The sequence below is a fragment of the Enterobacter cloacae complex sp. P27C genome (assembly GCF_014895705.1).
Lineage (GTDB): Bacteria > Pseudomonadota > Gammaproteobacteria > Enterobacterales > Enterobacteriaceae > Enterobacter > Enterobacter bugandensis.
Window position 1 is genome coordinate 228,851 of record NZ_JADBQB010000004.1, and the last position, 111,602, is coordinate 340,452.

The 111,602-nt window shown below is 57.3% G+C and carries 115 protein-coding genes, 1 tRNA gene, 1 pseudogene and 1 other annotated feature (2 of these 118 running past the window's edge); of the genes and pseudogenes, 57 read left to right on the top strand and 60 right to left on the bottom strand.

Annotated elements, in window-relative coordinates; all coding sequences use genetic code 11:
• Window positions 1-730, top strand: the final stretch of a protein-coding gene (locus tag IM291_RS09740; protein WP_192986757.1) for an ATP-binding sensor histidine kinase. Its footprint begins 4,853 nt before the window's first position; only the last 730 of its 5,583 coding nucleotides appear in the window; its start codon lies beyond the left edge, outside the window; it ends in the stop codon at window positions 728-730.
• Between the two features lie 3 nt (window positions 731-733).
• On the opposite strand, the gene IM291_RS09745 is transcribed toward IM291_RS09740, so the two are convergent.
• Window positions 734-1,351: a response regulator transcription factor gene (locus IM291_RS09745; protein WP_045259555.1), complete on the bottom strand. Its 618-nt coding sequence runs from the start codon at window positions 1,349-1,351 to the stop codon at window positions 734-736.
• A gap of 179 nt (window positions 1,352-1,530) precedes the next feature.
• Window positions 1,531-1,917, bottom strand: a complete 387-nt coding sequence (locus IM291_RS09750; RefSeq protein ID WP_028015367.1) for a VOC family protein — start codon at window positions 1,915-1,917, stop codon at window positions 1,531-1,533.
• 85 nt (window positions 1,918-2,002) lie between these two features.
• On the opposite strand from IM291_RS09750, the pseudogene IM291_RS09755 reads away from it, so the two are divergent.
• Window positions 2,003-2,608, top strand: a pseudogene (locus IM291_RS09755) (ATP-dependent Clp protease proteolytic subunit); the annotation flags it as partial.
• A 135-nt stretch (window positions 2,609-2,743) separates the two neighbouring features.
• On the top strand, window positions 2,744-3,865 hold the full coding sequence (locus IM291_RS09760; RefSeq protein ID WP_192986759.1) for a cupin domain-containing protein: 1,122 nt from the start codon (window positions 2,744-2,746) through the stop codon (window positions 3,863-3,865).
• Window positions 3,866-3,903: 38 nt separating this feature from the next.
• On the opposite strand, the gene IM291_RS09765 is transcribed toward IM291_RS09760, so the two are convergent.
• Window positions 3,904-4,092 (bottom strand): hypothetical protein, encoded by a 189-nt coding sequence (locus tag IM291_RS09765; RefSeq protein WP_028015370.1) that lies wholly within the window; start codon window positions 4,090-4,092, stop codon window positions 3,904-3,906.
• 221 nt (window positions 4,093-4,313) lie between these two features.
• Between IM291_RS09765 and IM291_RS09770 the strand changes: the two genes are divergently transcribed.
• From IM291_RS09770 to foxA, 3 genes are all read left to right on the top strand, one after another.
• A complete protein-coding gene (locus IM291_RS09770) occupies window positions 4,314-4,547 on the top strand; it encodes a DUF2171 domain-containing protein (protein WP_028015371.1) in 234 nt (77 codons plus the stop codon).
• A gap of 138 nt (window positions 4,548-4,685) precedes the next feature.
• Complete coding sequence (locus tag IM291_RS09775; RefSeq protein ID WP_032644966.1) at window positions 4,686-5,639, top strand: AraC family transcriptional regulator; 954 nt, start codon at window positions 4,686-4,688, stop codon at window positions 5,637-5,639.
• A 121-nt stretch (window positions 5,640-5,760) separates the two neighbouring features.
• Window positions 5,761-7,869, top strand: coding sequence for a ferrioxamine B receptor FoxA (gene foxA, locus IM291_RS09780; protein ID WP_192986864.1), 2,109 nt, complete (start codon window positions 5,761-5,763; stop codon window positions 7,867-7,869).
• A gap of 77 nt (window positions 7,870-7,946) precedes the next feature.
• Here foxA and IM291_RS09785 read toward each other — a convergent pair whose 3' ends face one another.
• Complete coding sequence (locus IM291_RS09785; protein WP_041911335.1) at window positions 7,947-9,362, bottom strand: PLP-dependent aminotransferase family protein; 1,416 nt, start codon at window positions 9,360-9,362, stop codon at window positions 7,947-7,949.
• Between the two features lie 176 nt (window positions 9,363-9,538).
• Here IM291_RS09785 and IM291_RS09790 point away from each other — a divergent pair, with 176 nt between their 5' ends.
• Complete coding sequence (locus IM291_RS09790; RefSeq protein WP_192986761.1) at window positions 9,539-9,700, top strand: DUF1127 domain-containing protein; 162 nt, start codon at window positions 9,539-9,541, stop codon at window positions 9,698-9,700.
• Between the two features lie 39 nt (window positions 9,701-9,739).
• Here the strand turns inward: IM291_RS09790 and IM291_RS09795 are convergent, their stop codons facing one another.
• Window positions 9,740-11,128, bottom strand: coding sequence for a PLP-dependent aminotransferase family protein (locus IM291_RS09795; protein ID WP_192986763.1), 1,389 nt, complete (start codon window positions 11,126-11,128; stop codon window positions 9,740-9,742).
• Window positions 11,129-11,229: 101 nt separating this feature from the next.
• On the opposite strand from IM291_RS09795, the gene IM291_RS09800 reads away from it, so the two are divergent.
• Window positions 11,230-11,709 (top strand): carboxymuconolactone decarboxylase family protein, encoded by a 480-nt coding sequence (locus tag IM291_RS09800; protein WP_014882392.1) that lies wholly within the window; start codon window positions 11,230-11,232, stop codon window positions 11,707-11,709.
• On the opposite strand, the gene IM291_RS09805 is transcribed toward IM291_RS09800, so the two are convergent.
• The gene (locus IM291_RS09805) at window positions 11,696-12,598 is read right to left on the bottom strand and encodes a LysR family transcriptional regulator (RefSeq protein WP_192986765.1); all 903 of its coding nucleotides are present in this window, start codon (window positions 12,596-12,598) and stop codon (window positions 11,696-11,698) included. The two genes, IM291_RS09800 and IM291_RS09805, sit on opposite strands and share 14 nt — an antisense overlap.
• A 100-nt stretch (window positions 12,599-12,698) precedes the next feature.
• Here IM291_RS09805 and IM291_RS09810 point away from each other — a divergent pair, with 100 nt between their 5' ends.
• From IM291_RS09810 to IM291_RS09840, 7 genes are all read left to right on the top strand, one after another.
• The gene (locus IM291_RS09810) at window positions 12,699-14,111 is read left to right on the top strand and encodes an aldehyde dehydrogenase family protein (RefSeq protein ID WP_192986767.1); all 1,413 of its coding nucleotides are present in this window, start codon (window positions 12,699-12,701) and stop codon (window positions 14,109-14,111) included.
• Between the two features lie 75 nt (window positions 14,112-14,186).
• Window positions 14,187-14,510 carry an antibiotic biosynthesis monooxygenase gene (locus IM291_RS09815; RefSeq protein WP_041911331.1) on the top strand — a complete coding sequence of 108 codons (324 nt, stop codon included), beginning with the start codon at window positions 14,187-14,189 and terminating at the stop codon, window positions 14,508-14,510.
• Window positions 14,503-14,898 carry an amino acid-binding protein gene (locus IM291_RS09820; RefSeq protein WP_047367260.1) on the top strand — a complete coding sequence of 132 codons (396 nt, stop codon included), beginning with the start codon at window positions 14,503-14,505 and terminating at the stop codon, window positions 14,896-14,898. Before IM291_RS09815 ends, IM291_RS09820 begins: the two co-directional genes overlap by 8 nt.
• A complete protein-coding gene (locus tag IM291_RS09825; RefSeq protein WP_192986769.1) occupies window positions 14,873-15,568 on the top strand; it encodes a helix-turn-helix transcriptional regulator in 696 nt (231 codons plus the stop codon). The genes IM291_RS09820 and IM291_RS09825 overlap by 26 nt, the downstream gene beginning before the upstream one ends.
• Before the next feature lie 149 nt (window positions 15,569-15,717).
• On the top strand, window positions 15,718-16,188 hold the full coding sequence (locus tag IM291_RS09830) for a MarR family winged helix-turn-helix transcriptional regulator (RefSeq protein WP_047367261.1): 471 nt from the start codon (window positions 15,718-15,720) through the stop codon (window positions 16,186-16,188).
• Complete coding sequence (locus tag IM291_RS09835) at window positions 16,185-17,252, top strand: HlyD family secretion protein (protein WP_120279559.1); 1,068 nt, start codon at window positions 16,185-16,187, stop codon at window positions 17,250-17,252. The genes IM291_RS09830 and IM291_RS09835 overlap by 4 nt, the downstream gene beginning before the upstream one ends.
• Entirely contained in the window at window positions 17,242-18,306 is a 1,065-nt protein-coding gene (locus IM291_RS09840) for a DUF2955 domain-containing protein (protein WP_045259544.1), read from the top strand. Before IM291_RS09835 ends, IM291_RS09840 begins: the two co-directional genes overlap by 11 nt.
• Here IM291_RS09840 and IM291_RS09845 read toward each other — a convergent pair.
• Together IM291_RS09845 and IM291_RS09850 are read right to left on the bottom strand one after the other, a co-directional pair.
• Window positions 18,297-18,677, bottom strand: coding sequence for a tautomerase family protein (locus IM291_RS09845; RefSeq protein ID WP_192986771.1), 381 nt, complete (start codon window positions 18,675-18,677; stop codon window positions 18,297-18,299). The genes IM291_RS09840 and IM291_RS09845 overlap by 10 nt on opposite strands.
• Window positions 18,677-18,985, bottom strand: a complete 309-nt coding sequence (locus IM291_RS09850; protein WP_047363825.1) for a carboxymuconolactone decarboxylase family protein — start codon at window positions 18,983-18,985, stop codon at window positions 18,677-18,679. The genes IM291_RS09845 and IM291_RS09850 overlap by 1 nt, the downstream gene beginning before the upstream one ends.
• Window positions 18,986-19,082: 97 nt before the next feature.
• Here IM291_RS09850 and IM291_RS09855 point away from each other — a divergent pair, with 97 nt between their 5' ends.
• The gene (locus IM291_RS09855) at window positions 19,083-19,946 is read left to right on the top strand and encodes a LysR substrate-binding domain-containing protein (protein ID WP_192986773.1); all 864 of its coding nucleotides are present in this window, start codon (window positions 19,083-19,085) and stop codon (window positions 19,944-19,946) included.
• On the opposite strand, the gene IM291_RS09860 is transcribed toward IM291_RS09855, so the two are convergent.
• From IM291_RS09860 to IM291_RS09870, 3 genes are read right to left on the bottom strand one after another with little or no spacing between them, the layout of a single operon-like run.
• Window positions 19,927-21,204: a DUF445 domain-containing protein gene (locus IM291_RS09860; RefSeq protein WP_028015387.1), complete on the bottom strand. Its 1,278-nt coding sequence runs from the start codon at window positions 21,202-21,204 to the stop codon at window positions 19,927-19,929. The two genes, IM291_RS09855 and IM291_RS09860, sit on opposite strands and share 20 nt — an antisense overlap.
• A gap of 3 nt (window positions 21,205-21,207) precedes the next feature.
• Window positions 21,208-21,861 carry a LysE family translocator gene (locus IM291_RS09865; protein ID WP_048999301.1) on the bottom strand — a complete coding sequence of 218 codons (654 nt, stop codon included), beginning with the start codon at window positions 21,859-21,861 and terminating at the stop codon, window positions 21,208-21,210.
• A 47-nt stretch (window positions 21,862-21,908) separates the two neighbouring features.
• On the bottom strand, window positions 21,909-22,652 hold the full coding sequence (locus IM291_RS09870; protein WP_048999302.1) for an AraC family transcriptional regulator: 744 nt from the start codon (window positions 22,650-22,652) through the stop codon (window positions 21,909-21,911).
• A gap of 151 nt (window positions 22,653-22,803) precedes the next feature.
• On the opposite strand from IM291_RS09870, the gene IM291_RS09875 reads away from it, so the two are divergent.
• Complete coding sequence (locus tag IM291_RS09875) at window positions 22,804-24,174, top strand: NAD-dependent succinate-semialdehyde dehydrogenase (RefSeq protein ID WP_192986774.1); 1,371 nt, start codon at window positions 22,804-22,806, stop codon at window positions 24,172-24,174.
• 44 nt (window positions 24,175-24,218) lie between these two features.
• On the opposite strand, the gene IM291_RS09880 is transcribed toward IM291_RS09875, so the two are convergent.
• Both IM291_RS09880 and IM291_RS09885 read right to left on the bottom strand, forming a co-directional pair.
• Complete coding sequence (locus IM291_RS09880; protein WP_028015390.1) at window positions 24,219-24,539, bottom strand: hypothetical protein; 321 nt, start codon at window positions 24,537-24,539, stop codon at window positions 24,219-24,221.
• Window positions 24,539-25,084 carry a YfaZ family outer membrane protein gene (locus tag IM291_RS09885; protein ID WP_028015391.1) on the bottom strand — a complete coding sequence of 182 codons (546 nt, stop codon included), beginning with the start codon at window positions 25,082-25,084 and terminating at the stop codon, window positions 24,539-24,541. The genes IM291_RS09880 and IM291_RS09885 overlap by 1 nt, the downstream gene beginning before the upstream one ends.
• A gap of 410 nt (window positions 25,085-25,494) precedes the next feature.
• Between IM291_RS09885 and IM291_RS09890 the strand changes: the two genes are divergently transcribed.
• A complete protein-coding gene (locus IM291_RS09890) occupies window positions 25,495-26,853 on the top strand; it encodes an esterase-like activity of phytase family protein (protein WP_192986776.1) in 1,359 nt (452 codons plus the stop codon).
• 53 nt (window positions 26,854-26,906) lie between these two features.
• On the opposite strand, the gene yjiA is transcribed toward IM291_RS09890, so the two are convergent.
• The 14 genes from yjiA to hpaG form a co-directional block, all read right to left on the bottom strand.
• Entirely contained in the window at window positions 26,907-27,860 is a 954-nt protein-coding gene (gene yjiA / locus IM291_RS09895) for a GTPase (RefSeq protein ID WP_048959792.1), read from the bottom strand.
• A 10-nt stretch (window positions 27,861-27,870) separates the two neighbouring features.
• Entirely contained in the window at window positions 27,871-28,074 is a 204-nt protein-coding gene (locus IM291_RS09900; protein ID WP_003856610.1) for a YbdD/YjiX family protein, read from the bottom strand.
• Between the two features lie 65 nt (window positions 28,075-28,139).
• Window positions 28,140-30,293: a carbon starvation CstA family protein gene (locus IM291_RS09905; protein ID WP_028015394.1), complete on the bottom strand. Its 2,154-nt coding sequence runs from the start codon at window positions 30,291-30,293 to the stop codon at window positions 28,140-28,142.
• A 191-nt stretch (window positions 30,294-30,484) separates the two neighbouring features.
• The gene (locus tag IM291_RS09910; RefSeq protein WP_028015395.1) at window positions 30,485-31,402 is read right to left on the bottom strand and encodes a YafY family protein; all 918 of its coding nucleotides are present in this window, start codon (window positions 31,400-31,402) and stop codon (window positions 30,485-30,487) included.
• Between the two features lie 176 nt (window positions 31,403-31,578).
• Entirely contained in the window at window positions 31,579-32,091 is a 513-nt protein-coding gene (locus tag IM291_RS09915; protein WP_041911318.1) for a 4-hydroxyphenylacetate 3-monooxygenase reductase subunit, read from the bottom strand.
• Window positions 32,092-32,108: 17 nt separating this feature from the next.
• Window positions 32,109-33,671, bottom strand: a complete 1,563-nt coding sequence (gene hpaB, locus IM291_RS09920; protein ID WP_192986778.1) for a 4-hydroxyphenylacetate 3-monooxygenase, oxygenase component — start codon at window positions 33,669-33,671, stop codon at window positions 32,109-32,111.
• Between the two features lie 195 nt (window positions 33,672-33,866).
• Window positions 33,867-34,757 (bottom strand): 4-hydroxyphenylacetate catabolism regulatory protein HpaA, encoded by an 891-nt coding sequence (gene hpaA, locus IM291_RS09925; protein WP_028015398.1) that lies wholly within the window; start codon window positions 34,755-34,757, stop codon window positions 33,867-33,869.
• Window positions 34,729-36,072 carry a 4-hydroxyphenylacetate permease gene (gene hpaX / locus IM291_RS09930; RefSeq protein WP_045259531.1) on the bottom strand — a complete coding sequence of 448 codons (1,344 nt, stop codon included), beginning with the start codon at window positions 36,070-36,072 and terminating at the stop codon, window positions 34,729-34,731. The genes hpaA and hpaX overlap by 29 nt, the downstream gene beginning before the upstream one ends.
• Window positions 36,073-36,093: 21 nt before the next feature.
• Complete coding sequence (gene hpaI / locus IM291_RS09935; RefSeq protein WP_045259530.1) at window positions 36,094-36,888, bottom strand: 4-hydroxy-2-oxoheptanedioate aldolase; 795 nt, start codon at window positions 36,886-36,888, stop codon at window positions 36,094-36,096.
• 10 nt (window positions 36,889-36,898) lie between these two features.
• Window positions 36,899-37,702 carry a 2-oxo-hept-4-ene-1,7-dioate hydratase gene (gene hpaH / locus IM291_RS09940; protein ID WP_045259529.1) on the bottom strand — a complete coding sequence of 268 codons (804 nt, stop codon included), beginning with the start codon at window positions 37,700-37,702 and terminating at the stop codon, window positions 36,899-36,901.
• An 8-nt stretch (window positions 37,703-37,710) separates the two neighbouring features.
• Complete coding sequence (locus IM291_RS09945; RefSeq protein WP_048999308.1) at window positions 37,711-38,091, bottom strand: 5-carboxymethyl-2-hydroxymuconate Delta-isomerase; 381 nt, start codon at window positions 38,089-38,091, stop codon at window positions 37,711-37,713.
• Window positions 38,092-38,100: 9 nt separating this feature from the next.
• Window positions 38,101-38,952: a 3,4-dihydroxyphenylacetate 2,3-dioxygenase gene (gene hpaD / locus IM291_RS09950; RefSeq protein ID WP_041911312.1), complete on the bottom strand. Its 852-nt coding sequence runs from the start codon at window positions 38,950-38,952 to the stop codon at window positions 38,101-38,103.
• A gap of 2 nt (window positions 38,953-38,954) precedes the next feature.
• On the bottom strand, window positions 38,955-40,421 hold the full coding sequence (hpaE, locus tag IM291_RS09955) for a 5-carboxymethyl-2-hydroxymuconate semialdehyde dehydrogenase (protein WP_192986780.1): 1,467 nt from the start codon (window positions 40,419-40,421) through the stop codon (window positions 38,955-38,957).
• On the bottom strand, window positions 40,418-41,695 hold the full coding sequence (hpaG, locus tag IM291_RS09960; protein ID WP_048999310.1) for a 4-hydroxyphenylacetate degradation bifunctional isomerase/decarboxylase: 1,278 nt from the start codon (window positions 41,693-41,695) through the stop codon (window positions 40,418-40,420). The genes hpaE and hpaG overlap by 4 nt, the downstream gene beginning before the upstream one ends.
• A 271-nt stretch (window positions 41,696-41,966) precedes the next feature.
• On the opposite strand from hpaG, the gene hpaR reads away from it, so the two are divergent.
• Together hpaR and tsr are read left to right on the top strand one after the other, a co-directional pair.
• A complete protein-coding gene (hpaR, locus tag IM291_RS09965) occupies window positions 41,967-42,407 on the top strand; it encodes a homoprotocatechuate degradation operon regulator HpaR (protein ID WP_023334396.1) in 441 nt (146 codons plus the stop codon).
• Between the two features lie 83 nt (window positions 42,408-42,490).
• Window positions 42,491-44,155, top strand: a complete 1,665-nt coding sequence (gene tsr, locus IM291_RS09970; protein ID WP_045259638.1) for a methyl-accepting chemotaxis protein — start codon at window positions 42,491-42,493, stop codon at window positions 44,153-44,155.
• A gap of 92 nt (window positions 44,156-44,247) precedes the next feature.
• Here the strand turns inward: tsr and IM291_RS09975 are convergent, their stop codons facing one another.
• From IM291_RS09975 to IM291_RS10055, 17 genes are all read right to left on the bottom strand, one after another.
• A complete protein-coding gene (locus IM291_RS09975; protein WP_192986782.1) occupies window positions 44,248-44,754 on the bottom strand; it encodes a GNAT family N-acetyltransferase in 507 nt (168 codons plus the stop codon).
• Between the two features lie 29 nt (window positions 44,755-44,783).
• Complete coding sequence (locus IM291_RS09980) at window positions 44,784-45,257, bottom strand: FidL-like protein (RefSeq protein WP_192986784.1); 474 nt, start codon at window positions 45,255-45,257, stop codon at window positions 44,784-44,786.
• A gap of 1 nt (window position 45,258) precedes the next feature.
• Window positions 45,259-45,999 (bottom strand): winged helix-turn-helix domain-containing protein, encoded by a 741-nt coding sequence (locus tag IM291_RS09985; RefSeq protein ID WP_028015409.1) that lies wholly within the window; start codon window positions 45,997-45,999, stop codon window positions 45,259-45,261.
• Between the two features lie 123 nt (window positions 46,000-46,122).
• Complete coding sequence (locus tag IM291_RS09990) at window positions 46,123-47,079, bottom strand: spore coat U domain-containing protein (protein WP_192986786.1); 957 nt, start codon at window positions 47,077-47,079, stop codon at window positions 46,123-46,125.
• Entirely contained in the window at window positions 47,070-49,358 is a 2,289-nt protein-coding gene (locus tag IM291_RS09995) for a fimbria/pilus outer membrane usher protein (RefSeq protein ID WP_226840326.1), read from the bottom strand. Before IM291_RS09995 ends, IM291_RS09990 begins: the two co-directional genes overlap by 10 nt.
• Complete coding sequence (locus tag IM291_RS10000; RefSeq protein WP_192986788.1) at window positions 49,279-50,055, bottom strand: molecular chaperone; 777 nt, start codon at window positions 50,053-50,055, stop codon at window positions 49,279-49,281. Before IM291_RS10000 ends, IM291_RS09995 begins: the two co-directional genes overlap by 80 nt.
• 2 nt (window positions 50,056-50,057) lie before the next feature.
• Window positions 50,058-50,552 carry a spore coat protein U domain-containing protein gene (locus IM291_RS10005; RefSeq protein WP_028015413.1) on the bottom strand — a complete coding sequence of 165 codons (495 nt, stop codon included), beginning with the start codon at window positions 50,550-50,552 and terminating at the stop codon, window positions 50,058-50,060.
• A 178-nt stretch (window positions 50,553-50,730) separates the two neighbouring features.
• Window positions 50,731-51,369 carry an EAL domain-containing protein gene (locus IM291_RS10010; RefSeq protein WP_028015414.1) on the bottom strand — a complete coding sequence of 213 codons (639 nt, stop codon included), beginning with the start codon at window positions 51,367-51,369 and terminating at the stop codon, window positions 50,731-50,733.
• A gap of 180 nt (window positions 51,370-51,549) precedes the next feature.
• Window positions 51,550-53,841: a phosphatidylglycerol--membrane-oligosaccharide glycerophosphotransferase gene (gene opgB, locus IM291_RS10015; RefSeq protein ID WP_192986789.1), complete on the bottom strand. Its 2,292-nt coding sequence runs from the start codon at window positions 53,839-53,841 to the stop codon at window positions 51,550-51,552.
• 268 nt (window positions 53,842-54,109) lie between these two features.
• A complete protein-coding gene (locus tag IM291_RS10020) occupies window positions 54,110-54,592 on the bottom strand; it encodes a DUF2501 domain-containing protein (RefSeq protein WP_192986791.1) in 483 nt (160 codons plus the stop codon).
• 84 nt (window positions 54,593-54,676) lie between these two features.
• A complete protein-coding gene (dnaC, locus tag IM291_RS10025) occupies window positions 54,677-55,414 on the bottom strand; it encodes a DNA replication protein DnaC (RefSeq protein WP_045259520.1) in 738 nt (245 codons plus the stop codon).
• On the bottom strand, window positions 55,411-55,956 hold the full coding sequence (gene dnaT, locus IM291_RS10030; protein WP_028015418.1) for a primosomal protein DnaT: 546 nt from the start codon (window positions 55,954-55,956) through the stop codon (window positions 55,411-55,413). Before dnaT ends, dnaC begins: the two co-directional genes overlap by 4 nt.
• A 147-nt stretch (window positions 55,957-56,103) precedes the next feature.
• A complete protein-coding gene (locus tag IM291_RS10035) occupies window positions 56,104-56,532 on the bottom strand; it encodes an organic hydroperoxide resistance protein (RefSeq protein WP_013095463.1) in 429 nt (142 codons plus the stop codon).
• Window positions 56,533-56,616: 84 nt separating this feature from the next.
• A complete protein-coding gene (locus IM291_RS10040) occupies window positions 56,617-57,069 on the bottom strand; it encodes a MarR family winged helix-turn-helix transcriptional regulator (protein ID WP_028015419.1) in 453 nt (150 codons plus the stop codon).
• Window positions 57,070-57,110: 41 nt separating this feature from the next.
• Window positions 57,111-57,752, bottom strand: coding sequence for a TetR family transcriptional regulator (locus tag IM291_RS10045; RefSeq protein WP_028015420.1), 642 nt, complete (start codon window positions 57,750-57,752; stop codon window positions 57,111-57,113).
• A 67-nt stretch (window positions 57,753-57,819) separates the two neighbouring features.
• On the bottom strand, window positions 57,820-58,293 hold the full coding sequence (locus IM291_RS10050; protein WP_041911301.1) for a threonine/serine exporter: 474 nt from the start codon (window positions 58,291-58,293) through the stop codon (window positions 57,820-57,822).
• Window positions 58,284-59,060 (bottom strand): threonine/serine exporter ThrE family protein, encoded by a 777-nt coding sequence (locus tag IM291_RS10055; RefSeq protein WP_192971579.1) that lies wholly within the window; start codon window positions 59,058-59,060, stop codon window positions 58,284-58,286. Before IM291_RS10055 ends, IM291_RS10050 begins: the two co-directional genes overlap by 10 nt.
• A gap of 408 nt (window positions 59,061-59,468) precedes the next feature.
• On the opposite strand from IM291_RS10055, the gene IM291_RS10060 reads away from it, so the two are divergent.
• Together IM291_RS10060 and bglJ are read left to right on the top strand one after the other, a co-directional pair.
• Entirely contained in the window at window positions 59,469-60,206 is a 738-nt protein-coding gene (locus IM291_RS10060) for a LuxR C-terminal-related transcriptional regulator (protein ID WP_041911300.1), read from the top strand.
• Complete coding sequence (gene bglJ, locus IM291_RS10065; RefSeq protein ID WP_136343988.1) at window positions 60,203-60,838, top strand: DNA-binding transcriptional activator BglJ; 636 nt, start codon at window positions 60,203-60,205, stop codon at window positions 60,836-60,838. The genes IM291_RS10060 and bglJ overlap by 4 nt, the downstream gene beginning before the upstream one ends.
• 40 nt (window positions 60,839-60,878) lie before the next feature.
• Here the strand turns inward: bglJ and IM291_RS10070 are convergent, their stop codons facing one another.
• Window positions 60,879-61,337, bottom strand: coding sequence for a YbaK/EbsC family protein (locus tag IM291_RS10070; RefSeq protein WP_150144800.1), 459 nt, complete (start codon window positions 61,335-61,337; stop codon window positions 60,879-60,881).
• A gap of 328 nt (window positions 61,338-61,665) precedes the next feature.
• Here IM291_RS10070 and IM291_RS10075 point away from each other — a divergent pair, with 328 nt between their 5' ends.
• On the top strand, window positions 61,666-63,012 hold the full coding sequence (locus tag IM291_RS10075) for a PTS sugar transporter subunit IIC (RefSeq protein WP_028015425.1): 1,347 nt from the start codon (window positions 61,666-61,668) through the stop codon (window positions 63,010-63,012).
• A 96-nt stretch (window positions 63,013-63,108) separates the two neighbouring features.
• Here the strand turns inward: IM291_RS10075 and fhuF are convergent, their stop codons facing one another.
• Both fhuF and IM291_RS10085 read right to left on the bottom strand, forming a co-directional pair.
• Window positions 63,109-63,897: a siderophore-iron reductase FhuF gene (gene fhuF, locus IM291_RS10080; RefSeq protein ID WP_028015426.1), complete on the bottom strand. Its 789-nt coding sequence runs from the start codon at window positions 63,895-63,897 to the stop codon at window positions 63,109-63,111.
• A gap of 94 nt (window positions 63,898-63,991) precedes the next feature.
• Window positions 63,992-65,056, bottom strand: a complete 1,065-nt coding sequence (locus IM291_RS10085; protein WP_192986793.1) for a GGDEF domain-containing protein — start codon at window positions 65,054-65,056, stop codon at window positions 63,992-63,994.
• A 216-nt stretch (window positions 65,057-65,272) separates the two neighbouring features.
• Between IM291_RS10085 and IM291_RS10090 the strand changes: the two genes are divergently transcribed.
• Complete coding sequence (locus IM291_RS10090) at window positions 65,273-65,542, top strand: DUF1435 domain-containing protein (protein WP_192986795.1); 270 nt, start codon at window positions 65,273-65,275, stop codon at window positions 65,540-65,542.
• A 41-nt stretch (window positions 65,543-65,583) separates the two neighbouring features.
• On the opposite strand, the gene IM291_RS10095 is transcribed toward IM291_RS10090, so the two are convergent.
• Window positions 65,584-65,670: transfer RNA gene (locus tag IM291_RS10095), tRNA-Leu, on the bottom strand.
• Window positions 65,671-65,844: 174 nt separating this feature from the next.
• Window positions 65,845-66,873 (bottom strand): 16S rRNA (guanine(1207)-N(2))-methyltransferase RsmC, encoded by a 1,029-nt coding sequence (gene rsmC / locus IM291_RS10100; RefSeq protein WP_047367286.1) that lies wholly within the window; start codon window positions 66,871-66,873, stop codon window positions 65,845-65,847.
• A 102-nt stretch (window positions 66,874-66,975) separates the two neighbouring features.
• On the opposite strand from rsmC, the gene IM291_RS10105 reads away from it, so the two are divergent.
• The 8 genes from IM291_RS10105 to IM291_RS10140 all read left to right on the top strand — a co-directional run bounded on the left by IM291_RS10105 (window position 66,976) and on the right by IM291_RS10140 (window position 73,338).
• Entirely contained in the window at window positions 66,976-67,389 is a 414-nt protein-coding gene (locus IM291_RS10105) for a DNA polymerase III subunit psi (protein ID WP_041911296.1), read from the top strand.
• Window positions 67,358-67,801, top strand: a complete 444-nt coding sequence (gene rimI / locus IM291_RS10110) for a ribosomal protein S18-alanine N-acetyltransferase (RefSeq protein WP_028015431.1) — start codon at window positions 67,358-67,360, stop codon at window positions 67,799-67,801. Before IM291_RS10105 ends, rimI begins: the two co-directional genes overlap by 32 nt.
• A 19-nt stretch (window positions 67,802-67,820) precedes the next feature.
• A complete protein-coding gene (yjjG, locus tag IM291_RS10115; RefSeq protein WP_041911295.1) occupies window positions 67,821-68,498 on the top strand; it encodes a pyrimidine 5'-nucleotidase in 678 nt (225 codons plus the stop codon).
• Between the two features lie 91 nt (window positions 68,499-68,589).
• A complete protein-coding gene (gene prfC, locus IM291_RS10120; protein WP_028015433.1) occupies window positions 68,590-70,179 on the top strand; it encodes a peptide chain release factor 3 in 1,590 nt (529 codons plus the stop codon).
• Between the two features lie 300 nt (window positions 70,180-70,479).
• Window positions 70,480-71,097, top strand: coding sequence for a molecular chaperone OsmY (gene osmY / locus IM291_RS10125; protein ID WP_028015434.1), 618 nt, complete (start codon window positions 70,480-70,482; stop codon window positions 71,095-71,097).
• Window positions 71,098-71,224: 127 nt separating this feature from the next.
• Window positions 71,225-71,386: a DUF1328 domain-containing protein gene (locus IM291_RS10130; RefSeq protein ID WP_003856556.1), complete on the top strand. Its 162-nt coding sequence runs from the start codon at window positions 71,225-71,227 to the stop codon at window positions 71,384-71,386.
• 120 nt (window positions 71,387-71,506) lie between these two features.
• Window positions 71,507-72,559, top strand: coding sequence for a patatin family protein (locus tag IM291_RS10135; RefSeq protein WP_192986797.1), 1,053 nt, complete (start codon window positions 71,507-71,509; stop codon window positions 72,557-72,559).
• On the top strand, window positions 72,556-73,338 hold the full coding sequence (locus IM291_RS10140) for a TatD family hydrolase (RefSeq protein WP_192986799.1): 783 nt from the start codon (window positions 72,556-72,558) through the stop codon (window positions 73,336-73,338). The genes IM291_RS10135 and IM291_RS10140 overlap by 4 nt, the downstream gene beginning before the upstream one ends.
• On the opposite strand, the gene IM291_RS10145 is transcribed toward IM291_RS10140, so the two are convergent.
• Entirely contained in the window at window positions 73,333-74,193 is an 861-nt protein-coding gene (locus IM291_RS10145; protein WP_049001325.1) for a YjjW family glycine radical enzyme activase, read from the bottom strand. The two genes, IM291_RS10140 and IM291_RS10145, sit on opposite strands and share 6 nt — an antisense overlap.
• On the bottom strand, window positions 74,168-75,703 hold the full coding sequence (locus tag IM291_RS10150) for a YjjI family glycine radical enzyme (RefSeq protein WP_192986801.1): 1,536 nt from the start codon (window positions 75,701-75,703) through the stop codon (window positions 74,168-74,170). Before IM291_RS10150 ends, IM291_RS10145 begins: the two co-directional genes overlap by 26 nt.
• Before the next feature lie 262 nt (window positions 75,704-75,965).
• On the opposite strand from IM291_RS10150, the gene deoC reads away from it, so the two are divergent.
• The 4 genes from deoC (at window position 75,966) to deoD (ending at window position 80,290) form a co-directional block, all read left to right on the top strand.
• Window positions 75,966-76,745 carry a deoxyribose-phosphate aldolase gene (deoC, locus tag IM291_RS10155; protein WP_226840328.1) on the top strand — a complete coding sequence of 260 codons (780 nt, stop codon included), beginning with the start codon at window positions 75,966-75,968 and terminating at the stop codon, window positions 76,743-76,745.
• 100 nt (window positions 76,746-76,845) lie between these two features.
• Entirely contained in the window at window positions 76,846-78,168 is a 1,323-nt protein-coding gene (deoA, locus tag IM291_RS10160) for a thymidine phosphorylase (RefSeq protein WP_192986803.1), read from the top strand.
• 53 nt (window positions 78,169-78,221) lie between these two features.
• Window positions 78,222-79,445: a phosphopentomutase gene (gene deoB, locus IM291_RS10165; protein WP_025912138.1), complete on the top strand. Its 1,224-nt coding sequence runs from the start codon at window positions 78,222-78,224 to the stop codon at window positions 79,443-79,445.
• Window positions 79,446-79,570: 125 nt separating this feature from the next.
• Window positions 79,571-80,290 carry a purine-nucleoside phosphorylase gene (gene deoD / locus IM291_RS10170; protein WP_003856538.1) on the top strand — a complete coding sequence of 240 codons (720 nt, stop codon included), beginning with the start codon at window positions 79,571-79,573 and terminating at the stop codon, window positions 80,288-80,290.
• 85 nt (window positions 80,291-80,375) lie between these two features.
• Here the strand turns inward: deoD and lplA are convergent, their stop codons facing one another.
• Complete coding sequence (lplA, locus tag IM291_RS10175) at window positions 80,376-81,392, bottom strand: lipoate--protein ligase LplA (RefSeq protein ID WP_192986804.1); 1,017 nt, start codon at window positions 81,390-81,392, stop codon at window positions 80,376-80,378.
• 39 nt (window positions 81,393-81,431) lie between these two features.
• A complete protein-coding gene (locus tag IM291_RS10180) occupies window positions 81,432-82,076 on the bottom strand; it encodes a YtjB family periplasmic protein (protein WP_028015443.1) in 645 nt (214 codons plus the stop codon).
• Between the two features lie 117 nt (window positions 82,077-82,193).
• Here IM291_RS10180 and serB point away from each other — a divergent pair, with 117 nt between their 5' ends.
• From serB to nadR, 3 genes are read left to right on the top strand one after another with little or no spacing between them, the layout of a single operon-like run.
• Window positions 82,194-83,162: a phosphoserine phosphatase gene (serB, locus tag IM291_RS10185; RefSeq protein ID WP_028015444.1), complete on the top strand. Its 969-nt coding sequence runs from the start codon at window positions 82,194-82,196 to the stop codon at window positions 83,160-83,162.
• A gap of 11 nt (window positions 83,163-83,173) precedes the next feature.
• Complete coding sequence (radA, locus tag IM291_RS10190) at window positions 83,174-84,559, top strand: DNA repair protein RadA (protein WP_003856523.1); 1,386 nt, start codon at window positions 83,174-83,176, stop codon at window positions 84,557-84,559.
• Between the two features lie 35 nt (window positions 84,560-84,594).
• Window positions 84,595-85,827, top strand: coding sequence for a multifunctional transcriptional regulator/nicotinamide-nucleotide adenylyltransferase/ribosylnicotinamide kinase NadR (gene nadR / locus IM291_RS10195; protein WP_003856522.1), 1,233 nt, complete (start codon window positions 84,595-84,597; stop codon window positions 85,825-85,827).
• Window positions 85,828-85,867: 40 nt separating this feature from the next.
• On the opposite strand, the gene IM291_RS10200 is transcribed toward nadR, so the two are convergent.
• Window positions 85,868-86,869, bottom strand: coding sequence for a zinc-binding alcohol dehydrogenase family protein (locus IM291_RS10200; RefSeq protein WP_192986806.1), 1,002 nt, complete (start codon window positions 86,867-86,869; stop codon window positions 85,868-85,870).
• A gap of 108 nt (window positions 86,870-86,977) precedes the next feature.
• On the opposite strand from IM291_RS10200, the gene IM291_RS10205 reads away from it, so the two are divergent.
• Entirely contained in the window at window positions 86,978-87,877 is a 900-nt protein-coding gene (locus tag IM291_RS10205; protein ID WP_192986808.1) for a LysR family transcriptional regulator, read from the top strand.
• Between the two features lie 63 nt (window positions 87,878-87,940).
• Here the strand turns inward: IM291_RS10205 and ettA are convergent, their stop codons facing one another.
• Entirely contained in the window at window positions 87,941-89,608 is a 1,668-nt protein-coding gene (ettA, locus tag IM291_RS10210; RefSeq protein ID WP_003856515.1) for an energy-dependent translational throttle protein EttA, read from the bottom strand.
• 227 nt (window positions 89,609-89,835) lie between these two features.
• Between ettA and sltY the strand changes: the two genes are divergently transcribed.
• Window positions 89,836-91,773, top strand: a complete 1,938-nt coding sequence (gene sltY / locus IM291_RS10215; protein ID WP_048999010.1) for a murein transglycosylase — start codon at window positions 89,836-89,838, stop codon at window positions 91,771-91,773.
• Window positions 91,774-91,828: 55 nt separating this feature from the next.
• On the top strand, window positions 91,829-92,158 hold the full coding sequence (gene trpR, locus IM291_RS10220) for a trp operon repressor (protein ID WP_024907404.1): 330 nt from the start codon (window positions 91,829-91,831) through the stop codon (window positions 92,156-92,158).
• Here the strand turns inward: trpR and yjjX are convergent.
• On the bottom strand, window positions 92,149-92,664 hold the full coding sequence (gene yjjX, locus IM291_RS10225) for an inosine/xanthosine triphosphatase (RefSeq protein WP_041911281.1): 516 nt from the start codon (window positions 92,662-92,664) through the stop codon (window positions 92,149-92,151). The two genes, trpR and yjjX, sit on opposite strands and share 10 nt — an antisense overlap.
• Window positions 92,665-92,714: 50 nt before the next feature.
• On the opposite strand from yjjX, the gene gpmB reads away from it, so the two are divergent.
• Window positions 92,715-93,362, top strand: coding sequence for a 2,3-diphosphoglycerate-dependent phosphoglycerate mutase GpmB (gene gpmB / locus IM291_RS10230; RefSeq protein ID WP_008502057.1), 648 nt, complete (start codon window positions 92,715-92,717; stop codon window positions 93,360-93,362).
• Here the strand turns inward: gpmB and robA are convergent.
• A complete protein-coding gene (gene robA, locus IM291_RS10235; protein ID WP_028015450.1) occupies window positions 93,359-94,228 on the bottom strand; it encodes an MDR efflux pump AcrAB transcriptional activator RobA in 870 nt (289 codons plus the stop codon). The genes gpmB and robA overlap by 4 nt on opposite strands.
• A gap of 211 nt (window positions 94,229-94,439) precedes the next feature.
• Between robA and creA the strand changes: the two genes are divergently transcribed.
• Genes creA through creD form a run of 4 tightly spaced genes read left to right on the top strand, consistent with a single transcriptional unit; the run spans window position 94,440 to window position 98,447 of the window.
• Window positions 94,440-94,910, top strand: coding sequence for a protein CreA (gene creA / locus IM291_RS10240; RefSeq protein WP_014882476.1), 471 nt, complete (start codon window positions 94,440-94,442; stop codon window positions 94,908-94,910).
• Between the two features lie 14 nt (window positions 94,911-94,924).
• Window positions 94,925-95,614, top strand: a complete 690-nt coding sequence (gene creB, locus IM291_RS10245; protein WP_049137697.1) for a two-component system response regulator CreB — start codon at window positions 94,925-94,927, stop codon at window positions 95,612-95,614.
• The gene (gene creC / locus IM291_RS10250; protein ID WP_192986810.1) at window positions 95,614-97,038 is read left to right on the top strand and encodes a two-component system sensor histidine kinase CreC; all 1,425 of its coding nucleotides are present in this window, start codon (window positions 95,614-95,616) and stop codon (window positions 97,036-97,038) included. The genes creB and creC overlap by 1 nt, the downstream gene beginning before the upstream one ends.
• A gap of 56 nt (window positions 97,039-97,094) precedes the next feature.
• The gene (creD, locus tag IM291_RS10255; protein ID WP_048999017.1) at window positions 97,095-98,447 is read left to right on the top strand and encodes a cell envelope integrity protein CreD; all 1,353 of its coding nucleotides are present in this window, start codon (window positions 97,095-97,097) and stop codon (window positions 98,445-98,447) included.
• A gap of 46 nt (window positions 98,448-98,493) precedes the next feature.
• Here creD and arcA read toward each other — a convergent pair whose 3' ends face one another.
• The gene (gene arcA, locus IM291_RS10260) at window positions 98,494-99,210 is read right to left on the bottom strand and encodes a two-component system response regulator ArcA (protein WP_003856501.1); all 717 of its coding nucleotides are present in this window, start codon (window positions 99,208-99,210) and stop codon (window positions 98,494-98,496) included.
• 95 nt (window positions 99,211-99,305) lie between these two features.
• Between arcA and yjjY the strand changes: the two genes are divergently transcribed.
• The 7 genes from yjjY (at window position 99,306) to IM291_RS10295 (ending at window position 106,118) form a co-directional block, all read left to right on the top strand.
• Window positions 99,306-99,446, top strand: a complete 141-nt coding sequence (gene yjjY, locus IM291_RS10265; RefSeq protein ID WP_085928893.1) for a protein YjjY — start codon at window positions 99,306-99,308, stop codon at window positions 99,444-99,446.
• 399 nt (window positions 99,447-99,845) lie between these two features.
• A complete protein-coding gene (locus tag IM291_RS10270) occupies window positions 99,846-100,532 on the top strand; it encodes a tRNA/rRNA methyltransferase (RefSeq protein ID WP_059355609.1) in 687 nt (228 codons plus the stop codon).
• 211 nt (window positions 100,533-100,743) lie between these two features.
• Window positions 100,744-100,812 carry a thr operon leader peptide gene (thrL, locus tag IM291_RS10275; protein WP_015572623.1) on the top strand — a complete coding sequence of 23 codons (69 nt, stop codon included), beginning with the start codon at window positions 100,744-100,746 and terminating at the stop codon, window positions 100,810-100,812.
• Window positions 100,751-100,868, top strand: a sequence feature (Thr leader region). (Overlaps the previous gene by 62 nt.)
• Window positions 100,869-100,892: 24 nt before the next feature.
• Entirely contained in the window at window positions 100,893-103,355 is a 2,463-nt protein-coding gene (gene thrA / locus IM291_RS10280) for a bifunctional aspartate kinase/homoserine dehydrogenase I (protein WP_059357852.1), read from the top strand.
• Window position 103,356: 1 nt separating this feature from the next.
• Window positions 103,357-104,286, top strand: a complete 930-nt coding sequence (gene thrB, locus IM291_RS10285) for a homoserine kinase (RefSeq protein ID WP_041911275.1) — start codon at window positions 103,357-103,359, stop codon at window positions 104,284-104,286.
• A 3-nt stretch (window positions 104,287-104,289) separates the two neighbouring features.
• The gene (gene thrC, locus IM291_RS10290) at window positions 104,290-105,576 is read left to right on the top strand and encodes a threonine synthase (RefSeq protein WP_045259424.1); all 1,287 of its coding nucleotides are present in this window, start codon (window positions 104,290-104,292) and stop codon (window positions 105,574-105,576) included.
• Window positions 105,577-105,824: 248 nt separating this feature from the next.
• On the top strand, window positions 105,825-106,118 hold the full coding sequence (locus tag IM291_RS10295; RefSeq protein WP_028015459.1) for a DUF2502 domain-containing protein: 294 nt from the start codon (window positions 105,825-105,827) through the stop codon (window positions 106,116-106,118).
• Window positions 106,119-106,150: 32 nt separating this feature from the next.
• Here IM291_RS10295 and yaaA read toward each other — a convergent pair whose 3' ends face one another.
• On the bottom strand, window positions 106,151-106,924 hold the full coding sequence (gene yaaA, locus IM291_RS10300) for a peroxide stress protein YaaA (protein WP_028015460.1): 774 nt from the start codon (window positions 106,922-106,924) through the stop codon (window positions 106,151-106,153).
• A 66-nt stretch (window positions 106,925-106,990) separates the two neighbouring features.
• Window positions 106,991-108,421: a sodium:alanine symporter family protein gene (locus IM291_RS10305; protein ID WP_192986812.1), complete on the bottom strand. Its 1,431-nt coding sequence runs from the start codon at window positions 108,419-108,421 to the stop codon at window positions 106,991-106,993.
• Window positions 108,422-108,683: 262 nt separating this feature from the next.
• Between IM291_RS10305 and tal the strand changes: the two genes are divergently transcribed.
• From tal to IM291_RS10320, 3 genes are all read left to right on the top strand, one after another.
• Window positions 108,684-109,637 carry a transaldolase gene (gene tal / locus IM291_RS10310; protein WP_003856481.1) on the top strand — a complete coding sequence of 318 codons (954 nt, stop codon included), beginning with the start codon at window positions 108,684-108,686 and terminating at the stop codon, window positions 109,635-109,637.
• Between the two features lie 110 nt (window positions 109,638-109,747).
• Window positions 109,748-110,335 (top strand): molybdopterin adenylyltransferase, encoded by a 588-nt coding sequence (gene mog / locus IM291_RS10315; protein ID WP_028015462.1) that lies wholly within the window; start codon window positions 109,748-109,750, stop codon window positions 110,333-110,335.
• A 122-nt stretch (window positions 110,336-110,457) separates the two neighbouring features.
• On the top strand, window positions 110,458-111,602 hold the 5' portion of the coding sequence (locus tag IM291_RS10320; RefSeq protein ID WP_192986814.1) for an MFS transporter. The gene runs 178 nt beyond the window's last position; the window shows 1,145 of its 1,323 coding nt (coding positions 1-1,145); it begins with the start codon at window positions 110,458-110,460; its stop codon lies beyond the right edge, outside the window.

Consider the following 111,602-nt stretch of genomic DNA (forward strand, 5'->3'; position numbering starts at 1 on the left):
TGCCATGCGGGTGGCGCAGGCGGATCTGGCGCGCGTTTCCCGCGCCACCACCGTCGGGCAGCTGACCTCCTCCATCGCCCACGAGATCAACCAGCCACTGATGTCCATCGTCTCGAATGCCGGGGCGAGCCTGCGCTGGCTCAGCCGCGAGCCAGCCCGCCTGGATAAAGTGCGCGAAGGGCTGGAGGAGATCGCCGCGGAAGGCGCGCGTGCGGGGGAGATCATTCGCAGCATCCAGTCCCTGACGCGCAAGCAGGATCCCACCTTCTCGCGCATCGATATGCACTACCTGATCCACCATATCATCACGCTTTCGCGCAGCGAGCTGGAGCAGAGACACATTAGCGTTGATTATCTGTTGAACGCCAGCGACAGCTTTATCACCGGGGACAGCGTGCAGATCCAGCAGGTGCTGTTGAATCTGGTGATGAATGCGGTAGAAGCGATGGCCGAGGTGAGGGATCGCGCCAGCACCATCATCCTCAGCACCGCCAACGCGGACGGGAAAGTGATCGTTGAGATCGCCGATACCGGGAGCGGCATTGAGCCCGAACGGCTGGAGCAGATTTTTGACTCGTTCTACTCCACCAAGCCGCAGGGGATGGGGATGGGGCTGACCATCAGCGCCAGCATCATCGAGCGCCACTGCGGAAAGCTGAGCGCGCGCCGCCGGGAGCCGCACGGCACGGTGTTTACCTTCGCGCTGCCGCTGGCCGCGCAGGAAGGGTAAACGTTACTCCGCGGGCTGGCTTTTGGTCAGGCGCTCAACGGCCCTGACCAGCTCGGCCACGGAGCGCACCTGCATTTTCTCCATCACCCGGCGGCGGTGCACCTTCACCGTGATCTCGCTGACGCCCAGCTCGGCGGCAATCTGCTTGTTGAGCTTGCCGGTGATGGCAAGCTCAAGCACCTCGTGCTCGCGCGGCGTGAGGGACAGATGGCGCTGCTTCAGGGCGTAGTGCTCTTTATTGCGCACGGCGTTGTTTTCCGCCAGCTGCAGCGCGGACTCAATGGCGTCGATCAGCGCGGCGGATTCAACGGGCTTGGTGAGAAATTCGTACGCGCCGCCTTTGATGGCGCGCACCGACATCGGGATAGTGCCGTGGCCGGTGAGAAAAATAATCGGGATCTCGCGCCCGCTGTCTTTGAGCGCGTCCGCCACCTCGAAGCCAGAGATGGCGGGCATCTGCATGTCGAGGATCACGCACGACGGCAGATCCTCAAACCGGTGTTGAAGAAACGTTTCTGCTGATGAAAAGCCGATGGCGTTTAAGTCTGCCGATTCCAGCAGCCCGATTACGGACTGCCTGACCGCGTCATCGTCATCAACCACATACACAATGTGTTCCATTCACCGCCCCGGTGCTGATTTAAATGTCGAGGATGCAAACAGTCCCAACGGTGGCGTAAGAGACTGTTTATGCTGACTTTCATCTTAACACATTAAATATCATTATCATTTAACAATATGATAACCATATGAAGTATAGCGAGCCGGGGCGGGGGCGGTGAAGGAATGAAACGCTGTTTTTATGCACCGACAAGCTCGATGCGGTTGCCGTCCGGGTCCGCGATTACCGCTTCATAGAAGCCGTCCCCGGTCATGCGCGGGGCGCTGAGCAGCGTGCCGTTTGCCAGCGCCCGCTCGGCCATGCTGTCCACTTTTGCCTTGCTGCCGACGTTAATGGCGATATGCGCCCAGCCGATAAACTCCGGGTGCGACGGGGCGTCGGGCAGGTCCGGCAGCGTCATCAGCTCGAGGGTCGGCCCGTCATCCAGGGTAATAAAATGGGATTCAAACCCCGGACGGTTTTTGCTGACGTAGCGTTCGTTACTGCGGCCATTAAACACCGTTTCCCAGAACTGAACCTGGGCTTCAAGGCTGCGGGTCCAGAGTGCGACATGTGCAATATTCATAAGATCCCTCGTTATTTGTCTGTGAGGACTTTCACCGATAAAACAGGCTACACTCTGGTTTTGAGCGCGACAAGCTGAGGAAACAACAATGCACTACACACTGAAAGAAAGCGACAAGGACAAAGCGGAAGGGTCAAGCGGCGCGGGCGCTCTGCAGCAAAAACTGCTGGAGTCCCGTTCGATTGTCATCTCCGGCGAGATCAACCAGGAGCTGGCGCAGAAGGTCATTACCCAGATGATCCTGCTACAAAGCGTCAGCAACGATCCGATCAAGCTGTACATCAACAGCCAGGGCGGCCACGTGGAAGCGGGTGACACTATTCACGACTTCATCAAGTTCATCCGCCCGGAAGTGCACGTTATCGGCACCGGCTGGGTGGCAAGCGCCGGGATCACCATCTTCCTGGCAGCGAAAAAAGAGCACCGCTACTCGCTGCCGAATACCCGCTTTATGATCCACCAGCCGCTGGGCGGCGTGCGCGGTCAGGCGACGGATATTGAGATCGAAGCGCGCGAGATCATCCGCATGCTGGATCGCGTCAACAAGCTGATCGCTGATGCCACCGGCCAGCCGCTGGAAAAAGTGAAAAAAGACACCGACCGCAACTACTGGATGTCTCCGGCAGAAGCGCTGGACTACGGCATCGTGGGCAAACTGATTACCCATTACGACGAGCTGAACCTGGATTAAGTTTTACCGCCGTGTACATGTCGGGTAGCGGCTTCGCCTTACCCGACCTACGCGCGCTCGTTTGACCCATGACAAGTTCCCCCTCTGCCTTCTTGCCTATAATCGCGCCTGTTTCCCCTCTCACTGGTGCTACCCATGGCGTATCAATTGAACCTGAACTGGCCGGAATTTCTTGAGAAATACTGGCAAAAACAACCCGTAGTGCTGAAAAATGCCTTCCCGAATTTTGTCGACCCGATTACCCCGGACGAGCTGGCAGGCCTGGCGATGGAGCCGGAAGTCGATAGCCGTCTGGTGAGCCACGCTAACGGCAAATGGCAGGCCAGCAATGGTCCGTTTGAGCACTTTGACGGTCTGGGCGAAACCGGCTGGTCACTGCTGGCGCAGGCGGTGAACCACTGGCATATGCCCGCCGCGGAGCTGGTGCGTCCGTTCCGCGTCCTGCCGGACTGGCGTCTGGACGATCTGATGATCTCCTTCTCCGTGCCGGGCGGCGGCGTGGGTCCGCATATCGATCAGTACGACGTGTTTATCATTCAGGGGATGGGCAGCCGCCGCTGGCGCGTGGGCGACAAGCTGCCGATGCGTCAGTTCTGCCCGCACCCGGTGCTGCTGCACGTGGATCCGTTTGAGCCAATCATCGACGAAGATCTTGAGCCGGGCGATATCCTCTACATTCCGCCTGGATTCCCGCACGACGGCTTCACCCATGAAACCGCGCTCAACTACTCCGTCGGCTTCCGCGGGCCGAACGGCCGCGATCTGATCAGCAGCTTCGCCGATTACGCGCTGGAAAACGATCTGGGCGGCGAGCACTATAGCGATCCGGATCTGACCTGCCGCGAACACCCGGGCCGCGTGGAGCAGTACGAGCTCGATCGTATCCGTCAGATGATGATCGACATGATTAGCAAGCCGGACGATTTCACGAAATGGTTTGGCAGCTTCGTCTCCACGCCGCGCCACGAGCTGGATATCGCCGCCGCCGAGCCGCCGTATTCGGCAGACGAGGTGCTGGACGCGCTGCAGGGCGGCGAAACGCTGTCGCGCCTGAGCGGCCTGCGCGTGCTGAACGTTAACGGCAGCGTCTTCATCAACAGCGAACAGCTGGAGACGGTAGACGCGAAGGGCGCGGATGCGCTGTGCCGCTACACCGAACTCGGCCAGGCCGAGCTGGGCGATGCGCTGAAAAACCCGGCGTTTGTTGACGAACTCACCGGGCTGATTAACCAGGGGTACTGGTACTTCGACGAGTAACAGGAGGCGGCGTTTAGTCAGCCTAAACGCCGCTACGTTCAAACCAGCATATTACACGCCTTCCAGTAGTTCAAAAGCCGCTCGTCGTCGCGCTCTTTCTCCGCTTTGATTTTCATCGCCTGGGCGAGATTCTCTCGCGATAACTCATGGCCTTTTTGCACGATGTCCAGGACCGCTTCACCAAGAGCCAGCGAAATTTCTGCCCGATTATTGTTGCGAATCGTCATAAATACCTCCTCGTTGGTTGCGATAATTTAATTATGATCGGGAAATAATCAGTCGGAAATAATTCATCTCATTCTTATTTTTTTCACTTCGGCGTTAAATAGACATCATATTCCATTCTGTCAATGATGTTTCAAAATGCTAATAAGCCTTTTAAACCTGAATTTATGCGCTACAGTTATTTTTCGTGCAACAGGCAAATAACCGAAACAGGAGAATGATTATGGTAGATAAAAGCGCAATTAAGGATCACACTCAGGTTGTCGCCAGCTGCGGAACGCACGTCGGGGTTGTGGACCATTTAGACGGCGAGCGTATCAAGCTTGCTAAGAGTGACCCTGAATCAGGCGGCAAGCACCACTTTATTCCTCTCGGCTGGGTCGATAAGGTCGAAGATAATAAAGTTATCCTGACCAAAAACCATAAAGAGGTTTTTGCTGAGTGGCAGGAAGCATAAATATATTTCTCGTAAAGAAATATATATCTTCGCTCCGGCTTTGTCCGGAGCGTAATAGTGTCTGCGCCCGGTGATTGCTGACATGGCAAAGGGATGGTACTGTTTTGCCTGTCCTTTTCCCGATGCAGGCCCCGAATTATGCTCCAGAGTGAAAATAGATCAGCGAAACGCATATTTTTTGTTGAGGATTTTCAGGTATTCGGCGAGCGCTACGGCATCGACTACCGTTTCCCGCTGTTAAAAGGGGAGCAGGTCAGCGGCAGCCCGGTGTTGCAGGGGAATGTGGAAGAGATGACGCTCTCGTCCGGCATTTCGCTGACCCACTCCGACGTGCATGTATTACAACCCTACGAAACCACATCCCGCCACAGCAGCCCGCTCTATATGCTGGTAGTTCTGGAAGGGTGCGTTACGATCGCGCTCAATGGCATCGACTATCACGTTCGTCCCGGCATGGCGTTCAGCGCCCGTCTGAGTGAGGAACAGGTGATGAGTGCGCGTCACGACGCCGACAGCGCGCTGAAAACGCTCTCGTTTGGCGTGTACCCGCATGAAGCCGGGCGTGAAGCCCTGCTTGAGTCGCTGCTGCTGGAATGGCAAAACCTGAATACACCCACGTTTGTCTGGCACGTTCCCGAGTTTGTTATGTCAGGCATTCAGCATGCGCAGCAGCAGAGGGGAAGCATGCTCGCGCGTAAGCTATTGCTGGAGGGGCTGATGTACCAGCTGCTCGGCCACGGCCTGAACCAGCGCCAGCAGCCCTGCCCGAGCCGCCCTGAGCATGCGCGCCTGGAACGCGTACGGAGCATGCTGGAACAGTCTCCTGAACGGGATCATACTCTCGCGCAGCTGGCAGCCCTGGCTGCAATGAGCCCAAGCAGCCTGCGCAGCAAGTTCCGTCAGCGCTACGGCTGCACCCTCTTCGATTATCTTCGCGACTGTCGCCTTGCGCTGGCGCGCCGCTATCTTCTGGAAGGCCACAGCGTGCAGCAGGCGGCCTGGATGTGCGGGTATCAGCATGCCACCAACTTCGCCACCGCGTTTCGTCGTCATTACGGGATTTCTCCGGGCGACGTGCGCAAACTCCGCTAACGTAATTTCGCCCATCGCGCGAACGCATCCCGTGCGGTTTAGCATCGCGCATACGTAACCTGGCGGCGCGCATAGCCGTTTGCACTCTCAAAAAGGTAATAATTCTTATTAACAATAAGAAATATCTCTGGAGAGGGTTATGTTTGCTAAATCGCGTCTGGCACTGCTGGTGGGATGGGTTACCGGTAGCGTCGCTTTTCCTTTACTGGCGCAGGATGCGCAAAAAACTGACACCGTGGTGGTGACCTCGCAGATGCAGTCTGCGGCCACCAAGCTTGAAACGCCGGATATTGAAACTCCGCAGTCGGTCTCTATCGTCACGCGCGAGCAGTTCGAAGAGCAGGGCGCAACCAGCGTGCGTCAGGCCGTGAGCTACACGCCGGGGGTCTACAGCAACCAGATTGGGGCGTCTAACCGCTTTGACTACATGGTGCTGCGCGGCTTCTCTGACGGCAGCCTGGACAACGTTTACCTGGACGGCCTGAAGATGATGGGCGACACCAACTCCCACAGCTCGCTGGTGGTTGATCCGTGGTTCCTGGACAGTATCGAAGTCGTGCGCGGTCCGGCCTCCGTGCTCTATGGCCGTTCATCGCCGGGCGGGATTGTGGCGCTTACCTCCCGTAAGCCGTCGTTCGATCCGGGCGGTGAGATCAAGCTCTTCGCCGGGAACAGTAGCCAGCGTGGGGCGATGTTCGACGTCACCGGCCCGGTTGATGATAATGACCGCGTGGCGGTGCGCCTCAGCGGGATGACCCGCTATGCCGATTCCCAGTTCGATCCGCTGAAGGAAGAGCGTTACGCGCTGATGCCGAGTCTGACCTGGCGTATCACCGATAACACCCGTCTGGATCTGATGGCCTACCTGCACCGCGATCCGGAAGGCGGCAGCCACTCCGGCCTGCCGTATGAGGGCACGGTTGTGCCGCACAGCGGGAAGAAAATCTCCAACACGTTCTTTGAAGGTGAAGACGATTACGACAAGTACGATCGTCGGGAAAACATGGTCGGCTATAACCTTGAGCACCTGTTTGACAGCGGCTGGTCCGTGCGCCAGAAGCTGCGCTACCTGCACACCAAAGTGGAGCTGAACCAGGTGTATGCCGCAGGCTGGCTGAATGACACCGAGCTGAACCGCGGCTATTCCGGCTCTGACGAGAAGATGAACGCCATCACCCTGGATAACCAGGTCGACGGCAGCTTCGACACCGGGGCGGTGAACCACCGCGTGCTGATCGGCATGGACTACCAGGACCGCACCAACAACGTGACCGGCTACTATGGCGGCTTCCCGCCGATTGACGCCTTCCACCCGGTTTACGGTGCGAAGCCGGACTACATCACCCAGTACAGCAGGGAAAAGCATAAGCTTCGCCAGACCGGTTACTACCTACAGGATCAGATGTCCGTTGACCGCTGGCGCCTGACGCTTGGCGGGCGTTACGACCAGGTGAGCGTGTCGAACGTCGACAACTTCAACCACACCCGCAGCGATCTGGATAAAAACAACTTCAGCAGCCGCGCGGCGCTGCTGTATCTGTTTGATAACGGCGTTGCGCCGTACGTCAGCTACTCCACCGCCTTTACGCCGACCAGCTTTGCCGACGAGCAGGGCAATATCCTGGATCCGATGAAGGGCAAGCAGTGGGAAGCGGGCGTGAAGTATGAGCCAGAAGGGATGAACAGCCAGTTCAGCGCCTCGGTGTTCCGCATCAACCAGAAGAACATTGCCACCAAAGAGGAGCCGACCGATCCGTACCGTTCCATCGGTGAAATCGAATCCGAAGGCGTTGAGCTGGAGGCGATTGGTCAGCTGACCGACAGCCTGCGCATGCAGGCGGCGTACACCTACACGGATATTCGCTATAAGAAGAGCAGCCCGGAAGAGGAGGGCAAGCGCGCCGTCTATGCCCCGCGTAACATGGCCAGCGCCTGGCTGAGCTACGACGTCAAAACCGGCCCGCTGGACGGCCTGACCGTCGGCTCCGGGGTGCGCTATGTCAACGGGATCGTCAGCGATCGCCAGAACACCCATACGCTTCCGTCGTACACGCTGGTGGACATGGTCGTGGGATATGACCTGTCAAAAGTGGGGCTCACGGGCGTGAGCGCACAGCTGAACGTCAATAACCTGACGGACAAAAGCTACGTCGCGGCGTGTAACTCGCTCTCTTACTGCTACTTCGGCGCAGAACGCAGCATTGTGGGCAGCGTTTCGTGGAAGTTCTGAGTCGTTGATTTTGCCGGGTGGCGGCTTCGCCTTACCCGGCCACTTTATTCCGTAGCGCCACCGGCGCTAAAAACGTACTACTCCTCCATCGCAATCACAATCGCCTCGCCCATCTTCTTCAACGCCTCGCGATGCTTATCCGTCGGCGGCAGCGCCACGTTGATCCGCAGGCAGTTGCGGTACTTCCCGGAGGCGGAAAACAGCGACCCGGCCGCCGCCTGGATCTTTAGGCGGCACAGCTGCTTGCTGACGCACACCATATCCACCTTCTCTGGCAGCTCAACCCACAGCAGGAAGCTCCCCTGCGGGCGCGTGACGCAAATCTCCGCCGGAAAATACTGCCGCACCCAGCAGGTGTAGGTTTCCATATTCTGCTGATAAATCTGGCGCATACGGCGCACGTGGCGATGGTAATGGCCGTCGCGAATAAACGCCGCCACCGCCATCTGGGTGCCCGGCACGTTAAACCCGCCCGCGGCGTATTTCATGTGCATCACCCGGTCGTAATAGCGCCCCGGCACAATCCAGCCGACGCGCAGGCCCGGCGCCACGGTTTTGGTAAACGAGCTGCAGAGGATCACGCGGCCATCGATGTCCATCGAGTGAATGGTGCGCGGGCGCGGGTACTCCGCCGCTAGCTCACCGTAGATATCATCCTCCACAATCACGATATCGTGCCGCTGGGCGAGGGCTAAAACCTGTTTTTTCCGCGCTTCCGGCATGATAAACCCGAGCGGGTTATTGCAGTTGGGCACCAGGATCACCGCCTTGATCGGCCACTGCTCCATTGCCAGCTCTAACGCCTCAATGCTGATCCCGGTTTCAGAGTCGGTGGGAATTTCAATCGCCTTGATGTCAAACCCGCGCAGCATCTGCATGGTGCCGTGAAAAGATGGCGACTCCACCGCCACGATGTCCCCCGGTTTGCACACCGAGAGCAGGGCGATCGACAGCGCGCCGTGGCAGCCGTTGGTGATCACAATGTCGCTTGCCGAGACGGTAGAGCCGCCGTCCAGCATCAGGCGGGCGATCTGCTCGCGCAGCTCAAGGCGGCCGTCGAGCACGTCATAGCTCAGCATCTCGCTTGGGTTATGCTGCGCAAGGCGGCTCATCTCGCGCCACAGGGGCTTCAGGCTCGGCTGGTTAATGTCCGGCGAGCCGCCGCCAAAGGAGATCATCTCTTTGTCGGCGCGGGCGTCCAGCAGCATCATCACCTCATCCCACTGGGTGACGTCCACCGGGCGCTGCACCGGGCGCGTCATCGCCGGGACGGGCGGCTGGGCTTTGCGTTTCGAGACAAAATAGCCGGAGCGCGGCTGGGGGGTGATCAGCTGAAGGTTTTCGAGGATCTGGTAGGCCTGCTGTATGGTGCTGATGCTCACGCCATGCTCCTGGCTCAGGGCGCGCACCGACGGCAGACGCTCGCCGCTGCGATACAGCCCTTGTTCAATGCGTTCTGCCAGAAGGTTGGCGAGGTGTTGATAGCGTGTCATGCTGTATCCTTTATTTTCACCATACAGATTATTAAACCAGTACAGATTGCCGCAAAAAACGGCATGCAGATACCGTTTTAGCGGATCTGTATGTTAAATAAAAGTTGTTTTTGCATCTGTATTGCGCAGGTCGATTTGCAGGATGATAACCCCACTGGCACAGTGAGGAGAGCATTATGGAATTCTACGAGAATCGTTCAAAACGTCCGTTTATTGTGTTTGTCTGGATCGTAAAAACGCTGCGTAACTGGTACCGCATCAACCGCACCCGCCGCATCCTGAGCCAGATGAGCGACGCGCAGCTGAAGGACGTTGGGTTATCCCGCAATGATATTTAGACCGTGGCCGGGTAAGGCGCAGCCGCCACCCGGCGTTTTTCAGCTCAACAGCGCGAGCGTCTGCCGTTTCGGCCTTTCCAGCAGCTCCACCGCCTCCTGATACGTCCGTACGTTGTTATAGCCCATCACCAGCCCGTAGCGTTTGCCCGACCCGCGATACCACTCCGAGAGCGCATTGACCTGCAGCTGCTGTTCCTGCCAGCAGCGGGCCACTTCCCGGTCGCAGCTCCCTTTGGTGAGAAACGCCACGATATGCATCCCGCCGTCGTTTTGCTCGGTGAAAAACAGATCGCCATACACCTCGCGCAGGGCGGCAATCATCCAGTCGCGGCGGGTCTGATACAGCGCGCGCATCTTCTTGAGATGGCGGAAAAAATGCCCTTCGTTGAGAAACGCGGTGAGGATCTTCTGCGTCAGCACCGGCTGGCCGCTGGTGGTGATATCCGCGCAGTCGGTAAAGGCTCCGACGGTGCTGGCGGGCATCACCACGTAGCCCATGCGCAGCGACGGCATGATGGTTTTACTGAAGGTGCCCATAAAGATCACCCGGTCGTGCTGGTCGAGGCTTTTCAGCGACGGCAGCACCTTGCGGGTGTAGTGAAACTCCCCGTCGTAATCGTCTTCGATAATCCACGCCTCGTTCTGGCTGGCCCAGTCGAGCAATTGCTGCTTGCGCGGCAGGGAGAGCGTCACCGCCAGCGGGCTCTGGTGCGAGGGGGTGACGATGGCAAAACGCGCATCACGATGGTGACGAAGCAGGTAGTCCGTATCAATGCCGCAGCGATCGACCGGCACCGTGTGCAGGCGCGGCACGATCCGCTTCAGCAGCTGCTGGCCCATAAAGTAGCCCGGATCTTCAAACACCACCTTGTCGCTGCGGCTGGCGAGGGTGTCGAGGATCAGCCGCAGGCTGCCGCTGTAGCCGCTGGTGATCAGCACCTGTTCGGCGGTGCAGGACAAGCCGCGTGAGATATTGAGATAGCTGGCGATGGCCTGGCGCAGCGGATACCAGCCCAGGACGGGCGGGTTGAGCATCTCCTCCTGACGCATGGCGCGCGTCGCCTGGCCCGCCAGCAGCAGCCATTTTTTATAAGGGAAGCTGTCGAGGGCGGGGATGCCAGGGCGCAGAAATCCGGCCCGCTCGCGCTGACTGATAAGCGAGGCCGGAAGCGTGCCGGTAGGCTGTTCCGCAGGGGCATTGTTATCCGGCAGCAGTAAATCCGGGTTGACCCGCGTGCCGCGCGCGCCCTGGCTCACCAGATACCCTTCACCCGTCAGAATGGCGTACGCCGTTTCGACGGTTTTGCGCGCCACCTTCAGCTCTTCCGCCAGCACGCGGATGGCAGGCACCTTATCGCCCGGCTTCAGCACGCCGCGCGTGATGTTGTCGCGATAGCGGGAATAAATGTCGTGATAGCCCGGCTTCATGTCCTACCTCATTTCACGCTTTTTGTATCTTTTTACTATGTCATGAACGGCGTAGATTTGCCTCATCGCACGGCACATGCCGCACAAAAAGAGGAAAGACAATGAGCACTCGCGTTAACCACCATAAAGTTACACCTGCCCTCGCCAACGCGCTGTCTGCCCTGAGCATGGAGGTGGCAAAAACCTCCATCGACCCGGCGCTGAAGCACCTGATCGACATTCGCGTGTCGCAGCTGAACGGCTGTACGTTCTGTCTGGATATGCACTCTAAAGAGGCCAAAATCGCCGGGGAACGCGAGCTGCGCCTGTACCATCTGGCGGCCTGGCGCGAGTCCCCGCTGTTCAGCGCCCGCGAGAAAGCCGCGCTGGCCTTCACCGAAGCGCTGACCCAGATTGGCGTTCACGGGGTGAGCGACGCGCTGTACCGCAGCGTGGCGGAGCACTTCTCGGACGTGGAGATTTCAGAGCTGAACTTCGCCATCGTGGCGATCAACGCCTGGAACCGTCTGGGGATCACCTCCCGCATGGCGCCCGGCTCGCTGGACGCGGCTTACGGGCTGAATAAGGCTAACCTGGAGTAATCCCGCGCTCGCGGATCATCGCCACCAGCGCCCGCAGTCCCGGCGGAACGTGGCGATGGCCGGGGTAATACAGGCGCAGCCCGGCAAAGGGCTGCGCCCAGTCGTTTAAAACGCTCACCAGCTCTCCATTCTCAAGCTCTTCCCGGATATACAATTCCGGCAAAAATCCTACCCCTAATCCCGCCTTTACGGCGCGGATCGAGGCGAAAAGATCGGATGTCGCAAAGCGCGGCGGTACGGCAAGGGCGTACGTTTCCCCCCGACGCGCCAGCTCCCAGCGGTAGATCCCACCGTGGGCCATGCGCATGCCGATCCCCTGATGCGAAAGCAGATCGTCCGGCGTCTGCGGAGTACCGTGACGGGCAAAATAGTCCGGCGTGGCGGTCACCAGCTGGCGGATCTCCCCGGTCAGCGGCACGGCGATCATGTCCTGCGGCACGGACTCCTCAAGGCGGATCCCCGCGTCATAGCCTTCCGCAACGATGTCGATCATGCGCGCTTCGCTGACGGTTTCCACGCGCATCTTCGGGTAGCGGATCATAAAGTCGATCAGCAGCTGGTCCAGAAACAGGGTGCCGATATGGTTCGGCACGTTCAGACGCAGCGTGCCGGCGGGTTCCCCGGTGTCGCTGTGGATCTCCTCGCTGGCGAGGCGGATCTCCTGCAGCGCCGGGCCAATGCGCGCCACGTAGCGCTGTCCGGCGTCGGTGAGCGCCACGCTGCGGGTAGTGCGGTTAAAGAGGCGAGTATCCAGGCGGCTCTCCAGCCCGGCGATGGCGTTACTGACCGCCGTGGCGGACATGCCGAGCTCCTGCGCCGCGCCGCGAAAGCTGCCGCGCCGCACCACCGCCATAACCACTTCCAGCTCTGTCAGACCTGAACGATGCATAGATTATCCTGAAAATCGAAACAACCCTTGCAGCATAGCGTGGATTATCGCAACGGAGAAGCCGTGCCAGACTGTGCCCACACAGCCTGGGGAGGTTTATATGCACACTATCGAACAGATCTTTATTAACGGCGAATTTGTTACCCCGCACGGCACCGAACGGTTTGATTTATACAACCCGGCGACGGCGCAGGTCATCGGGCAGGTACGCCTGGCGGATGAGGTTGACGCAGCGCGCGCCGTTGCGGCGGCAAAAGCGGCATTCCCCGCGTGGTCGCAGACGACAAAGCAGGAGCGCATTGCCGCGCTTAAACGTATGCACGCCGCCGTGGCCGCTCGTCACGACGATCTGCTGGAAGCGGTCATCGAAGAGTACGGCGCGCCCGCCTCGCGCTCGGCGTGGATGGCCAGCTATCCGGCGGAGGTGATTGCTCAGGCGATTGAGGCGCTGGAGGCGTTTGAATTCGTCACCCTCGCGGGCGCAGCCACGGTGCAGATGACGCCGCTTGGCGTGGCCGGGCTGATTACGCCGTGGAACAGCGACGCAGGATTTATCTGCGGCAAGCTGGCGGCCGCGCTGGCCGCGGGCTGTACGGCGGTGATCAAGCCGAGCGAAATGAGCGCCCTGCAAACGCAGATTGTCACCGAAGCGCTGCGCGATGCGGCTCTGCCGCCGGGCGTGTTTAACATCGTCACCGGGCGGGGTGAGACGGTCGGTGACACAATCAGCCGCCATCCGGACGTGGCAAAAATCTCGTTTACCGGTTCGACGCATACCGGCAAGGCGATCCTGCGCAACGCGGCGGAAAGCTTTAAGCGCGTGACGCTGGAGTTAGGCGGGAAATCGCCGACGATCCTGCTGGATGACGTGGATCTGGCGCAGGCGATCCCGCTTGTCATTCAGGCCGGGTTTATGAACAGCGGGCAGGCGTGCGTGGCCGGTACGCGCATTCTGGTGCCTTACTCGCGTAAGGCGGAGATCGAAACCGCTCTGGCGCAGGCCGTGGCGGCGGTGAACTCCGGCGACCCGCGCGATAAATCAACGGACGTCGGCCCGATGGTCAGCGCAAAGCAGTGGCAGCGGGTGCAGGGCTATATCCGCAAAGGTGTCGAAGAGGGGGCGCGCCTGCTGGCGGGCGGCGAGGGGCGGCCGGAAGGCACGCAGGACGGCTGGTTTGTGCGCCCGACGCTGTTTGCCGACGTGAACAACCAAATGACGATTGCCCGCGACGAGATTTTTGGTCCGGTTCTGTGCGTAATTCCCTATCGTGACGAGGCGGAGGCGATTGCCATTGCCAACGACACGGACTACGGCCTGAGCGCGGTGGTGCTGGGCGGTGCGGACCGCGCGCGCCGCGTGGCGCAGCAGATTGTTTCCGGTCGCGTGCTGGTGAACACTTTGGCCCATGAACCGAAAGCGCCGTTTGGCGGGTTTAAGCACTCCGGCGTGGGGCGCGAGATGGGCGAGTGGGGGATCCGCGCGTTTATGGAGCCGAGGTCGGTTCTGGGCTAAAGCTTCGCTCTTTACCGAAGCATTGTGCTTTTCCATCCTGCATTCTCTCCTCAACATCACAGCGGAGAGACCATCATGATCGCAGTCCTTTTCGAAGCCAAAGCCGCGCCTGCCCATCAGGCGCGCTACCTCCAACTTGCCGCAGAGCTTAAGCCTTTGCTGGCCGACATCGACGGCTTTATCGATATCGAACGGTTCCAGAGCCTGACGACCGACGGCAAAATTCTTTCCCTTTCCTGGTGGCGGGATGAAGAGGCCGTCCGCCGCTGGAAGCAGAACGTCTTCCATCAGGCGGCGCAGGCCGAAGGGCGGGAGTCGATTTTCTCTTTCTACCGTATTCGCGTGGCGCAGCTGGTGCGGGAGTACAGTTCCGAAACGGGAGGGCGCGCGAATGTATGACGTTCACGTGATTTTCCGCGACGGGCCCGGCGAGCTGGCGCGCTTTGGACAGCTGTTAGGCCGCAACGGCGTGGGGCTGGAAGGCGGTGGCGTATTCGGTACGGAGGCCCATTTCCTGGTGGAAGATGGTGAAAAAGCGCGACGCGTGCTGCTCGACGCCGGGTTTACCGTGCAGGCGGTGCGAAAGCCGGTGATCAGAAAACTCAGGCAGGCGCGCCCCGGCGAGCTGGGTGAAATTGCGGCGGCGCTGGCGGCACGCGGCGTGTCTGTTCTTACCCAGTACAGCGACCATGCGAATCACCTTATTCTGCTGACGGATGATGATAAGCTGGCCGCAGAGATCACCGAACCCTGGGCAGCACATGTTAAAGACAAGCTTACCGACTGATAACGGCACGGCGCTGGAGCAGGCCATTGCGGCGGTGGCGGCGGCAATGGCCGATCCGTCGCGCGTGAAGATGCTGTGCGCGCTGATGGACGGGCGGGCGTGGACCGCCACCGAACTGAGCACCGCGGCAGACGTCGCCCCCTCGACCGCCAGCGGGCATCTCGCCCGGCTGGTGGAGGGAAAGTTGATTACCTGTCTGTCTCAGGGGCGGCACCGCTACTATCGTCTGGCGGGGCACGACGTGGCGGAGCTGATCGAACAGATGATGGGGCTCTCCTGGAGCCGCATTGCGCCGCCGGAAACCACCGCGCCGAAGGCCATGCGGGAGGCGCGGACCTGCTACGATCATCTGGCGGGCGCGGTGGCGGTAAAGATCTACGATTTCATGCAGGCGGAAGGCTGGCTGGAGGCAGACGGTTCAGCGCTCACGCTGTATGGCCGGGAGCAGTTTCTGAAGCTCGGCGTGTCGTTAAGCGCTCATCCGTGCCGCAAGGCCTGCTGCGCCTGTCTGGACTGGAGCGAGCGGCGGTTTCACCTCGGAGGCGAAGCTGGCGCGGCGCTGCTTATTCATCTGGAAAGCAAAGGGTGGATCCAGCGGGTGGCGGGGTACAGGGAGGTGGTGGTGACGGCTTCGGGAAAAAGTGCCGTCAGGAGGCATTTTAGCCGCTAAACTCCACTGCGGGCCGGTGCCCTCACCCCGCCCCTCTCCCACAGGGAGAGAGAGACATCGTTTTCGCAATTCCTGCTCTTTCGTCTCGCGTTTCTTGATACTTACCCTGATAACTATTATCTTGACCGCGTGTGACGAGAGGTTTCCCCATGAGTGAAGAAGAACTGTTCTGCCGCAGGCCGATGGGCATGCGGATGGCGATGATCGTGCGCCAGTGGCGTGCGGTGATCGATGATGCCATTCTCGATACCGGCTTAACCCAGTCGAGCTGGACGGTGATGATGCAGCTTCATCAGCTCGGGGATAACGTCTCAATGAGTGAGCTGGCGGAGGTGCAGGGTATTGAACTGCCGCCGCTGATGCGCACCCTGACACAGCTGGAAAAACAGGGTTACCTGCTGCGCACCACATCGCCTTATGACAAGCGCATCCGGCTTCTGACGCTGACGCCTGAGGGAAAAGCCATTTTAAAAAGGCTCACTCAGGTGATTGAGACCTATCAGGCTCGCGTATCGCAACACATCGCGCCGGAGCATATCGAGATTTTCAGCGCCACGTTAAATCAAATCGCCTGCAATTTGCGGACAATCCGCGAAGAAGACAACAAGACCGAAAAATAATGACCCCTGAACAAAAGTTTGCCCGCTGGGTAAGGGTGAGTATTGCCTCTTTCCTGCTGATGTTTATCTATTTTGTCGTCGCGGATATCTGGATCCCGCTGACGCCGGACTCCACCGTCATGCGCGTGGTGACGCCGGTTTCTCCGCGCGTCTCCGGCTACGTGGCGGCGGTACATGTCCACAACAACAGCCAGGTGAAGAAAGGCGATCTGCTGTTTGCGCTCGACGACACGCCGTTTCGCAATAAAGTGGAAGCGGCGCAAATCGCGCTGGAGCAGGCGCGTCTCTCTAACGAACAGCTGGACGCGCAGATCGCCGCCGCGCAGGCCAGCCTGAAAACCGCGGTGCTGACCGCACGTAACGACAAGGTGACCTTCGAACGCTATCAGAAGCTGAGCACGTTACAGAACGTATCGCAGGCGGATCTGGATAAGGTCCGCACCGCCTGGCAGAGCAGCGAGCAGTCCGTCAGCACGATTCAGGCCAACATCCGGAACCTGCGCATCCAGCGCGGCGAGCGCGAAGAACACCGCAACGTGACGCTGCAAAAATACCGCAACGCGCTGGATGAAGCAGAGCTGAACCTCGGCTGGACAAAGGTCTACGCCCAGGCGGACGGCACGGTCAGTAACCTGCAGTTAAGCCCCGGTTTTTACGCCTCATCCGGCTCCGCCGCGCTGGCGCTGGTAAACAACCAGACCGATATCGTGGCCGATTTCCGCGAGAAGAGCCTGCGCCATACCCGTCAGGGCACCGATGCCGCCGTAGTGTTTGACGCCTTCCCGGGGCAGGTGTTCCGCGCCCACGTGGCCAGCAGCGACGCGGGGATCCTCGCAGGCCAGGAGGCGGTTAACGGCCAGCTCTCCCAGCCGGAGACCTCTAACCGCTGGGTACGAGACGCCCAGCGCATGCGCATTCACGTCACGCTGGACGAGCCGCTGCCGAAGCCGCTGCCAACCGGCGCGCGGGCGACCGTGCAGCTCTACAACAGCGAAGGGCCGTTTGCGCGCTTCTTCTCCGGAATGCAGATCCACCTGGTGAGCCTGCTTCACTATGTCTATTAATACGCTGGCGCGGGTCTTTACCCCGCACGGCAACATCGTCTACACGGCAAACGACTTTCGCCAGACCCTGCGCATCGTTTTTGCCGGGATGATTGCCCTGAGCATATCGAGCTTCTACAACACCAGCTACGGCGTGTTTTTCGTGGTCTATCCGATCATGCTGCTGTCGCTGGTGCCGGTGTTTAACCGCCACGTGGCGAAGCAGTTTATCTTCAGCGCATCGCTGAACTGCGTCGAAATGGTGATTATCATCGGCTATCTTTCCCAATGGCCGGTCATCATGACGCTGGTGGTATTTGCTCTTTACGTGATGCGTTTTCGTTTTATGAGCAAAGGGCCGCTGTTCCTGTTCGGCTCGATGGGCGTTGTGTGCCAGAGCGTAATGCTCAACTTTATGAGCTACCCCACCACCAACTGGCACACGCTGCTGTTTTCCAACATTGAAGCGAGCGTGATGGCGGTGTGCCTGAGCGCGCTGATGAACTACCTGCTGCCGGACGTGGAGCCCCGCAAGCCGCCGCCGCTTATTGAGAAAGACGACGCCCGCGTGCGCCACGAGTCGCTGCTCTCCGGCAGCGTCGCGACGATGATTTTCGTGGTGTTTCAGATTAGCGACTTAAGCGATTCGCTCTCGGCGCTGATGGCAGGAATTCTGATCCTGTTCCCTATGCACTATCGCGGCGCGGTGATGAGCTCCATCTGGCGCGTGGTCGGGGTAGTGCTGGGCTGCCTCTACATTCTGGTGGTGCAGCTTATCCTCTACGATCACAGCAGCCATATGCTGCTGATGATGCCGCTGATTGGCCTCGGCCTGGCGTTTGGCGCGCGGCTGCACGTGATGGAGAAAGTGGGCGCGGGCGTGGGGTTTTCCAGCATCACGACCATCGGCATTATGTTCGGGCAGAACATGCACCCGGACAGCGACCTGGTGTTCAGCGATCTCTATCGCATCACCTCCGTGACCTTTTCGCTGGTGGCGACGCTGACGATGGTTTTTCTGGTGCATTTGATCCTGAACCGTTTCGCCGCCACGCGCTACGTCATTCAGGGCTGATAGCGTTTGCCGCCGCTGAAGCTCCAGTCCTCAGCGGCCGTAAACTGGATAACGACCATCACGTCTCCACCTTCAATGCCCATCTTCTCATTCAGTTGCGCAGCCAGCTGGCGGTAGAGGGCAGATTTCTGTTCAGTGCTCCTCGGCTTACCAGCAACGATATTAAACAGTATCGCCCCCTCCGTTCTGCCCGTGCTGAGATAGTGCCGATCAATGTATCGATCCCCGGCCGCGAAGCATTCAAAAAAATGCAACCTGTCCTGTGCGGGAACGGCGAAGGTTTCCGTCAGCGCCTGGTGCAGAATGTCCGAGATCTGCTTTTGCTGCATCTCGTTATAGCGGTCACCCGTCATGATACGAACAAACGGCATTATTGTTTCTCCTCTGCAAGGCTGCTCAGCGCGCTGACGGCGGCCGGCCAGCCTGCGTAAAACGCCAGATGGGTAAACGCTTCGGCTATTTCGTCGTCCGTCACGCCGTTTTGCCGGGCGAAGCCGATATGCCAGGGAAGCTGCGCGGTGCGCCCCAGGGCTGCCAGCGCGGCAAGCGTGATCAGACTGCGATCCCGCGGGGCTAGCTGCGGACGCTGCCAGATATCGTCAAAAAGTACCTGCTGGCTCAGTTCCGCCAGCTTAGGGGAAACCTGCGCAAGCGTGTCGCGATTCAGTGTTGTGCTCATTTTTATTCCTCCTGTCGTCTGGAAATCACTCTCGCAGGCTGCCACCATAAATAAAATCGCAATGTTCAGGACTGAATGTCCTGAAAATGAGGATGATATGGATAAACGCTTTTCAGCATTAGACCTGGACGCGCTGCGCAGCTTTGTGGAGGGGATCCAGTCCGCCAGTTTTGCCGAGGCGGCGGACAGACTGTGTCGGTCCACCTCTGCGGTCAGTGCCCAGTTAAAAAAGCTGGAGCAGCAGTGTGGCGTGGCTCTGACCGTTAAGCAGGGGCGTACGCTGGCACTGACCCGAGAGGGTGAAATTCTGCTGAGCTACGCCCGACGCATGCTGGTATTAAATGATGAAGCGCTCCGGGCTATCAGAGGTGAGTTGCTTCAGGGCGAGGTGCGGCTGGGTATGCAGGAGGACTTTGGCGAGTCCGTGATGCCGAAGGTCCTCGGCGATTTTCACAGACAACACCCTGAGCTTCGCATGACGGCACGTGTCGATCGCAACCCGCCGCTGCTGCGCGGCGTGGCGGCGAATGAACTCGATCTGGCGCTGGTCTGGCAGGAAGGTCGAGAAGGCGACTACGTGGGAAGCGAACCGCTGGCATGGATTTGCCGGTCCCGCGAGGACATTGAGGTCCTTCTGCAACGAGGTGAGCCGCTGCCGCTGGTGATGTTTGACGCGCCCTGCCTCCTGCGAAGCCGGGCCATCGCGGCACTGGATGCCGCAGGTATTCCCTGGCGTATCGCTTATACCAGCTATAGCCTGAGCGGGCTGTGGGCGGGAGTTAGTGCGGGGCTGGGTATTACGCTCCGCACGCGTATTGGTCTGCCCGAGACGTTACGGATCGACAGCCACCTGCTGCCAGATGCAGGAGAACTGGGAATCGCGCTGCATCAGGGGAGCGCCTCCCCCGATGCAGCTATTACCAGCATGAAGGCGCTGATCCTCAGGACGCTGAATGGATAAGCGTTGGGACTTGCGAGAGTAAGAACAGGATTAGGCCTATCGTCCCGCCCACCAGCGTGCCGTTGACGCGGATGAACTGCAGGTCTTTGCCGATGTTCAGCTCAATCTGGCGGGACATGTCTTTGGCGTCCCAGCTTTTGACCGTGTCGCTGATGTGGCGGGTCAGGAACGCGGCGAAATCCGGCGCGACGCGGTGCGCGGCCTGCTCCAGATGCTCGTTCAGCGACGCGCGCAGGCTGGCGTCGTTTGTTAGCGTTTCGCCAAACCACAGTCCGGCGTTGGCGATGCGCTGCTTCACGCGCGAATCCTCGCTCTGCATATCCGCCTTCAGCCACTGGCGCAGGTCAGCCCACATCTCACCCAGATAGCGGTTAAACGCCTCATCGTTCTTCAGGTAGTGCTTGATGTTGTCGGCTTTCGCCGCCATTTCCGGATCGTTTTTCAGGTTGTCGATAAGCTTCAGCGTGGCGCGGTCGAACGCCTGACGGATCTGGTGCGTGCGGTCGTGGCTGATATCGTCCAGCAGCGTGTTCACCGCGTTCGACACCATCTCCGCGCTTTGATCGCCCAGCCACTCCGTGGGGAGCACCATCGCCTTGCGCGGATGCTCGGTTTTGAGCCAGTGGACAATCTGATCGGCAATAAACTCCCGCGTGCTTTCCCGCTGAATCAGGGTAATCAGCCGGTTGATGATGGCGTCCAGCAGTACCTGATGGCGGTTATTTTTGGTCATGCTCTCCAGCATGACGGCGCTGGTTTCGGTGAAATCGACCTTGTCGATAGCTTTATGCACCGCGCGTTTGAGCAGGCGCTGAATGCGCCCGTCGTCGGTTAACTCAAGAAAACCGCTCATCACCTGCATCAGATGCAGCCCGACGCGCTGGGCGTTGTCGGGCTTGCTGAACCAGGCGCCAATCATTTGCGCGGGCTCATAGCGGCGGATCAGCGCCACAAGCGACTGAGTATCAAGAAACTTCTCCTGCACGAACTGGCCGAGATTGTCGCCGATTCGGTCCTTATTGCGCGGGATAATCGCCGTATGGCGCGAAATAAACGGAATGGGAACCCGGCGGAACAGCGCGACGACGGCAAACCAGTCCGCCAGCGCGCCGACCATCGCCGCCTCGGCAATGGCTTTGACGCCGCGCACCCAGAAGGTCTGCGGCAGGAAGAGGGTGGTGACAAAGGCCGCGGCGGCAATCAGCAGCAGCGACAGCGCCAGCAGCTTGGCGCGTTTGAGTTCAGCGATTTTTTCCATGGGTTAAGGATAGAGGGAAGCGGGGGAAAAGTGCAAAAATCGCCACAGCACCCACCCGCCAAACCCCATCAGCACCACGCCCGCCGTGCGCTCAATCCACCACAGCGAACGCCTGAGCTTCTGTTGCACCGCCGATAGCCCCATCATCGACACCAGCGCCAGATCCCACGCCAGCACCACCATCACCATCCAGACGCCGCAGGTCGCCTGCTGAAGCAGCGTGACGTCCGGCCCGAGTAACGCCGTCATCAGCGCCAGGTAGAACAGCGCATTTTTCGGATTTAACAGCGCCGACCCCAGCCCCAGCAGGATCTGCTTCATCAGAGAAGGGCACCGCTGTCGGGTTTCTGCAAGCGCCAGCGCCTGCGTTTGGCTGCGCACCAGATGCGAGCCGATCCACAGCAGGTACAGCGCCCCGCAAAGCTCTATCAGCGTAAACAGCCACGCAAACTGCCGCAGCGCGCTCCAGCCGATAATCACCAGAACAATATAGAGCGCGTTACCCGCGGCGATGCCGACGCACAGCCCGGCGCTGCCGCGCAGCCGATAGCGCGCCGCGTAGCCCAAAAGCAGGAAAAAATCCGGACCCGGGCTCAACAGCGCAACAAAATGCGCCAGCGCCAGAGCGAGAAAAGCGGAAGGGAAGAACAGTTCCATAGCGACCTCAGTTAACCATCTGAGGACAGGATACGGCGCTGCAGATCCTATTTATTGTCTGATATTGATCGGCCCGTGGCGTACTGGCGCGGCGTGGCGGCGGTATAGCTGACGAAGGTCTTATGAAAATGGCTCTGGTCGGCAAAGCCGCTCTGGTAGCCGACGTCGGCGATGTCGTCCCCGGCACGTAGCCGCGCTTTGGCGAACTCCACGCGGGAGATGTTGAGGAAGCTGCCCGGCGTCAGGCCGGTGTCCTGCCGGAAGGTGCGGATCAGCGTCTCCTTGCGCAGCGAGAAGCGTTGGGCAAGTTCGTCGAGAGAGGGCGGGCTGGTGAGATTGGAAAGAAACGCCTCCTGAACCTGCTGGCTGGTTGGCCGAAGCGCGTCTGCGTTATCTGCGCAGCGGGGAAGGGCAGAAAGCAGCGCCTCCACGGACGCTGGAGACATTGTCTTAACGACGTCCAGGTAATGGGCAAACAGGGCAGGGTTACGAATCACCTGTAGCGCCAGAGGAAAATCGGTGTCGATATAGAGCATATGGTAGCTGCGCGGCTGCCCGTCGACGGGGTTGCAGCTGTGCGGCACATAAGCCGGGATCGCAATGAGGTCCCCGGGATGAAGAATGTACTCTTGGTCATGACACACGCAGCAGGTCTGGCCCTCAACAATCGCGCCGATGGAGAGTTGAGGGTGACAGTGGCGTTTGTACGCCTGCGTGCTCTGCCAGGTGCTGCGCAGCTCAAGGCCCCTGGCGCGGTGAAAAGTCTGGCGAACGTGTCGGGTATCGGTCATGGAAACTCCTTCTGGACGTTTTTTATACCACGTCAGCGAACCGTCCGGCACTGCTTAACTCAGAACCTTCCGGATATACCCAACTTTACGTCCACAGCCAGTCATGTTGACTACCCTTAATACCCTAAGCGGTAAAACATGGAGATTCGATATGGCTTATCAGACAGTAAATTCTGCCACTAACCAGCTCATCAAAGAATACCCCTCACATACCGACGCGGATATCGAAGCGGCGCTGAAGGCGGCCGATGCGCTTTACCATTCGGAATGGGCGAAAGGCGACATCAGCCAGCGCCTGCCGGTGCTGCATAAGCTTGCCGACCTGATCGACGAGCGCGTGGAGGATCTGGCCAAAATCGCCAGCCAGGAGATGGGTAAGCTCATCGAACAGAGCCGCGGCGAGGTGAAGCTTTGCGCGCAGATCGCCCGCTACTACGCCGACAACGCGAAGCAGTTCCTCGCCCCGGTGAAGTACGACTCTGAACTTGGGGAAGCGTGGGTGGAGCATCACCCCATCGGCGTGCTGATGGCCGTCGAGCCGTGGAACTTCCCGTACTACCAGCTGATGCGTGTCCTGGCACCAAACCTGGCGGCGGGTAACCCCGTTATCGCCAAGCATGCCAGCATCGTGCCGCACTGCGCCGAGACCTTTGCGCATCTGGTGCGCGAGGCGGGCGCGCCGGAAGGGGCGTGGACGAACCTGTTTATCTCGTCCGAACAGGTGGCGAATATCATCGCAGACGATCGCGTGCAGGGCGCAGCGCTAACCGGCTCCGAAAAGGCGGGCAGCGTGGTGGCCGCGCAGGCGGCGAAGCACATTAAGAAATCGACCCTCGAACTGGGCGGTAACGACGTCTTCGTGGTGCTGGACGACGCGGACCTGGATAAAGCGGTTAAGATTGGCGTGAATGCGCGGCTCAACAACGCCGGGCAGGTCTGTACCGCGGCGAAGCGCTTTATCCTGCACGAGAAAATTGCCGACGCGTTCCTCAGCAAATTTACCGAGGCGTTTAAGCAGGTGAAGATTGGCGATCCGCTGGACGAGAGCACCACGCTGGGGCCGCTCTCTTCCAAAGATGCGCTGGAAACGCTGACCAAACAGGTTAACGAGGCGGTGAAAAACGGTGCCACGCTGCACTTTGGCGGCAAGCCGGTGCAGCGCGACGGGAGCTTCTTCGAACCGACGATCCTGACGAATATCTCCCGCGATAACCCGGCGTACTTCGAAGAGTTCTTCGGCCCGGTTGCGCAGATGTACGTGGTGAAAAACGACGACGAGGCGGTCGCGCTGGCGAACGATTCCCACTACGGCCTGGGCGGGGCGGTGTTCAGCCAGGACATCGAGCGCGCGAAGGAAATGGCGTCGCGGATCGAGACCGGGATGGTGTACATCAACTGGCTCACCGATACCGCAGCAGAGCTGCCGTTCGGCGGCGTGAAGCGTTCCGGCTACGGACGCGAGCTGTCGGATCTGGGGATCAAAGAGTTTGTGAACCAGAAGCTGGTGGTGGTGCGTAAGTAAGAGGTAATAAAAAAACCTGCCGGTTGGCAGGTTTTTTCAGTTGATTACTGTACTTCGATCTTGTCCCAGCCGCTTTTAAACATGCAGCTGTCGACTAACGTATCCCGGCGATATTCATTCGCGTCTTCAACCGTGTAGCTCGTGGAAATATCCTTTTTCTTGTTCTTTTTGTCCGTTTTTTCCGAGCTCGAACCGGTCACTACGTTATCCGGAGGCAGATCGATCAGGGCCTGCGCTTCGCATTCCGTGAGCTTTTTATTCATCTCAGCGTCGCTCACGCCCGGTTTTACCCATTTGTACTGGACGCAGCCGGTGAGCATCAGCGTGAGGCTCAGAACGCAAAGCGCGGTAATGCGGTGTTTCATCAGAAGCTAACTCCACCGCCGACATATGCGCCATCAATCAGGGTGTGGTTTGGACGACCATCTTTACCGTCAACGCTCACGTGGCGGTAGCCTACTTTCAGCGTAACCGGTTTGATTGGGGTCCAGCTTACGCCGCCGTTAGCTTCAACGTAGTTTTTCACGCTGTTGTTCAGGCCTTCTGGTGCCGCATAGCCTTCGCCATAGACGTGGATGCTGTCGGTCAGCGCAACGTTTACGCCGCCGCCAATCGGGAAGGCCACGCCGTTATCGCCTTTTTTCGGGCCGATGTAGATGGCTTTTGCGCCCGCATTCAGCATCACCGGGCCCACTTCCAGGTTGTAGCCTGCGCCCACGCCACCGGTCTGGGTACCGTCGTCGGTGTTTTTCAGCCAGTTACTTTCGAGATAAACACCGGATGAGGATTTGCCCATTTCCAGGTTGAGGTTGGTAAAGTTTTTACCCTGCTCAATGCTGCCGCCCATTGCCAGTGCGGAACCCGAGATGGCGGTCAGTGCAGAAAGAAGAAGAATGTTCAGTTTTTTCATGTTTCGTGCCTCATCATCAAATTAATCTGGGGGCACCTTAACAAGCGATGTTTATGACTGCAAATGTGATGCAAATCGACTTTTCATGCTGTAATTGTTAATTCTTTTATATTTATTTGTAACGCTTAAGTTGGGTTGTCGGTGTGTCAACGCGCAAATTTCAGATGTTGAGGAATAGTTTAATTTTTTGACTAAACGAAATCTGAACGAGGCAGGGATAGTGATTTGAGATGCATTAATTGCGCTTCTAATAATTTCCAATTCCATTTCTAAAATCACATAAAAAAACGAATTTTTACATTTTTATGGTCATTATTCGTTCAGATGTCCGGCCACGTTTCCTTTCCATGTCATTTTTCTGACACGTTTGTTCATTACGTTGTGGGCTTCACTTTCCGGATGCTAACAATATGAAAAGAAAAATCATTCCTGTGCTTATCGGCTGTACGCTCTCTTTCTCTGGCCTGGCGGCGCAGCCCACGGCTGAGCGCTATGTTGTCAGCTTCCCTGACGGCTCACACGTGAAATACAGCGGCGCGTTTGCCGGTGCGTTTCCGAATGGACTCCCGGTAGGGATTGGCTCCGGCCTGCTGTTTACGGGCAAGCAGGGCGATGCTCTGACCTTCGCGACCGTGACCGATCGCGGTCCTAACGCCGATGCGCCCAAAATGGGTAAAAACGAAGCCAAAATTTTTGTCACGCCGGATTTCGCGCCGCTGCTGATGACCATCCGCGTTCAGAACGGCAAAGCGGAGGCAACGGATGCCCGCCCGCTGCATGATGATAAAGGCGAGATTAACGGCCTGCCGCTGCAAAGCGGCGTGATTGGAGCCACCAATGAGGTGGCGTTCAGCGATACCCTCAAAATTCTGAAGGGTGACAACCGCGGGCTGGACACGGAAGGCATCACCCCGGACGGCAAGGGCGGTTTCTGGCTGTGCGACGAGTATGGCCCGTTCCTGATTAACGTCGACAGCAAAGGAAAAATTCTGGCGATCCACGGGCCGCAGGCGGCGGAAGGGGAAAAATCCATCGCGGGCGGTCTGCCAAACGTTATCAAATGGCGCCAGCCGAACCGGGGCTTTGAAGGCCTGACCCGGATGCCGGACGGGCGGATTATCGCCGCCGTGCAAAGCACGCTGGATATCGACGGTAAGAGTAAAAAGCAGGCGCTGTTTACGCGTCTGGTCAGCTTCGACCCGGCGACCGGGAAAACGGCGATGTACGGCTACCCCATCGACAGCGCGGCCTACAGCAAAAACAGCGACGCCAAAATCGGCGACATCGTGGCGCTGGACGACCAGCACATCCTGCTGATTGAACAGGGTGAGGATAAAAATGACGCGATGCGTAACCTTATCTACAAGGTGGATCTCAGCAAGGCGAGCGACCTGACCGCTTTCGACAAGCCGGGCGAGTACCCGGAGTTTGATGATGAGAAAACCCTGGCACAGCGCGACATTACCCTTGCAGCAAAAACGCAGGTCGTCGATCTGCGCGCGCTGGGCTGGAAACAGGAGAAGGCCGAAGGGCTGGCGCTGATCGACGGCAAACGGCTTGCGGTGGCGAACGATAACGACTTTGGCGTGAAGGTGGCGATGCAGCATCCGGTCGAGGGCAAAAAGCTCAAGGACTATCGGGTTAACGAGGAAGGCAAGCTGACGCTGGATGATAAACCGGTGGAAACCACGCTCAGCGTGAAGCCGCTGAAGAAGCCGGAGTCAGAGAGCGAGCTGTGGATTGTGACGCTGCCGGAGGCGTTGAAATAATTTTACCCCTCATCCTAACCCTCTCCCCAAAGGGGAGAGGGGAAGCAAGGCGGTTATTTCTTCAGACCCGCAAACGCTGCCCGAATCTCCTCCTCCGGCAGCTGGATACCAATAAACACCATCACGCTATGCGGCGCTTCATCGCCCCACGGGCGGTCCCAGTCGGCGCTGTACAGGCGCTGTACGCCCTGAAACAGCAGGCGGTTCGGCTCGCCGTCGATCCACAGCATGCCTTTGTAGCGCAGCAGCTTGTCGGCAAACGAAAGCAGCAGGTTTTCCATTACCCGCGAGACCTCGCTGATGTCCACCGGATAGTCCAGCTCCACCACAATCGACGCCACATCGTTTTGCTTGTCTCCCATAAAGTGGAAGCGCGGTTTCGTGGTGACGTTCTCCTCCAGCATAAAGCCGTTGGTGTTAAACAGCTGGGATAGATCGATATCGCCATGCGTCACCGTATAAATCGGCGCGCGCGAGTTGATGCGCGTCAGGCGCTCGCGGAGTTTTTCGCTGTCGCCTGCCACGTCGGTTTTGGTCAGCAGAATGCGGTCGGCGTAGCCCACCTGAGACTGGGCAATGGTGAACTGGTTCATCTGCTCGTCGGCGTGGACCGCGTCTACCAGGGCAATCACCCCGTCCAGCAGGTAGCGCTGGCAAAGAATATCGTGCGAGAAAAAGGTCTGAATAATCGGGCCGGGGTCGGCCATGCCGGTGCACTCGATCACCAGGCGGTCGAAGCCGATGTCACCGCGATCGCGGCTGTCGAGCAGGTCCAGCAGGGCGTCTTCCAGCTCGTTAGAGCGGGTGCAGCAGATGCAGCCGTTGGTCAGGGTTTTGATTTGCGTGGCGCGGTCTCCGATTAATTGATCGTCAACGGAGACTTCGCCAAATTCGTTTTCGATGACGGCGATTTTGAAGCCGTGCTGCTCGTTCAGGATGTGGCGCAGCAGGGTGGTTTTACCGGCGCCGAGGAAACCGGTCAGCAGGGTAACGGCAATCGGGGTCATGGTCTCTCCTTTAGCAGCAGCGGACGCCGCCTTCTCCACTTCCGCCGTAGCGCGCTTCCTGACGCTCGCGGAAGAATTCGGTGTAGGTCATGTACGGCTTATCCGGATGGTTGGTCTTCATATGCTCAACGTAGTTGTCATAGTCCGGAATGCCAATCAGCATTTTCGCCGCCTGACCGAGGTATTTTTTTGCTTCGCCTAAGTTACCAAACATTGAGGGTTCCAGATAGAAGAAGCCCGGAGGCGTGCAGCGATCCGGGCCTACAGTGACAGGCTTAATTAATGGTGTGAAGAGGTCTTCACGCCGCCTTCCGGCACCGGCACGTACGGGGTCTCTTTATCCGTACGGCCTTCGGTGTTGCGCACTTTCATCCAGGTTTTGATGCCGTAGAAGATAATGCTGTACACCACCACCAGGAACAGAATGCTCAGACCCGCGTTGGTGTAGTTGTTCACCACGATATGGTTCATGTTGGCAATCTGCTGTGCGGTCAGATCCGCGCCGCCTGCGGCAATCTTCTCTTTGTACTGGTTAGCCATGAAGAAGAAGCCTTCCAGCTGCGGGTTGGTGCTGAACAGCTTCAGGCCCAGCGCCCAGGTGGTGCAGAGCAGCAGCCACAGCGCAGGAACCACGGTCACCCAGATGTATTTGGTGCGCTTCATCTTCACGAGGACGACGGTACCGAGCACCAGGGCAACGGCTGCCAGCATCTGGTTAGAGATACCGAACAGTGGCCACAGGCTCTTCACGCCGCCGAGCGGGTCGACAACGCCCTGATACAGCAGGTAGCCCCACAGGCCTACGCACCCGGCAGTACCCAGAACACCCGCTACCAGAGAGTCGGTTTTCTTCAGGAACGGCACGAAGTTGCCCAGCAGATCCTGCAGCATGAAGCGGCCCGCACGGGTACCGGCATCCAGCGCGGTGAGGATGAACAGCGCTTCGAACAGAATACCGAAGTGGTACCAGAAGCCCATGTCCGCCCACGGCAGCACTTTGTGGAACACGTGTGCGATACCCACGGCCAGCGTCGGCGCGCCACCTGCGCGGTTCAGCACGGACGGTTCGCCAATGTCCTTCGCGGTCTGCATGATCTGCTCAGGCGAGATCACGAAGCCCCAGGAGCTGACGGTCGCCGCCGCGTGTGCGCTGGCCTCTTTCAGCTGCGCCATGATCAGCGCGGTATTTTCCCCGCCCATCTCATGCAGGTTTGGCATGGTGATGCCCAGACCCGCCGGCGGGGTGTTCATCGCGAAGTACAGGCCTGGCTCGATAATCGAGGCCGCAACCAGCGCCATGATCGCCACGAAGGACTCCATCAGCATCGCGCCGTAACCGATAAAGCGTGCGTCGGTTTCGTTAGCCATCAGCTTCGGCGTGGTGCCGGAAGCGATCAGCGCGTGGAAGCCTGAAACGGCGCCGCAGGCGATGGTGATAAACAGGAACGGGAACAGGGCGCCTTTCCACAGCGGACCGGTGCCGTCAATGTACTGGGTCACCGCCGGCATTTTCAGCTCAGGGTTGATGATCACAATCCCGATCGCCAGCCCGACGATGACACCGATTTTCAGGAAGGTCGCCAGGTAGTCGCGCGGAGCCAAAATCAGCCACACCGGCAGCAGGGCGGAAACGAACGCGTAACCGATCAGCGCGAAGGTGATGGTGGTGTCTTTAAAGGTCAGCGCCGGGCCCCAGTACGGGTCGTGCGCAATCACGCCGCCGAAGTAGATGGAGGCGACCAGCAGTACGATACCAATGACCGACACTTCACCCACGCGGCCTGGGCGCAGGAAGCGCATATAGATGCCCATGAACAGCGCAATCGGTACGGTAGAGCAGACGGTGAAGACGCCCCACGGACTTTCGGCCAGCGCTTTCACCACGATCAGCGCCAGCACTGCGAGGATGATGATCATGATCAGGAAGCAGCCGAAGAGGGCGATAGTGCCCGGCACGCGGCCCATCTCTTCTTTGATCATCTCGCCCAGCGACGAACCGTTACGGCGCGAGGAGATAAACAGCACCATAAAGTCCTGCACCGCCCCCGCCAGCACCACGCCCGCCAGCAGCCAGAGCGTACCCGGCAGGTAGCCCATCTGGGCGGCCAGTACCGGGCCAACCAGCGGGCCAGCACCGGCGATAGCGGCAAAGTGGTGACCAAACAGCACGTAGCGGTTGGTTGGCACGTAGTTCAGGCCGTCATTGTTAATGACCGCCGGGGTGGCGCGCGTCGGGTCGAGCTTCATGACCTTCTGCGCGATGTATAAGCTGTAGTAGCGATAAGCCACAAGGTAGACGGAGACCGACGCGACCACGATCCACAGGGCGCTGACGTGTTCGCCCCGGCGCAATGCGACAACCGCCAGACAGAAAGCGCCGAGGATCCCGAGTAAGGCCCAGGGCACGTGCTTAAGTAGTTTTTTAGTATCCATAGTAAGACCTGGTTTTTTATGTAAAGAAAAAAGGGTCAGGGTTCGTTGTGAGGAGGTATTGATTAATGCTGGAGCGATCGTGCCAGATCCGCGCGCGCGTAAAGGACGATAAATGAGTGAGAGGTTGAAAGTGACGGGTGAGCGGTCAAAGGACGCGGCGAGTGGTTCAGGCTCGCCGCTGGTCGGGAAAATTATGTGATTGAGATCACGTGGTTTTCCGGGCTGCGCTCCATCGACAGGTAGCTTTCCAGCGTCTTGATGAGTTTCTCCTTCAGCCAGCTCGGCTCCAGGATCTGAATATTCGGCAGCCAGTAGAACAGCAGCGGCAGGATCTGGTTTTCGTGTGCCGCCTGGCAGCGCAGAGTGACGCCGCCGCGCCGCTCCTCCAGCAGCTCCTGTTCCGGCAGGAGATCGCGGCGCAGGAAGTAATGTGAAATATTATCCTTAATGAATATTTTCACGGTGAAAGTAGTTTCGGACACCCACGGGTCGAGCCTTTTTTCCAGCAGTTCCCGAACATTTTCATCAGGAGTAAAAAAGGTTTTTTGAACATCAAACCAGCTAATCTGGCTTAATGAAAAGGATTTCAACCGGCTATTTTCGGTAGCTTGTAAATACCATATATTTTTTTTGTTAATGAGTTTATAGGGATTAATCAGACGGGTTTTACCCTTATATACGATCTGACAGACATTATGGTTCTTAATCGATTTCTCGATTTTCGCTAAATGGCGGCGGATATCACGCTGCACCGTGTGCTCTGCGTCATTACCGAGGATAAGAATATGGTTTTCGTCGACGCGCGCCTCCAGCTTTTGCCAGAAGTCCGTATTTCTTTCAGGGAAAAAATTATCGGCATTCAGGAAGTTAGCCAGAGCATGATGTAATCCCTGCCCGCCGGGAGATTGGGCGGAATGGATCAGTCGATATAACCCGTTACCGGTATGTTCAACAATGGGCGAGAGCGCATTTAAATCCCGGTAGACGGTACGCTCGGTAATTTTAAATTTCTCCATTAGCGCACTGCGGTTTACCACCCCGTGTAAATGTAGCTCAAGGAGAATATCGACCAGACGTTCAGCCGAGCGGCTCCGCGTCGTTTTAGCCATAAGGTCTTCCTGTATATTGGGTATGCGCTGAACAATGCAAAAGCACTGACCGGAGATGTCAGTATTCAGGCACAAAAAATTTCTCTTATGGATATATAACGGCGTGATTTAGCGGAAACCTTAGGAATTTTTGTAGAAAGCGGCGCTGGCCCGAAAAAAGGCCAGCGCGAGGGGGATCACACGACGGCTTCCATCTCCATCATCACCGGGTGGAAACGGCGCTTAAAGTAGATCAGGCCGTGTCCCGCGTCACTCAGGATGATGTTTTTCACTTCGACAAGATAAACCAGATGCGTGCCGATGGTTTGCACCTGGGTAATCTCGCCTTCCAGGCTCGCCAGCGCGCCTTTCAGCACCGGCTGCCCCAGCGGGCCTTTCTGCCAGCAGGAGAGGGCAAAGCGCTCCTCCATTGCCATCCCGGTCATCCCGGCGAAGTGGCGGGCCATGATCTCCTGCTCGTGGTTCAGCACGTTGACGCACAGCCTGCCGTTGCCCTGAAAGACCGGGTTCATGGCGCTGTTGGCGTTAATGCAGACCATGACCGACGGTGGGGTATCCGTCACCGAGCAGACGGCGGTGGCGGTAATGCCGCAGCGTCCGGCGTCGCCCTCGGTGGTGACCACATTGACCGCCGCCGACAGGCTGCTCATTGCGTCGCGAAAACGCAGGCGTTGTTCATCTGAATGCATTGTAACCTCCCGCTGCGCTATTTCAGCAGCTTGTCGAGCATGTTGATATCGCTATTGTTGTGCAGGTGCGGCACGGTCCAGCCGTGCTGGTCGTACTCGGACATGCAGCGGTCGACCATTGCCATCATCTTGTCCATATTCCCGGAGCTTTGCGCCTGACGCAGACACTGCAGGCGGATCTCATCCTGGCTGCCGGAGTAGTTGATTTCGTACAACTCGTGACGACCCCCAAACTCGCTGCCGATGGCGTCCCACATCAGTTTCAAAATCTTGATGCGTTCGACGTGATCCATTCCGTTGGAGCCGCGCACGTACTTCGCCAGATACTGGTCGATCTGCGGGTTGTTCAGGTCCCGCGCGCTGGACGGCAGATAAATCAGCCCGGAGGTCACGTTACGTTCGATGATGTTCTTGATCTTCGCGTAGGCCATCGGGGCCATCACGCGGTAGGTTTGCAGCGCCGCGTGGTCCGGCAGGTACGCGCCGTTCACCCACGGCGTGGCTTCGGAGCACATGGAGTCGCTCAGCGCCCAGAACATATTGCGCCAGGCCACCACTTCGCCGAGATCCGCCTGCACGCCGCGGAACTCAAGGGTACCGGTGCACTCCAGGGATTTCTTCAGCAGGGCGGTGATGAAGTCGAGCTTCACCGCCAGACGTACGCAGGCCTGCAGCGGGTACATGCGGGCGAAGCCGCCCTCCATCGTCCAGCGACGGCAGCGGTCGAAATCGCGGTAGATCAGCACGTTTTCCCACGGGATCAGCACGTTATCCATCACCAGGATTGCGTCGTTCTCGTCGAAGCGGCTGGAGAGCGGATAGTCATACGGGGATCCGGTTGCGCCTGCCACCATCTCGTACGAGGCGCGGGAGATCAGCTTCACCCCTTCGGCGTCCATCGGCGCGACGAACATCAGCGCGAAGTCCGGGTTTTCGCCCATCACCTGCGCGGAGCCAAAACCGATCATGTTGTAGTGGGTCAACGCCGAGTTGGTTGCGACGACTTTCGCACCGCTGACGATAATCCCGGCATCGGTCTCTTTCTCCAGCTTGATGTAGACGTCCTTCACCTCGTCCGCCGGCTTGTGGCGGTCGATCGGCGGGTTGACGATGGCGTGGTTGAAGTACAGGCCGGTTTCCTGAATGCGGGTGTACCAGCTGCGGGCGTTCTGCTCGAACTGACCGTAGAAGGCAGGGTTAGCGCCGAGGGCGCAGCCGAACGCCGCTTTGTAGTCCGGCGTGCGGCCCATCCAGCCGTAGCTCAGGCGCGACCACTCGGCGATGGCGTTGCGCTGCTGGCGCAGGTCGTCGGCGCTTTTCGCCACGCGGAAAAATTTGTGGGTGTAGCCGCCGCTGCCGGTGTCGGTGCCCCAGCACAGCGTGTCCTGCATGTCCGGCTTGTGCAGCGCATCGTACATCTGGGCGATAGACGCCGCCGCATTGCGAAACGCCGGGTGGGTGGTGACGTCCTTAACGCGCTCGCCGTAGATATAAATCTCACGACCGTCCTGCAGACTTTTTAAATACTCTTCGCCGGTTAACGGACGTTTGGCATCAGCGCGGAATTCTTCAGGCTTCATAGGGACCTCGTATCGGAAGATGGTTGTTAAATTTATGTTTTGTTTTTGTTGTTTAATTGAAGCGTGAGAGGGGCGGAACGTGAAGGGACGATTGGGACAACGGCGGGTACTTTTCGGGCGGGATTGGGATTTGTGATCTGTGCGGGTTTTTGGCGGGTGGCGCTGCGCTTACCCGCCCTACGAACCGTGATGCGTTCAGGAAACCGGTACTTTCTGCGCCCGATACGCGCTGGGCGAGCAGCCCGTCAGGCGATTGAAAAACCGGGCGAAATAGGCCGGATCCTTAAATCCCAGCTGCCAGGCAATCTCGCTGACCGCGCTGTCGGAAAACAGCAGCAGGCGCCTGGCCTCGCGCAGCTGCCGGTCGAAGATCAGCCGTTTCGGCGAGCGGTTGGCGAAGCGGCGGCAGATGTCCGTCAGGCGGGATTCGGTCAGGTGCAACTCGCTGGCGTATTCCGGTACCGTCCAGTGCTGGTGATAGTGGGTGTCGATCAGCTGGGTAAAGCGCTGGAACAGCTTCAGCTCGCCGCGCATCCCGCTGGCCGCGTGGTCGTCGAGCTTCGCGTTGCGCAGCAGCAGGGTAAATACCGCCTGCGCCAGCAGGACCAGCGTATGCTCACGGCCCGGCAGCTGCGCCGTGGATTCCCGGGCGATGAGCTGCCAGTAGTGCTTCAGCGCCGTCAGCTCGTCCGGCTTGTCGGCAAGCGACAGGCAGATCCCCGGCAGGCCAAACGCTTCCCGCGTGCCGGGGTAGAGCACTTCTAATAGCGGCCAGATGAGATCCTCGCGCACCGTCAGCACGTGCCCGTCGCTGTCGGATTCGGTGATAAACGCGTGCGGCACCGACGGCGGCGTCAGCACAAATAGCGGCGCCTGCACCGAATAGCGGTGGTCGTCGAGCTGGAGTTCAATCTGTCCGGTATCGAGAAAGTGCATCTGAAAGTACTGGTCGTGACGATGCGCCTGCATGTCGCGGCCAAAAAAGGCCGCCATGCGGGCGAACGACTGATAGTGCACGTCGTCGGTGCCCAGACTTTCGTCGTACTCCTTGCTGATATCAATGTTGGCGATAGGGCTCTGGCACATGATCGTTCCTCTGTTGAACCCGCTGCGTCATCGGGATGCGCGTCAGCACCAGCGCGCCGACCACCAGCAGACCCGCCACAAACCACAGCCCGGAGCTGAAGCTGCCGGTCGCGTCGCGCAGGATCCCAATCAGCAGCGGGCTGACTGCGGATCCGACGTTACCGATGGCGTTGATCACCGCCAGCGCCACCGCGCGTGACTGCAGGCTAATAACCTGGTCCGGCGTGGTCCAGAATATCGCCATGGCGGTAAACGATCCGGTTGAGGCCATGATGATGCCAAGCAGCTGGATCAGGCTGTGATCGGTCACGGAGGCCAGCATCCATCCCGCCGCGGCAAACAGGTACGGCAGGATGGTGTGCTTTTTTCGCTCTTTCAGCCTGTCGGAGCGGCGACTCCACCAGATCATCCCGAGGATGGTACAAAACTGCGGGATCGCCGCCAGCAGGCCAATCACGATATTGCTGCTGCCGGTGTTGAAGCTTTGCAGGATCTGCGGCGTCCAGATGTTGATCGCGCTCAGCGTATTGGTCAGACAGAAGTAGGCCAGCGTGTAGAGCAGCACGGCGGGCGTAAGCACCTCGCGCAGCGTCGAGCGCGGCGTGACGGATTGGGCGATGGCGACCTCCTGCTCGCGCGCGATCATCGTTTTCAGCGCCTGCTTTTCGTCCTCATCCAGCCAGGTGGCCTGATCCGGCGTGTCGTTGAGGTAAAACCAGGTCACCACGCCGAGCACCACCGACGGCAACCCCTCCAGCAGAAACAGCCACTGCCAGCCCTTCAGGTTCCACAGCCCGTCCATCGCCAGAATATACCCGGAGAGGATCGAGCCAAGCATCATGGTCACCGGCATGGCGATCATAAACAGCGCGTTGGCGCGGGCGCGGTGATAGGCCGGGAACCACCAGGTGAGATAGACCAAAATCCCTGGCAGGAAACCGGCTTCCGCAATGCCTACCAGCATGCGCAGGACGTAAAGCGTTTCGGGGCTGGTAGCGAACATGGTGCAGGTGGAGGCGATGCCCCACACCACCATGATCCCGGCGATCCAGCGGCGCGCGCCGACCTTCGCCAGCATGATATTGCTGGGGATCCCGCACAGCACGTAGGTGACGTAAAACAGCGTCGCGGCCAGGCCAAACATGGTCGACGTGAGGCCCAGATCTTTGCCCATCGTCAGCCCGGCAAAGCCGATGTTGATGCGATCGAGAAACGAGAAAACAAACAGGATAAAGAGAAACACGATCAAACGACGGAACAGCTTATTTATTGCGCGATGTTCTACATCTTTATTATGCAGGGTTGAGGTCGTCATGTTGCGCTCCACATCGTACGTTTAGTAGACGGATTTATTGTTATCGACTGCTGTGGTGACGTCGGTAAAGCGGGCCGCCAGCGCTTCGGCGCTGCGGGCGAGCAGGGTGGTATCCACACCGACCGCCACAAACAATGCGCCGAGGCCGAGATAGCGTTTCGCCAGCTGTTCATTCGCCATCAGGATGCCGGGCGCTTTGCCCGCCGCACGGATCTGCGCGATCGCCTGCTCAATGGCGGCCTGCACCTCCGGATGCTGCGGGTTACCGGCAAAGCCCATGTCGGCGCTCAGATCTGCCGGGCCGATAAACACGCCGTCCACCCCTTCCACGTCCAGGATCTGCGGCAGGTTTTTCAGCGCCTCGCGGGTTTCGATCTGCACCAGCACGCACATGGCGTCGTTAGCCTGATGCAGGTAATCCGGGATGCGGTTCCAGCGCGACGCGCGCGCCAGGGCGCTGCCGACGCCGCGAATGCCCGCAGGCGGGTAGCGGGTGGCGCTTACCGCCAGCCGCGCCTCGTCAGCGTTTTGCACCATCGGCACCAGCAGGGTTTGCGCCCCCACGTCCAGCAGCTGCTTGATCTGCACCGGGTCGTTCCACGACGGGCGCACCACCGGCTGGCTGGGATAAGGGGCGATGGCCTGGAGCTGAGTCAGGACGGTTTGCACGCTGTTCGGCGCGTGCTCGCCGTCGATCAGCAGCCAGTCAAAACCGGCCCCGGCCAGCAGCTCTGCGCTGTAGCTGCTGGTCAGCCCCAGCCATAAACCGATTTGCGGGCGGCCCGCCTTCAGCGCCGCTTTGAATGCGTTTTGCATGGTCGCCTCCTTATACAAAGCGACAGCTGATGGAGCCCATGTTGCCGTAGTCAACATGGAAGGTGTCGCCTCTGCTGGCGGCAACCGGACGGGTAAACGAGCCGCCGAGGATGATCTGTCCGGGCTCAAGCTGCACGTCGTACGGCGCGAGCTTGTTCGCCAGCCACGCCACGCCGTTCGCCGGGTGGTTAAGCACGCCTGCGGCGACGCCGGTCTCTTCGATCACGCCGTTGCGGTAGAGCAGGGCGGAGATCCAGCGCAGATCCAGCGCGTCGGGCTTAATCGGACGACCGCCGAGGATCACCCCGGCGTTGGCGGCGTTGTCGGAGATGGTGTCGAACACCTTGCGCGGGCGCTGGGTCTCCGGATCAACGTTGTGGCAGCGGGCGTCGATCAGCTCCAGGGCGGGAATGACGTAATCCGTGGCGTTGTAGACGTCGAAGATCGTGCAGTTCGGGCCGCGCAGCGGTTTTGCCAGCACGAAGGCCAGCTCCACTTCGATACGCGGGACGATAAAGCGGTCGACGGGAATGTCGCTGCCGTCATGGAAGAACATGTCGTCCAGCAGCGCGCCGTAGTCCGGCTCGCTAATCTGCGAGCTGGCCTGCATCGCCTTCGAGGTGAGGCCAATCTTATGGCCTTTCAGCACGCGGCCTTCGGCAATTTTCAGGCTCACCCATTCGCGCTGTACGGCGTAGGCGTCTTCGATGGTGATCTCCGGGTACTCCAGCGAGATCGCGCGGATCTGCTCCCGGGACTGTTCCGCCTGATGCAGGCGATGGGCGATCAGGGTATGAGTGTGTTTATCCAGCATAAAAGACCTCAGCGAAAGAGCGCGTGCACGTTGTTTTGTTTGTAATTGAGCGTCGGATGCAGCTCGTCCAGCTCAAACGACAGCGCCAGATAGCGCTCCGCCATCAGCTCCGCGAAGTGGGTTTTGATCAGCGCAAACAACATCTCCCCCACGGCTTCCCGGCTCTCCAGGCTGCGCCCGGCGCCGATCTTCAGCGTCATATGCACAAAGGCGTAATCATGCTTACCGTCCGCCATCTGCCAGGTGTCCAGCCAGTGGGCGCGGCTGCGGATGCCGCCGAGCGGGAAGATGCCCGTGGCGGCCAGCGCCTCGTTCACTTTGGCGAACAGCCCCGGCAGGTCGGCCTGCGCGCGGATGTTGTCGGTACATTCAGCAATAAAGTGCGGCATAACGACTCCTTATGCGGGCAGCGGGAAAACGGCATTGACCTGGCCGGTGCCGGAGCTGGCGAACAGCTCGGTGAGAAACTCCACCTTGCCGTCGTATTTATCCCAGCCCAGCATCCCCAGCAGCATCACCGTGTCGTGCATGTTCCCCTCGCCGTAGCAGTAGTCGGCGTACTCCGGCAGCATGCTGCAAAACTCTTTAAACTGGCCTTCGCGCCACAGCTTCACCACCCGCTCGTCCATCTGACGGTCGAACTCGCGGGTGTAGCTGTTCATCCCTTCTTCCGCACGCTGGTCGTCGATAAAGCGGTGCGAGAGCGAGCCGCTGGCGAGTACCGCCACGGTGCCGTCGTACTTTTCGATGGCGCTGACGATGGCCTCGCCCAGCCTGCGGCTGTCGGCGAAGTCGTGAACCGTGCAGAACGCCGAGATGGAGATCACTTTGAAGTGCTTATCCGCGTTCATGTAGCGCATCGGCACCAGCGTGCCGTACTCCAGCTTGAGGCTCGGGATGTTGTGCGCCTTGGCGCGCACGCCGAGCTTCACCGCTTCGTCGGCGATCAGTTGCCCGAGCTCCGGGTTGCCGTCGTAGTCGTAGGTCATGTCGCGGATAAAGTGCGGCAGCTCGTTGCTGGTGTAGACGCCTGAAAAATGATCCGCACAGTTGATGTGGTACGCGCTGTTCACCAGCCAGTGGGTGTCGAACACGATGATGGTGTCCACGCCCAGTTCACGGCAGCGCTTGCTGATCTCTTTATGCCCGTCGATGGCGGACTGGCGGCAGCCGTGGTTTTTCCCCGGCAGCTCGGAAAGATACATCGACGGCACGTGGGTGATTTTTGCCGCTAACGCTAGCTTGCCCATTGTCAGATCCCCCATTTTGGAATCGGATGGTCGCCCATGGAGATGCAGACGTTCTTCATCTCCGCGAACACTTCAAAGCTGTACTCGCCGCCCTCGCGGCCGGTGCCGGAGGCCTTCACGCCGCCAAACGGCTGGCGCAGGTCGCGCACGTTCTGGGTGTTGACGAACACCATGCCCGCTTCAATGCTGCGCGCCAGACGGAGCACCTTGCTGACGTCCTGGGTCCAGATGTATGACGCCAGGCCGTACTCCACGTCGTTCGCCAGGCGCAGGCCTTCCGCCTCGTCCTTAAACGGCAGCAGGCAGGCCACCGGCCCGAAGATCTCCTCCTGCGCCACGCGCATGCGGTTGTCGACGTCCGCCAGCACCGTCGGGCGCAGGAAGTTGCCGCCTTTCAGGTGTACAGGCAGATCGACCGGTTTGTCCGGGCCGCCCGCCAGCAGGGTGGCGCCTTCCTCGATGCCGAGGCGGATATAGCCGGAGACTTTCTCCCAGTGCTGCTGGCTGATGAGCGCGCCAATCTGGGTGTTCGGATCGGTCGGATCGCCCACGCGAAGGCGATTGGCGCGTTCGGCGAAGCGCTTGACGAACTCCGGGTAGATGCTCTGCTGGATGAAGATGCGCGAGCCCGCGGTGCAGCGCTCGCCGTTGATGGAGAAGATGGTGAACAGCGCGGCGTCCAGCGCGCGTTCGAAGTCCGCATCTTCAAAAATCAGCACCGGGGATTTGCCGCCCAGCTCCATGGAATATTTCTTCAGCCCGGCGTTTTTCATGATGTTGCGCCCGGTGGCGGTGCCGCCGGTGAAGGAGACGGCGCGCACGTCGTGGTGGCGCACCAGCGCGTCGCCTGCCGTCGCCCCGTATCCCTGCACCACGTTCAGCACGCCCGCCGGAATGCCCGCCTCCAGCGCCAGCTCGCCCAGACGGTCGGCGGTCAGCGGCGAGAGTTCAGACATCTTCAGCACCGCGGTGTTGCCCAGCGCCAGGCACGGCGCGACCTTCCAGGTGGCGGTCATAAACGGCACGTTCCACGGCGACACCAGCGCGCAGACGCCCACCGGCTGCACCAGGGTGTAGTTGAGCATTTTGTCGTCGACCGGGTAGGTTTTGCCGTTCATCTGCTGGCACACTTCGGCGAAGAACTCGAAGTTGTGCGAGGCGCGCGGGATGAGCACATTTTTGGTCTGGTGGATCGGCAGGCCGGTGTCGGCGGTTTCCATGGCGGCGATCTCGGGCACGTTCTGGTCGATCAGATCCCCCAGGCGACGCATCAGGCGCGCGCGCTCCTTCATCGGCAGGTTGGCCCATTTCGGGAACGCCTCTTTAGCGGCGGCAACGGCCTGATGAATTTCCGCTTCACCGCCGGAGGCGACTTCCGCTAATACCTCGCCGGAGGCCGGGTTAGTGGTATGGAAGTACTCGCTTCCGGCGACGTTTTTACCGTTGATCCAGTGGTTAATCTTTTTCATTTTGCAGTCTCCTCGCTGACAATCCGGTTCACCAGGCGGCCCACGCCTTCCACTTCCACCACCACTTCATCGCCCGGCACCACGTCGGACAGCCCCTTCGGCGTGCCGGTGGCGATCATGTCGCCCGGCTGTAGGGTCATAAAATCGCTCAGATACGCAATCAGGTAAGGAATGCTGAAAATGAGATCGGCGGTGGTGCCTTCCTGACGCAGTTCGCCGTTGACGAAGGTGCGCAGGGTTAAGTTATGCGGATCGGGAATGGCTTCTTTCGGCACGATGTTCGGGCTGATGGGGGTTAATCCGTCGCGGCTTTTGACCCGCAGGTTCGGGCGGTAGTAATTTTCCAGGTAGTCGCGGATGGCGTAGTCGTTGCAGACCGTGTAGCCTGCGACATACTCCATCGCCTCGGCTTCGCTCACCTTACGCGCGGTTTTACCGATAACCACCACCAGCTCCGCCTCGTAGTGCATGTATTCGATATTGTTCGGGCGCACCGAGGTCTGGTTGTCGCCATTGAAGGTGTTCGGCGCCTTGATAAACACCAGCGGCTCGGTGGGCGGCTTGAAGTCCAGCTCGCTGGCATGATCGGCGTAGTTAAGACCGAGGGCGAACAGCGTGGCGTGTTCAGGCGTGCGGTGGGAAAGGGCAACGTCGCGCTCGTTCACCACCGGGTTTTCCAGCGGCGGGAAACCTTCCGCCAGAATCCGCACGCGATCGCCCGGGCGGATCTCCACGCGGCTTTGCGGTGTGCCGAGCAGGATCGCATCGCCGGGCTTGAGGGTGGCGAATTCGCTCAGGGCGCTCAGCAGTTCGGCGGCGCTGCTTTGCAGATCGGCGGTGTTCCAGTGGTCCGCTTCGCGGCCGTTGATCTCGGTGATGATGGTCAGGTTGTCGACGTTATCAACGGCGGCCAGCTCGCCAAGCGGGCAAAAGCCGTCCCGGCATTTGGCCTTAATGGCCGGACGGTAGAAGCTCTCTTCCGGCAGGCTCACTTCGTTGGCCAGCGCGTATCCCGCGATGTAGGCCGCGGCGTCCTCTACGCGCACCCTGCTGGCGGTTTTACCCACAACCAGCGCCACCGTCGCGCCGCTTAACACCGTTTCCCCCTGCGGGAAAGGAATGGGCTCGCCCGCGCGAATCACGGTGTTGTGCGGTTTGATAAACCACACCGGCGTTTTTGGCGGCGTGTTGTAAGGGGCTTTTTCAAACGCCTCAGCCCAGGCTTCTTGCTGACTCTGGTGGTTCAGCGCGACGGCAAATACGGTACCTTTCATTCACCTACTCCTCACCCCGACGGTCCGGGTTATGATTTCATTAATATGTTAATGATCTGGTTTTATGCTTTTGCTGTTTATTTCGCAATCAGAAGTGAAGAATTTGTGATATGAATAACAATAAATTTACATTATGGATTTTAATACTATGTAAATCAGTTGCTTAATAAAACAGAATGGTTTCTGTTAGACTTTCTGGCAGGAAACGTGTTGTTTATAAAAACATCTTTTATGAATCGTTTACTTGTTAATGATGTGAAGGGGAGAGGCTATGCATGATTCATTAACCATCGCGCTTTTGCAGGCGCGGGAAGCGGCGATGTCGTACTTCCGTCCGATTGTGAAGCGGCATAACCTCACCGAGCAGCAGTGGCGCATCGTACGCGTGCTGGCTGAACATCCGTCGATGGATTTTCACGATCTGGCGTTTCGCACCTGTATTCTGCGCCCGAGCCTGACCGGCATTCTGACGCGCATGGAGCGCGACGGCCTGGTGCTGCGCTTAAAGCCGGTGAACGACCAGCGCAAGCTGTACGTGTCGCTGACCAAAGAGGGAAATGCGCTGTACGAGCACGCCCAGGCGCAGGTGGAAGAGGCGTATCAGCAGATTGAGGCGGAATACACCCCGGAGAAGATGAAGCAGCTGACGGCGCTGCTGGAAGAGTTTATTGAACTCGGGAACCGGCATAACGCAGCGCGGGAAGAAGAGTAAAAACCACAAATTCCAGGATGATTTTCGTAAAGTTTTCCCTTTCCAGGCCGAAAATTCTGTATCTGTCTGAGGAAAGAGAAAACATGTTAAACCGTATCAAGATTGTCACCAGCTTAATGCTGGTTTTAGCGATATTTGGCCTTTTACAACTCACATCCGGTGGTCTTTTCTTTAATGCTCTGAAGAATGACAAAGAGAATTTCACCGTCCTGCAAACCATTCGTCAGCAACAATCCACCCTTAACGGGAGCTGGGTTGCGCTGCTGCAAACCCGTAATACCCTGAACCGCGCGGGCATCCGCTACATGATGGATCAGAACAATATCGGCAGCGGCGCGACCGTTAACGATCTGATGCAGATTGCGTCTGCCTCGCTGAAACAGGCGGAAAAAAACTGGGCTGACTATGAAGCCCTGCCGCGCGACCCGCGTCAGAGCGACGCCGCTGCGCTGGAAATTAAACGTAACTACGATATCTACCACGGTGCGCTGGCTGAGCTAATTCAGCTGCTGGGGGCGGGCAAAATCAACGCCTTCTTCGACCAGCCGACCCAGAGCTACCAGGATGGATTCGAGAAGCAGTACGTGAGCTACCTGCAGCAGAACGACAAGCTGTACCAGATGGCGGTTGAAGACAGCAACAGCTCTTACACTCAGGCTATCTGGGTGCTGATCAGCGTGCTGGTTGCCGTGCTGGTGGTGATCGTGGCCGTCTGGCTGGGTATCAAGCAGGCGCTGATCTCTCCGCTGACGCGTCTCATTGACAATATCCGCCACATCGCCAGCGGCGACCTGGTGAAGCGCATCGACGTGGAAGGCTCTAACGAGATGGGCGAACTGGCCGACTCGCTGCGTCATATGCAGGGCGAACTGGTGCGTACCGTGGGCGACGTGCGTAACGGCGCGAACGCTATCTATAGCGGCGCGAGCGAAATCGCGATGGGCAATAACGACCTCTCTTCCCGTACTGAACAGCAGGCCGCTTCCCTGGAAGAGACCGCTGCCAGCATGGAGCAGCTGACGGCGACCGTTAAGCAGAACGCCGAGAACGCCCGTCAGGCGAGCCACCTGGCGCTAAGCGCGTCTGAAACCGCGCAGAAGGGCGGCAAGGTGGTGGACAACGTGGTGCAAACCATGCGTGACATCGCGGGCAGTTCGCAGAAAATTGCCGATATCATCAGCGTGATCGACGGCATTGCCTTCCAGACCAACATCCTGGCGCTGAACGCGGCGGTAGAAGCGGCGCGTGCGGGCGAACAGGGCCGTGGATTTGCGGTGGTGGCAGGGGAAGTGCGTAACCTGGCCCAGCGCAGCGCTCAGGCAGCACGTGAGATCAAGAGCCTGATTGAAGACTCCGTGGGACGCGTGGAAGTGGGTTCAACGCTGGTGGAAAGCGCCGGTGAAACCATGGGTGAGATCGTGAACGCGGTGACCCGCGTGACCGATATCATGGGCGAGATTGCCTCTGCGTCCGACGAGCAGAGCCGCGGTATCGACCAGGTGGGCCTGGCGGTGGCAGAGATGGACCGCGTGACCCAGCAGAACGCCTCGCTGGTAGAAGAGTCAGCCGCAGCGGCGGCGGCGCTGGAAGAGCAGGCGAGCCGTCTGACGCAGGCCGTGGCAGTGTTCCGCATTCAGCAAGAGCAGATGAAGGCGCGCGAGTTCGCTTCGGCGAAAGCCGTTGCCGCACCGGTAATGACGCGTAAAACCGCGACTGCCGATGCAGGTGATAACTGGGAAACGTTCTAACGCCGTGCGTTGTGCCGGGTGGCGGCTGCGCCTTACCCGGCCCACTGTTCAGGGTTTTGTAGGCCCGGTAAGCGCAGCGCCACCGGGCGATATTACAGAGGCAGGCGCATGGCGCAGCGGGAGTCATACGCTAAACCGTGCGCCGTCTCTTCTTCGCGTTTTTCACGCAATTCAGGCGTCAGCCTCGTCATCATTTCAAACCCCAGCCGCGCATAGAAGGGCGCATTCCACGGTACGTCCCGGAACGTCGTCAGCGTCAGCGCGGTCAGCCCCCTTTTACGGGCGCAATCTGCCACGCAGGCGATGAGCTGTCTGCCAATCCCTTTTCCCTGCCAGTTCAGATCAACCGAGAGTTCGACAATAAACAGTGATGACGGATGGGCTTCGGCAAGGACAAACCCAACGGGCTGGTCGTTTGCCAGCGCCAGCCAGCTGAGCCCGCGTTCGGCATAGTCGAGGTGTTGCTCAGCGGGAATGACCTCGCCGTCGGCAAGCCAGGCGAGTTCCGGGATGTCGCGGAATCGCCCGGCCGCCGCGCGTTCAATGGCGGACAGGGCGGCAACGTCGCTGAGGGTGGTGGGGCGAATGCGAATAGTCATGGCGGCAAGTATAGCCTGACCCGTCGACATTATTCCGAGCAGATCAGCACCGGCGAATAAAAATTGCTGATCACCAGCGCGTCTTCCGGCGTGCGCTCTATCGTCAGAAGCCTTTTATTGCCCAGCGTCAGGCCGGCAACGTATTTTTCAAAGACCCCGGGCGGCATCGCGTCATGGCTAAAACGCTCCACTTTTTGAATGATGATCTCATACAGTTCGTCCTCCACGTGACGCCATTTAAACATCTCCTGGCGGGAAACCTCCCAGCTGCGCGGGGCATTCACCACGTTGCCGTTAACCGTGATGTACCCCGTTTTGTCGGGGTGAAAGCGCATAATGACCTCACCGTCAAAGGTGAAATTGTGGCTGTCGCGCTCGTCGGTAAACGTCAGGTTTCCGTCGCAGGCTACCGACAGCGGAGGCGTGTGAAAATACCACGCCAGCGCTGTGCCCAGCAGCAGCAGGTTGAGGATCAGGATTAGCCAAACTTTTTTCTGTCTCATATCACCACTCGTAATAGTAAAGCGTACGACAGGCGCTGGCTTTACCCCGCGTGAGGGAGCATTGGGAGAGCACCAGCCGCCCTTCGTGGCCGTAGAAAAGCGTTCTCTGAATGTGCATGTAGAAAATCGAATTTTTCAGGCACGGAAGGTGACCGTCCTTTTGAAGCGTTTGCGCGAGCGTAATCGCCTTCCCGTGAAACACGTCCGCCAGCGGCGTAAAGGTGTAAACCGGACAGGTGCCGATATGCGTCAGCAGATGGATCTCCCGCTGCGGTGCGTCTGGCTTGATGAGCGCGATCCAGATGCTTAGCGCAACGACGACCAGCGTGAGCGCGCCGCAGAACAGCCATTCCGGGCGAACGCGCCATGCAGGTTTCACCGTTTTGGCGATCGGGGGGGCCTCCTCCAGCGGAGTGACGGTGACGTCTGCGCTGAGCATAAAGCCCGTTTTCGGTACGGTAACGATAAACAGCGCGTCGGGAAGCAGGGTCGCCAGCATCTTGCGCAGAATGCTGATGTACTGGTTTAAGGAGTTGTTAGACCCCTGGAGCCCTCGACGATCCCAGACTTCCTGGAGAAAGGTTTCCCGTTCGACCACGTTCCCATGATGCTGAACCAGCAGCCTCATGATGGTATTGGCCGTGCAGGTGAGGAGCTGCGCATCCTCATCCGGCGCATTGATAAGAGAAACAGAGCCGTCCTCGTCGTTATAGACGATGGCGTCAGCAAGCAGGTATTTCATAAGTTGTTGTAATAGAAACAGAGATAATGAATGAAAAAAGGCTTACGCCCTCAAGGCTGCATTGCTGGCTATTTTAATGCCACTGTTACCGATAACATTGATCCAGACAGGTTTTTGGGTGATTTAATAAGTCAGCGTGATAATCACGTCATCAATAAACTCCCCGGTACCGGTTAGCGGCTGTGCAGGGACCTCGCCGTAAACGGTGTAGTTCTGGGTGCCGCCTGCAGGGTTGGTGACCTGCAGCGCATCGCCGCTGCTTTGATCTCCCCAGCGTTGCGTGGCCACCTCATCCTGCCAGAGACCGTAGCGCAGGCAATGACCCTCGCTGTTGCAGAGCTGCCGCTGGTTACCGCTGGCATGGTTGCCTTTTCCCATGGCAAGGGTGAACGCGGTTCCGGCCGGACAGCGCGTGGTGAGGGTGGCGGAGGATCGCGTCGGGCTCAGGGTAGCGGTGCTGGTCAGCGTGCCGAAGTTAAGCGGCGTCACGCGCTCGATGTAGCACCCCTGGCTGATTTCGGCCTGAGCGCTGGTGCCGCCCTGCACCTGCTCCCCCTCTGCGGAACCGTCCGAGCAGTTTTGCAGCGCGTCCTGGCGCAGGGCGCTGTGCCAGGCGATGCGCAGATTCATGTTGTAGTTGTAATAGTGATAGGCCGGAAGCTGGCTTTGCCCTGGCGGAATGGTAGCGATAAGCGGAAAGGTACCGCTGACGTTGGCATTGCTTTCCGCGGCGAGGGTCTGCTGAATCAGGTTCCCGTTGCTGACAGGCCCCAGCTCCTGAGAGCGCGCTGCGCCGTTAAGCAGGCGGAAGAGAAGGGTGTACTGTTTCCCCTCCTGATCTCCCTGGGAGATCATCTCAAAGGGCGGGGCGTCTACGCTGCTCAGGCAGACGTTAATATATTCCGTCCTGCCCTCGTTGTCGGCCTGGCAGCTAAATTTGACCTCGGTGTTGACGGAGGTGGTATTGCCCGCCACGACGTTGCCAAAGTTAATGGCGGGCATGGAGGTTATCCAGCAGGCTGCCGCCATCGCCTTCACGGACAGGACGAGCAGCAATAATAACGGCGCTCTTAATGACACAGTTGTTCTCCGATATTCTGTATAGATGACGCGGTACGGGGCGCCGGAAGCGTGACCCGGCACTCTCCCTCACCGGTCTTCACCACCAGTTCGCCCGGCAGGGGCGGATCTTCAAGCCAGATAAAGCCGTCGCGTCCTACGATGGTGGCACCCTGCGGCGTTGACACGATGCTGCCCAGCGGGAGCGGCCTGCGGCGGCTGTCGACCAGCCGGGCCTGAACCGTGACGGCGTGATGGACGTTAAACTCGACTTTCACCGCGCTGCTGTTGCCCGGTCTGGCATGCATGTCGGTAACAGGGGCGATCACATCGGCGGGCAGATCGAGCGGGTTAATGCTGACTTTGCTGTTGTGGTAGCGCGGCAGGTCGGTCAGCAGGAGATAACCGTCTTCATCCGTTTCACCGGCCGGGCGGTTTTCCAGCATTACCGGTACGTGCCCAATGCCGTGGGTGGACACCAGCGCCATGCCCTGCTGGATGTAGCGCAGCGGGTACAGGCTGCCGTCCAGCAGCGTCAGGCTGCCTTCGGCGGAGGCGTACTGGTTGCCCTGGTTGGCACCTTGCTGCAGCCCAACGTGCCATTCGCCCGCTCGGCCCAGGTAGCCGAGGTCCGCATATCTTTCACGTCGTTCGCCGAAGCCCTGGCCCAGCTCCCATGACCAGCCGCCGGCCTCATCGTCCGGCTGGTGGCGGTAATCCATGCGCGGCGTATCCCGGCTGACCTGAGCGGAGAGCGTGTCCTCGCGACCCAATGGGACGGAAAGCAGCAACTGAACGTGGCTCGACGCGTCCGTAAACGAGCGGGTGTAGCTCAGCGTGGTGGAGATGTGTGCCGGCAGCGATACCGACCAGGAGGCGTTGAGGTAACGCTCTGTGCTGCCCTGAATGTTCTGCTGTACCCAGCCCGCGCCCACGGTACCGAAGTGGGGGATGGACTGGCTTACCCAAACGCTGTCGCTGCGTCTGACGGGCGCGGCACCGCTCATGCGGGCGTTGTCGGCGAAATCCGCCTCGGTACGGACGGTGCTGGCAGAAATGCTCGTTCCCCTGCCGTTCCACTGCCAGCCAAGGCCCCACTGAACGCCCTGCCCGTAAGGGCTGTCGCTCACGGCAACGTGCTGGCTGACCACCCCCAAGGCGGGAGAGACCAGCCAGTCAGTGCCCATACCCACGTTGCGCAGCCTGCGCTGCTGTTCCGTATGCAGCGCCAGCGTCAGGCTATTATTCACCCCATAGCGCCAGCCCGCGTCCAGCAGCGGCGAGGCGGCATAGTCGTCGGAGCGCAGGGCGTAGTTTTCGCGCATCCAGCCGATGTCCAGCGAACCGCTGCTGAACCCTTCCGCCAGCATGCCCGGCGCGCCGTAGAGATCGAGCTGTACGGTGCGACGCTGGCCGTTGATATCGGTAATGACCACCTCCGCCTGTCCGCTTCCGGTGAAGGAGGGCAGGGTATCCAGTAGAAAGTCTCCCGGCGTGACGCGCTGGCTGCTCTGCTTAAGGCCGTCGATATACAAATCGACCGTGGAAGGCAGCACGGCCGTGTCGCTGTAGCGGCTGCGCGGTTCGGTATTGAGCTGGGGATTGAGCTCAAAGTTACGTGCCCAGTGCAGCCCGCCAAAGCGTACCTGTCGGCTCCAGCCGGTGCCGGTGGTGACGCTGTCGCCCAGCGCCAGCGTGGTCAGCGAGTCGGTGTTGTCCCACTGCCAGCGGGTTTCGAGACGCGTATGGGTCGGTCGACCGGCGCTGTTTTCCTCCCCGACATGGCTTGAAAAACTGCTGCTGAACGTTCCGGGTAGCCCACCGGACGCGGTCAGAATGGTCTGGGCGTTAAGCTGGCGCTTCCCTTGCACGTCGCTGGCGTAGAGCGCATATCCGAGCGTATAGGCGTTGACGGGCTGCGCATCAGGATAGCGGTACATCGGCGTGGGCCTTGAGACGGTCAGATGCTGCTGGCCCTCGAGCGCGTCTGCCTCTGCGGTAATCGACACCTGCTGGGACAGCACGTCGAGATTGACGTTCAGGCCCGGCAGGGAGGTCAGCTCAACCCACTCTGCGCGATCGTCCGGGGCGTGAAGCCCCAGCTTTTTCATGTCGCTGCGGCTTATCCATAGCGCATTATCCACCACCCGGCAGGCCCATAGCTCGCCTCGCGGGGCGTGGTTCACGGTAATGGCCAGCCATTGCACGGTGTCGGCGGGCTCAGTCCGGGCTGACAGCATGAGCGGTAGCCAAAACAGGAGCGCGAGAAGCGAGCGGGCGCAGGGGTATCTGGCTGGCATGATGGTCATCATTAAGATAGACGCGCAGCGAGCTGAGCGCGTGACGTGTGGGCTGCTTGAGCGATAAAAGGGCGGTTTGTCCCGGGAGCACATAGCCCGCCAGGCCTTTAATCGACCCGACAACCTTCCCATCGGCCGTCAGGGCCTCAAGGTGGCTCAGGCGGATGTGGCGGTTTCCGGCGTTAAAGCAGCGGAGAGTGGCCGGTATGTCTGCCTGCTCACAGCTCAGGGCATCGTGGCTGACGGGCGCGCTCTGGCTCCCGGCAATAAACACCGGAATCGAGTAGCGCAGCAGGAAGTGTACCGCGGAGGGGTTGGCGGCACGGGACGCGGCGTCCGGCAGTTCGTCAATAACCAGCCGGTAACTTTGCTCCTGCGCACGGATGCCGGGCTGCATGACGATAATGCGCACCAGCTGCTGCTGGCCCGGCGCCAGTGAAGTCATCGCCGGGCTGGTGACCACCTCCCCGGTGGACACCAGCACATCTTTACCCTTTTTTTGCGTCCATTCGTATACCCGAATCTGCGCATTGATGGCCGCTTTCCCACTGTTTGTGAGATAGACCGCCGCTGCCCGCTGGTCGCTCTGCAGATCGAGCGTTACCGGGGCCACCTGAAGCGTGGCGGCCAGCGCGTAGCGCGACAGCAGCGCCAGCATCATGAGCCACAAAATGAAGCAGGGAAGGTAGCGACGCACGATCAGTACTCCAGTTTTAACGTGATATCGTCGCTGTAGTTCCCTGCCTGGGCGGTTGTCAGCGCCCCGGCGTCAATGACGCCATACAGCGTTTCTTCCTGTTCCGCACCGTTGCCGGTATCGTCCAGACCAGTCGTCTCGTTGATTTGCTTCTGTTTGCCTTCGTCAGCAAAGAGTTTCCACGCAATCTTCTGCGCCCCGGTTTCGCCGTTTTCCGGCTTCAGCCAGAAGGTGCCGCTTTCGCCGTCGGGGCTGGTGGCGGTGAGGGTGAACGGCGTGCCGTTGGTACAGACGATATCGACCTGCGTTTTGGCCAGGATTTCGCTCGACTCATCGGAGCCGTGACGCGAGAAGTTGAGGTCGTTGGCTTTGAGGGTGCACGACTTCACGACCTCAAGTGATACGTGCATCGTCGCGCTTGCGGTACTGTCTGCGGCGATCGCAGCAGCAGGAAGCAGGAGAGCGGAACAACATACAGCGGTGGGAATAATTTTCATGATCTTATTTCCTGACGTGAGTAACAGTGCAATTACAAAGCGAATGACTGAGCGTCCAGCAGGCAGCGTTTTTGATGGCATTCTGCCAGGGTATGGCAGCAAAAGGTGGGGCAAGGCCATAAGCAGGCGTTGCCGCGCAGAACGATGACCCGATCGCCAGCATTCAAAATGAAAGGGGTCATTTTCTCCCCCACAGATAGCCCTGGCCGTAATCGGCCGCGCTCGCGCAGGCCAGCGCGAAATCACCCGCGGTTTCGATGCCTTCGATCAGCACCTTGCTGGCGACGCGCTTGCACTCGCGGGTGAGATGCAGAAACTTCGCCTGCTCGGTCCGTCCGTTCCAGAAGGTATGTTTGTCAATTTTGATGCCGCAGAAGCGGATCTGGCTGGTCAGCAGGTCGGGAAGTAGGTCTTCGCAGACATCGTCTGCCCACACTTCTATCCCCCACTGATGGAGCGTCGCGATGCATTTCCTCAGCGCCTGGCTTTGCGTATCGTCGAGTTGGACCATCGTATGGAGATCGGTGATCTCGATAGCAAGTTTCTCCGGGCACGGGGTTTCTTCTTTTAGCCTGTCGAGGAAGTCCGTTTCCAGCAGTAAATCCGATGTTGCATTGAGGTAATACTTGTCGCCATCCTTGCAAAACATGGCGTGACGAAGCTGCGCAAAGAAGTGCGCTTTACGCTGCGTCGCCGACAGCGAGCCAAAGTAATCTTCAAGATTGACGTTGGGCTTTGCCGTGGACAATACCTCCCAGGCAATCACATTTTCACTGCGCAGTGCCCGGATGGATTCGAACTTATAGCCGGTTAGCATGATAAACGTGCGTAACGCTCCGTGGTGATTTCAGGAGCTTGGAATTTTACGGGTCTGGATTTTGGCGGGATATTTATAGATAAAAATGGCTAATATATAGTGTTTTAATCTAATTTATAAGAATATTATAGGATTATTTATTTTCATAAGCGCCCGGCAGAACGCCGGGCGCGACGCGTCTTAACCCGCCTTGCTGACGATTTTGATTTCGACCATGCCGATTCCAAGCTCGCGGGGTGAGTGCCCAAGGATATTCCCTTCATTCGTGGACTGCGGGTCCGGCGGTACGATCACCAGGGTATTACTGCGCGAAGGATTCTCAAAGTGCAGCGTGTGCGTGCTCACGTCGTTTCCAAGCGTTAACGTCTGCTCCCGATCTCCCACGCGAACGGGGACGGGCTTGTTGGCATTGGGTCCATAAGCCCTGGCCGTAATCACCAGATCAAATTGTTCCGGCAGCGGATGGGTGTACTCAATTTTCACCTCGTTGCCCAGCTGCGCGTTTGACCAGCGTCCCCACGACTCCGGACGGGAGATGCCGCTAAACTGCTTCACCTCTTCGGGCGCGCCGGCCACGTTAAAGATAAAGCTGTCCGCTTTATAGCGGATGTCGTTGTCGACGATTTTCAGCATGTCGATGTTGTGCTGATAGCGAGCCGTATCAATCACCGTATCTTTAAAGGCGGTTTTGCCTTTCCACTGGGCTTTGTCGACATGCTGCACGGTTTGCTCCCCGCCAAGCTGGCCCTGAGAGACGCACCAGTCCGTAGAGAGCGCCAGCGGCTGCGACCAGAGCTGACCCATTTTGTAACACCGGTCAATCCAGACGAAGTTATCGCGAGGGGCGAAATCGGCCAGCTGGAAGCGCAGCGGCGCGGAATACTCGCTTTCCGGCAGCGGTTCGACGCGACTATCCGACACGCGCACCAGCAGCGGCAGGCGGAAATTGCTGCCGGAGAAGGCAACGGTGTTTTTATCCCGATCGACGGTGAAGTCTTTCATCTCTTTCGGGAAATTCCACAGGCGGATGATGTCGGGCTTCCAGGCGAGGATTTTTTCCTTCATGTTGAGGAACACTTCCGACAGGGATTGCCCCGACAGCGTGCTGCGCCCGAGGCCAATAAAGTTGTCGCCCCCCAGAATGTCCAGCACGGTTGCGCCGTTATCCATGGAGTTGCGTTTGGTGGCGATTAACTCCTGCTGCGGCTGGTCGCCGCGCAGCACGAAGAACAGGTTGCTGCGATCCTGCTTGCTGAGCTGGTCCCACGCGCTGTTTTTCATTGCCAGATGGTCAGACGATACGACGATGACGGTGTTTTTAAACCAGGGTGAGGCTTTGATTTTCTCGACCAGCGCGGCGATGTGCTCCTGGCTACAGGTCACGGCGCTGAAAGACTTGTTATTTTTGCCGTCCACGTCATAGCTTTTTCGCTTACAGGTGCGGGAGACGAACCCGTCCGGATGGTGCGTATCTACCGTCAGCGCAAAGAGAGAAAAACGCTTCCCGGCGCGGGAAAGTTCCTCGAATTTCTTCCAGGTTTCGTCCAGCACCGTATCGTCATAGAAGCCCCAGTCGTTGCGGTAGGTGGGATCGGCAACCGTCGTTTTTAACTCTTCTGAGCCATACAGGTGGTCAAAACCGTGGGATTTCAGGAACACATCTTTTCCGGCAAAGCGCAGGTTTGCTCCCTGCATAAAGTAGTTTTCATAGCCGGAGTTTTTCAGTATATCGCCCAGGCAAATATTCTGCGGGAAGAACGTCGACATCGAGGCGGAGGCGTTGCCTTCAAAAGGTGCGAACAGCGGGATACCGCACTGGGAGGCCACCATCCCGGCGATAGTGTAATCCGTGCCGGGTAACTGCACGGTGTGGCTGAAATCGAGACCTTCGTTTTTCAGCGCGCCCAGTTCCGGCGTGAGGTTCGGAAACGCATCGTTATCAAAGTAGGTGCGCTCCAGGCTTTCACCGTAGATGTAGACCAGATTGAGCTTCGGGTTGGCGATCGTTTTCGACGGCTCTTTATAGTAAGCCACGAAGTCCGGATCGCCGTCGCGCGACTGGGATTTTACAAGCTCGGTGATCTGATGAAACGCGGGGCTGGCGTCGACGGAGGCCAGCGCCAGGAAAAGCGCCAGCAGGCTGTAGCCATGATGGTGAGGAAGATGGCGACGGCGGCGCAGCACCCAGGCGAGCGCGCCGAAAATCGTCACCAGCGCCACGATCAGTCCCAGCCCCGGAAGGATATATTTACCTACTCCCGCGCCCGTCAGGCTGTTCGTCAGGGTGTAGAGTACAGCATCGTTAATGCCGTCGCCGGTGAAGTAATCGCTGGCGTATAAGGTAATGTTTAAAACGATAAAAATGCCGAGCACCACCAGCGTGGCGATAAACCACCAGGTGTTACGGCCGGCTTTCCAGGCATAAACGCCGACGGAAGCCAGAAAAAGGATAAGAGAGATGAATTCTGACAACAGCATATCCTCATGACGCCAGGTGCTTCGCTGGCTAACTGTTTATTTTTGGTAAGACAATGTAATGGCGATGTCGTTTAGCTGCAATTTTAGTGTCACGAAAGTGTGCTGTTGTTAGGATTTGGTTTATAAAATCGTTTTTATGAAGATGGTCGCATCCTGACAAACGGACGCTGAGACGGTGGCAGGTAGGAAAAACGCTCGTTTAACGCCGCGATGCAAGCCTATCGCATTAAACGCGGCGTGTTGTGGCAGAAAATGGGGTGGATCAGGAGATGAAATTAACGCCTTGTTTCAGCACCAGATTGCAGGCTTTGGTTTTCACCTGTTTTGCCAGGGCGGAGTTGCCGAGGGTGCTCAGATTCAGCTGTTGGCCGTTTTGCGCGTTGAGCAGGCCCTGAATGCCGTCCATATAGCTGGTATCCGCTTTTTGCTCCTGCGTGTCGAGACCCAGTTTACCCAGCACCTGGTTTTTCACGTTTTGCGCGTCGGTCACCGAGGCCAGCTTTTGCTTAGCGCAATATTCCAGAATCCCCGCCGCGTTGTTCATCGTGCCCGCGCTCAGGCTCTGGGAACTGTTGCTCAGCAGAGTGGTGAGAGAAGAGGCCGAGAGCCCGCCCTGGGCGCTGCTGCTCTCTTTGGTCAGCTCATTCGCGGCGCTTGACAGGGACTCCTGCCACGAAGCCGCTTGTGCTGCGCCGGTAATCAGCAGCGCGCCTAAAAAGGTGCTGATAAGAATCTGTTTTTTCATAATGGCTTTCTCAAAAAGGTCCGTTTTGGGCCGGAAGGGGTTCCAGTATATACCTGCGCCCTGCTGGCGATTCCTGGAACTGTCTTAATACTCTTTGCCGGTGACGCGGCTGCGGTAACTGTCCCAGTCGAAGATGACATACAGACTGTTGCCAAGCTTCATGCGGTCCATGACGCGTTCGCCCAGTAAGCGGGTCATCTCGTCAATGTTGTGGTTCGTCAGCATGCCGGTGGGACGTTTGGACGAAGAGCGGCGATCGACTATCTGGTTGATGATGACCTTTTCATAACGGGATTCCGTCTGCACGCCAATCTCGTCGATGACCAGTAGATCGACATTGCTCAGATCGTTAAGCAGCTGCTCTTCGCTGGTTTCACGGTTGCTGAAGGTGTCTTTCATGGCGGACATAATATCGGCCACGGTGATGATGAGGACCGATTTGCCGCGCAGAAGCAGTTCGTTGCAGATGGCGGCAGCAAGATGGTTTTTGCCTGTGCCCGGCTTGCCGCTAAAAATGAAGCTGGCGATATTGCCGTCAAATTCATCCACGTACTGACGCGCGGCGGCGAGCGCGTTCATCTGCCCGGTGGTCTCAACTTTATAATTATCGAACGAGCAGTTCTGGTGCAGGGGGCGAATACCGGAGCGGTTAAAGGTGCGCTGCATTTTCATCGCCCGGTTTTCGCGGGCGAGCGCGGCGGCACGAATTTTACCTTGCTCCTTTTGCCACGCCAGCAGCTCTTCACCCGTGGTGAAGGCGGGCTTCACGTTGGCTGGCATCATTTTTTGCAGACGTTTCATCAGGTCGCCGACGTTCTTCATTTCGCACCTCGGAATCCACTCGGGATCTGTTTATCCGGTTCTGAAAACGTGTTGATATCGCGCTTAGGCTGGCCATTGTTACTGGCGCGGGTAATTTGAAGATGACGCGCGAGCTTTTGCTGCCACTGAATGTGGGTGAACACTTTGCCTTCCGCCTGCCACCAGGCGATAAACGCGGCGAGCTCTTCCGCGGTGGCTGGCTGAGTTAACGCAATGCCCCACAATGCTGCCTGCCGCTGAAAATCTGCGTCAGGCTGCCAGCCCGCGTAGAGGACAAATTTGCCCATCGGAACGGTTAGCGGGGTATTAACCGGTTCTTCAAAAAACTGGTTATCCAGCGTGACGTCGCTTGCCGGACGTGACATCTGCGCTTCGATCTCCAGAAGCTGCGCCAGACGTTCCGGCGTGATTGCGTAAAACGCCGGCGCGTTGTCGGCAAAAACCGCAACCGTGCCGCCTTCGGCGTGGGTTAACACACCGCGTGGGTCGCGCATAAAGGCATCAATGCCAGCAATGCTGGTGGTCAGAATTCTGGAGGACATAACGCTTACTCAACTGATTACTACGGGCGTGATATGGGCTTATGGTAGCACAGAGAGGGAAGGGGATGGAGGGGATTTCCCCGGTGGCGCTGCGCTTACCAGGGCTACGGTCGTAGGCCTGAAAAGCGCAGCGCCATCAGGCAGTTATCACGCGATGATATTCAGGGTCACGTCGATGTTGCCGCGGGTCGCGTTAGAGTACGGGCAAACGATATGCGCCGCATCGACCAGCTTTTTGGCTTCAGCAGGATCCATCCCTTCAACGTGGATATTCAGTTTTGCTTCGATACCAAAACCGGTCGGCAGCGGGCCGATACCCACTTCGCCTTCAATAAACGCCTCTTTTGGCAGGGTAAATTTGTCGCGAGCCGCCACAAACTTCATCGCGCCCAGGAAGCAGGCAGAGTAACCCGCAGCAAACAGCTGCTCAGGGTTCGTGACTTCTCCACCCATACCGCCCATCTCTTTGGGCACGCCCAGTTTAACGTCCAGAACTCCATCGGAAGAGGTCGCGCGGCCGTCACGGCCCCCGGTTGCTTTTGCTTTGGCGGTATAAACAACTTTTTCTAAAGACATGGCAGGTTCCTCATCTTACTATTGTATGTGCTATTAAATAGCGTGCGATATATGTGGATAAATAAAAACGCATAAAGTATAGCCTTACGCGCGTTGAATCTGTTGTCGCAAAAGTTCCAGCTGCTGCTTGAGCGCCAGCATGGTGTCGGTATCACACTGTGCGGCGCACCCCACCGCGTGTGGGATACCCAGTGCCTGCTGCTGAAGTTCACGTCCGGCTTCAGTCAGCGTGACGGCGACCTGACGTTCATCTTTACGCGAACGGTGGCGGTTGATTAGCCCTGCGCTTTCCAGACGCTTCAGAAGCGGCGTCAGCGTTGCGGAGTCAAGGAACAGCCGTTCACCGATGTCCGACACCGTCACGTCATCCTGCTCCCACAGCACCAGCATCACCAGATATTGCGGGTAAGTCAGGTTTAGCGGCGCCAGCAGTTGCCGGTACAGCTTATTAAGCGCCAGATTTGCCGAGTAGAGGGCAAAACAGAGCTGGTTATCCAGCAGGAGCGCAGCGGTCGTGTCGTTCGTTTTTGCGTTCATGAAATGAATATAGATTGTGCACGATTTAATTGCAAGCAATTTTAGGGGCAAGTATAACGCAGCGCCACCTGAACGGCCATTTTACGGTAGTGCTGGCGCTGGGCCTGCTCGTCTGCACCCTCTTCAAACAGCAGGGTGAAGGTGTAGCTGTTGGCAACGTAGTGAAAGCTGAAGCTGCTGATCAGACGGTGAAGGTCGCGGGCGTCAACCGTCTGGCTGAAAAGCTGTTTTTCTTTGCCCCGGCGCAGGATGCCTTCCAGCAGGTCGAGCGCGCTGCGGTTGACCTGCCGCAGATAGTTTGACTGCTGCATAAAACGGCCGCGCTGCATGTTTTCCATACAGATAATGCGGATGTAATCCGGATGGTCGGCATGATAGTCAAAGGTGGCTTCAACCAGATGGACCAGCGCTTCGACGGGAGGCATATCCGCCAGGCTAAGCGCCTTTTCACTGGCGCGAATTTGGGTGTAAACGTACTCCAGGACGAGCAGGTAGAGATTTTCTTTGTTTTTAAAATGGTAAACGACCATGCGTTTGGTGGTACCTGCTTTCTCCGCGATCTGCTCCATGCGGGCGCCGTTCAGTCCAAATTCGGCAAACAGCGCGATAGCGCTCTGAAAAATTTTCTCTTTCAGGCTCGATTCTTCACTGTGATCGGGGTGTTCGCTGCCAGAGTTAGCCACATCCTTTCCTTATTTTTACCAAACGGACCAGAAAGATTATCTCCACGGCAGCGAAATAACACAAATATCAAACGCGCGGGCGTTTGCGGTAGAGCCATAGCCCGGGTATCGACAGCCCGATAGAGAGCGCACCGACGATGGAGGACGCCTTAAGAAAGTTGCTCAGGAGAAGGATCATCTGCGGCTCGGTGTAGCCAAAATGGCTGATTTTCACCGCGGAAATCATCGCCGTATAGGCAGATATGCCGGGGAACATCGGGATAACGGCGGCGACGGTGAACACTTTCGGATGCGCCAGATACCAGCGCGACCACTGAATACCGATGCTGCCGACCAGCATAGAGGCGATAAACGTCGACCATTCGATGTTAAAGCCCGCCGTCATCATCACCATTCGCGAGCCGTGGCCAATTGCGCCCAGCAGCGCACACCACGGCAGAGCGCGTTGCGGAACGTTAAATACCATCGCAAAGCCGACGGCAGGAATGGCCGCCAGGGCCATGTCCTGTGCCAACGCCAGCAGAAAATCTATCACGCCCATCCTCGTAACCCCCATAGCGTCATCGCCATCACCACGCCGATGCAGGTCGCCAGCGTCAGCAGGCTGGCGATAGCCCAGCGTGCCAGCCCGGTATTGATGTGCCCTTTAAACATGTCGGCAACGGCGTTAATCAGCGGGAAGCCCGGCACCAGCAGAAGCACGCTGGCGGCCATCGCAATCGTCGGGGTAGCGGCAAACTGCGGCAGGCGCAGCAGCAGGCCAGACACCGTAGTGGCAACAAACGCGGTAATGCAGAAGTTAATTTGCGGGTGCAGCTGCCGGTGCGTCAGCAGCTGGCGCACGTACATGGCGATGCTGCTGGCGAAAAAGGTGACGATCGCGCCGTCCCAGCCACCTTTATTGAGCTTACAAAAACAGGCGCATGACAGCCCCACCATGAGCACGACCAGCCAGCGTGGATAACGTAATGGCTTGATTTGGTTAAAACGTTTTTCAATCTCCTTGAGATCGAGAAGCTTATGCTCAGCCAGGATGACGATGTGCTGGACCTCGGTTACAACGTGCATATTAATGCCGCGGTCGTGGTTTTTACGGGTGGACGTAAGACACTGCCCGTCTTTAATGGTGGTCAGCACAATGGCGTTGGACGAGATAGCGCTCTCAACGCTGTCCATCCCCAGCGCCAGCCCCAGCCGGGTTGAAAGCTCCTCGACCAGCGCGCTTTCCGCGCCGTGCTGGAGCAGAAAAAGACCGCACTGAATACAGAGCCGCGTGATAGAACGCTGCGTTGACCGATCTGCCTGCATGTATTATCCCGAAGATAAGGTGAATAGTTGCCGGTTGGCCCGTAATGCCTACTTTTAGCACAAAGTGCAGTGGCTCTTGCTGTGGGTCAGATCAAGGTTTATGCAAACAGTTCCCCCCCTCGTCACGACGACTTACAGGATTAATTTATTAATACGCTGAATTATTAATTTGAAATAATAAAATATTTGTATTTAGAAATTCTAATTTTATTTTGTTGTTATTTTAATGTCTGCACAATTAAATTGATTTGCGCTTTGTGAGATATTAGCGCTGTTTTAGGCATTTCCTAAACTAAGAACATATCTCATATTCTGCTTGTATTAATCTTTTTATACTCAGGGAAGAAAATATTTATACCTTGGTGCGTTTTACATGACGCACCGAAGGAAAATGGACACGGAGGGTCTATGTTGTCGTTGCCTGGTAAGCATGGCGTTGTCATTAGCCGGATACCCGTCATGCAGAATGGGTTAGGGGACGTGATGGCACGTCATTTCCCCGATTTTGAATTGACCTACTGCCGCTCACTGCAGGAGTTAACCCTGCTTCAGTTGCGCCGCGCAGATGTGATTATCGCCGACGTTTCAGGCGAATACAGGAACCCACGGGGTACGCTCGAAGAGTATTACCGCTTACTGAACCAGTACCGGGAAATCCACTGGATCTTTTTGGTCTCCCGGCCGTTTTACCCTATTGCCGTTGAGCTGCTTATGCGGCCGGAAAGCACGCTGCTTTCTGATATGGAACCTATCGAAGGTGTCGTTAACGCTATCCGGGCAGGGAGTGAACGCGCAGAACGGATAAGCCAGACGTTATTAACCCCAGAACCTGAGGAAAGTGAGGATGACGACGAACACTTTATTGCGCTCACGCACTCAGAACGTAAGGTGCTTCGCCTGTTAGGCAAAGGGTGGGGGATTAACCAAATCGCTACGTTGCTTAAAAAGAGCAATAAGACGATCAGTGCGCAGAAAAACAGTGCGATGCGAAGGCTCTCATTGCGGAGTAATGCCGATATGTACGCCTGGATCAACAGTACACAGGGAATGAGAGAGCTGAGTTTAATGTCAGCCTATGGAGAGTTCGAGGAATGGAAAAAACCGATTCAACAAGACATATCGCCATCATCGAAAATTGCTCGATGAGTGCGGTCGGGCTGCAGCATCTTTTTACGCAGCCTGAACTCAGCCAATATCAACTGCACCTGTTTAATGATTTTGATGGCTTTAAGAAAGCACTGCAACACGTGAATTTTTTCTCGCTGATCTATTCGCTTTCCGATGCGCGAGAAGAACGACGTAACTGCCTGGCGCATCTGCGGGATCTCGCGTTTACGCATAGCCTTATTCAGCGCATTATCCTGGTCTCGGATGAGATGGAGGCGAGATTGATTAGCCATCTTTCGCCTTCACGTCTTCACGGTGTGGTCAGTAAATCGGTGACCCTTGAACACCTGCTGAAGGAGTTAGTGGTATTGTTGAGCGAAACGCTGCGCATTAATGACAATATGCTTAACCACTGGTACTGCAGTCAGAACCGGATGTTAAGCCCAACGGAAAGAGCAATTTTACGTTATATGTCATGCGGATATTCCATTCCCGAAATCGCGGCGCAGCTTGAACGCAATATCAAGACTATTCGCGCGCATAAGTTTAATGCGATGGTGAAGCTAGGGGTGAATTCTGACGTAGGATTGCTTGATGCAGCGGATATTCTTACCCATCTTCCGGTTAGAGAACCGCGAACTGTGGGGCTAAGCAAACCGACATTTTTGTAACTTGTGCCTTTTGCGCGCCAGATGTGCTCTGGCGCGTCATTCAGATGCACACATCAACCCACTTTGCTGAAGTCAGCTCTGCCATTCTGTCCGGAGAAATACGTACGGCACTATGGATAGCGCCAGCGGCGGGGAGCACTTCAGCGTATTGTTTTAAAGAGATATCGCAGTAAACCGCAAGTGGGTTTTCAAGCCCAAACGGGCAGACGCCACCAACGGGATGACCCGTCACGGTAACCACTTCATCACTGCTGAGCATGCGTGCTTTCGCGCCAAACGTGTCTTTCAGTTTTTTGTTATCCAGACGCGCATCACCCTTCGCCACCACCAGAATCACCTCATTTTTAACCTTCAACGATAGGGTTTTGGCGATTTGTCCCGGCTCTACACGGTGGGCGGCAGCAGCCAGCGCAACGGTAGCCGTACTCTGGTTAAGTTCTATTACCTCTATTTCCGGCGCGTTGTCGGCAAAAAACTGCTGTACGGACTGCAAACTCATTGTTTCCTCCTGACAAATATCCTGCGTAATCTGTCATAAGAATTTATGCTCTGTAAATATCTCTTAAGTAACAAATATCCAGGATGGCTGATTTCTGGATCCTCTTCACAATCACAGAAACCGGTTACAGTAACCGGTTGCAGAGCGTGATGCGTAGATTAATACTGAGTATGTAACGTCCCCTGTATCCAATAATAAGAGCCAATTATGAAACCATTTCGTCTGAGCAGTACCGCTGGTACGCAAGCCAGCAAGGTTGTGAAGCTGATTTATGGAACAACGTGCGGCGCGAGCGCGCCTGTAATAAACGTCTGACAGGAGATCAACCATGTCTGCCAACCATGCTGCGTTTAATCTGATATTCCGTTTCGTTGAAAATTACGTGAGCCCGATCGCCGGGCGGATCTCGTCCCAGCGTCATGTCATGGCTATTCGTGATGGGTTCATCTCCGCGATGCCGTTCATGATTGTGGGTTCATTTTTATTAGTGTTTGCTTACCCACCGTTTTCGCCTGATACCACCTGGGGTTTCGCGCGCGCCTGGCTGGATATGGCGAAGCAGTTTGAAGGCCAGATCCTGACGCCGTTTGATATGACGATGGGCATTATGTCCATTTATATCTGCGCGGCCATCGCCTATAACCTTGGCAAACATTATGTCAAAACGCACCAGCTGGATCCGTTCATGTGCGCCATGCTGTCGCTGATGGCTTTTCTGCTGGTTGCCGCCCCGAAAACCAAAGGCACGCTTCCCGTCGACAGCCTGGGTGGAACGGGTATTTTTACCGCCATCCTGGTGGCGATTTACTGCGTTGAAATGATGCGTTTCCTGAAGGCGCATAACATCGGTATTCGCCTGCCGGACCAGGTGCCGCCGATGATCAAAAACTCCTTTGATCTGCTGATCCCGGTGCTGGTGGTGGTGTTAACGCTTTATCCGCTGAGCCTGGTGATTCAGTCTCAGTTTGACATGCTGATCCCGCAGGCAATTATGTCCATCTTCAAACCTCTGGTTTCCGCGGCGGATTCACTGCCCGCGATCCTGCTGGCGGTGTTGATTGGCCACCTGCTGTGGTTCGCCGGGATCCACGGGGCGGCTATTGTTTCCGGGATGCTGCAGATGTTCTGGCTGACTAACCTCGGAGCGAACCAGACCGCGCTGGCTGCCGGCCATCCTCTGCCACATATTTTTATGGAAGCCTTCTGGACGTTCTTCATCGTGATTGGCGGGTCGGGTGCGACGATGGGTCTGGTGATTTGCTATCTGCGCAGCCGTTCAGCGCATTTACGCTCTATTGGCCGATTGAGCGTGGTGCCCAGCTTCTTCAACATCAACGAACCCGTTATCTTCGGTACGCCGATTGTAATGAACCCGGTGTTCTTTATTCCGTTCCTGCTAGCCCCGATGGTTAACGCCGTGCTGGCCTGGGCGGCGATGACGTTTGATCTGATTGGTCGTGTTATTTCAGTTGTTCCCTGGACGGCACCGGCGCCGATAGGCGCAGCATGGGCTCTGGGCTGGGATTTCCGCGCGGCTATCCTGGTTGTGGTTCTGGCCTGCGTGTCGGCAATCATCTACTACCCGTTCTTCAAAGTGTACGAGAAGCAGCTGCTGGAGCAGGAAGCGGAAGAAGCACAGCGTAATGGGGAAGAGGACAATCAGCAGGTGGCTTAAAGACGTTGTGCCGGGTGGTGGCTGCGCCTTACCCGGCCTACGAGTCGAGGTTTTTGTAGGCCCGGTAAGCGAAGCGTCACCGGGCAATTCACTGCACTACTTCAGCGTGCAATCCCCGCACTGCTTAACGTCCGGCAGGCGATAGCGCTGGCAGCAGGTACGGCGTACCAGAAGCCCGTCACGGAGCACAACGGTACGGAATAACGGATTATCGCGACCATCGGAAAGCTGTTTGGCAAAGAAGCAGGACTGGCGCAGGGCCTCCACTTTCTCATCGCCAAGCAGCGGCTTCATTTCTGTTAAATACCAGTGAATTAAATACCCGGTATTACTCCAGATAAGCTTCCCGTTGATCTCGCCCGTTGCTTCAAGTGCCTCTACCACTGGGATCAGGGCCTGGATGACAAGCTGTTCCAGACGTTCCTGAGCAGAGAACTGCTCTGCGCCGCGATCTTCGTGCAGGTCAATCCAGAAGCAGGCTGCTCGGCCAGTTTCGTGGAACTCGACGTGAAAATGATCCGGGGAGAGCGCCAGCATGCTCTTTTGGGTTAATACCGCCAGCATGAGTGGGGGAACCATCAGCCCGATATACCACTGTGCCCACAGGGAAAGCAGAGGTTTATTTTCCCGTGTTAGGGTCGGCTGATTGCGATAGATATGGTCGGAATAGGTTGCAAGCAGCGACTGCAGCGTAGAGGGCTGCTGCCACTCAGCGAGCGTCATGGCGTGGTGCGGGGGCGCTTCATCAAGCCTGATAAAGTCCAGCAGGTGGGCGCGCGTCTTAGCAATCTTGTCCCGTATGGCATCCGCAAGCGACGCATTCCCGCTGGTGAGGGGCGCTCGCCAGAGGAGTGGTTCAACGATGTGTGCGGTATGCGTAGCCATAGTTGAGATAGAAATCTAAATGATAATGATTGCCAATCCTAACTATTGCTCATACCAATGGCAAGACTTTTGTCCTGATTAACCGAAGACGCGCTTAAGCGGTTTGTAGCTCTTCACTCAGCAGAATGTTATTGCGACCTAAATGCTTTGCTTCATAGAGGGCTCTGTCCGCTCTCTCCAGAGCGCTTTCCACGTCCTCGTTTTCGAAAATGGCAATACCGATGCTGATGGTGACATTGGTGGCGACGCTTTCGTTGAACAGATGGGGGATTTTCAAATCATAGACTTTCTGACGGATCCGCTCTGCCGTATGGCGGGCGTGTTCAAGTGAAATATTCGTCAGCAGCACCATGAACTCTTCCCCACCGAAACGCGCCACAATATCGCGCGATCTGACGGCATCACGAATTGCCGCAGAGACGCGCTTCAGCGCCTGGTCACCCATCATATGGCCATAATGGTCGTTATAGGCTTTGAAGTGGTCGATATCCATCAAAAGAACAAAATGTTCGCCGTTTTCTACCGCCGGCAGATTCTCCAGACGGCTCTGCAGGCCGCGACGATTATAGAGCCCGGTTAGCGGGTCCATCATACTGAGATCGGTCAGAGTTTCCCGTTCTTCCAACAGGCGAGAGAGCAGCTCCTGGGCGAAGCGATCGTTGCGCCGTTGCAAAATGTTATGAATAGCAATAGCCACCACAGGAAGTGCGAAAGAATAGGACATTCTTAGCCATATATCCTGGTCACTTAACCACAGGCAGACAATAAAGGCGGGAAGCGAGTGCAGCGTAAATGCTTTGATATTACTGGCGAAGGCCAGCGTTCCGATAAAAAGCACCGTGAGTAAAGCTATTAACAAATACATCGCCTGGTCATGGGTAATTAGCGAAAATTTCGAATCTATTTGCCAGGCCCACAAAATACCAAAGATTGCTGAAACGGCAGGAATATTTATCTTCCGCGCGCGCTTTTTCCAGTGCCAGACGAACAGGCCAGTACTGATCGCGAAAATAGCAATCAGAGGGGCAGAAAACACGCGTACAGAATAGAGCGGGTTTGTTACCGAGAACACGGCTGACGTTGCGTTCAGAAATAAAAATAAACGTAACGATAATTGATATTTTCTTTGAACCAAAGACCGCCAGGATTGTGATGTCATAGTCGTGCGTTTTTATTAAAACTTAATTAAAACAGATGAATAGGTGTGGTTTCGCACTTAATTATGCAAAAAACTCAAAGCGTAATTATAAGAAAAAGTTTATGTGTAGTTAACAGGTGAGCAATTTATCACCTTAGGAAATTTCTGTCATTCTACATAAGGAGAAAGGGCGATTTTTTTTGCTTCACTGCGCTGACAAATGATAATTTTTATCATATGATATTGTTTATCATTATCGTTATGAAAGGGCGATGTATGTTGAACAGGGCGCTGGGAAGTGCATGGGGAGTATTGCTGCCGGGCGTAATCCTTGTCGGTTTGATGTTTGCCGATCTCTCCATCGAAAGCTGGAAGGCCATCATTGTGGCAGGGCTGCTGATGACGTCAGGCATGATCTGGCACAAGCACCTACGCCATTATGTGTTACTGCCATCATGCGTCGCATTAGTCAGCGCAATTCTGGTGATAATGATGAGTTTGAAATAACAGGGAAAATAAGAGGTATTACAGAAGGGATATAAGATAATTGGTGCGAGGGGGGGGACTCGAACCCCCACATCCGTAAGGACACTAACACCTGAAGCTAGCGCGTCTACCAATTCCGCCACCTTCGCATACCATCGATACTGTAAAAGTATCGTAACCACGGAGGCGCATTCTAGATGTTTTCAGCTTTACGTCAACAGAAAAGTGCGCGCCTTTTATTGATTGCTGCAAAAATGGACGGAATTGCGACGCCTGCTTGCCGGATGGCGCTGGCGCTTATCCGGCCTGCATTGTATGGCGAATTATTTTTTTGCCTGACGCGTCATCACGGTGCGGTAGACCTTAAAGCGGCCCGTCTGGGCGATCACTTCGTGGAAGCCGAAGGTTTCGTCCAGCACTTTCGGGTACGCCAGGAAGGCGTTCGCCACGATGCGCAGCTCGCCGCCGCTGTTGAGGTGACGAGTCGCGCCACGGATCAGGGTTTGCGCAGCTTCGAGGCTGGTTTCCATCCCGTCGTGGAACGGCGGGTTAGAGATGATCATGTCAAAGCGGCCGGTGACGTCAGAGAAGACGTTGCTGGCAATCACATCGCCTTCAATGCCGTTGGCCGCAAGCGTTGCGCGGCTGGCTTCTACCGCCGGGGCGCTCACGTCACACAGGGTTAAACGCACTTTTGGTGAATGGCTGGCAAGCACCGTTGAAAGCACGCCCGCGCCGCAGCCCACGTCCAGCACTTTTCCTTTGGTGTGCGGCGTCAGGGTGGAGAGCAGCAGCTTGCTGCCCGTATCCAGCGCGTCACGGCTGAAGACACCCGGAAGGGTTTTGATGGTCAGGCCGTCAAGCTGGTACTCGTCCCAGTATGCCTGCGCATCAAACGTTGTCTGTTTTTCCAGACGGCCATGATACAGACCGCAGCGACGTGCGCTGTCGACTTTGGTCAGCGGCGCGTAGGCTTCCAGCATCTGCTCGGCGCTACGGACACCGCTGCGGTTTTCACCGACCACGAAAATATCGCAGCCAACCGGCAGCAGGGAGAGCAGGTTCATCAGCTGGAACTGGGCTTCCGGCTTGTTCTTCGGCCAGTAGTAGATCAGCGTATCGCAGTCGGCAATATCGCTCTGCTCCGCCACCAGGCTGAAGCGTGCGCGCTCGCCCATCTGGCGACTCAGCACCTGCCAGTGGTGGTAGTATTGGGTGTGGGCACGGCTTTCAGCACAGTCGAAACGCGCGGGCAGGTCATCCTGCATATCTCCGGCAAACAGAATACGGCTTTCTTCGAAATCATCACTGTGACGCAGCAAGACTTCACTTGCCGGGGTAAATGCAGACATGAATTGTTCCTCAATAAACTCAGGCGGGGATTATAGTAGGTAGATGGCGCACTTTCGACACATTTGCTATATTTGCGCGCCTGAGAGACAGGAGTTATCCCTATGACATCCCGACGAGACTGGCAGTTGCAGCAGCTGGGCATCACCCAGTGGGCTTTGCGTCGCCCGACGGCGTTGCAGGGCGAAATCGCCATCTCCATCCCCGCGCACGTTCGGCTGGTGATGGTGGCGGAAGAACTGCCTGCCCTGAATGAGCCCCTGATCGGTGATGTCCTTCGCAGCCTGAAGCTGACGCCCGACCAGGTCTTACAGCTGACGCCGGAACGGGTTGCCATGCTTCCTCCTGATAGCCGCTGTAACAGCTGGCGCATCGGAGAGACAAACGACATCTCTCTTCAGGGGAGCCAAATCAGCTCACCAGCGCTGGACGAGCTGAAAGCCAATCCAAAGGCGCGCAGCGCGCTATGGCAACAAATCTGCGAATATGAACACGATTTCTTCCCTCACGACGCCTGACCTGACCGCAGCGTTCGCGATTGAAACACGCGCCCACGCCTTTCCGTGGAGCGAAAAAACGTTTGCCAGCAATCAGGGCGAGCGCTATCTGAACTACCGTCTGGACGTTGACGGCACCCTGGCCGCGTTTGCCATCACGCAGGTGGTTCTTGACGAGGCGACGCTGTTTAACATCGCCGTCGACCCGGCGTTTCAGCGCCGTGGGCTGGGCAGAGAACTGCTTGAGCATCTCATTCGTGAGCTCGAAACCCGCGACGTTTTCACCCTGTGGCTGGAGGTGCGCGCGTCGAATGTCGCCGCCATCGCGCTCTATGAAAGCTTAGGCTTTAACGAGGCGACAGTCCGACGTAACTACTACCCCACCGCAGAGGGACGTGAAGACGCCATTATCATGGCTCTGCCAATTGGATAACGAATATAAGGTTGTAACGATGAAATGGGACTGGATTTTCTTTGATGCCGACGAAACGCTGTTTACGTTTGACTCGTTCGGCGGCCTACAGCGGATGTTTCTAGACTATAGCGTGACCTTCACCGCCGAAGATTTTCAGGACTATCAGGCGGTGAACAAGCCGCTGTGGGTGGATTACCAGAACGGTGCCATCACCGCGTTACAGCTTCAGCACCAGCGATTTGACGTCTGGGCGGAACGCTTAAAGGTCAGTCCGGGGACGCTGAACGAGGCTTTCCTTAACGCCATGGCCGATATCTGTGCGCCCCTGCCGGGCGCGGTTTCCCTGCTGAATGCGTTGAAAGGCAAGGTGAAACTGGGGATCATCACTAACGGCTTCACTGCGCTGCAGCAAATCCGCCTGGAGCGCACCGGCCTGCGCGATCATTTTGACGCACTGGTGATCTCGGAAGAGGTCGGCGTGCCGAAACCGGATCCGCGAATTTTCGATTATGCGCTGGCGCAGGCCGGTAATCCCGACCGCGATCGCGTGCTGATGGTGGGTGATACCGCAGAGTCTGATATTCTTGGCGGTATGAAGTCAGGTTTGTCGACCGTCTGGCTGAATGCGCATGGCCGCGTGAAGCCTGAAGGCATCGAGCCAACCTGGACCGTCACGTCATTGACCGAACTGGAGCAACTCCTGTGTAAACAATGATTGCCTGCCCCCCGTTGATGGGTAAAATAGCCGCAATTTTGTATTCCATGATGCGTGGCGTGCTGCCGCGCTTATAAAAGAAGATTTAATTATGACGTTGTCTCCTTATCTGCAAGAGGTGGCCAAGCGCCGTACTTTTGCCATTATCTCGCACCCGGATGCCGGTAAAACGACCATCACCGAGAAGGTGTTGCTGTTCGGACAGGCGATCCAGACTGCGGGTACCGTTAAAGGCCGTGGCTCCAGCCAGCATGCAAAATCTGACTGGATGGAGATGGAAAAGCAGCGTGGTATTTCGATTACCACCTCCGTGATGCAGTTCCCGTATCACGACTGCCTGGTGAACCTGCTGGACACCCCGGGGCACGAAGACTTCTCCGAAGATACCTACCGTACCCTGACGGCGGTGGACTGCTGTCTGATGGTGATCGACGCCGCGAAGGGTGTAGAAGATCGTACCCGCAAGCTGATGGAAGTTACCCGTCTGCGCGATACGCCGATCCTCACCTTTATGAACAAACTCGACCGTGACATCCGCGATCCGATGGAGCTGATGGATGAAGTGGAAAACGAGCTGAAGATCGCCTGTGCGCCAATCACCTGGCCAATTGGCTGCGGTAAGCTGTTCAAAGGGGTTTATCACCTCTATAAAGACGAAACTTACCTGTATCAGACCGGTAAAGGCCACACCATTCAGGAAGTGCGCATTGTGAAAGGTCTGGACAACCCGGATCTCGATGCCGCCGTTGGCGAAGAGCTGGCCGCGCAGCTGCGCGACGAGCTGGAACTGGTGAAGGGTGCGTCTCACGAGTTCGACAAAGAACTGTTCCTGAGCGGCGAAATTACCCCGGTCTTCTTCGGTACCGCGCTGGGTAACTTCGGCGTTGATCACATGCTGGACGGTCTGGTGGAGTGGGCACCTCAGCCGATGCCGCGTAAAACCGACACCCGCGAAGTGGAAGCGAAGGAAGAGAAGTTCACCGGCTTCGTCTTTAAAATTCAGGCCAACATGGACCCGAAACACCGCGACCGCGTGGCCTTCATGCGCGTGGTGTCCGGTAAGTATGAGAAGGGCATGAAGCTGCGCCAGGTGCGCATCGGTAAAGATGTCGTGATTTCCGACGCGCTGACCTTTATGGCGGGCGACCGTTCGCACGTTGAAGAGGCGTATCCGGGCGACATCATCGGTCTGCACAACCACGGTACGATCCAGATCGGCGATACCTTCACCCAGGGCGAGATGATGAAGTTCACGGGTATTCCGAACTTCGCACCGGAGCTGTTCCGTCGCATTCGTCTGCGCGATCCGCTGAAGCAGAAACAGCTGCTGAAAGGCCTTGTTCAGCTCTCTGAAGAGGGCGCCGTGCAGGTGTTCCGTCCAATCGCCAACAACGATCTGATTGTCGGCGCGGTCGGTGTGCTGCAGTTCGACGTGGTGGTTGCGCGCCTGAAGAGCGAATACAACGTGGAAGCGATTTACGAATCGGTCAACGTGGCGACCGCGCGCTGGGTTGAGTGTTCTGACGTGAAGAAATTCGAAGAATTTAAGCGTAAGAACGAAATTCAGCTGGCGCTTGATGGCGGCGACAACCTGACCTATATCGCGCCAACGATGGTCAACCTGAACCTGACGCAGGAACGTTATCCAGACGTTCAGTTCCGCAAAACGCGCGAACACTAATCCCCTCCCGCAGCACGGCAATCGCCGTGCTCTTCTTTTATTCCTGTCTTATTAGTCCCTTGCGGAATGTTCTTAATTCACCGCAAATTCACGCTATTCGCGCGTTTTTTACGCAATTCTGAAAGCGGCATTGTGAGAGTGATCTATATTTAACTCAGTGTTTAGCACCGGGCATGGATGAATTAACTGTTCAATGCATGTCGATTGGTTCTCCATTTCGCCCGTGTGTTTATTCGCGATATATAAAACTACTAAGGAAGTATTTAGCCCGAATAACGGGTAAAACACAGGAATACATCGATGAATATGACAAGACTGAAGATTTCTAAAACTCTGCTGGCTGTAACACTGGGTAGCGTTCTGGTTAGCGGTTCCGCCCTGGCGGAAAGCAGCACCATGGATAAAGCACAGTCCACGGCCGACACCGCAGGGCAAAAAATCGATAGCTCTATGAATAAAGTCGGTAATTTCATGGACGACAGCTCTATCACAGCAAAAGTGAAAGCCGCACTGGTGGATGATGAAGCCATCAAGAGCACCGATATTTCCGTTAAGACCGACAAAAAGGTCGTTACCCTGAGTGGCTTTGTTGAAAGCCAGGCCCAGGCCGAACAGGCTGTGAAGGTGGCGAAGGGTGTCGAAGGTGTTGCATCCGTGAGCGATAAACTGCACGTTCGCGACGGTAAAAACGCCTCGGTGAAAGGTTATGCCGGTGATGCCGCTACTACCAGCGAAATCAAAGCTAAACTGTTAGCAGATGACATCGTGCCGTCTCGTAAGGTGAAAGTGGAAACCACCGATGGCGTGGTTCAGCTTTCCGGTACGGTTGATTCACAGGCGCAAAGTGAACGCGCCGAGTCAATTGCGAAAGCCATTGATGGTGTTAAAAGCGTTAAAAACGATCTGAAAACGAAGTAAATCTGGACCATTCGCCCGTAAGGCTTAACCCTGCGGGCTAAATAAGAACGACTCTGGAAAAACGCCGGTGAGTGACCTGAGCGCTCACGTTTAGCGGCCGACATTAACTATGGTAAAGGAGAAGCTTATGTTTCGTTGGGGCATTATATTTCTGGTTATCGCGTTAATTGCCGCCGCATTGGGCTTTGGTGGTCTGGCAGGTACAGCGGCATGGGCAGCTAAAATTGTCTTCGTCGTTGGTATTATTCTGTTCCTGGTCAGCCTGTTTACGGGTCGTAGACGTCCGTAGCAAACGCAATATTCCTTCAACAAAATAAAGCCAGTCACTGCGACTGGCTTTTTCTTATTTGCGTTACAGGTCGGGTGCGTTACTGTGGAGTGATAAAATAATCAAAACAGGAAAGCAGAGGTGGGGCAACGAATTCCCGTTACGCTCGGCAATATTGCGCCGCTGACGTTAAAACCGTTTAGTGCGGGTCAACTCGCACTTGTCTGCGAGGGGGGAGGACAGCGCGGCATTTTCACCGCTGGCGTGCTGGATGAATTTATGCGCGCGCAGTTCAACCCGTTTGACCTCTACTTCGGCACGTCCGCCGGGGCGCAGAATCTCTCTGCCTATGTCTGTAACCAGCCCGGCTACGCGCGAAAAGTGATCATGCGCTTCACCACGGCGAAAGAATTTTTTAACCCGGTGCGCTTCGTTCGCGGCGGCAACCTGATCGATCTCGACTGGCTGCTGGAGTCGACCTCCAGCCAGATGCCGCTGGCCATGGATACCGCCGCCCGCCTGTTTGCTAGCGGCAAAGAATTCTGGATGTGCGCCAGCCGGGGGGATGACTATTCGCCGGGCTATTTCTCACCGCAGAAGGAGAACTGGCTCGACATCATCCGCGCCTCCAGCGCTATTCCCGGTTTTTATCGTACCGGCGCGCTGCTGGATGGCATCAGCTATCTGGACGGCGGCATCAGCGACGCGGTGCCGGTTCAGGAAGCCGCGCGACGCGGGGCGAAAACCATCGTGGTGATCCGTACCGTTCCATCGCAAATGTATTACACCCCCCAGTGGTTTAAGCGGATGGAGCGCTGGCTGGGCGACAGCAGCCTGCAGCCGCTGGTGAACATCGCGAAGCAGCATGAAACCACCTACGGCGCGATGCAGCGCTTTATTGAAAAACCCCCGGGCAAGCTGCGCATCTTTGAAATTTATCCGCCTAAGCCGCTGCTGAGCATGGCGTTGGGCAGCCGGTTGCCTGCGTTGCGTATGGATTACAAAACGGGGCGGCTGTGCGGGCGTTACTTCCTGGCGACCGTCGGGAAAATGCTGGCCGAGCAACCGCCTCTGCATCGGCATAAACGCATTATTACGCCACCTGCAATTGTCGCCAATGACGCCCTGACCATGCCGCTGGTGGACATTCCGCAGGCGAATGACGCTTTATTAGATAACGAGGATCTGGCGTGACGCACCGCTTTGTTGATACCCACTGCCACTTTGATTTCCCGCCGTTTACGGGGAATGAAGCGCAAAGCATTGCGAAAGCTGCCGAAACCGGCGTGCAGGCCATCATTGTGCCGTCGGTTGAAGCGGCCTATTTTACCCGCGTGCTGGAGCTTTCCGCGCGATACTCCGCGCTTTATGCCGCGCTCGGCCTGCATCCGATTGTGATTGAGCGCCATCGTGATGAGCATCTTGAAGAGCTGGATCGGGTGCTGCAACGTGGAGGAGAGAAACTTGTCGCCATCGGCGAGATCGGCCTCGATCTCTATCGCGAAGATCCGCAGTTTGAACGCCAGCAGACGATCCTGGACGCGCAGCTTCGGCTGGCAAAACGTCACGATCTGCCGGTGATCCTCCACTCCCGACGCACTCATGACAAACTGGCGATGCACCTGAAGCGCATCGACCTGCCGCGAAGAGGCGTAGTGCATGGTTTTTCCGGCAGCCTGCAGCAGGCGCAGCGTTTTATTGAACTGGGCTATAAAATTGGCGTCGGTGGCACCATCACCTATCCGCGCGCCAGTAAAACCCGTGACGTAATGGCGCAGCTGCCTCTCTCTGCGCTGTTACTGGAAACGGATGCCCCCGATATGCCGCTGAATGGTTTTCAGGGGCAGCCGAATCGCCCGGAACAGGCGGCGCGGGTGTTTAACGTGCTGTGCGAACTGCGTCAGGAACCTGAAGAGGTCATTGCCAGCGCGCTGCTCGAAAATACCCGTTCGGTTTTTGGTATCACGCTATAGATAAAGCGCCGGACGAATCACCGTTATCTTCTGTTTTTCCAGCGCCCGCGCCAGCGGTTCAATATCCTCCTGCGTGGCGCTGCGCCATGACGCCGCCTCGCCGTAGACCCCGTGTGCATGAAACGCGTTAATACGCACCGGAACATTCCCCAGCTCGAGGATGAACGCGATCAACGGTTTGATATGTTCCAGATAATCACACTGTTCCGGGATGACCAGCAAGCGGAGCTCCGTCAAACGGTGACGGTCTGCCAGCCAACGAATGCTCTCCTTAATCTGCGGGTTTTCGCGTCCGGTCAGGAAGCGGTGATATTCATTCCCCCACGCTTTGAGGTCCAGCATTGCGCCATCCAGCACCGGCAGCAGTTTTTGCCAGCCGGTTTCGCTTAGCAGACCGTTGCTGTCTACCAGGCAGGTTAAATGATGTAGCTCAGGATCGGTTTTGATCGCGGTAAACAGGGCGATCAAAAACGGCAGTTGGGTTGTGGCTTCGCCGCCGCTCACGGTGATCCCTTCGATAAAGGGCGCGGATTTACGGACCTGAACGAGGATCTCGTCGACGCTCAGGCGGTGCGCCATGGGCGTGGCCTGCTGCTGGCACAGGCGCAGGCAGGTGTCGCACTGCTGGCAGTGACTCTCCTGCCACCAGACGCGTCCGGCCTGAATGGTCAGCGCGTCGTGCGGGCAGTGGGGCACGCAGTCCCCGCAGTCGTTGCAGCGCCCGATGGTCCACGGGTTGTGGCAGGTTTTGCAGCGCAGGTTACAGCCCTGCAGGAACAGCGCCAGGCGGCTGCCCGGCCCGTCCACGCAGGAGAAGGGGATGACCTGACTAACTAAAGCGCATCTGCTGTTCATGGCTTATCACGCGCGGCTGACGTTCCAGAATACGGGTATTGCGTGCGGCCTCTTCCCCCAGCCACGTGGTGTTCGTTCTTGAACCCGCTTCCCGGTATTTCTCCAGATCCGACAAGCGAACCATATAGCCGGTCACGCGTACCAGATCGTTACCGGCCACATTCGCGGTGAACTCACGCATACCGGCCCTGAACGCCCCCAGGCAAAGCTGAACCACCGCCTGCGGATTGCGTTTTACCGTCTCATCCAGCGTTAAAATATCGCTGATCCCGGAATGATAGTGTTTATGGTGCGGCGCTAAGGCCAGCAGATGACTGACAGGATCCGGCTCGTCACCGTACGGCAGACGCGCCCCCGGCGTGGTGCCCGAATCGGAGCTGATGCCTGACTGGGCGTGCAGCATCGCGCGATGCTTCCAGCCGTGCTTCACCGGCGTATTTTCAACAAACGCCGCAAGCTGTTCGCTGATGCGATAACCCAGCGCGTTGGCCTGCTCGTCTTTCCCGTAACGCCCCGCCATGCCTGCTTTCTCACACAGTACGTTCACCGCTTCGGCAAGACCGTACATGCCAAACATCGGCACAAACCGATCGCCATCAATCAGCCCCTCTTTCACCAGGAAGCTATTCTCAAAGAAGCCGGATTGCCCGTACAGAAAATTGCAGCGCGCATCGATGATGGCGATTTGCTGCTGGCAGTAGTGCGGGAGCGAGCGGGTGAAGAAATCGTCAATGGATGTGCTGTGTTCGGCGATTGCCTTGAGGTTAAGGCGCACCAGGGTGCTGCCACCGCCCGCCAGCGGCAGAGAGTTGTAACAGCTCACCACGCCAAAACGGCCTTTTGTGAAAATTTTATCATTCACCGGACCGTTTGAAATATGCGGTTTGCTGCATTCACAAATGTTTTTTGCCACCTCAAGCAGTAAATCGTCTGGGGTGATCTCAGGATCGTAGATAAAGGTCAGATTGGGCGCAACCTGCTTCAGTTCAGCATCTGCACGCAGAATGGCACGGGTGACAGGGCCGTCGGCGGGCCCGATGTTGGCGTGCATAAACGCATCGGGCAGCGTTCTGTCGAGATAGCGCCAGAAACGTTTTATTCGGCTATCGATTTCTTCTTGTGTTAGAATTCTAACATACGGGTTCAGTAGTGCATCAAGCTGCCCCAGATAGACCGGCATTGATGTCACTGAAGGAACATGGTGGTAGAGAATAGTTAAGAGAGAGAGGGCGTCATCAAGATCTTTCGCGCCTTCCAGCTCCAGCCATTCCGAACCGTTAGCCAGGAATTTTTCATAATCCGGCAGCACGTAGCGCGGTTTGTAGGGCGCATGGCCTTCGTACATGTCGCAGATAAACCCCTCGTCCAGCGCGGCGCGGGCGGCCGGAGATAGCGTCGGGTAGGGCAGATAATTTTCCGCTTCCAGCGCCAGAAAATGACGTTTTTGCTCCGGGGTTAACACCAGGCTTGTCACAATGTGCTGGCAACGTTGTTGCAGGGCGTCGGGCATGTTCACTTCCTTGAATGTTCTGCGGATGATGAACGGATTGTAGGAAGCCAGCCTGCCGGCGCTTTTGATCCAACAAGGGGTATCGCTGCTTTAGTCAGCAACTTGCACGCTAAAGTTTGAAGAAGATCTCATTACAGTAATGCAAATTTGTACGCAGTTTTCATTAACTGTGATGAATGTCGAAGTGTGGATGCGGGTGAATGTTAGAATACTCACAGACCCGCAAGGTAAAATTTATACGGCACTGCCGTTGGAGAATGTTATGACCGATTTAACTGCAAGCAGCCTGCGCGCGTTGAAGCTGATGGACCTGACCACCCTGAACGATGACGACACCATTGAAAAAGTCATCGCCCTGTGCCATCAGGCAAAAACGCCAGTGGGTAACACCGCCGCCGTCTGTATCTACCCGCGCTTTATCCCGATTGCCCGCAAAACGCTGAAAGAGCAGGGCACGCCGGACGTGCGCATTGCAACCGTGACTAACTTCCCGCACGGCAATGACGACATTGAGATTGCGCTGGCGGAAACCCGCGCGGCAATTGCCTACGGCGCAGACGAAGTTGACGTGGTCTTCCCGTACCGCGCGCTGATTGCCGGCAACGAGCAGGTCGGTTTTGACCTGGTGAAAGCCTGTAAAGACGCGTGTGCGGCGGCAAACGTGCTGCTGAAAGTGATCATCGAAACCGGCGAGCTGAAAGAAGAGGCGCTGATTCGTAAGGCGTCAGAAATCTCCATCAAAGCCGGTGCGGATTTCATCAAAACCTCTACCGGTAAAGTGCCGGTCAATGCGACCCCGGAAAGCGCGCGCATCATGATGGAAGTTATCCGCGATATGGGTGTGTCCAAAACCGTGGGCTTCAAACCTGCGGGCGGCGTACGTACCGCGGAAGACGCGCAGCAGTTCCTGGCGATTGCCGACGAACTGTTTGGCGCTGAGTGGGCTGACTCCCGCCACTACCGCTTCGGCGCGTCCAGCCTGCTGGCCAGCCTGCTGAAGGCGCTGGGTCACGGCGACGGTAAGAGCGCAAGCAGCTACTAAGTTTGAATTGCCGGGTGGCGCTTCGCTTATCCGGCCTACAGGATCGCAGGGCGGGTAAGCGTACCCGCCGCCATTCACCCGATTCCGCATGGGGGTTACCGTGTTTCTCGCACAAGAAATTATTCGTAAAAAACGTGATGGTCTTGCTTTAAGCGACGAAGAAATTCGCTTCTTCATCAACGGCATTCGTGACAACACCGTCTCAGAAGGGCAGATTGCGGCTCTGGCGATGACCATTTTCTTCCACGATATGTCGATGCCTGAGCGCGTGTCGCTGACCATGGCGATGCGAGATTCAGGAACCGTTCTGGACTGGAAAAGCCTCAACCTCAACGGCCCGATTGTGGACAAACACTCCACCGGCGGCGTGGGTGATGTGACTTCGCTGATGCTTGGCCCTATGGTGGCAGCCTGCGGCGGTTACGTTCCCATGATCTCCGGGCGCGGCCTGGGCCACACCGGCGGTACGCTCGACAAACTGGAAGCCATTCCGGGCTTCGATATCTTCCCGGATGACAATCGCTTCCGCGACATTATTAAAGACGTTGGCGTGGCGATTATCGGCCAGACCAGCTCTCTTGCTCCGGCAGACAAGCGTTTTTACGCGACGCGTGATATTACCGCCACCGTAGACTCCATCCCGCTGATCACCGCCTCTATCCTCGCCAAAAAACTGGCGGAAGGGCTGGACGCGCTGGTGATGGACGTGAAGGTGGGCAGCGGCGCGTTTATGCCGACCTATGAACTCTCTGCTCAGCTTGCCGAAGCGATCGTTGGCGTCTCCAACGGCGCGGGCGTGCGCACCACCGCGCTGCTGACCGACATGAACCAGGTGCTGGCCTCCAGCGCCGGTAACGCGGTTGAAGTCCGCGAAGCCGTGCAGTTCCTCACAGGCGAATACCGTAACCCGCGCCTGCTCGATGTCACCATGGCGCTGTGCGTGGAGATGCTCATCTCCGGCAAGCTGGCCAAAGACGACGCGGAAGCCCGCGCGAAACTGCAGGCGGTGCTGGACAACGGCAAAGCGGCGGAGATCTTTGGCCGCATGGTGGCGGCGCAGAAAGGCCCGACCGATTTCGTCGAAAACTACGCGAAATACCTGCCGACCGCGATGCTCAGCAAAGCTGTTTATGCGGATGGCGAAGGTTTTGTCTCCGCCATGGACACCCGCGCGCTTGGCATGGCTGTTGTATCTATGGGTGGCGGACGTCGTCAGGCATCGGACACCATTGATTACAGCGTCGGCTTTACCGATATGGCCCGTCTGGGCGACAGCGTCGACGGCCAACGTCCGCTGGCAGTGATCCACGCGAAAGACGAAGCCAGCTGGCAGGACGCGGCGAAAGCGGTGAAAGCGGCAATATCTCTTGACGATAAAGCACCGGAAACCACACCGACGGTCTATCGTCGTATCACTGAATAGCGGTATACTGATCTGATCGCATTTTTATGAAGCACTACGTACGGAGAACAATTATGAAACGTGCATTTATTATGGTGCTGGACTCATTCGGCATCGGCGCAACCGAAGATGCAGAACGTTTTGGTGACGTGGGTTCCGATACCATGGGTCACATCGCGGAAGCCTGTGCAAAAGGCGAAGCGGACAACGGTCGTAAAGGCCCTCTGACTCTACCTAACCTGACCCGCCTCGGGCTGGTAAAAGCGCATGAAGGCTCTACCGGTAAAATCGCAGCCGGTATGGACGGCAACGCGGAAGTGGTGGGCGCCTACGCCTGGGCGCACGAGCTCTCTTCCGGGAAAGATACCCCGTCCGGTCACTGGGAAATCGCCGGCGTGCCGGTGCTGTTTGACTGGGGCTACTTCTCCGATCACGAGAACAGCTTCCCGCAGGAGCTGCTCGATAAGCTGGTGAAGCGTGCCAACCTGCCGGGCTACCTCGGTAACTGCCACTCTTCCGGCACCGTGATTCTGGATCAGCTCGGCGAAGAGCACATGAAAACCGGCAAGCCGATTTTCTACACCTCTGCTGACTCCGTGTTCCAGATTGCCTGCCACGAAGAGACGTTTGGCCTGGATAAACTCTACGAACTGTGCGAAATCGCCCGTGAAGAGCTGACCGAAGGCGGCTACAACATTGGCCGCGTTATCGCACGTCCGTTTATCGGCGACAAAGCGGGTAACTTCCAGCGTACCGGTAACCGTCATGACCTGGCCGTTGAGCCACCGGCGCCAACCGTGCTGCAGAAGCTGGTTGACGAGAAGGGCGGTCACGTGGTGTCCGTGGGCAAAATAGCGGATATCTATGCCAACTGCGGTATCACTAAAAAAGTGAAAGCGACCGGTCTGGATGCGCTGTTCGATGCCACTATCAAAGAGATGAAAGAAGCAGGCGATAAGACCATTGTCTTCACCAACTTCGTGGACTTCGACTCCTCCTGGGGCCACCGTCGCGATGTAGCCGGTTATGCTGCGGGCCTGGAGCTGTTTGACCGCCGTCTGCCGGAGCTGATGGAGCTGGTGGGGGAAGATGACATTCTGATCCTGACCGCAGACCACGGCTGTGACCCAACCTGGACCGGTACCGATCACACCCGTGAGCACATTCCGGTACTGGTGTACGGCCCGAAAGTGAAGCCGGGCTCGCTCGGTCACCGTGAAACCTTCGCGGACATCGGCCAGACCCTGGCGAAATACTTTGGTACGTCTGACATGGAATATGGCAAGGCCATGTTCTAAACGGATTGGGTGCGGCCTGATGCCCTCACCCCGGCCCTCTCCCACAGGTAGAGGGAGAACAGAATGTAGGCCGGGTAAGGCGTAGCCGCCACCCGGCAAAAACAACAATGTAAAAGGAACTGAAGATGGCAACTCCTCACATTAATGCAGAAATGGGTGATTTCGCTGACGTCGTATTGATGCCGGGCGACCCGCTGCGCGCGAAGCACATTGCAGAAACCTTCCTCGAAGACGTGCGTGAAGTGAACAACGTTCGCGGCATGCTGGGCTTCACCGGTACCTATAAAGGCCGCAAAATCTCCGTTATGGGCCACGGCATGGGTATCCCGTCCTGCTCCATCTACACCAAAGAGCTGATCACCGATTTCGGCGTGAAGAAAATCATCCGCGTAGGCTCCTGCGGTGCGGTGCGTATGGACGTTAAGCTGCGTGACGTGGTGATCGGCATGGGCGCGTGTACCGACTCTAAAGTTAACCGCATCCGCTTTAAGGATCATGACTTTGCGGCAATCGCTGACTTTGACATGGTGCGTAACGCGGTTGACGCGGCAAAAGCGCTGGGCGTTGACGCACGCGTGGGCAACCTGTTCTCTGCCGATCTGTTCTACTCGCCAGAAGGCGACATGTTCGACGTGATGGAAAAATACGGCATCCTGGGCGTGGAAATGGAAGCGGCCGGTATCTACGGCGTGGCGGCTGAGTTTGGTGCGAAAGCGCTGACCATCTGCACCGTGTCTGACCACATCCGTACCCACGAGCAGACCACCGCTGCCGAGCGTCAGACCACCTTCAACGACATGATCAAAATCGCGCTGGAATCCGTTCTGCTGGGCGATAAAGAGTAAGAGCTGTTGTGCCGGGTGGCGGCTTCGCCTGACCCGGCCTACGGTTTTCCAGGCCCGCTAAGCGCAGCGCCAGCGGGCTTTTTTACTAGCGTACTGCCTGCGCAATCCATGCCGATAAGTCCCGCAACTCTTGTTCCTGTTCCGGGAAATCCCCCATTAACGCGTCGCACTCCTGCTGCAGCATATCCGCCCGATACAAACAGCCCTGCAAGCGGGCCGCCAGCGCTTCCAGCGGTGCCGGGTTGAGGCTGTCCGTAAACACCTGCGTGCGGGTAATGTGGCCTTTCTCCACGTCAAAGTGCAGCTCCACGCCGCCCCAGGTAAAACGTTCGTCCAGCAGGTGTGAAAACGCCGGAGCCTGGCCGAAGTTCCATTCCCAGCTGCTCTGGCGTGCAAAGGTTTCGGCGAAGTTGGGCAGATCCGGGGTCTTATCCGGCGAAATCACTTCTGCATCCACGCGCTCGCCGTAATTTACAAAGAACGCTTCACGGATCGCGTCGCAAATCTGCTCGTGCGTAATCCCCGGCAGCAGCTCCACCAGATTCGCCACGCGTCCGCGCACGGAGGTAATGCCCTTAGCCTGGAGCTTTTTCTTATCAGGATTAAGGTAGTTCGCCAGACGGCTCAGGTCGGCGTTCAGCAGCAGGGTGCCGTGGTGGAACCCGCGATCCATCGTTTCGCGGTAGGCGGAGCCGGAGATCTTGCGGTCGCCCTCTGGCGTTTTGACCACGAGATCGTTCCGCCCCGAGGCTTCAGCCGTCACGCCGAGCGCATTGAGCGCGTTGAGCACAATAGACGTAGAGATAGTTTTGTCGTATTCCGGTTTTCCCGCCATAAAGGTAAAGCAGGTATTGCCCAGATCGTGAAACACCGCGCCGCCGCCGCTGCTCCTGCGTGCGAGACGGACGTTGTCCTCTTCCATACGCCGGGTGTTGCACTCTTTCCACGGGTTTTGCGCGCGGCCGATGACCACCGTATCGGCGTTACGCCAGAGAAACAGGACGCGCTGGGTGGCGGGCATCTGGCGGAAGATGCACTCTTCAACCGCGAGATTAAACCAGGGATCGTGAGAGTCAGAGATAAGCAGGCGTAACGTCGTCATGGCAGAGTTCCTTTTCCATATCTTTCGCCTACTTTATCACTATTCCTTCTTCTCGCTCTCTTCGTCTTCGGGAACCGACCTGCTGGCGGTCAGCAGGAACGGCGACTGCTGCCAGCGGGTACGCTTGCCCTGAAGCAACGTGCGCGCCAGCACGACGCCGATCGCCAGCGAGAGTAACAGCATCAGGCGCAGAATATTGGTGGTGTTATCCACCTGCTTAGCTTCTGTTGGCAGGGTGTGGGTATCCAGCGTCAGGCGCAGATACCCCAGCGGGCCATTTTTACCCTGAACGGGTTCGACAATCTGCTGGTTGAAATAGCCTCCGGCTTTTTTGCCGTCCAGCGCCAGCCTGTCGCGCACGTCGACGTGCTCACCGGCGCGGGCAATCAGGTCGCCTTTTTCATCGTACACGCCCGCATCCAGAATGCGGCTGTTTTCCGTGAGCTGACGCAAGACCTGGCCTATCCGCTTATCGTCCGGCGTTTCATTGCGCATCAGGGGCGCAACGTTGAGCGTCACCTGACGCGCCAGGGTACGGGCCAGCTCTTCAAACTGCGGGTTGCGCTGCCGCTGATGATTCTGGCTAAACCACGATGCCCCTTGCATCAATGCGACTAACAGTGCGAGACAGATCAGGACAATCACGGCGCGATGAAGCCGGAATTTCAGTTTTGCGCGAGCCATATTCCACCTGCTGAAAATTTAGGGCTTAATGTTGCCAGAAGTGATGGTTACAGGGTAGCCTCATGCGTTATTTTCCCTCTGGAACCTTCCGGCGCGAACAAAATTACAGGAGCTTTAATGCCGAACATTACCTGGTGTGACCTGCCAACGGATGTCTCTTTATGGCCAGGATTGCCGCTCTCGTTAAGTGGCGATGAGGTGATGCCTCTGGATTACCACGCTGGCCGTAGCGGCTGGCTCCTCTATGGACGCGGTCTGGATAAGCAACGCCTGACCCAGTATCAAACCAAACTGGGCGCGGCGATGGTCATTGTTGCCGCCTGGTGCGTGGAAGATTACCAGGTCATTCGCCTCGCGGGTTCCCTGACGCAGCGCGCCACGCGTCTGGCGCATGACGCCGGGCTGGACGTTGCGCCTCTCGGCAAAATTCCGCACCTGAAAACGCCGGGTCTGCTGGTGATGGACATGGACTCTACCGCTATTCAGATCGAATGTATTGACGAGATTGCTAAACTGGCAGGCAGTGGCGAGCTGGTGGCGGAAGTCACCGAGCGTGCGATGCGCGGCGAGCTGGACTTCACCGCCAGCCTGCGCCAGCGCGTGGCGACCCTGAAAGGGGCCGATGCTAACATCCTGCGCCAGGTGCGCGACGTGCTGCCGCTGATGCCGGGGCTGACGCAGCTGGTGCTGAAGCTCCAGTCCCTCGGCTGGAAAGTGGCGATCGCCTCCGGTGGCTTTACCTTCTTTGCGGATTATCTACGCGAGAAACTGCATCTGACCACGGTGGTCGCTAACGAGCTGGAAATCATGGACGGCAAGCTGACCGGCCAGGTGATCGGCGATATCGTGGATGCCCAGTACAAAGCCAATACCCTGACGCGCCTGGCGGAAAAGTATGAGATTCCGGTCGAGCAGACCGTCGGCATTGGCGACGGCGCGAACGATCTGCCAATGATCAAAGTGGCTGGCCTTGGCATTGCCTACCATGCCAAACCAAAAGTGAATGAAAAGACGGAAGTCACTATCCGTCACGCTGACCTGATGGGGGTGTTCTGCATTCTCTCCGGCAGCCTTAATCAGAAATAACGAGGTAAACCGTGGCGAAAGCTCCAAAACGCGCATTTGTCTGTAATGAATGTGGTGCGGATTATCCGCGCTGGCAGGGGCAATGCAGCGCCTGTCATGCCTGGAACACCATCACCGAAGTGCGTGGTGTGGCGGCTTCGCCGAGCGTGGCCCGCAATGAGCGCCTGAGCGGCTATGCGGGCAATGCAGGCGTGTCGAAGGTGCAAAAGCTTTCTGATATCAGCCTGGAAGCGCTACCGCGCTTTTCCACCGGCTTCAAAGAGTTTGACCGCGTGCTGGGCGGCGGCGTGGTGCCGGGCAGCGCGATTCTGATCGGCGGTAACCCGGGGGCGGGGAAATCGACCCTGCTGCTGCAAACGCTCTGCAAGCTCGCCGAACAGATGAAAACCCTGTACGTGACGGGTGAAGAATCCCTCCAGCAGGTGGCGATGCGCGCTCACCGTCTCGGCCTGCCGACCGGTAACCTGAACATGCTGTCGGAAACCAGCATCGAGCAGATCTGCATGATCGCCGAAGAAGAGCAGCCGAAGCTGATGGTGATCGACTCCATCCAGGTAATGCACATGGCGGACATCCAGTCCTCGCCGGGCAGCGTCGCGCAGGTGCGTGAGACCGCCGCTTACCTGACGCGCTTTGCCAAAACGCGCGGCGTGGCGATTGTGATGGTCGGCCACGTTACCAAAGATGGCTCTCTGGCGGGTCCGAAGGTGCTCGAACACTGTATCGACTGCTCGGTGATGCTCGACGGCGACGCGGATTCCCGCTTCCGCACCCTGCGCAGCCACAAGAACCGCTTCGGCGCGGTGAACGAACTGGGCGTGTTTGCCATGACCGAGCAGGGGCTGCGCGAGGTCAGCAACCCGTCGGCCATCTTCCTGAGCCGCGGCGATGAGATCACCTCCGGCAGTTCGGTAATGGTGCTGTGGGAAGGGACGCGCCCGCTGCTGGTTGAAATTCAGGCGCTGGTGGATCACTCGATGATGGGTAACCCGCGGCGCGTGGCGGTCGGTCTGGAGCAGAACCGCCTGGCGATCCTGCTGGCGGTGCTGCACCGTCACGGCGGGCTGCAGATGGCGGATCAGGATGTGTTCGTCAACGTGGTTGGCGGGGTGAAAGTCACTGAGACCAGCGCAGATCTGGCGCTGCTGCTGGCGATGGTCTCCAGCCTGCGCGACAGACCGCTGCCGCAGGATCTGGTCGTCTTCGGTGAAGTAGGGCTGGCCGGCGAAATCCGTCCGGTGCCGAGCGGCCAGGAGCGTATCTCCGAGGCGGCAAAGCACGGCTTCCGTCGGGCTATCGTTCCGGCAGCTAACGTGCCGAAAAAAATCCCGGAAGGGATGCAGGTCTTTGGCGTTAAGAAACTCGCAGATGCGTTAAATGTCTTTGACGACTTATAATTACGTATTCGATTTTGCAGGAGGCACCGTAATTTATGTCATCATTTGACTACATCAAGACCGCGATCCGCCAGAAGGGCTGCACGCTGCAGCAGGTGGCGGACGCCAGCGGCATGACCAAAGGCTACCTGAGCCAGTTGCTGAACGCCAAAATCAAAAGCCCCAGCGCGCAGAAGCTTGAAGCGCTGCACCGCTTTCTGGGGCTGGAGTTCCCGCGAATGCAAAAGAACATCGGCGTGGTGTTCGGCAAGTTTTATCCGCTGCATACCGGGCATATCTATCTGATCCAGCGAGCCTGTAGCCAGGTAGACGAGCTGCACATCATCATGGGCTACGACGAAACGCGCGATCGCCAGCTCTTTGAAGACAGCGCCATGTCGCAGCAGCCCACCGTGCCTGACCGTCTGCGCTGGCTGCTTCAGACCTTTAAGTACCAGAAAAACATTCGCATTCATGCCTTTAATGAAGAGGGCATGGAGCCGTATCCGCACGGCTGGGACGTGTGGAGCAACGGCATCAAAGCGTTTATGGAAGAGAAGGGCATTGCGCCTAACTGGATCTACACCTCTGAAGAGTCCGACGCGCCGCAGTTCCGCGAGCATCTGGGCATCGAGACGGTGCTGATCGACCCGAAACGGACCTTTATGAACATCAGCGGGGCGCAGATCCGCGAGAACCCGTTCCGCTACTGGGATTATATTCCGACCGAAGTGAAGCCGTTCTTCGTGCGTACGGTGGCTATTCTGGGCGGCGAGTCAAGCGGTAAATCAACGCTGGTCAACAAGCTGGCGAACATCTTCAACACCACCAGCGCGTGGGAGTATGGACGCGATTACGTCTTCTCTCACCTCGGCGGCGACGAGATGGCACTGCAGTATTCCGACTACGATAAAATCGCGCTCGGGCACGCCCAGTACATTGATTTCGCGGTGAAATACGCTAACAAAGTGGCGTTTATTGATACCGATTTCGTCACCACGCAGGCGTTCTGTAAAAAGTACGAGGGGCGCGAGCACCCGTTCGTGCAGGCGCTGATTGACGAATACCGCTTTGACCTGGTGATCCTGCTGGAAAACAACACCCCGTGGGTGGCCGACGGCATGCGCAGCCTGGGCAGCTCGGTGGACAGGCGCGAGTTCCAGACCATGCTGGTGGAGATGCTCAACGAGAACAACGTTGAGTTTGTGCATGTGGAAGAGTCGGATTATGACACCCGCTTCCTGCGCTGCGTCGAGCTGGTGAAGGAGATGATGGGGGAGCAGGGGTAATAACTTCCCCCTCGCCCTTTTGGGGTGAGGGGGGAATACCTCAGAACTCAACCACCACCTTCCCGCGCATATGCCCCTCCAGCACCTTACGGTGCGCTTCGGTAATGCTTTCTACGCTCAGCCCGTGCAGCGTTTCGCTGAGCGAGCTTTCCACCACGCCGTTATCCACCAGCTTTGCCACCTCATTTAAGATCTCACCCTGACGCGCCATATCAGCGGTCTGGTACATGCTGCGGGTGTACATAAACTCCCAGTGCAGGGCGGCGGATTTGGACTTCAGCTTGTCCTGGTTCAGCGGATGTTCATTCTCAACGATGGAACAAATATGCCCCTGCGGCGCAATCAGTTCACTGACCGCATCCCAATGCCCGTCGGTGTCGTTGAGGATGAAAATATAATCCACGAAGGTAAGTCCCTGCTTCGCCAGCTCGCCTTTTAGATCGCGGTAGTTGACCACTACGTCAGCACCGCGATCGCGGCACCACCGGGCGGAATCTTCTCGTGAAGCGGTTGCGATAATCTTCACCTTGCTGTTGTGCTTCGCAAACGGGATCGCCAGCGATCCCACGCCGCCCGCGCCGCCGATGATCAGCAGGGTTTTGTCCGCTTCGGCGTCCTGAATATTCAGCCGTTCAAACAGACCTTCCCACGCGGTGAGCGCAGTTAAGGGTAGCGCAGCGGCTGCCGCCCAGCCGAGGCTGGCAGGTTTGTGGCCGACAATGCGCGCATCTATCAGCTGATGAGTGGTATTGCTGCCCGGGCGGGTGATGTCGCCCGCGTACCACACCTCATCACCTGGTTTGAAGCCGGTGACGCCAGCTCCAGCGGCTTTGACGACCCCGCTGGCATCCCACCCCAGAATTCGCGGCTCGTTCAGCACATTTTTGGCGATGCCTGCATGCACTTTGGTATCAACCGGGTTAATCGATACGGCTTTCACCTCTACCAGCAGATCGTGTTCGCCAGGCGTCGGCATCGGCGGGGTGATTTCAATGAAGGTGGACGGATTTTCTGGGTTAACGGCAATGGCTTTCACTGACATGGTGTGCTCCTCAATGGAATGCGTTTTGTTGAGGCTAGTCTATTAAGTGGCCAGCCGCATGATAAGATGGACAATCATGAACTCAGCGTTCGTACAGGGTGAACAATCATGTTTAAACAGCTGCAGGATATGGCGCTGTTTGCGCTGGTGGCGGAGATGGGCAGTTTTACCGCGGCGGCGCAGAAAGCCGAACTGCCGAAATCCAGCGTCAGCCAGCGGATCAGCCAGCTGGAGCAGCAGGTGGGGATCCGTCTGCTTAATCGCACCACGCGCAGGATCAGCCTGACCTTTGCGGGCGAGCACTATCTGGTGCACTGTCGCGAGATGCTGGCGGCCAGCGAGCGGGCGGAGTATGCCATTCAGCGCCTGCGTGAAAACCCCAGCGGCCGGCTGCGTATTACCTGCCCGGCGGGGATTGGCGCGACCCTGCTGGCGCATATGAATGCCGAGTTTCAGCTTCGCTATCCTGACGTGTCGCTCGATGTGTCGATCTCTGACGACGTGGTGGACCTGGTCGAGTCCGGTTTTGACGTGGCGCTGCGCACCGGCAAGCCGCAGGACTCCTCCCTGATAGGCAGAATGATCGGGCACTGCCCGCGCTACATGCTGGCCTCGGCGGATTATCTGGCACGCCGGGAGCCGTTAATCCATCCCCGACAGCTGGTGGAGCACCGCTGTATTACGCACAAGGCGTGGTCGGAGTGGCTGCTGCGAAGCGAGGGTGAGGATTACCGCTACCTGCCGGACAACGGCCACATGACCGATAATCTGGTGTACGCCCGCGAATGCGCGATTGCCGGGGCGGGGATCACGCTGCTACCCGCATTTCTGCTGGAAGATAAGATCGAAAAGGGGGCGTTGGTTCAGGTGCTGCCGGAATGGCGCGTTGAAGGTAACGATCTCTGGCTGGCCTATCCGAGCCGGAAGCTGAATTCGCCCGCGCTGATGAGCTATATCGACTTTGCGATGCAGTTTGATGAGGTGAAGCGGTATTACGTGGGTGGGTGATGTTGTGCGGCCTGATGCCCTCACCCTGAATAAAAAACGGCAACCGAGGTTGCCGTTTTGCTTTTATTTCGCAATACGCTTGTACTTAATACGCTTCGGCTCCAGCGCGTCTGCGCCCAGCGTGCGTTTTTTGTACTCTTCGTATTCGGTGAAGTTACCTTCGAAGAACTCCACTTTACCTTCGTCCTGGTAGTCCAGGATGTGGGTCGCGATACGGTCCAGGAACCAGCGGTCGTGCGAGATAACCATGGCGCAGCCCGGGAACTCCAGCAGGGCGTTTTCCAGTGCGCGCAGGGTTTCGATATCCAGGTCGTTGGTCGGTTCATCGAGCAACAGAACGTTACCGCCCACCTGCAGCAGCTTCGCCAGGTGCAGACGACCACGCTCGCCGCCGGACAGCTCGCCCACGCGTTTGCCCTGGTCGGTGCCCTTAAAGTTAAAGCGGCCAACGTAGGCGCGGCTTGGCATCTCGGTGTTGCCGATACGCATGATATCCAGACCGCCGGAGACTTCTTCCCACACGGTTTTGCTGTTATCCATCGCGTCACGGAACTGGTCTACGGAGGCCAGCTTCACGGTTTCACCCAGGGTGATTGAGCCGCTGTCTGGCTGTTCCTGACCGGACATCATGCGGAACAGGGTCGATTTACCCGCGCCGTTCGGACCGATGATGCCAACGATAGCGCCTTTCGGTACGGAGAAGGTCAGATCGTCGATCAGCACGCGGTCACCGTAGGACTTACGCAGGTTGGTCACTTCAACCACTTTATCCCCCAGACGTGCTCCAGGTGGAATAAACAGTTCGTTGGTTTCGTTACGTTTCTGGTATTCGGTGTTGTTCAGCTCTTCAAAGCGTGCCAGACGGGCTTTGCCCTTAGACTGACGGCCTTTCGCGCCCTGACGAACCCACTCCAGCTCTTTCTCGATAGACTTGCGACGGGCCGCTTCCTGAGACGCTTCCTGCGCCAGACGCTGATCTTTCTGCTCCAGCCAGGAGGAGTAGTTGCCTTCCCACGGAATACCTTCACCGCGGTCCAGCTCCAGGATCCAGCCGGCGACGTTGTCGAGGAAGTAACGGTCGTGGGTAATTGCTACAACGGTGCCTTCGAAGTCGTGCAGGAAGCGCTCCAGCCACGCCACGGATTCCGCATCCAGGTGGTTAGTCGGTTCGTCGAGCAGCAGCATGTCTGGTTTTTCCAGCAGCAGGCGGCACAGCGCCACGCGGCGGCGTTCACCACCGGAGAGATTCGCGATTTTCGCATCCCAGTCCGGCAGACGCAGGGCATCGGCCGCGCGCTCCAGCTGCACGTTCAGGTTGTGACCGTCGTGCGCCTGGATGATCTCTTCATATTTGCCCTGCTGAGCGGCCAGTTTGTCGAAGTCCGCATCCGGCTCGGCGTATTTGGCATACACTTCATCCAGACCTTTCAGCGCGTTAACCACTTCGGATACCGCTTCTTCAACGGATTCACGTACGGTGTGTTCCGGGTTCAGCTGAGGTTCCTGCGGCAGGTAGCCGATCTTGATGCCTGGCTGCGGACGGGCTTCACCTTCGATGTCTGTATCGATGCCGGCCATGATGCGCAGCAGGGTGGACTTACCGGCACCGTTGAGACCCAGCACACCAATTTTTGCGCCCGGGAAGAAGCTCAGCGAGATATTTTTAAGAATATGACGTTTCGGCGGGACAACTTTGCCGACACGATGCATGGTATAAACGAATTGAGCCACGTGGACTTCGCCTCTTTTATCGTAAATGAGAAGGAATTTCAGCCTCGAAGTGTAGCCTTTTTCACGCCCTAATCCCAGCCAGGAACGTCGGGAGTGTTAAAACGCGCAAGAAAGGTAAAAAAGTGTCCATGACGTGGCGCGTTGCTGGATGCCTGGTTAGCATAAGTTGTTGTGACTTTGACGTGGCAAGACGCTGCAATTGACGAAAAAACAATGAGGAAGAGCTTGTGGAAAAAGCCAAACGGGTGGTCTGGCGTCTGCTGGCTGCCAGCGTATGCGTAATGGCGGTAAGCCAGGCGGTGCATGCCGATTCACTGGATGAACAACGTAACCGCTACGCCCAGATTAAACAGGCGTGGGACAACAAGCAGATGGATACCGTGCAGGCGCTGATGCCGACGCTCAAGGATTATCCGCTGTATCCATATCTGGAGTATCGCCAGATTACCGACGATCTGATGAACCAGCCGACCGTCACCGTGAATAATTTCATTCAGGCGAACCCGACCCTGCCGCCTGCCCGAAATCTCCAGTCTCGTTTTGTGAATGAGCTGGCGCGGCGTGAAGATTGGCGCGGCCTGCTGGCGTTTAGCCCTGACAAGCCGAATACCACCGAAGCGCAGTGTAATTACTACTATGCGAAATGGGCGACCGGGCAGCAGGAAGAGGCCTGGGCCGGGGCGAAAGATCTGTGGCTGACCGGCAAAAGCCAGCCGAACGCCTGTGATTCCCTGTTCGGCGCATGGCGCGCTTCCGGCAAGCAGGATCCGCTGGCCTACCTTGAGCGCATCCGCCTGGCGATGAAAGCCGGCAACACGCGTCTGGTAACCGCGCTGGCAGGGCAGATGCCGTCCGACTACCAGACGATCTCCTCGGCGGTTATCGCGCTGGCAAACGATCCTAACAGCGTCCTGACCTTTGCCCGCAGCACGGGCTCGACCGATTTTACCCGCCAGATGGCGGCGGTGGCTTTTGCCAGCGTGGCGCGTGACGATGTCGAAAACGCGCGGCTGATGATCCCGCAGCTGGTGCAGGCGCAGCAGCTGAATGAAGATCAAACCCAGGAGCTGCGCGACATCGTGGCCTGGCGACTGATGGGCACGGACGTGACCGACGAACAGGCGCGCTGGCGTGACGATGCGATCATGCGCTCAAACTCGACCTCGCTTGTCGAGCGCCGCGTGCGTATGGCGCTGGGCACCGGCGACCGCCGTGGCCTTAACACCTGGCTCGCGCGTTTGCCGATGGATGCCAAAGAAAAAGACGAATGGCGCTACTGGCAGGCCGATCTGCTGCTGGAGCGCGGTCGTGAAGACGAAGCCAAAGAGATTCTTCACTCGCTGATGCAGCAGCGCGGGTTCTACCCGATGGCGGCGGCGCAACGGCTGGGCGAGGAGTACACGCTTAAGATCGACAAAGCGCCCGCTAACGCGAACCCCGCTCTGACGCAGGGGCCAGAGATGGCGCGCGTGCGCGAGCTGATGTACTGGAACATGGATAACACCGCGCGCAGCGAGTGGGCCAACCTGGTGACCAGCCGCACCACGGATGAAAAAGCGCAGCTTGCCCGCTATGCGTTTGATAATCGCTGGTGGGATCTGAGCGTGCAGGCGACGATTTCAGGCAAGCTGTGGGACCATCTCGAAGAGCGTTTCCCGCTGGCGTATAAAGATCTGTTTGACCGCTACACCAGCGGCAAAGATATCCCGCAAAGCTACGCCATGGCGATTGCCCGTCAGGAGAGCGCCTGGAACCCGAAAGTTCGTTCACCGGTGGGTGCCAGCGGGCTGATGCAAATTATGCCGGGGACGGCGACGCATACGGTGAAGATGTTCAACATTCCAGGTTACAGCAGCCCGTCACAGCTTCTCGATCCGGATACCAACATCAACATCGGCACCAGCTATTTGCAGTATGTCTATCAGCAGTTTGGCAATAACCGCATCTTCGCGTCGGCGGCGTATAACGCCGGTCCGGGGCGCGTGCGCACCTGGCTTGGCAACAGTGCAGGACGCATTGACGCAGTGGCGTTCGTGGAGAGCATTCCGTTCTCGGAAACGCGCGGCTACGTGAAGAACGTGCTGGCTTATGACGCCTACTATCGCTACTTCATGGGGCAGAAAGATACCCTGATGAGCGATGCCGAGTGGCAGAGACGTTACTGATCGGCATGGGTTGTGTTATGCTGTACTCGCTAAAGAGTACAAGAGGCAGCATAACATGACCCAGCATTCCCCGTATTCCTCGGCAATGGCCGAACAGCGTCACCAGGAGTGGCTTCGTTTTGTGGAGCTGCTTCGCCAGTCTTACGAGCAGGATTTGCACCTACCCCTCATGCAGCTGATGCTTACGCCGGACGAGCGTGAGGCGCTGGGCACGCGCGTGCGGATTATTGAAGAGCTATTGCGCGGTGAGATGAGCCAGCGCGAGCTGAAAAACGAGCTGGGCGCGGGCATCGCGACGATCACCCGTGGATCGAACAGCCTGAAGTCCGCGCCGGTTGAGCTGCGCCAGTGGCTCGAGTCAGTCTTATTGAGCGATCAACGATAAATGGCGTTATGAAACGGGCTCAGCGCCAGGATCACCGCCTGATGGTAAACCCCTGAACGCGTGAGCTTACCCGCCGTAAAGACGCCAATCGCCCCTTCTTTACGCCCAATCTCATCAATGCCGGTGTACTGTGACATCACCGGCCCGAGCGCTTCACCTGCACGGACTTTTTCCAGAATGATCTCCGGCAGCGGCAGGGTGGCTGAGCGCGCTTCGCCGCGCTGCTCACGGCTTTCAATCACCACCCAGCTAAAGGTTGCGCCTTCGTCGATGCCTGCTTCAATGGCGACCCAGAAGTCAGCCTTCGGGGCCGCGGCTTTTGCATTAGCCACGCGATTTCGTGCGCCAGCGCGCGTTTCCTCGCTGCCAAACGGCTGTTCAGGTACGCCACTCTCGACGCCGATGGCCTCAATATGGCAGGATCCTTCGCCGAAAATCTCTTCAAAAGCCTTTAGAATTGCCTGAATTTTGGCAGGATTGGTGGTAGCAGAGACAACATGGTGCATAATTAAGCTCGATTCAAAAAAAACTCATCGCAGTATAACGGAAAAAAAGCATGTTACAGGTATACCTTGTTCGCCACGGTGAAACGCAGTGGAACGCCGAGCGACGTATTCAAGGCCAGTCAGATAGTCCTCTCACCGAGAAGGGTGTGCAGCAAGCGTGGCAGGTGGCGGAACGCGCCAGAACGCTGGGCATTACCCACGTTATTACCAGCGATTTAGGTCGCACACAGCAGACGGCGCGCATCATTGCCGACGCCTGCGGCTGCGATGTGATGCTTGAGCCGCGCCTGCGCGAGCTGGATATGGGCGTGCTGGAAAAGCGCCATATTGATACGCTGACGGAAACGGAAGAGGGCTGGCGCCGTACGCTGGTGAACGGTACCGAAGATGGTCGTATTCCTGAAGGGGAATCCATGCAGGAGCTGAGCGTGCGTATGCATGCCGCGCTGGCGGAATGCCTCAAGCTTCCGGCAGGAAGCCGTCCGCTGCTGGTGAGTCACGGTATCGCGCTCGGCTGCCTGGTGAGCACCATTCTGGGGTTACCGGCTTACGCTGAGCGTCGTTTACGCCTGCGTAACTGCTCCATTTCCCGGATTGATTATCAGGAAAGCGCGTGGCTGGCGTCGGGCTGGGTCGTGGAGATGGCAGGGGACATTTCGCATCTCGATGCCCCTGCGCTTGATGAACTGCAGCGTTAACGACGGACAGGAATCAAGAATTCCATACGCAGATTGATTGGGCCTTCTTCCGGTTTGGCATCCTGCGCCGGGTAGTAGCGCTCGATATCCTGACCTTTACGGCGATTCAGATTCAGCATTGGCATGCAGGTCCCGTAAACGGTCAGGATAAACTCCTGGACGCCCGTACCCAGTCCTTCATACGAGAACATCACGTACTCGCCGCCTTCCAGCACGACCGGCTTCGAACCCTGAATGTAGCCATTCGCCAGCTCCGGCGTCAGCGCGGTGGTGTAAAACACCTCCTGCTCGTCGTCTTTTTCCTGGCTTGGGTGCGTTTCGTTGAGGCCATACAGGATCGGCGGAATGGCCGGCGCATGGCTCAGGAAATCGCGCCAGAACTGGACGCGCATCTGATGGCGGAACTCAGAAATCTGCTCCAGAGAGCACGAGTAGCTCTGGGTTGTACCGATCAGATGGGTTTCCGGCAGAGTGACCATTTCGTATTTCGGCATCGCGAACTCGCCCAGACGCAGCGGCGGACGCATGCCAAACGAGCTCCAGTCAGGCGAGCGGCGATAGAGCGCTGGCGTCAACGAGAACTGTTTTTTAAAGGCGCGGGTGAAGGTCTGCTGCGAATCAAAACGGTACTGCAGGGCAATATCCAGAATTGGCCGCGCGGTCAGGCGCAAAGCCACCGCAGATTTCGATAAACGACGTGCGCGAATATAGGCACCGATAGCATGACCGGTGACATCCTTGAACATCCTTTGCAGATGCCACTTGGAATAGCCCGCTTTAGCCGCCACATTATCCAGTGACAAAGGCTGGTCGAGATGACCTTCCAGCCAGGTGAGCAGGTCGCGAATAATTCCAGCCTGATCCATATACTATCCTCATCCTTAAAACAGCAGGTGCCTGATAACAGGTTAGCGGATAATAGCATTTTTTGATGTTTTAGCATTCAGTGTTTTTTTTGCGCATTAATGCCTTTTCTCTCTCATTTTGGGTGAATATATTCTAATCCTGTGATCTTGCTACATTTTTGACTAACGTGTTGAATAATCGCTCAATGCAATTTTAAAGAATGGTAACAATATGAAATACAAGACTTTGCTTCTTACTGCCCTGTTGCTGGTAGCGGGCCGTGCGGCGCAGGCGGAACAGATTGGTTCTGTCGATACCGTGTTCAAAATGTTCGGTCCGGACCACAAAATTGTGGTGGAGGCGTTTGACGATCCGGACGTGAAAAACGTCACCTGCTACGTCAGCCGCGCGAAGACGGGCGGTATTAAAGGCGGCCTGGGGCTGGCGGAAGACACTTCCGATGCGGCGATCTCCTGTCAGCAGGTGGGACCGGTTGAGCTGAGCGATAAAATCAAAAACGGCAAAGCGCAGGGCGATGTGGTGTTCCAGAAACGGACCTCGCTGGTGTTTAAAAAGCTGCAGGTGGTGCGTTTCTATGATGCAAAACGCAACACCCTGGCCTACCTGGCGTATTCCGATAAAGTGGTGGAAGGGTCACCGAAAAACGCCATTAGTGCGGTGCCGATTATGCCGTGGCATTAATTCAGGGATGAACCATGCAACAACCTGTAGTCTGGCTGGTTGAAGACGAAACCAGTATCGCCGATACGCTTATCTACATGCTTCAGCAGGAAGGATTTGCAGTAAAAGCGTTTGAGCGCGGTTTACCGGTGCTGGAGGCGGCGCGCCAGCAGGCTCCGGCGCTCGCCATTCTTGACGTCGGGCTGCCGGACATCAGCGGCTTTGAGCTCTGCCGCCAGCTTCTGGCGCAGCATCCGTCACTGCCCGTGCTGTTTCTGACGGCACGCAGTGACGAAGTGGATAAACTCCTCGGCCTGGAAATGGGCGCAGACGACTACGTCGCCAAGCCTTTCTCCCCGCGTGAGGTGTGCGCCCGGGTAAGGACCATTTTACGGCGGATGCAAAAATCCGCCGCCCCAGCGGAGACGGTGCGTATCGGACAGTTTGAGCTGAACGAAGCTGCCGCGCGAATTAGCTGGTGCGGTGAAGCATTACCGCTCACGCGCTATGAGTTTTTGCTGCTTAAAACGTTACTACAGGCTCCGGGACGGGTTTTCTCTCGGCAACAGTTAATGGACAAGGTGTGGGGCGAAGACGGCGACAGTTACGATCGTACCGTGGACACTCACATCAAGACCCTGCGCGCCAAGCTGCGGGCAGTGAATGAGGAACTGTCACCCATCAGCACCCATCGCGGTATGGGCTATAGCCTGGGGCTTTATTAATGCGCATCGGAATGCGTTTGCTGCTGGGGTACTTCCTGATCGTCGCCATCGCCGCATGGTTTGTGCTGTCGATCTTTGTTCAGGAAGTGAAGCCCGGCGTGCGCAGGGCAACCGAGGGCACGTTGATCGATACCGCGACCTTGCTCGCCGAAGTTGGGCGTGAGGATCTTCTTTCGGGCAATGCGCAGCAGGGCAGACTGGCGCAGGCCTTTTTACAGCTCCATCAGCGGCCTTTCCGCGCCAATATAGGCGGCATTCATAAGGTGCGCAACGAGTATCACGTCTACATGACCGATGCGCAGGGCCGCGTCGTGTTTGATTCTGCCGGCCTGGCCGTGGGGCAAGATTACTCTCGCTGGAACGATGTCTGGCTGACGCTTCGCGGCCAATACGGCGCGCGCAGTACCCAGAGCTATCCCGACGATCCGGAGAGCACGGTGATGTATGTTGCCGCACCGGTTGTGGAGCAGGGCAAGATTATCGGCGTGCTGTCGGTGGGGAAACCGAACAGCGCGATGGCGCCGGTTATCCAACGCAGCGAGAGGCGGATTCTGTGGGCTGGCGGGGCGCTGCTTGGCATTGCTTTACTGATCGGTTTTCTCGTCGCCTGGTGGATCAATCGTTCCATCAGTACGTTATCGCGCTATGCCGACTCGGTGACCACTGATACGCCTCTCCCGCTGCCTAATCCAGGCAGTAGCGAACTGCACAAGCTGGCTCTGGCGCTGGAAAATATGCGTATTCGCCTTGAAGGGAAAAATTACATTGAACATTATGTCCATGCGCTGACCCACGAGCTGAAAAGCCCAATAGCCGCCATACGCGGCGCGGCAGAAATTCTCACCGAGCAGCCGCCGCCGCAGGTGGCCGCGCGGTTTATCGATAATATTCTGGTGCAAAACGCGCGTATGCAGTCGCTGGTTGAAAAACTGCTGACTCAGGCGCGGCTTGAAAATCGGGTCGAGATTACGCTCCAGGCCGTCCGCGTCGACCTGCTGTTTACACGGCTTGCCGACGCGCGTTCGGCGCTATTGGCGGCAAAAGAGATTGCGCTGACCCTCCAGCCCGCTTCGCTTCTTGTTGAAGGCGATCCCGACCTGCTCGAACAGGCGCTTGGTAATTTACTGGACAATGCTATCGATTTTACCCCACAGGGCGGTGCCATTGAACTGGCGGCCCGGGAAGAACAGGGGCAGATACGGCTGAGCGTCACCGACAGCGGAAGCGGGATCCCGGATTATGCGCTGGAGCGTATTTTTGAACGCTTTTATTCCCTGCCGCGCGAGAACGGGTTGAAAAGTAGCGGACTCGGGCTGGCGTTTGTTCAGGAGGTGGCGCGTCTGCACCACGGAGAGATTACATTGCGTAATCGTGATGAAGGTGGCGTGATAGCCACGCTGACACTTCACCGTCCCTTCACATAACTTCAAACTGGCCCCACACAGCCTGGTTACGCTCTCCACATCACAAAGGAGACGTAATGATGAAATCCCCCCTGTTCTGGAAAGTAAGCACCCTGCTGGGGTGCATCCTGCTGTTGTTAGTCCCACTGTTTATGGTGAGTAACCTCATTTCAGAGCGTGAAAGCTACCGCAACGATGTCGAAAATACGCTTCGCCAGAGCACCAGCGGGCCGCAAAAATTGGTCGGCCCGCTGATTGCGATCCCGGTAACCGAGGTTTTTTACAAGTTAGAGGATGAGAAAAAAGTCGAGTACAAGAAAAGCTATATGCATTTTATCCTGCCGGAGTCTCTGCGCGTTGAGGGTAACCAGCGCGTTGAGTCGCGAAATGTCGGCATCTATGACGGACAGATCTGGAATACCGACCTCAACATAAAAGCCCGATTCAACACGGAAAAAATGACGCAGCTGAAAGGGGAGTCGATGACCCTGGGGCAGCCGTTTATCGTTGTTGGCGTGGGCGATGCTCGAGGCATTGGCACGGTGAAAGTCTCCAGTATCAACGGCGAGACGCTAAGTGTGGAGCCGGGTACAGGCGTGTATGGCGCGCTTCCCGGTATCCATATCCCGCTGACTGACAAGGCGCTGGAATTAAAAACGTTTGCTATGGATATTTCGCTGAATCTGACGGGAACAGGAAGTTTTGCCGTGGTACCTGTAGGACGTAGCAGTGAAATGGCGCTGAACAGCAACTGGCCGCATCCTGGCTTTATGGGTAATTATCTACCGGTGAAGCATAAAATTGGTGACACCGGGTTTCAGGCGAACTGGCAGAGCAGCTGGTTTGCGAACAATCTTGAGAGCTGGTTCAACGGAAGCGAGTCGCCGTCATGGGAGTCGATCCCCGCCTTCAGCGTTACGGTAGCCACGCCCGCCGATCAGTATCAGCTGACTGACCGGGCGATCAAGTACGCCATTTTGCTGATTGCGCTGACGTTTATGGCCTTCTTTGTTTTCGAGACCTTAACCGGGCTGCGCCTGCACCCGATGCAGTATCTGCTGGTGGGGCTGTCGCTGGTGCTGTTCTATCTGGTGCTGTTGGCGCTATCAGAACATGTCGGGTTTACGCCAGCCTGGGTAGTTGCAAGTTTGGTTGGTGCGGCGATGAACGGAATGTACCTGCAGGCCGTGCTGAAAAGCTGGAAGCGCAGCGGACTGTTTGTGCTGGCCTTGCTGGGGTTGGATGTGGTGATGTGGTTCCTGCTGCGCTCGGAGGATAGTGCACTGCTGTTGGGGTCTGCGGTTCTCGCGCTGGCGCTGTTCGCCGTCATGTACCTGACTCGTCATTTCGACTGGTATTCGCTTTCACAGCCGAAGCGACCTGCGCCGCCCGCAGAACCTGATAACGACACAATGCGGATCTGGAAATAAAAAAAAACGGCGCAAATGCGCCGTTTTTCATGCGTTAACTGCGGGATTATTCCTGCAGATCACCGCAGAAACGGTACCCCTCGCCGTGGATGGTGGCGATGATTTCCGGCGTATCAGGCGTCGATTCGAAATGCTTACGAATACGACGGATGGTCACGTCTACGGTACGGTCATGAGGCTTCAGCTCACGACCGGTCATTTTCTTCAGCAGTTCTGCACGGGACTGAATTTTGCCCGGATTTTCGCAGAAGTGCAGCATCGCGCGGAATTCGCTGCGCGGCAGCTTATACTGCTCACCGTTCGGGCTAATCAGCGAACGGCTATTGATATCAAGTTCCCAGCCGTTGAATTTGTAGCTGTCGACGCTACGACGCTCTTCGCTGACCGTGCCCAGGTTCATGGTGCGGGACAGCAGGTTGCGTGCACGAATGGTTAACTCGCGAGGGTTGAACGGTTTGGTGATGTAGTCATCCGCACCGATCTCCAGGCCAAGAATTTTATCAACTTCGTTATCACGGCCCGTCAGGAACATTAACGCGACGTTCGCCTGTTCACGCAGTTCGCGCGCCAGCAGAAGACCGTTTTTGCCCGGCAGGTTGATATCCATGATCACCAGGTTGATATCATTTTCAGAAAGGATCTGATGCATCTCTGCGCCATCGGTCGCTTCAAAGACATCGTAGCCTTCTGCTTCGAAAATGCTCTTTAACGTGTTGCGTGTTACCAACTCGTCTTCAACGATAAGAATGTGCGGGGTCTGCATGTTTGCTACCTAAATTGCCAACTAAATCGAAACAGGAAGTACAAAAGTCCCTGACCTGCCTGATACATGTCGCAAATTAACATGATCGGCTTAACGTGACTAAAGTACGTAATTGCGTTCTTGATGCACTTTCCATCAACGTCAACAACATCATTAGCTTGGTCTTGGGTACTTTCCCTTTGGACCCGACAGTGTCAAAAACGGCTGTCATCCTAACCATTTTAACAGCAACATAACAGGCTAAGTGACACCAGACACCCAATAAAACTACGCTTCGTTGACATATATCAAGTTCAATTGTAGCACGTTAACAGTTTGATGAAATCATCGTAGCCGAATGCTAGCCTTTGTCACAATTTTTCAATAAACCAACTAGTTGCGGAGATTGATTTATAAACAAAGCGAATCCAATCAGAACAGGGTATTCACGTTGCCATTATCATTATAAAACATAGGGATAATAGGCTTCTGTTAACATTCTAACTGATTGTTCAGACACAAAATAGTTTAGCGTCTTTAATTTGTTATGAAACGCTATTTCGGTGATTTGTGTTGCAAATTTGTAAATTCGTGCTGCGTAATATGTTGAAGTGCATCACACTTTTCTCCGCTAACTGATTAAAAAGAGAGCATAAATGCATCTGTCGATTGTACTGGTCGCTCCAGCCAGAGCCGAAAATATAGGCGCTGCGGCGCGTGCCATGAAGACCATGGGTTTTACCGATTTACGTATTGTGGACAGCACTGCGCACCTGGAGCCTGCCGCCCGCTGGGTGGCGCACGGTTCGGGGGATATTCTCGATAATATAACGACTTACGCTACGCTTGCCGACGCGCTGCATGACATTTCATTTACCGTTGCCACCACAGCACGCAGCCGGGCGAAGTTCCACTACTACGCCACGCCTGCTGAACTGGTGCCCATGCTGGAAGAGAAAAGCCAGTGGCTTGAGAAAGCCGCGCTGGTATTTGGTCGTGAAGATTCCGGGCTCACCAACGAAGAGCTTGAGCTGGCGGACGTTCTCACCGGTGCGCCGATGGTAGCCGATTATCCTTCCCTGAATTTAGGCCAGGCGGTAATGGTCTATTGCTATCAATTAGCTTCCCTAATGCAAATCCCTCAATCCCAGACAGAAGCCGCCAATGAAAATCAGCTGGCCGCGCTTCGTGCTCGCGTAGAGCGTCTTTTATCGAGCCTTGGCGTTGCGGACGATCAAAAAATGGCCGACTGGCTACAGCAGCGCCTTGGACGTCTTGAACAGCGGGACACCGCCATGTTGCACCGTTTGCTGCACGATATTGAAAAAAAATTGGCCGAGTAAAATGCTGTCATAAGTTTTTACTATGGCGAAATGGTCTGTCGTGGAGGGTTGCGGCTGGGGGATTCGGATGAAAATAAAACGTCACGCAGCGTGACGTGAACGTCCGCGGAATTGTGATCAAATTAAAAATTCATTGACTTAAGGTGCCCGATCCTTTAACCCTAAAAGAATACAGCACAGACAGATAATAATGACAGAGTACACAACATCCATGAAACGCATCAGCATCACCACCATTACCACAACCATCATCATTACCACAGGTAACGATGCGGGCTGACGCGTACAGGAAAAACAGAAAAAAGCCCGCACCTGAACAGTGCGGGCTTTTTTTTCGGCTAAAGGAAACGAGGTAGAACCATGCGAGTGTTGAAGTTCGGCGGTACATCAGTGGCAAATGCAGAACGTTTTCTGCGTGTTGCCGATATCCTAGAGAGCAACGCCAGGCAGGGGCAGGTTGCGACCGTGCTCTCTGCCCCGGCAAAAATCACAAACCATCTGGTGGCGATGATTGAAAAGACCATCGGTGGCCAGGATGCACTCCCGAACATCAGCGATGCCGAGCGTATCTTCGCCGAGCTGCTGCAGGGGCTGGCAGAGGCACAGCCTGGTTTCCCGCTCGCGCAGCTGAAGTCCTTCGTTGAGCAGGAGTTTGCTCAGATCAAACATGTGCTGCATGGCATCAGCCTGCTGGGCCAGTGCCCGGACAGCGTCAACGCGGCGCTGATCTGCCGGGGCGAAAAACTCTCCATCGCCATCATGGCGGGCGTGCTGGAAGCGCGCGGCCACAACGTTACCGTGATCAATCCGGTTGAGAAATTGCTGGCAGCGGGCCACTACCTCGAATCTACCGTTGATATTGCCGAATCAACCCGCCGTATTGCCGCGAGCAAAATCCCCTCTGACCATATGATCCTGATGGCGGGCTTTACCGCCGGGAACGAGAAGGGCGAGCTGGTAGTGCTGGGCCGTAACGGATCCGACTACTCCGCCGCCGTGCTGGCCGCCTGTTTACGCGCAGACTGCTGTGAGATCTGGACTGACGTCGACGGCGTCTATACCTGCGATCCGCGCCAGGTGCCGGACGCCAGGCTGCTGAAGTCGATGTCCTACCAGGAAGCGATGGAGCTTTCCTACTTCGGCGCCAAAGTGCTTCACCCGCGTACCATCTCCCCCATTGCCCAGTTCCAGATCCCATGCCTGATTAAAAACACCGGTAACCCGCAGGCGCCAGGCACGTTGATTGGTGCCAGCAGCGATGAAGATGGTCTGCCGGTGAAAGGCATTTCCAACCTGAATAATATGGCAATGTTCAGCGTCTCCGGTCCGGGGATGAAGGGGATGGTCGGCATGGCGGCGCGCGTTTTTGCGGCCATGTCACGCAACGGTATCTCGGTGGTGCTGATCACCCAGTCCTCTTCCGAATACAGCATCAGCTTCTGCGTGCCTCAGGTCGACTGTCTGCGCGCCCGCCGCGCGCTGGAAGAAGAGTTCTATCTGGAGCTGAAAGAGGAACTGCTGGAGCCGCTCTCTATTCAGGAGCGCCTGGCGGTGATTTCCGTGGTTGGCGACGGTATGCGCACGCTGCGCGGTATCTCCGCCAAATTCTTTGCCGCGCTGGCGCGGGCCAATATCAACATCGTGGCGATTGCCCAGGGTTCGTCCGAGCGTTCAATATCCGTGGTGGTGGATAACGATGACGCCACTACCGGCGTGCGCGTGGTTCACCAGATGCTGTTCAACACCGATCAGGTTATCGAGCTATTCCTGATTGGCGTGGGTGGCGTCGGCGGTGCGCTGCTGGAGCAGGTGAAGCGCCAACAGGAGTGGCTCAAGAAAAAGCACATCGATCTGCGCGTCTGCGGAATTGCGAACTCGAAAGCGCTGCTTACTGACGTTCACGGTCTGAACCTGGAGAACTGGCAGGCGGAGCTGGAAGAGGCGAAAGAGCCGTTCAACCTGGGGCGCCTGATCCGTCTGGTGAAAGAGTATCACCTGCTTAACCCGGTTATCGTTGACTGTACCTCGAACCAGGCGGTGGCCGACCAGTACGCCGACTTCCTGCGCGAAGGCTTCCACGTGGTGACGCCGAACAAAAAGGCCAACACCTCATCGATGGATTACTATCACCAGCTGCGTCTGGCGGCGAGCAAGTCGCGCCGCAAGTTCCTGTACGACACCAATGTCGGCGCCGGCCTGCCGGTCATCGAGAACCTGCAAAACCTGCTTAACGCGGGCGACGAACTGCAGCGTTTCTCCGGCATCCTCTCCGGCTCCCTGTCGTTTATTTTCGGCAAGCTGGATGAAGGGATGAGCCTGTCGGAAGCCACCCGTGCCGCGCGCGAGCTGGGCTACACCGAGCCAGATCCGCGCGACGATCTCTCCGGGATGGACGTGGCGCGCAAGCTGCTGATCCTGGTGCGCGAAACGGGCCGCGAGCTGGAGCTTTCGGATATCGTGATTGAGCCGGTGCTACCAGCCGAGTTTGACACCAGCGGCGATGTCAGCACCTTTATGGCGAATTTACCTCAGCTTGACGATGCCTTTGCCGCACGCGTTGCGAAAGCCCGTGATGAAGGTAAGGTATTGCGCTATGTTGGCAACATTGAAGAGGACGGCGTATGCCGGGTGAAGATTGCCGAAGTGGATGGTAACGACCCGCTGTACAAAGTCAAAAACGGCGAAAACGCCCTCGCGTTTTACAGCCACTATTATCAGCCATTGCCGCTGGTGCTTCGCGGCTATGGCGCAGGGAATGATGTGACGGCGGCGGGCGTGTTTGCCGACCTGCTGCGTACCCTGTCATGGAAGTTAGGAGTTTAAGATGGTTAAAGTATATGCCCCGGCTTCCAGCGCCAATATGAGCGTCGGATTTGACGTGCTGGGTGCGGCGGTGACGCCGGTGGACGGTTCGCTGCTGGGCGATACGGTAACGGTTGAGGCGGCAGAAAGCTTCAGCCTGAATAACGTCGGCCGTTTCGCCAGCAAGCTGCCGCCTGAACCACGCGAGAATATCGTTTATCAGTGCTGGGAGCGCTTCTGTCAGGAGATTGGCAAAAACGTGCCGGTCGCCATGACGCTGGAAAAAAGCATGCCGATTGGTTCGGGCCTGGGCTCCAGCGCCTGCTCGGTTGTCGCCGCGCTGGTGGCGATGAACGAGCACTGCGGCAAGCCGCTGAACAATAGCCGTCTGCTGGCGCTGATGGGCGAGCTGGAAGGGCGCATCTCTGGCAGTATTCACTATGATAACGTGGCGCCGTGCTTCCTCGGCGGCATGCAGCTGATGATTGAAGAAAATGGCATCATCAGCCAGCAGGTGCCTGGGTTTGACGAGTGGCTGTGGGTGCTGGCGTATCCGGGCATCAAGGTCTCTACCGCGGAAGCGCGTGCGATCCTGCCGGCGCAGTATCGTCGTCAGGACTGTATCGCCCACGGGCGTCACCTGGCGGGCTTTATCCACGCCTGCTACACCCGCCAGCCGCAGCTGGCGGCGAAACTGATGAAAGACGTCATTGCCGAGCCGTACCGTACGAAGCTGCTGCCCGGCTTTAACGAGGCGCGACAGGCTTCAATGGATATCGGCGCGCAGGCGTGCGGCATCTCCGGCTCCGGCCCGACGCTGTTCGCCCTTTGCGATAAGCCAGACACCGCGCAGCGCGTGGCGGACTGGCTCTCTAAACACTACCTGCAAAATCAGGAAGGCTTTGTTCATATTTGCCGTCTGGACACGGCTGGCGCACGAGTACTGGGATAACGAATGAAACTCTACAACCTTAAAGATCATAACGAGCAGGTCAGCTTCGCGCAGGCAGTGACTCAGGGGCTGGGCAAAAATCAGGGGCTGTTTTTCCCGCACGACCTGCCGGAATTTCAGCTGACCGAAATCGATGAGCTGCTGAAGCTGGACTTTGTCACCCGCAGCACCAAAATTCTGTCTGCGTTTATTGGCGATGAAATCCCGCAGGAGCTGCTGGAAGAGCGCGTGCGTGCGGCGTTTGCTTTCCCGGCTCCGGTTAAGCAGGTTGAGCCTGACGTCGGTTGTCTGGAGCTGTTCCACGGCCCGACCCTGGCGTTTAAAGACTTCGGCGGCCGCTTTATGGCGCAGATGCTGACCCACATCAGCGGCGACAAGCCGGTGACCATCCTGACCGCCACCTCCGGTGATACCGGTGCGGCGGTGGCACACGCGTTCTACGGCCTGAAAAACGTCCGCGTGGTGATCCTCTATCCGAAAGGCAAGATCAGCCCGTTGCAGGAAAAACTGTTCTGCACCCTCGGCGGCAACATTGAAACCGTGGCGATCGACGGCGATTTCGATGCCTGCCAGGCGCTGGTCAAGCAGGCGTTCGATGATGAAGAGCTGAAGGCCGCGCTGGGGCTGAACTCGGCGAACTCCATCAACATCAGCCGCCTGCTGGCGCAGATCTGCTACTACTTCGAAGCGGTGGCTCAGCTGCCGCAGGAAGCGCGCAATCAGCTGGTAGTTTCCGTGCCAAGCGGCAACTTCGGCGACCTGACGGCGGGGCTGCTGGCGAAATCTCTCGGTCTGCCGGTGAAACGCTTTATCGCCGCCACCAACGCCAACGATACCGTGCCGCGCTTCCTGAAAGACGGCAAATGGGCGCCTAACGCCACGCAGGCGACGCTCTCCAATGCCATGGACGTGTCGCAGCCGAACAACTGGCCGCGCGTGGAAGAGCTGTTCCGCCGCAAGGTGTGGCGTCTGGGTGACCTGGGCTACGCTGCGGTGACGGACGAAACCACCAAAGCCACCATGCGCGAGCTGAAGGCGGTGGGCTACACCTCTGAGCCGCACGCGGCAATTGCGTACCGCGCGCTGCGCGACCAGCTTAACCCGGGTGAATATGGCCTGTTCCTGGGCACCGCGCATCCGGCGAAGTTCAAAGAGAGCGTGGAAGATATTCTGGGCGAAACGCTGCCGCTGCCAAAAGAGCTGGCCGAGCGCGCCGACCTGCCGCTGCTGTCTCATGAGCTGCCGGCGGATTTCGCGGCACTGCGGAATCTGATGATGACGCGCGCGTGATTTTGTTGCCCGGTGGCGGCTACGCCTTACCGGGCCTACAACGACGAGACGGCCGTAGGCCGGGTAAGCGCAGCGCCACCCGGCTTTTTTATGAAGAAATTAAGGAGAAAAATTGCAGGAAAAAAGCAGAAATTCCCAATAAATGCGGTCACTTAGCGTTTAGGATTGCAGAGAATAACATCCACCGTTCCCCTCGCGTACTCTCCTTACATCGGCCCACGTTGGGCAAGAAGAATAAGGAGTCACCTGTGTCTACACTAAAACCTGCACTCATCGCGCTTTCTCTGGTGCTGGTCGCCCCCATGGCGGTACAGGCATCTGAAATTACTCTCGTACCTGCGGTAAAACTGCAGATTGGCGATCGGGACAATAGCGGGCATTACTGGGATGGCGGCCGCTGGCGCGACCACGACTGGTGGAAGGCGCATTATGACTGGCGCGATAACCACTGGCGTCCGCATGACGAGCATCGCGATCGTGATGACCGACACGACCATCATCACGACGACCACCGTCCGGGCCCGGACTGGAAGCACCATTAACGCAAAACCCCGCCAGATGGCGGGGTTTAGTTTTACTGCTCGTGGCGCTTAAATACCAGCTCACCTTTCCCTGACGACGCCTCGTCAAAGAAATAGCCGTCGGTGTTGAATCCCGTTAACTGCTCCGGCTTCGTCAGGCGGTTCTGAATGATATAGCGGCTCATCAGGCCACGCGCTTTTTTCGCATAGAAGCTGATGACCTTGAACTTGCCGTTCTTCTCATCAAGGAAGACCGGCTTAACGATCTCCGCGTTCAGCTTTTTCGGCTTCACCGACTTGTAGTACTCATCGGATGCCAGGTTGACCACCACGTTATCACCCTGAGCATGCAGCGCCGCGTTCAGCTTGTCGGTGATGATGTCGCCCCAGAAATGGTAAAGGTCTTTGCCTTTGGCGTTTTCCAGGCGAATCCCCATCTCCAGACGATATGGCTGCATCAGATCCAGCGGGCGCAGTACGCCATACAGGCCCGACAGCATGCGCAGATGCTGCTGGGCAAAATCAAAGTCGGCTTCGCTAAAATCTTCCGCCTGCAGGCCGGTGTAAACATCGCCCTTAAACGCCAGGATCGCCTGGCGCGCGTTAGCGGGGGTGAAATCCGGGTGCCACTCGTGGAACCGGGTCGCGTTCAGGTCTGCCAGCTTGTCGCTGATGCTCATCAGCGAGGCGATTTGCGGCGCAGAGAGCTTGCGCGCTTCGCGGATCAGCTGTTGCGAATAGTCCAGCAGTTCTGGCTGGGTATAACGCTCGGTAGCGAGCGGGCTCTGGTAGTCGAGCGTTTTTGCAGGTGAAATCAGAATCAGCATATCCAGTCCTTGCAGGAAATTTAGAGCGACTTTAACAAAAAATCGCCCTGAATTGATCGATAGCTGTTATCGCCGGGGCAAATCATCCCAGGTGCCGGGGGCAAGCTGTGACTGAATTTCGGGATAGCGTGCGGCATCAAATACCGGGGGAACGCCCAGCTTGCGCTGGCGAAGATAATCCCTGGCAATAAGGTTCACAACGGGCGAGAGCAGCAGGATCGCCGTCAGGTTAGTGATTGCCATTAGCGCCATAATGACATCCGCCAGCTGCCAGACCAGCGGCATATTCAGAAGGGAGCCCGCGATCACCATCAGTACTACGCCCAGGCGAAGCAAGAAGATGGCAGGACGAGAGTCGTATTTCAGGAAGATAAGGTTATTTTCGGCGTACAGGTAATTCACCACAATCGAACTGAAGGCGAACAGTATCAGAATGAGCGAGACAAATCCCGAACCCCAGCCGCCGGTCAGATTCACCAGCGCCTGCTGGAGAAGCTGTATTCCGTCGATATCCGAGTCATGCGCCACAGGACCGGCCAGCAGGAGGATCATGGCGCTGGCGGAACAGATAATAACGGTATCAATAAACACGCCTATCATCTGCACGATACCCTGCGCTGCCGGGTGCGGCGGCCAGGAAGAGGCGGCCGCGGCGGCGTTGGGAGTGGAGCCCATCCCGGCTTCATTGGAGAACATGCCTCGCTGAAAACCTGCCATCAGCGCCTGGCTCAGGGTGTAGCCCAGCGCGCCTGACGCCACCTCACGCCAGCCAAAGGCGCTTTTAAAGATGGTCGCAATCACGTCCGGAACCTGGTCGGCATGCAGCGCAGCGACGACCAGGCTCGCGGCAACCCAGAGCAGCGCCATGATGGGAACCAGCCACTGCATCAGGCGGGCAACGCCTTTCAGGCCGGCAGAAATGGTGAACAAAACAAAGAGGGCTAAACCGATGCCGGTGATCCACTCCGGGCAGGAGAAGGTATAGCGCAGGGCATGGGCGACGGAGTTTGACTGCACGGTATTAAAAATTAGACCGTACGCGAGCAGTAAAAAAAGCGAGAACAGAACGCCCATCCAGCGCATTCCTAAGCCACGCGCCATATACCAGGCCGGACCGCCGCGAAACTGCCCGTTTCTGTCTTTCTCTTTATAGAGTTGCGCCAGCGAACTTTCGGCAAAAGAGGTAGCCATTCCGAGAAGCGCCGTGACCCACATCCAGAACACCGCGCCTGGCCCACCGGCGCTGATGGCCAGCGCAACGCCCGCCAGGTTTCCGCTACCGAGGCGGGCAGCCAGGCTGGTACACAGCGCCTGAAACGACGTTAATCCGCCCGGCTGGGGCGTGACGCTGTTTTTCAGACTTCTGTCAAACTTGCGAATATAGCGAAACTGGATAAACCCACTGCGTAGCGTAAACCAGATACCTGCTCCCAGAAGCAGGTAGATCATTATCGAACCCCAGAGGACTTCGTTAATAAAGAAAAGGAAATCAGGCATTAACGTCCCTCTTGTTGATGCCAACGTGAATATGTAAGCGCTACCACTGATTGGGCATGCTGTTGCTTAGCAGCCTGTTAATATTTTGAGTTTATCATACTCTGCCTAAGCGCACTGTCTGCGGTTGCGCTACCCCTCCGTCGTGTTATCATCAGGGCAGACCGGTTACATCCCCCTAACAAGTAAACCTGTCATTTTTCCGCTGCAGGCATGCTGTCGGTAGCGTGAATTATCCAGGGCACGTTAAAAGAGAAACACTATCATGACGGATAAATTGACCTCCCTTCGTCAGTTCACCACTGTCGTAGCTGACACCGGAGATATCGCGGCAATGAAGCTGTACCAGCCGCAGGATGCCACAACTAACCCTTCTCTGATCCTTAACGCCGCACAGATCCCTGAGTATCGCAAACTGATTGACGAGGCTGTGACCTGGGCGAAAGCACAGAGCAATGACCGTGCGCAGCAGGTTGTGGATGCTACCGATAAACTGGCAGTGAACATCGGTCTGGAAATCCTGAAGCTAGTTCCGGGCCGTATCTCTACCGAAGTGGATGCACGTCTCTCCTACGACACCGAAGCGTCAATCGCGAAAGCAAAACGCCTGATCAAACTGTACAACGACGCGGGCATCAGCAACGACCGTATCCTGATCAAACTGGCGTCGACCTGGCAGGGCATTCGCGCTGCCGAGCAGCTGGAAAAAGAAGGCATCAACTGTAACCTGACCCTGCTGTTCTCCTTCGCGCAGGCGCGTGCATGTGCGGAAGCAGGCGTGTACCTGATTTCTCCGTTCGTGGGCCGTATTCTGGACTGGTACAAAGCCAACACCGACAAGAAAGAGTACGCAGCGTCTGAAGATCCAGGCGTGATTTCCGTGACTGAAATCTACGAATACTACAAACAGCATGGCTATGAGACCGTGGTTATGGGTGCAAGCTTCCGTAACGTGGGCGAAATCATTGAGCTGGCTGGCTGTGACCGTCTGACCATCGCCCCTGCGCTGCTGAAAGAGCTGGCAGAAAGCGAAGGTGCTATCGAGCGTAAGCTGTCTTATACCGGCGAAGTGAAGGCGCGCCCGGAGCGCATCACCGAATCCGAGTTCCTGTGGCAGCACAACCAGGATCCAATGGCTGTAGACAAACTGGCGGACGGTATCCGTAAGTTTGCTATCGACCAGGAAAAACTGGAAAAAATGATCGGCGACCTGCTGTAATCATTCTGCGTGACCGGGCTCCCGGTCACGCGTCTTCTTCTGTCCTCTGTCTGAATTTTCCCTCTGCGTGTATCATTCCCTTTAATCAGTACTTTTTGAATGGAATGAATATGAATACCTTACGCATCGGCTTAGTGTCGATTTCTGACCGCGCCTCCAGCGGCGTTTACCAGGATAAAGGCATCCCCGCTCTGGAAGAGTGGCTGGCAAGCGCGCTGACCACCCCGTTTGAGATCCAGACTCGCCTTATCCCTGACGAACAGCCGATCATTGAGCAGACCCTGTGTGAGCTGGTGGATGAGATGAGTTGTCACCTTGTGCTCACCACGGGTGGAACCGGCCCCGCGCGTCGCGACGTGACGCCGGACGCGACGCTGGCTATCGCCGACCGGGAAATGCCGGGCTTCGGCGAACAGATGCGCCAGATCAGTCTACACTTTGTCCCGACGGCAATCCTTTCCCGCCAGGTGGGGGTGATCCGCAAACAGGCGCTGATACTGAACCTGCCGGGGCAGCCAAAGTCGATCAAAGAGACGCTGGAAGGATTAAAAGCCGAGGACGGTCGCGTCATCGTGCACGGCATATTTGCAAGTGTACCGTATTGTATACAGTTGCTTGACGGGCCGTACGTGGAAACTGACGACAAAGTGGTAGCAGCATTTCGTCCTAAAAGCGCACGCCGCGAGACAATCTCCTGAAATTTACTAAAATGTGACATTAGCGCCAGCCGCAGTAGCGTGTAAATGGATTTACGATATAGTAATTTTTTCTTTACGATTGCTGTAAAAAATAATCCACAACACATGCACAATGGTTCGCTATGTCACATAACACCCGACCTCTGAATCGACAGGACTACAAAACGCTTACGCTCGCCGCCTTAGGTGGCGCGCTGGAGTTTTACGACTTCATCATCTTTGTCTTCTTCGCCGCCGTGGTGGGGGCGCTCTTCTTCCCGGCGGATATTCCAGAATGGCTGCGTCAGGTGCAAACCTTCGGCATCTTTGCTGCCGGGTATCTGGCACGTCCGCTGGGCGGCATCGTCATGGCCCACTTTGGCGATCTTGTCGGGCGTAAGAAGATGTTTACCCTGAGCATCCTGCTGATGGCGGTGCCGACGCTGGCGATCGGCCTGCTGCCCACCTATGCCTCCATGGGCATTCTCGCCCCGCTATTGCTGCTGCTGATGCGCATTCTTCAGGGCGCGGCCATCGGCGGGGAAGTGCCGGGGGCCTGGGTGTTTGTGGCGGAGCACGTTCCTGCCCGCCGCATCGGGATCGCCTGCGGAACGTTAACGGCGGGGCTGACCGTCGGGATCCTGTTGGGGTCGGTGGTGGCGACGATAGTCAACACCAGCATGACGCAGCAGGCCGTGCACTACTGGGGCTGGCGTATTCCGTTCCTGCTGGGCGGGGCGTTTGGCCTGGTGGCAATGTACCTGCGCCGCTGGCTGCAGGAGACGCCGATTTTCCTCGAAATGCAGCAGCGTAAAGCGCTGGCGCAGGAGTTGCCGGTCAAAGCCGTTGTGGTGCGTCATAAAAAAGCGGTGGTGGTGTCGATGCTGCTCACCTGGCTGCTGTCGGCGGGCATCGTGGTGGTGATTTTGATGTCGCCGGTGTGGCTGCAGAAACAGTACGGTTTCGCCCCTGCCGTGACCTTACAGGCAAACAGTATTGCGACAATCATGCTCTGCTTTGGCTGTCTGGCCGCCGGGCTGGCGGCGGATCGTTTCGGTGCCAGCCTGACCTTTATTGTCGGCAGCCTGCTGCTGGCCGCGTCGAGCTGGGCGTTTTACCATCTTGCGGGCAGTCATCCTGAACAGCTGTTCCTGCTTTACGGCGTGGTCGGACTGTGCGTGGGCGTCGTGGGGGCTGTGCCTTACGTCATGGTGCGCGCCTTCCCGCCGGAGGTTCGCTTCACCGGGATATCGTTCTCTTATAACGTCGCGTATGCCATTTTCGGCGG

Coding starts and splice junctions, on each gene's coding strand:
- IM291_RS09745 (WP_045259555.1), bottom strand. CDS start 1,351: ATGGAACACATTGTGTATGTGGTTGATGACGATGACGCGGTCAGGCAG.
- IM291_RS09750 (WP_028015367.1), bottom strand. CDS start 1,917: ATGAATATTGCACATGTCGCACTCTGGACCCGCAGCCTTGAAGCCCAG.
- IM291_RS09760 (WP_192986759.1), top strand. CDS start 2,744: ATGGCGTATCAATTGAACCTGAACTGGCCGGAATTTCTTGAGAAATAC.
- IM291_RS09765 (WP_028015370.1), bottom strand. CDS start 4,092: ATGACGATTCGCAACAATAATCGGGCAGAAATTTCGCTGGCTCTTGGT.
- IM291_RS09770 (WP_028015371.1), top strand. CDS start 4,314: ATGGTAGATAAAAGCGCAATTAAGGATCACACTCAGGTTGTCGCCAGC.
- IM291_RS09775 (WP_032644966.1), top strand. CDS start 4,686: ATGCTCCAGAGTGAAAATAGATCAGCGAAACGCATATTTTTTGTTGAG.
- IM291_RS09785 (WP_041911335.1), bottom strand. CDS start 9,362: ATGACACGCTATCAACACCTCGCCAACCTTCTGGCAGAACGCATTGAA.
- IM291_RS09790 (WP_192986761.1), top strand. CDS start 9,539: ATGGAATTCTACGAGAATCGTTCAAAACGTCCGTTTATTGTGTTTGTC.
- IM291_RS09795 (WP_192986763.1), bottom strand. CDS start 11,128: ATGAAGCCGGGCTATCACGACATTTATTCCCGCTATCGCGACAACATC.
- IM291_RS09800 (WP_014882392.1), top strand. CDS start 11,230: ATGAGCACTCGCGTTAACCACCATAAAGTTACACCTGCCCTCGCCAAC.
- IM291_RS09805 (WP_192986765.1), bottom strand. CDS start 12,598: ATGCATCGTTCAGGTCTGACAGAGCTGGAAGTGGTTATGGCGGTGGTG.
- IM291_RS09810 (WP_192986767.1), top strand. CDS start 12,699: ATGCACACTATCGAACAGATCTTTATTAACGGCGAATTTGTTACCCCG.
- IM291_RS09815 (WP_041911331.1), top strand. CDS start 14,187: ATGATCGCAGTCCTTTTCGAAGCCAAAGCCGCGCCTGCCCATCAGGCG.
- IM291_RS09820 (WP_047367260.1), top strand. CDS start 14,503: ATGTATGACGTTCACGTGATTTTCCGCGACGGGCCCGGCGAGCTGGCG.
- IM291_RS09825 (WP_192986769.1), top strand. CDS start 14,873: ATGTTAAAGACAAGCTTACCGACTGATAACGGCACGGCGCTGGAGCAG.
- IM291_RS09830 (WP_047367261.1), top strand. CDS start 15,718: ATGAGTGAAGAAGAACTGTTCTGCCGCAGGCCGATGGGCATGCGGATG.
- IM291_RS09840 (WP_045259544.1), top strand. CDS start 17,242: ATGTCTATTAATACGCTGGCGCGGGTCTTTACCCCGCACGGCAACATC.
- IM291_RS09845 (WP_192986771.1), bottom strand. CDS start 18,677: ATGCCGTTTGTTCGTATCATGACGGGTGACCGCTATAACGAGATGCAG.
- IM291_RS09850 (WP_047363825.1), bottom strand. CDS start 18,985: ATGAGCACAACACTGAATCGCGACACGCTTGCGCAGGTTTCCCCTAAG.
- IM291_RS09855 (WP_192986773.1), top strand. CDS start 19,083: ATGGATAAACGCTTTTCAGCATTAGACCTGGACGCGCTGCGCAGCTTT.
- IM291_RS09860 (WP_028015387.1), bottom strand. CDS start 21,204: ATGGAAAAAATCGCTGAACTCAAACGCGCCAAGCTGCTGGCGCTGTCG.
- IM291_RS09865 (WP_048999301.1), bottom strand. CDS start 21,861: ATGGAACTGTTCTTCCCTTCCGCTTTTCTCGCTCTGGCGCTGGCGCAT.
- IM291_RS09870 (WP_048999302.1), bottom strand. CDS start 22,652: ATGACCGATACCCGACACGTTCGCCAGACTTTTCACCGCGCCAGGGGC.
- IM291_RS09875 (WP_192986774.1), top strand. CDS start 22,804: ATGGCTTATCAGACAGTAAATTCTGCCACTAACCAGCTCATCAAAGAA.
- IM291_RS09880 (WP_028015390.1), bottom strand. CDS start 24,539: ATGAAACACCGCATTACCGCGCTTTGCGTTCTGAGCCTCACGCTGATG.
- IM291_RS09885 (WP_028015391.1), bottom strand. CDS start 25,084: ATGAAAAAACTGAACATTCTTCTTCTTTCTGCACTGACCGCCATCTCG.
- IM291_RS09890 (WP_192986776.1), top strand. CDS start 25,495: ATGAAAAGAAAAATCATTCCTGTGCTTATCGGCTGTACGCTCTCTTTC.
- yjiA (WP_048959792.1), bottom strand. CDS start 27,860: ATGACCCCGATTGCCGTTACCCTGCTGACCGGTTTCCTCGGCGCCGGT.
- IM291_RS09900 (WP_003856610.1), bottom strand. CDS start 28,074: ATGTTTGGTAACTTAGGCGAAGCAAAAAAATACCTCGGTCAGGCGGCG.
- IM291_RS09905 (WP_028015394.1), bottom strand. CDS start 30,293: ATGGATACTAAAAAACTACTTAAGCACGTGCCCTGGGCCTTACTCGGG.
- IM291_RS09910 (WP_028015395.1), bottom strand. CDS start 31,402: ATGGCTAAAACGACGCGGAGCCGCTCGGCTGAACGTCTGGTCGATATT.
- IM291_RS09915 (WP_041911318.1), bottom strand. CDS start 32,091: ATGCATTCAGATGAACAACGCCTGCGTTTTCGCGACGCAATGAGCAGC.
- hpaB (WP_192986778.1), bottom strand. CDS start 33,671: ATGAAGCCTGAAGAATTCCGCGCTGATGCCAAACGTCCGTTAACCGGC.
- hpaA (WP_028015398.1), bottom strand. CDS start 34,757: ATGTGCCAGAGCCCTATCGCCAACATTGATATCAGCAAGGAGTACGAC.
- hpaX (WP_045259531.1), bottom strand. CDS start 36,072: ATGACGACCTCAACCCTGCATAATAAAGATGTAGAACATCGCGCAATA.
- hpaI (WP_045259530.1), bottom strand. CDS start 36,888: ATGCAAAACGCATTCAAAGCGGCGCTGAAGGCGGGCCGCCCGCAAATC.
- hpaH (WP_045259529.1), bottom strand. CDS start 37,702: ATGCTGGATAAACACACTCATACCCTGATCGCCCATCGCCTGCATCAG.
- IM291_RS09945 (WP_048999308.1), bottom strand. CDS start 38,091: ATGCCGCACTTTATTGCTGAATGTACCGACAACATCCGCGCGCAGGCC.
- hpaD (WP_041911312.1), bottom strand. CDS start 38,952: ATGGGCAAGCTAGCGTTAGCGGCAAAAATCACCCACGTGCCGTCGATG.
- hpaE (WP_192986780.1), bottom strand. CDS start 40,421: ATGAAAAAGATTAACCACTGGATCAACGGTAAAAACGTCGCCGGAAGC.
- hpaG (WP_048999310.1), bottom strand. CDS start 41,695: ATGAAAGGTACCGTATTTGCCGTCGCGCTGAACCACCAGAGTCAGCAA.
- hpaR (WP_023334396.1), top strand. CDS start 41,967: ATGCATGATTCATTAACCATCGCGCTTTTGCAGGCGCGGGAAGCGGCG.
- tsr (WP_045259638.1), top strand. CDS start 42,491: ATGTTAAACCGTATCAAGATTGTCACCAGCTTAATGCTGGTTTTAGCG.
- IM291_RS09975 (WP_192986782.1), bottom strand. CDS start 44,754: ATGACTATTCGCATTCGCCCCACCACCCTCAGCGACGTTGCCGCCCTG.
- IM291_RS09980 (WP_192986784.1), bottom strand. CDS start 45,257: ATGAGACAGAAAAAAGTTTGGCTAATCCTGATCCTCAACCTGCTGCTG.
- IM291_RS09985 (WP_028015409.1), bottom strand. CDS start 45,999: ATGAAATACCTGCTTGCTGACGCCATCGTCTATAACGACGAGGACGGC.
- IM291_RS09995 (WP_226840326.1), bottom strand. CDS start 49,358: ATGCCAGCCAGATACCCCTGCGCCCGCTCGCTTCTCGCGCTCCTGTTT.
- IM291_RS10005 (WP_028015413.1), bottom strand. CDS start 50,552: ATGAAAATTATTCCCACCGCTGTATGTTGTTCCGCTCTCCTGCTTCCT.
- IM291_RS10010 (WP_028015414.1), bottom strand. CDS start 51,369: ATGCTAACCGGCTATAAGTTCGAATCCATCCGGGCACTGCGCAGTGAA.
- IM291_RS10020 (WP_192986791.1), bottom strand. CDS start 54,592: ATGAAAAAACAGATTCTTATCAGCACCTTTTTAGGCGCGCTGCTGATT.
- dnaC (WP_045259520.1), bottom strand. CDS start 55,414: ATGAAGAACGTCGGCGACCTGATGAAACGTCTGCAAAAAATGATGCCA.
- dnaT (WP_028015418.1), bottom strand. CDS start 55,956: ATGTCCTCCAGAATTCTGACCACCAGCATTGCTGGCATTGATGCCTTT.
- IM291_RS10035 (WP_013095463.1), bottom strand. CDS start 56,532: ATGTCTTTAGAAAAAGTTGTTTATACCGCCAAAGCAAAAGCAACCGGG.
- IM291_RS10040 (WP_028015419.1), bottom strand. CDS start 57,069: ATGAACGCAAAAACGAACGACACGACCGCTGCGCTCCTGCTGGATAAC.
- IM291_RS10050 (WP_041911301.1), bottom strand. CDS start 58,293: ATGGGCGTGATAGATTTTCTGCTGGCGTTGGCACAGGACATGGCCCTG.
- IM291_RS10055 (WP_192971579.1), bottom strand. CDS start 59,060: ATGCAGGCAGATCGGTCAACGCAGCGTTCTATCACGCGGCTCTGTATT.
- IM291_RS10060 (WP_041911300.1), top strand. CDS start 59,469: ATGTTGTCGTTGCCTGGTAAGCATGGCGTTGTCATTAGCCGGATACCC.
- bglJ (WP_136343988.1), top strand. CDS start 60,203: ATGAGTGCGGTCGGGCTGCAGCATCTTTTTACGCAGCCTGAACTCAGC.
- IM291_RS10070 (WP_150144800.1), bottom strand. CDS start 61,337: ATGAGTTTGCAGTCCGTACAGCAGTTTTTTGCCGACAACGCGCCGGAA.
- IM291_RS10075 (WP_028015425.1), top strand. CDS start 61,666: ATGTCTGCCAACCATGCTGCGTTTAATCTGATATTCCGTTTCGTTGAA.
- fhuF (WP_028015426.1), bottom strand. CDS start 63,897: ATGGCTACGCATACCGCACACATCGTTGAACCACTCCTCTGGCGAGCG.
- IM291_RS10085 (WP_192986793.1), bottom strand. CDS start 65,056: ATGACATCACAATCCTGGCGGTCTTTGGTTCAAAGAAAATATCAATTA.
- IM291_RS10090 (WP_192986795.1), top strand. CDS start 65,273: ATGATATTGTTTATCATTATCGTTATGAAAGGGCGATGTATGTTGAAC.
- rsmC (WP_047367286.1), bottom strand. CDS start 66,873: ATGTCTGCATTTACCCCGGCAAGTGAAGTCTTGCTGCGTCACAGTGAT.
- IM291_RS10105 (WP_041911296.1), top strand. CDS start 66,976: ATGACATCCCGACGAGACTGGCAGTTGCAGCAGCTGGGCATCACCCAG.
- rimI (WP_028015431.1), top strand. CDS start 67,358: ATGAACACGATTTCTTCCCTCACGACGCCTGACCTGACCGCAGCGTTC.
- yjjG (WP_041911295.1), top strand. CDS start 67,821: ATGAAATGGGACTGGATTTTCTTTGATGCCGACGAAACGCTGTTTACG.
- prfC (WP_028015433.1), top strand. CDS start 68,590: ATGACGTTGTCTCCTTATCTGCAAGAGGTGGCCAAGCGCCGTACTTTT.
- osmY (WP_028015434.1), top strand. CDS start 70,480: ATGAATATGACAAGACTGAAGATTTCTAAAACTCTGCTGGCTGTAACA.
- IM291_RS10130 (WP_003856556.1), top strand. CDS start 71,225: ATGTTTCGTTGGGGCATTATATTTCTGGTTATCGCGTTAATTGCCGCC.
- IM291_RS10145 (WP_049001325.1), bottom strand. CDS start 74,193: ATGAACAGCAGATGCGCTTTAGTTAGTCAGGTCATCCCCTTCTCCTGC.
- IM291_RS10150 (WP_192986801.1), bottom strand. CDS start 75,703: ATGCCCGACGCCCTGCAACAACGTTGCCAGCACATTGTGACAAGCCTG.
- deoC (WP_226840328.1), top strand. CDS start 75,966: ATGACCGATTTAACTGCAAGCAGCCTGCGCGCGTTGAAGCTGATGGAC.
- deoB (WP_025912138.1), top strand. CDS start 78,222: ATGAAACGTGCATTTATTATGGTGCTGGACTCATTCGGCATCGGCGCA.
- deoD (WP_003856538.1), top strand. CDS start 79,571: ATGGCAACTCCTCACATTAATGCAGAAATGGGTGATTTCGCTGACGTC.
- lplA (WP_192986804.1), bottom strand. CDS start 81,392: ATGACGACGTTACGCCTGCTTATCTCTGACTCTCACGATCCCTGGTTT.
- IM291_RS10180 (WP_028015443.1), bottom strand. CDS start 82,076: ATGGCTCGCGCAAAACTGAAATTCCGGCTTCATCGCGCCGTGATTGTC.
- serB (WP_028015444.1), top strand. CDS start 82,194: ATGCCGAACATTACCTGGTGTGACCTGCCAACGGATGTCTCTTTATGG.
- nadR (WP_003856522.1), top strand. CDS start 84,595: ATGTCATCATTTGACTACATCAAGACCGCGATCCGCCAGAAGGGCTGC.
- IM291_RS10200 (WP_192986806.1), bottom strand. CDS start 86,869: ATGTCAGTGAAAGCCATTGCCGTTAACCCAGAAAATCCGTCCACCTTC.
- IM291_RS10205 (WP_192986808.1), top strand. CDS start 86,978: ATGTTTAAACAGCTGCAGGATATGGCGCTGTTTGCGCTGGTGGCGGAG.
- trpR (WP_024907404.1), top strand. CDS start 91,829: ATGACCCAGCATTCCCCGTATTCCTCGGCAATGGCCGAACAGCGTCAC.
- yjjX (WP_041911281.1), bottom strand. CDS start 92,664: ATGCACCATGTTGTCTCTGCTACCACCAATCCTGCCAAAATTCAGGCA.
- gpmB (WP_008502057.1), top strand. CDS start 92,715: ATGTTACAGGTATACCTTGTTCGCCACGGTGAAACGCAGTGGAACGCC.
- robA (WP_028015450.1), bottom strand. CDS start 94,228: ATGGATCAGGCTGGAATTATTCGCGACCTGCTCACCTGGCTGGAAGGT.
- creA (WP_014882476.1), top strand. CDS start 94,440: ATGAAATACAAGACTTTGCTTCTTACTGCCCTGTTGCTGGTAGCGGGC.
- creB (WP_049137697.1), top strand. CDS start 94,925: ATGCAACAACCTGTAGTCTGGCTGGTTGAAGACGAAACCAGTATCGCC.
- creC (WP_192986810.1), top strand. CDS start 95,614: ATGCGCATCGGAATGCGTTTGCTGCTGGGGTACTTCCTGATCGTCGCC.
- creD (WP_048999017.1), top strand. CDS start 97,095: ATGATGAAATCCCCCCTGTTCTGGAAAGTAAGCACCCTGCTGGGGTGC.
- arcA (WP_003856501.1), bottom strand. CDS start 99,210: ATGCAGACCCCGCACATTCTTATCGTTGAAGACGAGTTGGTAACACGC.
- IM291_RS10270 (WP_059355609.1), top strand. CDS start 99,846: ATGCATCTGTCGATTGTACTGGTCGCTCCAGCCAGAGCCGAAAATATA.
- thrA (WP_059357852.1), top strand. CDS start 100,893: ATGCGAGTGTTGAAGTTCGGCGGTACATCAGTGGCAAATGCAGAACGT.
- thrB (WP_041911275.1), top strand. CDS start 103,357: ATGGTTAAAGTATATGCCCCGGCTTCCAGCGCCAATATGAGCGTCGGA.
- thrC (WP_045259424.1), top strand. CDS start 104,290: ATGAAACTCTACAACCTTAAAGATCATAACGAGCAGGTCAGCTTCGCG.
- yaaA (WP_028015460.1), bottom strand. CDS start 106,924: ATGCTGATTCTGATTTCACCTGCAAAAACGCTCGACTACCAGAGCCCG.
- IM291_RS10305 (WP_192986812.1), bottom strand. CDS start 108,421: ATGCCTGATTTCCTTTTCTTTATTAACGAAGTCCTCTGGGGTTCGATA.
- tal (WP_003856481.1), top strand. CDS start 108,684: ATGACGGATAAATTGACCTCCCTTCGTCAGTTCACCACTGTCGTAGCT.
- mog (WP_028015462.1), top strand. CDS start 109,748: ATGAATACCTTACGCATCGGCTTAGTGTCGATTTCTGACCGCGCCTCC.